Source organism: Halalkalicoccus sp. CG83, from assembly GCF_037081715.1.
In the GTDB taxonomy this organism is placed as follows: domain Archaea; phylum Halobacteriota; class Halobacteria; order Halobacteriales; family Halalkalicoccaceae; genus Halalkalicoccus; species Halalkalicoccus ordinarius.
In genome coordinates this window covers 225,566-334,790 of record NZ_JAZDDH010000001.1, presented here as the reverse complement: position 1 = coordinate 334,790, position 109,225 = coordinate 225,566, and the positions used below count along the sequence as shown (strand labels likewise).

Here is a 109,225-nt window from a genome sequence, read left to right as displayed (position 1 = left end):
TGATCGTCGGAGCCGGACTCGCGGTGTTCCAGCAGGTGACGGGGATCAACACGGTGATCTACTACGCTCCGACCATTCTCGAGTCGACCGGCTTCGGCGGCGTCGCCTCGATCCTCGCCACCGTGGGGATCGGCGTCATCAACGTCACCATGACCGTCGTCGCCGTACTGCTTCTCGATCGTATCGGTCGCAGACCCTTGCTGCTCGCCGGGCTCGGCGGAATGCTGGCGACGCTTCTCGTCCTCGGCGGGGCGTTCTACCTCCCGGGGCTCGGCGGCGTGCTCGGCTACGTCGCGACGGGCAGCCTGATGCTGTACGTCGCCTTCTTCGCGATCGGTCTCGGACCCGTCTTCTGGCTTCTCATCTCGGAGATCTACCCGCTGAACGTCCGTGGGACCGCCATGGGCGTCGCTACGGTCGTCAACTGGCTCGCGAACCTCGTCGTCGCCCAGCTGTTCCCCCAGCTGTTCGATACGATCGGACCGGCGTTGACGTTCTGGCTGTTCGCCGGGTTGACGGCGGGAGCGATCGTCTTCACGCACTACCTCGTCCCCGAGACGAAGGGACGCAGCCTCGAGGAGATAGAGGCCCACCTGCGCGAGACGGCGGTCGGCGACGAGTCGCTATCGATGGCGGAGCGAGCCCCCGACGCCGACGACTGAGACGGGATTCGAAGAAGCGATCACCCGAGCCGTCTCCCTTTCGATCGTTTCCGCTCTGCCTCGCGCTTCGCCTCCTCAATGAACTCCTCCTTGAACCCCTCGGTGAGGTGCGTCTCGGCCCACTCCTCAAGGACGTCGTTGTCGGTCAGCAGCATCCAGCACCCGATGATCAGAAAGGCGGTGACGATGCCGGGCGTACCCATCCAGAGCCCATCTCTAATAAATGTTGGTGAAAGAAGAAAAGACCCATGAGTATGTAAATTATTTGGGACTTTTCCAAAAGAAAGCCAAGTTACAAATGGCATACCGAAACTAAGCAAGACAGCTGGATAAAAGAGAAAACTTAGCAGTGGACCACCCCGAGCGAATATGAAGGCAAAGGAAAAGTATGCGAAACAAGCGACCCCAGCAATTGTAAGGGAACGCCGCCGCAACAAAGTCGCCTCGTAGGTCTCCGAAACAGCTAGCTCAACACCACCCATCAGAAAGTCGAGACTCGCGAAGTAGACGCCCGTGCAAACGATTACTCCGCCGATGACGGTAAGTGCGTGTTCGATCCGCGATTGATCCGCGAATCCGTGGAACGTCGGTGGAAGCGTCATTTCTCACGTCCTCTACGACGCTGCTTCGATCGCATCATCTAGTTGCTTAGTGATACTTTCGAGTAGATATAGAACTTCCTGCCGTTCTACGCCCGGTCCGGAGCGCGAGACCTGACGGTTCATTGCGTCGGCGCTGTTTCGTGCGGCGTTCAGCCGATTATCGATCGAGTGCGTGGGTCGGCGCCGATTCTCGAGGTCGTCAGAGATCGAGTCTAGGCGTCGACGTAGGGTTCGGGCCTGATTTCTCAGCCCGTTCCATTGATCGCTCCTGTTCAGTGAATCGAGTACCGTTTCGAGTGAACGAACGGTCAGAGTCGTTCTGTCGACGTAGTCTTGTTTTGCAAGGACACGGACGGTGGATCGGAATCGATCGGCGTTCATCTCGCCGTTGATCGTGACGACCACGTTGAACTCGCCAGCGATGGCTGGCGACAGCTCGACTTGTACCGGGATGGTTTCGTTTTCGTCGAGACCATCGACGACTGAGGGCGATACACTCGCCGAAATATCGCTCTCGACGTCGACGGTGATCGGATCGGGATGTGCAGGACCGATCACGGAGAGCACCAACTCAGTGCCGACGGTCGCACCCTTCGAAGCCTCGATATCGGCGTCTCCCTGGACGACTATCATCGGCGACATTGGGATAGCCGAGACGGCCGTCTCAAGTGCTTTCATGCGCTCTTCACGTTCTCGATACGCGACGTCAACGGCATCGATGGCGTTGACGAGCGTCGCCGACGAATCCTCCGCCTGTACGTACGCGAGGGTCGACCGGTCGAGTTCGATCCACCGTTGTTCGAGTTCAATGGTCGCTTTCCGATACCCGTTTCTCGCATCGTCGTTCGAACGGTCGATCGGTTGATCCAGGAGCGCGGCCATCGTATCGAACCGCCGGGATTCGAAACGATCCCGTTCGAACGTTCCATCGAGGCGTTCGATCGCGTTCATGATCGCGATCCGATCCTTCCGTTCGGCCGCCGTTCGCAGCGCGGCGAGTTCGTCGAGGATCATTGACTCACCTCCCGTGCGATAGAATCAAAGGCAGCGGGTTCGATGATGGCTTCATTGTGTTGTTTTGCGGTCCACGTGAGGAAGGCGATACCTACGAGAGAAATCGAGACAGTTAGCGCGAGAGAGATTTTTCCAAGTGCTGCTGCACCGATCTTGAGTTTTGTTGCGATTAACATCATAGTAGCTCCGACGGCGAGGCCAGCACCCGTCGCTCCGATACAGATTCCGATGGCAAAGAGGCCAAGGGCTGTAACTGCTGCCCAGAGACCAAGTAAACTAACGTAGTCTGCACCGCCTTCCGCTGCACGCATCCCACCGACGAACACCGCTTCCGATTGCCGGATCTCCTCACAGACCTGCTCGGAGCTCGTCCTCCGTTCCTCGTGCCATTCCCCGTCCAGTGAGCCGTCATCGATCCCGTCCGAAACCGCTCCCATCGCGTCCTCGACCGAGACGTTCACCCCCGGAATCCCGAGGTCGAGGGCGCCGATCGTCACCTGTGAATCGAACTGGAACGACCCGTAGAAGATCCGCTCGATCACCGCAGTGAACTCCTCGCGGATCCGTCCCAGTGCGTCGAGGACGTCCTCCGGGAGATGGTCAATTCCGGATTTGAGCGAGTCGGAGAGCACCGTCTCGCCGACTGATCCGATGTCCTCTCCGTGTGTCTCGATCATCTCCGAGACACGCCGCTCCATCCGAGCGAGCGCGCGGTCGAGCTCTCGACGCCGCGCGAGCGGGAGCAACGACCATCCCGTGATCGAATGGAGGGTTCGGCCGGCCATCGACGCGACGTTCGAGAGGATCGATGCGATCCGCCGCGCCGCCCACCCCATCGACCGGAGCGTTCGACCGAGGATCCGGCCCGCAGCTCTGGCCAGTCCGAGATCGACCGTCGCTCTCGTGATCCGGTGAGTGGGTTCGATCCCGCTTTCGGTCGCCGTCGCGGTGACCTCCTCCGCGAGCACCATCCGTTCCAGCGCCCGCTCGTACTGGGTTCTCGTTTCCGCGTCGGCACGATCGAAGCCGTCGTCGATCTGCTCGAGCAGTCGTTCGGCCCGTCGGTCGATCCGCGCCACGTCCGGGTCGGCGAGGATCCGTCCGGCGTCGGATCGGATCGACTCGATCAGCGTCGTCTTCCTCGCCACGAGTGGGTGCGTCCCCGTTCGATCGGCCCTCGCGTTCGCGAGCGTTCGTCCCTCGCCCTCCTCGAGTTCGTAGTGAACCAGCGTCCCGTCGATCGCGGTCTCGTCGAGATGAACGGCCTCGTCGGCGACGACGTACCGGTCGTACTCGACGCGCGTTCGCGTGCCACTGTAGCGACCCATGACCCGGAACCGATCGGCAGCGGTCCAGCCGCGGCCGTGGTAGTAACTTCGACCTATGCGCTGGCCGTCGACGTACGCGGTGTAGGTGTTCGCGGCGGCGTCGAGGACGACGCGGATCCAGTGCCACCGGCCGTCCTGCAGGTTCCCACGGTAGACGACGTCGCTGCCGCCGAACGTGTTCCGAAACCACATTCCACGTCCCGCGATGCCGTTCGTGAACGCACGAAACCCGCTCGACGCACTGTTCTGATCGTTGAACACGTAAGCGAGGTTCCGACCCGATCGATGTCGCCAGTGGAAGTCGATCGTCAGATCTCCCGCCGTTCGAGGGCGAAAGCCCACGTCGACGCCGCCACGGTCCTCGAGTTCGAGCGCGGAGCCGTTTCCGGTCCGCGAGGCACCCGGGGTTCGCCAGGCGTACCGGTTCGAGACGACCCGGCCGTCCGGTCGAGACTCGGCTTCGACGCCGGTCGGCTGCGTCGTGGACCACGACGCGACCTTGACCGTGGCCGTGCTCATCACGTCCCCGTCCTCCGTCTCCGAATCGTCGATCGGGTTGCCGTAGTCGTCGACCGGTTCGGAAGCGGCGACGAGGCTCGGGCCTCCGACCAGCAGACCGCCGGTGCCGAGCGCACCGCCGTACCGGAGGAATCTCCGCCTGTTCATCACGGACTCGACTGATCGATCCATGACCCGGGCTGTGCCCGTTCGAATATGTAAACGTTCGCGTACTTTCGCAGCGAGAGAACGGTTCGTTACGCGTTCTGAACCTGTCGAAGGATCTCCGGGGCGGACGCGATCGCCTCGTCGAGCTTCTCGGCGTTCGGGCCGCCGCCCTGTGCGAAGTCCGGCGGGCCGCCGCCGCCGCCGCCGACCTGCGCGGCGAGCCGACCGACGACCTCGCCCGCGTTGATCGGAACGCCCTCGGGGACGGCGACGACGAACTGCGCGCCGCCGTCGGCGCTCCCGAGCACCGCGACTTTCCCGTCCTCGACCAGCGCGTTTGCGGTCGCACGGAGCTCGCCGCTGTCGGCGTCGAGTCGCTGGATCACCGCCGTCGTGTCGCCGACGTCGACCTCCTCGCCGTCGCCCGCACGCAGCGCCGCGAGCTCCTCGGTGAGCTCCTCGATCTCCTTGCCGCGCGCCTTCCACTCCTCGAAGAACCGCTCGGCCGTCGCTGGCACCTCAGCGGGCGAGACGTCGAGCACCTCCGCGGCGTCGTAGAGGGCGTCCTCGGTCGCCTGTGTCGCCTCGATGGCCGCCTCGCCCGCCGCGAACGTGAGCCGCTCGACGCCGTCCTGGATGCGCTCGGTCGAGCGGACCTTGATCGCACCGACGTCGCCAGAACGCGAGACGTGGGTGCCGCCGCACGCCTGGACGTCCTCGGCGATGTGGATCAGCCGAATGCGCTCTCCCGGCGGAATCCCCCCCTGGTAGAGGTCGAAGCCGTGTTCGGCCTCGGCCTCGTTTCGGTGGGGCCATTCCTGGCTGACCGAGACGTTGTCGCGGACGAGCCGGTTGGCGATCCGTTCGATCTCCTTCACCTGCTCGCGGGAGATGCGCTCGTAGTGGCGCACGTCCAGCCGCGCGCTCTCGGTTCCCTTCTGGGCGCCGGCCTGGCGGATGTGCTCGCCGAGCACCTGGCGGGTCGCGTGGCCGACGATGTGGGTCGCGGTGTGGTGGACCATCAGACGACGACGGCGGTCGACGTCGATCTGACCGTTGACGAACGCCCCCTTATCGGGCGTCTTCTCGACCCGGTGGAGGACCACGCCATCGCGGTCCTGGACGTCGGTGACGCGGTAGGTGCCGTCCTCGGTCGAGAGCGTGCCGTGGTCGGCCGGCTGGCCGCCGCCCTCCGGGTAGAACATCGTCTGGTCGAGGACGACGTCGACGCCCTCCGCGCGCTCGATCACGTCGATGATCACCGCCTCGAACTGGGTGTTGTTCTGGTCCTCGTAGTAGAGCTTCTCCGTCTCGGGCAGGTCCGCGACGCGCTCGTCGGTCTCCTCGACGTCGCGCATCGCCTCGCCGGCGTCGTGGCGTTGGGCGACCAGCGAGTAGAAGTCGTCGGGTACCTCGACGCTCGCGCCGGCCTCGCTCGCGATCTCCTCGACCATGTCGGGCTGGATGCCGTGGGAGTCGTAGAGCTCGATCAGCTCCTCGGTCGGGATGGGCTCGTCACGCTCGGCGTACTCCTCGGCGAGCTGTTCGACCCGTCGGCCGCCACGTTCGAGCGTCTCGCGGTACTTCTCGACCTCGGTACGAACGATGTCGCGGACCGTATCGCGGTTCTCGTAGCCCAGCCGCTCGGCCTGCATGTCGACCAGCTCGTCGAGCGGCGCGTCCACGCCCACCGTATCGCAGAGGCGTTTCGTCCGCCGGAGCACCATCCGCGCGAGGTAGCCGGTGGCGACGTTCGAGGGGACGATCCCGTCGCCGAGCATGTAGGCCAGCGTCCGACAGTGATCCGCGATCGCGTAGATCACCTCCATCGGCTCCATCAGCGCCTCGAGCTCGTCGACCTCGCGTCCGACGCCCTCGGCGATCGCGCTTCGGGCCTGCTCCATGTCCTCGGCCTCGTCGATGTCCATGTGGCCCGCGAGCTTCGCGGCGTCGTGGAGCAGCTCCGCCTGTTCGGGCGTGTGCTCGATACCGGCGTTGTCCTTCAGGAACTCGATCATGTCGGGGTAGATCGCCTCGTAGACGGTGGGAGTGCCCTGGCTCACCCAGGCCCAGCGCTCGAGCCCGTAACCGGTGTCGACGATGTAGGTGTCCATCTTCGAGTAGCGGTTGCCGTCCTTCATCTCGTACTCGCCGTCTTCGTCCTGCTCCATCGACATGAAGACGAGCGTCGCGAGCTCCACCCCCCTGTAGATCACCTCGATGGCGGGTCCGGCGTTGCCGCCGCCGACCCACGGGTCCTCGATGTAGGTGACCTCCTCGGGATCCGCCCCCATCGAGACGAAGAACTCGTCGCAGTACTCGACGGTCTCGTCCTTCCAGTAGACCTCGCCGTGGTAGGCGTACTCGTCCTCGTCGACCTCCTCGCGCGTGTTGAACGCGTGGTGGGCCATCATCTCGAACGCCATCGTGTGGCGACCCGTCTTGCCGACGTTGTCGATGTCCTGCATCCGGATGCAGGGCTGGGAGATACAGAGCGGGTTGGCCGGTGGCGGGGTCTTCCCGCTGGTGACGAGCGGCTGGAAGTCGTAGATCGATGCCTGGGTGAGCAGGACGTCGTCGCGCCAGCGGTTGGCGGCGACGGGGTAGGGCTCGACGCGCTCGTGGTCGTTCTCCTCGAAGAAGGAGAGAAACGCCTCTCGCATCTCCTCTAGCGTGTACTCGTCCTCGAAGCCGGGGTTCTCGATGAACGAGTAGTCGACACACGGCGGCTCGCCACAGAGCTCCTGGTCGTCGTCGCGACTCCAGAAGTGTGCGCCACAGCTCGGACACTCGCGCCTGCTGAATCCGTTCTCCTCGAAATACTCGAGGCGGTACTCCTGCTCGAGTGCACTCATGGTAGCGTACCTCGCCATGCAGCCGGCAAAAGGGTTGCGCAACGGTCGTTTCGGTCTCGAAGAAAGAGCGGTGATCGGTGGCGTGACGCCGGCTCGTCGCGGATTAGGCCTCGAGCTCGCCGTAGTCGAAGTTCTCGCCGAGCTCCGAGAGCTCGTCGAGCGCGTCCTGCTCCTCTCGCATGTTCTGCTCGAGCAGGTCGGCGGCCTCGTCGTAGCCGGCCTGGTCGGCCAGCGGGGTGAGGTTGCCGTAGGCGGCGATCTCGTAGTGCTCGGACTTCTGTCCGGCGGCGATGTTGAACCGGTTGAGGGCCGCGTCGCTGGGGTCCTTGTTGACGAACTCCTCGTGGGCCTCGATCATCCCCTCGACGACCGGGTCCTCCGCGGCCTCGGGCTCCTGGCCGAGCTGCTCGAACACCTGCTCGAGGCGCTCGACGTGCTTCTGGGTCTCCTCGCGGTGCTCCGAGAAGCCCTGCTGAAGCTCCTCCTGGGTCGACGTGCTCTCGAGCTCCTCGAGTGCGTCGAGCAGTCGCTGCTCGGTGTAGTAGACGTGCTGTAGCCCCTCGACGAGTAGGTCTTCCGTGGAGTCAACGCTCATGATGCGTACGGAACGACCACCGTCATTTCAATAAGCGGCCGGCTTGCGGGAGAGGGGGCGGTGTAGCCACCTTTCGTGGGCCGGGCGGCCGATGCCCGGAGGGCGGAAGATCGCCCGGCGTAGCGACCACCGTTCCCGGCAGTTCACTCCTCGAGCGCGAGTGACGCCAGCAGCGCCTCGAGCTGGATCCGTTCGTTCGCGCCCTCGGTGATCCGGTAGTCGGCCTCGCCGACCCGGTCGAGGGTTCGCACGGCCTGGCGGTCGTCGAGACCGAGGTTCCACACCGAGCGGTGCAGCTGGTCGATGACGTCACCGCCCGAGAGCCCCTTGTTCGAGAGCAGGTCGTCGAGCGTCGCCCGTGCGCCGGTGAAGTCGCCCTCGATCGCGCTCGTGACCATCGCCTCGATCTCCTCGGGACGGGCGGTGCTCGTGATCGTATAGACCGCCTCCTCGTCGACGGTCTCGCCCATCACCGACGCCGCCTGGAGCGCGTTGACCGCTCGTCGCATGTCGCCGTCCGCGGCGTAGACGAGCGCGTCGATCCCCTCCTCGGTCGTCTCGATCCCCTCCGCGTCGGCGATCTCGCGGATCCGGGCGGCGATCGCCTCGTCGTCGATCCCCGAGAACCGGAAGACGGCACACCGCGACTGGATCGGATCGATGATCTTCGAGGAGTAGTTACACGAGAGGATGAAGCGCGTGTTGCTCGAGAACTGCTCCATCGTTCTCCGCAGGGCCGACTGGGCGTCCGACGTCAGCGAGTCGGCCTCGTCGAGGAAGATTATTCTGTACCCGTACCCGCCGAAGCTCGCGCGCGCGAACTCCTTGATTCGCCCCCGAACGACGTCGATCCCGCGGTCGTCGCTCGCGTTGAGTTCGAGGAAGTTCTCGCGCCAGTCCTCGCCGTAGACCTCGCGGGCGATCGCCACCGCACTCGTGGTCTTTCCTACCCCAGCCGGCCCGGAGAACAGGAGATTGGGTAGATCGTCGCGCTCGACGTAGCGCGCGAGCCGCGAGGTGATCTCCTCGTGGCCGACCACGTCGTCGAGCCGGTGGGGCCGGTACTTCTCGACCCAGATCTCGTCGCGACCGGGCGTCGGGGCGGGCGCGCCCTCGGTCTCGCTCATACCCGAGGTGGGCGCGCGCGCGCCATAAACTCCCCGAGACGGCGAGCCGTCCGAACGTCGGAGCGCAACGTCACCCTCGCGGCCGGCAGCTAAGCTATTTCCAGACGGCCGTCCATTCGATCGACATGAGACGCACGATCACGGCTCTGGCGACGCTGCTGGTGGTGACGAGCCTGTTCGCGGGGGTCGCCACGGCCCAGGAGACTCGCAGCGGCGATACGGTCGTGATCGAGGAGGGGGAGACCGTCGACGGCGATCTCACGGCGTTCGCGGGCACCGTCGTGGTCCAGGGCACCGTCGACGGCGACCTGGAGGCGTTCGGCGGCGACGTGTTGGTCGAGGGCGAGGTGACGGGCGACGTCGAGGCCTTCGCCGGCAACGTCCGGGTCACCGGCGACGTCGCGGGCGGCGTCGAGGCCGCAGCGGGCAACGTCGTCATCGCGGAAGGGGCGAGCGTCGGATCGCTCTCGGCTGCAGGCGGCAACGTTGCGGTCGAGGGGCGCGTCACGGGTGACGTCGACGCCGCCGCCGGAAGCGTCACCCTCGGTCCCGCCGCGGTCGTCGAGGGCGACCTCACCTACGGCGGCGAACTGAACCGCCATCCCGACTCGGAGGTCGGGGGCACCATCACCGAGGAGAGCCCCGGCGCGCCCACGCCGATCGGCGAGGTGCCGACGCCGCCCGCGTGGCTCGGTCAGCTCTACTGGAACGTGGTGAACCTCGTCCTCGGGGTGATCCTGCTCGCGGTCCTCCCCCGGTTCTCCGACGGCGTCGCCACCACGGCACGAACGGAGCCGGTCAAGAGCGCCGGGGTCGGTCTGCTCGCGCTCGTGGGGATCCCGATCGCGCTGGTCCTGGTCGCGATCACGGTCGTCGGCATCCCGCTCTCGATCGCGGGCGGGTTCGTCTTCGCGCTGTTGCTGTGGGTCGCGAGCGTCTACGGCCGGTTCGCGGTCGGGACGTGGCTGCTCTCGCTCGTGGACGCGGAGAACCGGTGGGCGGCGCTCGTCGTCGGCCTGCTCGCCGTCCTCGTCGTGGGGCTGGTCCCCTTCCTCGGCGGGCTCGTCGAACTGCTCGTGTTCCTTCTGGGCCTCGGCGCGCTCTCGCTCGCGCTCTACGGACGCTACGGCGACCGGCGTTCGCGTTCCTCCCGATCGAACGGGACGACCGCGACACGCTGAAACCGCTCGCGCGGGTAGTCGGAACATGGACGTCACCGTCGAGGTCGTCGGCGAGGAGAGCTACGACCTCAGCCTCGAGCAGCCGACCTACGCCGACCTCCTCGCGGCGCTCGACCTCAGCCCCCACGAGGTCAGCGTCATGGTCGAGGGCCGGCCCGTCCCCGAGGACCAGTCGGTCGAGACCGATCACGTACGGGTGTTGCGGTTGATCACGGGCGGTTGAGATGGGCGTCCGGAAGGCGGGCTCGAGAGAGTTCCTGGCGGTCGTTCGCGTCCTCGAGGGCGCGCTACTGGAGATCGATCCCGGAACCGTCCGCGAAGCCGTCGAGGCGGGCGACGTCCTCGTCTGCGTCGAGGACGACGCCGTCCGTGGCGCGCTCGTCCTCGACGGCGGGCGGATCGAGGCCGTCGCCGTCCGCCGAGTTCATCGGGAAAAGGGGATCGGCTCCGCGCTCGTCCGGGCGGCCGCCGACCGCGAGGGTGGCCTAACGGCGGAGTTCCGCCCGGAAGTGCGGGGGTTCTACGAGTCGCTCGGCTTCGACGTCGAGTGTGAAGGGCGCTGTCGGGGACGGCTCAGCGGACCTCGTTGACCAGTTCGCTCCCCGCCTCGAGCAGCGCCTCGACGCGACCCTCGCTCTCGGCCTCGGCGTAGACCCGCAGTTTGGGCTCCGTCCCGCTCGGGCGAACGAGCAGCCAGGAGCCGTCCTCGAGCAGGAGCTTGAACCCGTCGGCGGTGTTGACGTCCTCGATACGCTCGCCGGCGACGGACTCCGGGATCGCCTCCGAGAGCGCCTCCAGCGTGGGGGCCTTCTCCTCGTCGGGGCAGTCGACGCTCACCCGGCTCTGGTGGATCTCGCCGTGTTCCTCGAGCAGGCGGTCGACCCGCTCGTCCAGCGGCTCCGCGTCGTGGGCGGTCGCCGCGAGCAGCGCCGTGAGCACGCCGTCCTTCTCGGGGACGTGTCCCCTGATGCTGAAGCCGCCCGACTCCTCGCCGCCCATCAGCGCGTCCCGTTCGACCATCGATTCGGCGACCCACTTGAAGCCGACCGGCACCTCGAACGCCTCCTCGCCGTGGGCGGCGGCCACCCGATCGACGAGGAACGTCGTCGAGACGCTGCGGATCGCAGGCCCCGAGTCGGTCTCGAGCAGGTAGTCGTAGAGCGCCGCGAACAGCAGGTTCGCGTCGAGGAGGCCTCGTTCGGGCGTGACGACCGCGATCCGGTCGGCGTCGCCGTCGTTCGCGAACCCGATTCCGGCCTCGCCGTCCGTCACGCGCTCGATCAACTCTCCAAGGTTCTCCCGGGTGGGCTCCGGTGAGACGCCGCCGAAGGTGGGATCGTCCCCGCAGCGAAGCCGATCGACGGTCGCGCCGGCGCGCTCGAGCAGCGCGTCGGTGACGCCGCGGCCGCTGCCGTGGATCGCGTCGTAGGCGACCGGGAGCCCGTCGAGGTCGCCGTCGATGAGATCGAGAGCGTGCTCCGCGTGGGTGGTCTGAAAGTCGGCCTCGTGGACGGTCCCCCACTCGTCTTCGGGGAGGGGATCGGGCTCCGCGAGTCGGGCCTCGATGGCGTCGGTCACGGCGGGCGGTGCCGGCGCGCCGTCCTCGGGGATGAACTTCACGCCGTTGTACTCGGGTGGGTTGTGCGAGGCGGTGAGCATCAGCCCGCCCGCCAGGTCGCGGTCGACGATCTGCCAGGCGAGCAGCGGGGTGGGGCGATCGCGCTCGGGCATGTAGACGTCGCGGCCGTTCGCACAGAGCACGCGCGCGAGCTCCTCGGCGAACCCCGGCGAGGACTCGCGGGCGTCGTAGCAGACGCCGACGGCGCCCGGAACGCCCTCGTCGTCGAGATACGTCGCCACGGCCTGTCCGACCATGCGTACCCGCGGCGCGGTGAACGTATCGAGCGTCGCGCGCCAGCCGTCCGTTCCGAAGCTGATCGCCGTGTCCATACCCCCATCTCACCGCCGGAGGGGAAAAATCGGCGGGGTCGGACGGTGCGGTGTCGGTGTCGTTTTGCCGCTCGAACCCCGAACGATGACATGGATCAGCCACGCGTCGTCGCGGTCGCCGGCAGCCTCCGCGACGGGAGTTACACCCGGCTCGCACTCGAACACGCCCTCGACGCCGCACGCGAGGCGGGCGCCTCGACCGCACTGCTCGACCTGCGCGAGTACGACCTTCCGGTGTACGATCCGGACACGGAGAACCCGTCCGAGGCCGAGACCCTCATGCGGGAGATCCGCGAGGCCGACGCCGTCCTCCTGGGAACTCCCGTCTACCACGGTACCATCTCCTCGGCGCTGAAGAACGCGCTCGACTACTGCGGGTTCGACGAGTTCGAGGACACCACCACCGGCCTGCTCGCGGTCGCCGGCGGGGGCACCTTCGGCCCCACGCTCGAGCACCTCCGAGCGAGCGTTCGCGCCGTTCACGGCTGGACGCTCCCCCACCAGGTCGGGATCCGCAACGCCTCCGATCAGTTCGACGACGAGGGCGAGTTCCTCGACCCCGCACTCGAGGAACGCGTCCGGAAGCTCGGCCGCCAGGCCGTCGAGTACGCGTTCATCGAGCCCGAGCCGAGAACCGAGCACACGACGACGGCCTAATCGAGACCGACCAATGACTCCTTCTCCGTTCGCGAGAACTGCTTGATCGCGTACTCCCGGGCCATCGCCGCCGACCGGCTCTCGAAACGCTCGACGTGGACCAGCTCGACCGGCGTTCGTCCGCGGGTGTACTTCGCGCCCGCGCCGGCGTTGTGCTCCTCAAGCCGTCGCTCGGGATCGGTCGTGTAGCCGGTGTAGAGACTGCCGTCCGCACACTCCAGGACGTAGACGTAGTGGCTCATGAGAAAGGCTTCGCGTGGTGATTGGGTCGCGGTACGGATGGCCCCTGGGGGACTTACGCCTTTCGCGCACGGAGTCTCGACGCTTCCGCTATGCCCGCGTTCGCCGAACAGCTTGGACAGGCGAGGATCCGCCCGTTCTCGTCGGCGAACACGCGCTCGAATCGCTCCGAGACGTGCGCATCGCAGTGGTTACAGTGTGGCATCGCGTTCAACCGGCAGTGCCGCATGCCGGTAGTTAGCAGTACGGTGACGAGAACGTAAATACCCTTTCCGAAATCAGTCCATATTTGGCGATTACAACAAGACGTTTTGAGATATCGGAATCGTTACTGTCGTTTCTCGGCTATGAGTTCGGAGTCGGTGAACGGAACATCACGATTCCGGAACTCGGTCGACACGAGCGCCCGAGATGGCGCGGGCGATCAGGCCGGCCTGCGCCCCCGCGACGAAGCCCGCGTCGACGTTGACGACCGAGAGGACGGTACACGACTGGAGCAATCCGACGAGGGCGGCCTCGCCGTCGCCGCCGTGGCCGTAGCCGCTGGAGACGGGCAGGCCGATCACGGGGACGTCGACCAGGCCCGCGACGACCGTCGGCAGCGCCCCCTCGCGGCCCGCGGCGACGATCAGGACGTCCTGGTCGCGGAGCGTCGGTAGCTGGTCGACGATCCGGGTGAGGTTCGCCACGCCGACGTCCTCGATCCGCTCGACCGCCGCGCCGGTCTCGCTCGCGATCACCGCGGCCTCGCCCGCCGGCTCGGCGTCGGCGGTGCCGCCGGTGACGAGCCCGACCCGGGCGTCGAGGCTCGGCGCCTCGAACCCCTCGGCGTGGACGACCAGCACGCGCGATCGCTCGTGGTGAGCGAGGTCCGCGTCGGCGTCGACCGCCTCCCGGACGGCCGCCACGGCCGTCTCGTCGATCCGGGTGACGATCGCTCGGCCGGTCGTCCCGAGGGCGGCCTCCGCGAGCGCGGCGATCTCGGCCGGCGTCTTTCCGGGGGCGAAGATCGCCTCGGGAATGCCGCGTCTGTGCTCGCGCGCGGCGTCGAACCGACCGGCATCGGTGGTCACGTAGCCGGTGAGGCGCGCCTCGGCCTCCTCGACGGTTATATTCCCCTCCGAAACGTCTTCGAGAATCTCTCGAGGGCCCATATCGGCCCTCTGAGCCCCCAGCTACTCCTACTCATCGGCTTCAGAGCGCGCCGATTCACGAAAGCTTATAAAGACGGCTGGGCAACGCCAATCCGTATGGCAGACCTGATCGTCAAAGCCGCCGTGAAGGAAGCACTGTCCGAGCACAACGTCGCCTCCGACTTCTACGATGCACTCGACGACGAAGTCGAGGAGCTGCTCCAGGACGCAGCCCGCCGTGCAGAGGAGAACGATCGGAAGACGGTCCAGCCCCGCGACCTGTAAGGCTGCCCACCAGTTCTCGGTTTATCTTTCGTTCGACCAGCGCTAGCGCCGCGTCTCGACGCCGGTAGCGGTCCCGACCACCACCTCGTCGATCAACCCCACGAACAGCCCGTGTTCGACGACGCCCGGAATTGCCGAGAGATCGGCCGCCAGCCCGGCAGGGTCCTCGATCGACCCGAAGTCACAGTCGATCACGAGATTAGCGTTCTCGGTCACGACGGGGCCGTCCTTCCGTTCGGCCTCCCTGAGTTCCGGTTCGCCGCCGAGGTCTCGAAGCGCCGCCGAGACGGGTCGTCGGGCGTCCGGGAGCAGTTCGATCGGTACCGACCGGTCGAGGCGATCCGCCTCCTTCGAGGGGTCGACGACGATCACCAGCCGGTCGGCAGCGCTAGCGACGAGCTTCTCCCTCGCGTGGGCGGCGCCGCCGCCCTTGATACAGTCGAATCCCGCGACCTGGTCGGCCCCGTCGATCGCCAGGTCGACTCCCGAAACGTCGTCGAGCGTTCGGACGGGGACGTCGACCTCGCGGGCGAGATCACCCGACTGGTAGGACGTCGGGACGCCGACGACGTCGAGACCCGCGTCGACCGCCCGACCGAGCGCTCGAATCGCGTACGCCGTCGTAGAACCGGTACCGAGGCCGACGACGGTGCCGTCCTCGACCATCCCGGCGGCGTGTTCGCCGGCGCGTCGCTTCGCGTCGTCGTCACCGCCCGTCGATTTCATGAGCGGGCGGTCGACGCCTCGGGACAAAAGCGTTTCAGTCGTCCCGTCGGATTCGATCGTTCGGCTCACGGGCGTGCCGACTTCGGGATCGAAACCACCGGCTCGGGCGGATCGTCCTCGCCACGACCGCGGGCCGGACGTCGTCGTCGCCAGCGAGGGAAGGGACGAGAGGTCACGACGGGCCCGCGGCGGTTTCGGGACTGGAGTTACGGTTTGGTTTTTGAAGTTCGGGCGGCCATTTGGTATACCATCGCAAGCGAAAGGGAGGAAACCGATGCTGACCTGTTTCGACGTGCAATGGCACTCACCGAGATAGACCACCTGTCGGACGAGATGGCCGAGTGTACGGACAACTGCCTGGAGGCCGCACAGGCCTGCGAGTGGTGTGCGGACGCCTGTGCCGACGAGGGCGAGGGGATGGCCCGCTGTATCCGGCTCTGTCGGGACGTCGCGGACCTGACGACGCTCCACGCCCGGTTCATGGTCCGCCAGTCGGCGTTCCACGCGGAGCTCGCGGCGGTCTGTGCGGACGCCTGCGAGGAGTGTGCCGACGAGTGCGAGCAGCACGACCACGACCACTGTCAGCTCTGTGCGGAGGTCCTGCGCGAGTGTGCGGAGACCTGCCGCGAGATGGCGGCCTGAACCGACGAACGACCGCGCGGCGGATCCGAGAAACCGGTTTCACGCCCTGAGACGACCAATCCCGGCGCCGTATCGACGGCGCCGTCGAACGGCGATTCGTGTCGACTTAATTAGATAATAGTCATGGTGTTCTCGTTCCATCGTTCGATCAGTGAACACGACCGCCCAAGCGCCGGCCGTCGCCCTCGAGGAGGTCACGAAGACGTACACGCTCGGCGAGCCGATCGACGCGCTGGACGGGGTCTCGCTGTCGATTCCTCGGGGGTCGTACACCGCGATCATGGGTCCGAGCGGCTCGGGAAAGAGTACCCTGATGAACCTCGTCGGCTGTCTGGATCGGCCCACGGTCGGAACCGTCCGCGTCGACGGACGCGACGTCACCGACCTGAGCGACCGGAAGCGGACGGCGCTGCGGGGGCGATCGATCGGGTTCGTCTTCCAGACGTTCAACCTGATGCCGCGGCTGTCGGCGCTCGAGAACGTCGCGCTGCCGCTGGTCTTCCAGGGAGTCTCCCGCCGACGGCGCCACGATCGGGCTCGATCGCTTCTGGATCGCGTCGGCCTGGGCGACAGGGCCGATCACCGTCCCAGCCAGCTCTCGGGCGGCCAGCGCCAGCGCGTCGCCATCGCACGGGCGCTCGTGGTCGACCCGTCGATCGTACTGGCCGACGAGCCGACGGGTAACCTCGACACCGACACCGGTGCGCGTATCCTCGAACTGTTCGGCGAGCTCCACGAGGAGGGCCACACCGTCGTGATGGTGACCCACGAACGCGACGTCGCGGAGCACGCCGAGCGCATCGTCCACGTTCTCGACGGGACCGTCGAGGGAATCGAGGAGATCGAGTCACGCCGCCGCGTGATCGGGGAGGGACGGGCGTGAACGTCCGCCAGGCGTTCTCGATGAGCTGGCGGGCGATCCGGAGCAGCCCGCTTCGCTCCACGCTGACGACGCTGGGCGTGCTCATCGGCGTCGCCGCCGTCATCACCTTCGTGATCCTCGGTGCGAGCCTCCAGGCGGAGGTCCTCGGCGAGGTGAGCGGCGGCGAGGCCGAGCGGGTCTACGTCTGGAACGGCCAGGAGGAGGCAAACGGCGCGCCCGGATCTGGATCGCGACCCACCTTCACTCGACACGACGTCGAACAGCTCGAGGCGATCGAGGGCGTCGCCTCGGTGACGCCGTACAGTCCGATCCGCGTCAACAACGTCGAACACGCCGGCGACACCGTCGCCGGGAGCGACGCCGTCGCCACCGACGCCGACTACTTCACCGACGGCGCGATCGGGGAGGGCCGGGCGTTCGAGTCGGGCGAGAACGAGGTGGTGATGACCACGCGGGCGGCCGAGGAGTTCGAGGACGACGTGGAGGTCGGCGACACGGTGACGATCACCTTCGAGGACGGCTCCGAAGCCGAGGTGCGCGTGGTCGGGATCATCGAGGAGTCGACGAGCCGCGGCCCCTTCGAGGGGTTCGGCGAGAGCTCTCGGATCTACGTGCCCGCGGACCCGTTCTACCGAACGACGATCGAGAGCCCCGCCGCGGGGACCGAACAACGCGTCTACCCGTCGCTCGTCGTCACGGTGAACGACGCCGAGGCGGTCCCCGACGTCCGGAACGACGCCGAGGCGTATCTCGAGGGCGAGTCGGACGCCGCGACGCTACTCCCGAGCGACTTCGTCATCGAGGTCGAGACCAATCAGGATCTGCGCGACCGACTGAACTCGCTGCTGACGACGCTGACCGGCTTCGTCACGGGCGTCGCGCTCATCTCGTTGCTGGTCGGCTCGATCGGCATCGCGAACGTCATGCTCGTCAGCGTCACCGAGCGCACCCGCGAGATCGGGATCATGAAGACGGTCGGCGCGCAGAACCGCGACGTCCTCGGGCTGTTCCTGGTCGAGGCGATCACCCTGGGCGCCATCGGGGCGGTCATCGGCACCGGCGTCGGGTTCGGGGCGGGCTATCTCGCGACCTACCTGCTCGACCTGCCGTTCGTCGCCCCGCTCGAGTGGGCGGCGGTCGCCGTCGTCGTCGGGCTGGTCGTCGGTGCGCTTTCGGGGATCTATCCCGCATGGAACGCCGCCCGAACCGACCCGATCGAGGCGCTTCGCTACGAGTGAACGCGATCAGAACGAGGGCAGGACCTCCTCCTCGTAGAACTCGAAGAACGCTTCCTGGTCGGGGCCGACCTGGTGGACGTAGACGCGGTCGTAACCCGCGTCGACGGCCGTCTGGAGGTTCTCGATGTGCGTATCGGCGTCCTGGTCGGTGAGCAGCGAGCCCTCGCGAACGTCCTCCTCCTCGACCATCTCGACGGCCTGCTCGAAGTGTCGCGGCGTCGGCAGTACCTGATTGAGCTCGCCGGGCAGACCGGTCTGGGGCCAGTACTCGTGGGCAGTCGAGACGGCCTCGTCCTCGCTTCCCTCGCTGTCGACACAGGCGGTGAGCTGGGTGATCGCTGAGCCGTCACCGCCGGCGTCACGGTAGGCCTCGAGCAGCTCCTCGCGCGGACCGACGGACCAGAAGCCGTCGGCGTACTCGGCGGCGGCGTTCGCGGTCTGCGGACCGAACGCCGAGACCATCGCCGGCGGCGCCTCGTCGGGCCGGGTGAACAGACGGGCGTTCTCGACGGTGTAGTGTTTCCCGTGGTGGCTGGTCTGGCCGCCGTCCCAGAGCTTTCGCATCACCTCGATCGCCTCCTCGAGCATCTCGAGTCGGACCGAGTGTTCGGGCCAGCGTTCGCCGGTGACGTGTTCGTTGAGCTGCTCGCCGGTGCCGACGCCGAAGAGGAATTCCCGGTCGGGAAGCATCGAGGCGACCGTCGCGGTCGCCTGCGCGACGTTGACCGGGTGGATCCTGATGGTCGGGCAGGTGACGCCGACGCCGACGTCGACCTCCTCGGTCTCGCGGGCGATCGCACCGAGCACCGACCAGACGAACGGCGACTCGCCCTGCGTGCTGGTCCAGGGATGGAAGTGATCGGAGGCGGAGACGAAGTCGAAGCCGCTCTCCTCGGCGCGGACGGCGTAGTCGATCATGTCGTCCGGGCCGTGCTCCTCGCTCGAGACCGCGTAGCCGAGTTCGGGCATACCGGGTGCTCTCGGGCGGCGTGCATCAACGTTCGGCCGGCGATTGCCTACTCCAGGCGCTCGAGGACGGCCTCGTGGTCGTAGGCCAGCGAGAGCGAGCGCGAGCGTCCCCGACCCTCCATCTCGGCGTAGTCCGCCTCGATCACGCCGAGCTGATCGAGCTTGTTGACGATCTCCGAGTACCGGGTGTAGCCCAGCTCGGTCTCCTCGCGGAACGCCTCGTAGACCTCGCCCGCCTGCGAGCCGTCGTGCTCGGCGATGGTTCTGACGAGCGCCCGTTCGCTCTCGGCGAGCCCGCGGAGGCTCCGCGAGAGGTGGACGTACTTCGACTGCTCGTAGGCGTCCTCGACGTCCTCGCGTTCGACGGTACGGCTCGCGCGCATCTCGGCGTTCAGCCCCGCGCGCCTGAGGAGGTCGATCCCCACGCGGAGGTCGCCGCCGCTGTCGGCGGTGAGCTCCGCGACCCGGTCGAGCACCGGCGCCGAGAGCACGCCCTCGCGAAACCCCTTGCGGACCCGCTCGTCGAGGATGTCGACGATCTCGCCCGCGTCGTAGACGGGGAAGTAGACCTCCTCGGGGCGAAAGACGCTCTGGACGCGGGCATCGAGCTCCTCGATCGCGTCGAGCGAGAGATCGGAGGAGACGACGACCACGCCGGCGCGGACGCCGGGGTGGGCCTCGTGGGCGCGGATCAGCGAGTAGAGCGTGTCGCTCGCCTCGTTCTCGTAGAACAGGTAGTTGACGTCGTCGAGCGCGACCACGAGCACCTCGTCGGCCTCGACCAGCCGGTCGGCGACCTGCCCGAACAGCTTCTTGAACGAGACGCCGCTCGAGGGGGGCTCGTACTCGAAGATCCCCTCGAACAGCCGCGAGAACACCGCATAGCGCGTCGAGTCCACCTGGCAGTTGACGCGGACGGTCCGCACCCCCGACTGGGCGGAGAGCTCGCCGAAGAGCTTCTGGACCGCGGTGGTCTTGCCGGTCCCGGGCGGACCCTGAACGAGAGCGTTCAGCGGGCGCGAGCCCCGTACGGCGGGACGGAGCGCGTACTGCAGGCCCTGGAGCTGGCTCTCGCGGTGTTTGAACGTCTCCGGCAGGTAGTCGATCTCGAAGACGCGCTCGTCCCGGAAGACGGACTCGTCCCACGAGAGCATTCCCTCTTCAGGGTCCTCGGCCATCACTTTCACCACGCTGGCCGGCGGCTTAATCCTTCGGTCGGTCCCCCCGCCACGACGGCGGTGCGAGGCCGAGACGGAGCACGACGGCGACGTACGCCACGCCGACCATCAGCATGACCAGCAGCTCCCCGCGAAGCGTCGCGATCCCGAGGGATCGGGCGGCGAGCAGCGCGACGTAGGCGACGGCGACGACCGCCGCGAAGTGGGCGATCTCGTAGAGGGTGCCCTCGCGGTTCACGACTCGAACTTCTCCAGTAGGCGGGTGTAGATCTCGGCGTCGTCCTCGCCGGCGAGCTTCTCGACGATGAGCTCGGGCGTCGATCGTGCGAGGTGGTCCTTGACCGGCGAGCGGTTCACCACCAGTTCGCCGTCCTCGAGTCCGACGGCCTCGATCCCGTCGACCGCGAGCTCGGCGGCGGCGGCAGATCGGATCTCGCGAGCGAGGTGGGTGACGAACACCGCCGTGGCCTCGGTCTCCGAGAGCGCCTCGAGGATGCCAGCGATGATCTTCGCGCTCGCGCCGGGCTCGGTGATGCTCTCGAGTTCGTCGACCAGCACCAGCCGACCGGGGCCGCCCTCCGCCAGCGCCGCGAACTCCCGGACGGTACTCTCGAAGGCGCCGGCATCGAGGGTGCCCTGGCTCTTGGCGTGGTAGTGGATCTCCTCGAAGCGACGCAGCCGGGCGCGTTCGGCGGGTACCGGCAGTCCCATCTGCGCGAGGATCGCCACCGCACAGACCAGGTCCAGCGTCGAGGTCTTCCCTCCGCTGTTGACCCCCGAGAGCAGCGTCACGCCCGAGACCGCGTAGTCGACGGGCTCGACCGCCTCGATCGGCTCGGAGAGCAGCGGCGACCGCCCGCCCTCGATCGCGATTCCCCGGCCCTCGAACTCGGGCATCGTACAGTCGAACTCGCCGGCGAACCGCGAGATCGCGAGTTCGACGTCGCGTTCGAGCGCGGTCCGGACCAGCGTCTCCGCGCCCTCGCGGAGGTCTGCCAGTTCGGCCGCGAGCTCGCGTTTTCCTCGGGTGGCGCGTCGCTCCTTCGCGGCGACCAGCTCCTCACGGAGGCGAGTGACCACTCCTTCGTCGTGTTCGACCGGAAACGAGGGCTCCTCGGGAAAGGCACCGCGGGCGATCTCCGCCTCGCCCGAATCGAGCGAGAGCGCGTCGAGCAGATGCTCGCGGGCCGCCTCGACGGCCGCATCGTACTCGTCGGCGAGCTCCCGGGAGAGCAGCGAGTCGATGCCCGCGCCCCGCTCGGCCAGCGAGAGCAGGTCCGCACCCTCGATCGTGACGTCGCGCTCCTCGATCGCCGCACGCAGCCGGTCGTTCGCGACGCTCTCTGCGGTGTGGACGCTCGCGTCGAGGTCGTCCACTGCACGCGAGAGTCGATCGAGCTCCTCGTCACCGCGCACCTCGCCGTCGGCACCGAGCCGCGAGAGGGCGGCCTCGAGCGCGTCGAGATCGCAGGGCGGGTCCATCCCGGCAGCGCGGTGGACCTCGCCTGCCGCCCGGATCGACTCCCGGTTGGCGGCGAAAAAGGAGAGCGTGCGCTCGGGGACGACCGCCGCGGGGTTCGCGAGCGCGTCGGGCTCGACCCGGACGTCGCCCTCGATCTCGACGCCGACGAACGCCTCGTCGATCGCGATCACCGTCGAGTAGCCGCGCGCGAGCTCCGCGAGCCCGCGGGCGTCCTCACAGACCTCCACGGGCATCTCGGGGATCGCCTCGCGCGCCTCGGCGTAACGCTCGGCGTCGCTCGTTACCAGACACCGATCGCGTACACGGACCTCGCGGGGCGTCTCGAGGGGTGTGACCCCCGAGAGCGCCTCGCGGACCTCGAGGTCCGGTTCGCGCTCCATCGCCCGGATCGAGAACGCCCTGGCCTCCTCGATGCGCGATGCGGAGGCGCTCGGGTAGAACGTCTCGAGCCGTCGCTCGGCGTAGCTCGTCACCGCCCGCTCCTTCAACAGGTCGAGCAGCGTGCGGTGGATCTCGCGTGCGCGTTCGGTCTCGAGGACGCGGGCGTCATCGTCGTGTTCGCGTCGGATCGCGCCACGGGCGATCCGGGCGGCACGGCCCTCGCTGATCCCGGGGGCGGCCGCGAGAGCGGCAACGTCGCCCTCGCGGAGCGCCCGCTCGGCGTCGGGAAGCTCGGCGAGCGCGCTCGCCGTCTTCGCTCCGACGCCGGGAATCGACTCGAACTCCATCGAGTCATCCGTATCGCTGCCGGAGCCAAAAGCTTTCCCAGCGTCGCCTCACGCGTCGTCCTCGGACTACTGGAGGATGACGACCAGCGCGAACGCCAGGATGATCACGGCGATCACGCCGGCGGCGAGCGTCGACGTCGTGATCGCGGCCGCACCCAGGACGCCGGCGAGCACCGCGAGGACGCAGCCGATCAGCAGGCTCCAGCGACCGCTTCTCGAGCCCGAGCCGCGTGAACCGTATCCGGGATGCGGCCGCGGCGGTCCCGACGGGGGCCTTTGCTCGGTCTCGCGATCCGGCTCCTGCTTCGACGAACCATCGGTCATGGGATCCATGCGGCGTTCATCGGCGCCGTTCGGTACGTCGCCGTCGGCCTACCGTCCAGAGGGTACCCCGCCTTGTTAGTCGTTCGGACCGGCGTTGAAACGGGGTTCGGTCGGGAACGGCGACGACCGTCCGGCCGAACGATCACCACCGGGGTGGCGGTCCTCGGGGGCGAGGCTAACGGCTTGCGCGACGAGTGCGAAACCGGCGTCGGGGAGAGCGGGGCGAATCCGATCGACGTCCGCCGCACGGATTCCGTGGCACTCCCCTCGGCCCAGGTCGGACGCGAGCGTCGATGGGACGACGAACTCGACGCGTACCGGAGGGGCGGCCGATCCATGCGACGAAACACGCCTGCATCGGATTTTTCGTGCGTACCGTGCTACCGTCGAACATGAGTGACGAAGGGACCGGCGCGCTCGAGTACCACGAGCGAACGAGCCACACGCCCCGGAGCGTTCGACGGGCGTCGCCCGGGCTCGACTTCGAGAACAAGCCGCGGCCGTACGAGATCTACGAGTCGCTTCCGCAGGTCGGTCTGGACGAGGTCCGTGCGCCGCAGGTGCCGGCGCTGTCGGCGATCACGGCGTCGGGACCGGACGGCGACGGACGAAGCCCGACCCTCGAGACGCTCACGACGCTGTGTCACTACTCCGCGGGGATCACCAAGCGAATCCGACGAGGGAACCGAGAGACGGAGTTCCGGGCAGCCGCCGCGACGGGCGCGCTCTACCACGTCGACTGCTACCTCGTCGTCGGCCCCCTCGACGGGCTTCCCGCGGGCGTCTATCACTTCGATCCGCGGACCCGCTCGCTCGACGTCCTCCGCGAGGGCGACTACCGCGGCGTGCTGGCCGCGGCCAGCCGGTCGGAGGCGGTCGACCGCGCCCCCGTAACCGTGGTGACGACCTCGACGTGGTGGCGAAACGCCTGGAAATACCGGGAGAGAACGTTCCGCCACGCCTTCTGGGACTCCGGGACCGTACTCGCGAACCTGCTCTCGGTCGCCCATGCACACAACCTGCGCGCCGAAGCCGTCCTCGGATTCGCGGACGATCCCGTCGCGGAGCTGCTGGGCGTCGATCCCGAACGGGAGGCGCCGCTCGAGCTCGTACCGATCGGCGTCGGCGATTCGGCACCCGACGCCCTCGATCCGGAACCGATCGATCCCGAGACGCGTCCGCTCTCCGATCGCGAGGAGGAGTTCCCGTTGATCCACGAGGCGTGGCGCGCCGGCACGCTGCCCGACGGCGAGACGGCTCGCGAGTGGCGATCGACCGCCGCCGAGACGTCGCTCGACGGCCCGGAGACGAGCGCGGTCCCGAGGAGTTCCCCGGCCGGGCCCGAGGCGGAAGCACGGATCGCGCTCGATCCGGTCGATCACGAGACCCAGTCGAAACGGCCGCTCGGGGAGACGATCGAGCGACGCGGTTCCTGTCGGGAGTACGAGCGCGAGCCGATCTCCTTCCGGAAGTTCTCGACGGTGCTGGATCGGGCGATCCGCGGCGCGCCGATCGACGCCCGCGGCGGCGAGGAGCCGCTTTCGTTCGTCGAGCCGTACTCGATCGTCAACGGCGTCGAGGAGATCCCGGCCGGCGCCTACCGATATCGCCCCGATGAGGGTGAGCTAGAACGGCTGATGGCGGGAGAGTTCCGTGAGGAGGCGGGTCACCTCGCGCTCGATCAGCGCCTCGCTGCCGACGCGGCGGCCTGCGTCTACTTCCTGGCGGATCTCGATCGACTGGTCGACGCGCTCGGCGATCGGGGCTATCGGCTCGCGCAGTTCGAGGCCGCGATAACCGCCGGCCGGCTCTATCTGGCGACCTACGCCCACCGCGATCTCGGCGGGACGGGGCTGACGTTCTACGACGACCTCGTGACCGACTTCTTCTCGCCGCACGCGGGGGGCCGGGCGCCGATGTTCCTCTACACGCTCGGTCGGCCCGCCTAGTCGCCCAGCTCGTGATCGAACTCCTCGCTCGCGAGCTCCTCGAGGAGCTCCTTCACCTCCTCGGCGAGATCCTCGTCGACGTCGTCGATCGCCTCGACGCTGTGGGCGCCGCCGTGGGCGGTCTGGAGCGCCTTCAGGTTGAGGTCGCCCTCGGGATCGACGACGGGGACCTTCAGATCCGAGAAGTTCTCCGGCGGGAACCCCGACGCCGAGAGGACGAAGTGATCGTCGACCTCGCCCAGGTCGTCCGTCTCGAAGTCGTTCAGCTGGGGGTCGTCCCAGTCCTCCTCGATCGTACCCGAGTAGTCGGGCTCGTGCATCTCGTAGCCGGTCATACTCGAGCGAACGGGCTGACGACTCGAAAACGCCCGGCCGGAGGATGCAAGCGGGATCGGGACACGGCGGGGTCAACGCGCTTTTGTCCGCGGACGCCGAAGCGACGACCATGTCCGCAGAGGAGAAACTGGCCGCCGCACGGGCGGATCTGGCCGAGCGCGAGGGGGTGCTCGTCGCCTTCTCGGGCGGGGTGGACTCGAGCGTCGTCGCCGCGATCGCCCACGAGGCGCTCGGCGAGGACGCCGTCGCCTGTACGGCCAAGAGCGAGACGCTGCCCGAGGCGGAGCTCGCGGACGCCGCGCGGGTCGCCGAGGAGATCGGCATCCGCCACGAGATCGTCGAGTTCTCGGAGCTCAGTAGTCCGGATTTCGTCGAGAACGACGGCGACCGCTGCTATCACTGTCGGTCGATGCGACTCGGCGAGATGTTCGATCGGGCCCGTGAGCTCGAGATTCCGGTGGTCTGTGACGGCACGAACGCCGACGACCCCGGCGAGGGCCACCGACCGGGCTTGCAGGCGGTCGAGGAGCTCGACGCCAGCTCGCCGCTTCTGGAACACGGGATCACGAAGGCCGAGACCCGGGAGATCGCCGACACCTACGGACTGTCGGTCGCCGATAAGCCCTCGATGGCGTGTCTCTCCTCGCGGATCCCGACGGGGATCGAGGTGACCGAGGAGCGGCTCACGCGCGTCGAGAAGGCCGAAGCCCTCCTACGAGGGTGGGGGTTCTCGCAGTTCCGGGTGCGCGATCACGACGGGCTCGCGCGCATCGAGATCGCCCCCGAGGAGCTCGAGGAGGCGCTCGACATCGAGTTCGTCCGAGCGACGCGCGTCCACATGGAGGACCTGGGATTCGATCACGTCACCCTCGACCTCCACGGCTATCGAACCGGGAGCGTCAGCCCCGAGAACGAGGGCGAGGAGAAAGACGAGGGGAACGCGGGCGAATCGAGGGACGGGAGCGCCACGAGCACGGAGCTGCTGGACGCGAAGTATCCGACGGCGGAGTAGCCGATCGGCCGGTCAGTCGGTCGCGGGCCGGTCGTCGGGCGTCTCCTCGCGACGTTCCTCGATGACGTCGATCGGAACGCCGGTGACCTGCTCGTCGTTTCGCTCGCCGAAGCCGGCGCTGAGAATACGCGTCAGCGCCTCCTCGACGTTCTCGTCGGTCTCGACGATGTCCTCCTGTTCGACCTCGATGACGAACCCGCTGGTGATGTTCGGCGCGGTGGGCAGAAAGAGCAGCTTCCGGCCGTCGGGGGACTCGCGGCCGGTCTTGAACGCCGTCATTCGGATTCCGTCCCAGGTCTCGAGCTTCACCGGCGTCTGGAGCTCGTTCGTCCCGGTCAGGGCGGTCTCGATCGCCATCTTCGAGGCGTTGTACACCACGCGGAGGCCGGGGAGACGGTTCATCGCGTTGTCGATCCCCGCCTCGACGAGCGAGCCGATGGCGGTGCGCATCAGGTAGCCGACGGCGAACACCATGAGGACGAAGACGGCGAGGGTGATACCGACGCGGAGGGCGGGGTTGGCGATGGTCTCGGTCAGGGGAAGGTTCGCGATGAAACGAAAGAGCCAGTAGACGACCCAGATGGTGACGATGATCGGGACGAGAACGACGAGCCCGCTCGCCATGTCCCGCTTCCAGCTTGACATCGATCCGCCCTTACGCGGCCGTCCTAAAAGACCCTTTCATCGGCCTAGGACGGCTCGGAGCGCGAACAGGGCGTTCTTCCGGCTCTCCATCGCCCGCCGGGAGAAGTAGGCGAACCACCGCGATCCGTACGGAGCGTACTGCCAGACCTCGTACTCGCGAGCGAGCTCCTCCTGGGCGTCCTCGCGCACGCCCATCAGCATCTGGATCTCGAAGGAGGTACCGTACGCGTCGTGGAGCTCGCGCGCCCGGTCGATCATCACGGGATCGTGGCTGCCGACGGCGATCCCGCCGTCGTACTGTTCGAACATGTAGTCCAGAAGCTCGCCGTAGACCTCGTCCACCCGTTCCTTGCTCCGATAGGCGATCGTCGCCGGCTCGTCGTAGGCGCCCTTCACTAGCCTGACCTTCCCGGGGACGTCGGTGAGGCGTTCGACGTCGTCGCGGGTGCGTTTGAGGTTCGCCTGGAGACAGAGTCCCATTCCGCCGCCGCGCTCGGAGACGATTTCCTCGAAGGCGTCGAGCGTCGGGTCGGTCGTCGTGTGGTCCTCCATGTCGATCCAGACGAACTGGTCGTGCTCCTCGGCGCGGTCGACGATCGTCCGGAGGTTGTCCCGGAAGCGCGCCTCGCTCACGTCGAGACCGATCTGCGAGGGTTTGACCGAGACGCAGGCGTCGAGGTCCGTCCCCGCGAGGTCCTCGAGCAGCGTCGCGTACTCGCGGGCGTCCTCGTCGGCGGCGACGGGGTCGGTGTAGTGTTCGCCGAGCAGGTTGAGGATCACCTTGATCTCGCGGTCGTTACACCGTCGGACGTGATCGAGCGCCGCCGCGGCGCTCTCGCCTGCGACGAATCGCCGTGCGATCGGTGGAATCATACGCCTCCCTTCGGTCGGGCGACCTTAATAAGACGCGCTCGCAATGCGAAACCGTTGGGCATTAAGCGACCCGCACGCACGCACCGAGTATGAGCCCGCTCGAACTCCTCGTGCTCGCCATCTGGGTGATGCTGCCCGCCTACGTCCCGAACAACGCCGCCGTGGTCGCCGGCGGCGGCCGTCCCATCGACGGCGGCCGAACGATGGGCGACCGCCGGCTCCTCGGTGACGGCAAGACCTGGCGCGGCACGGTCGTGGGGACGCTCGCAGGCGCGGCGCTGGCCTACCTGCTCAACCTGCTCCAACCGACCGTCGTGAGCTTTCTGGGGATCGGCGTCCCGACGTTTCCGCTCGCGGCGATGATCGCGCTTCCCCTCGGCGCGATGCTCGGCGACATCGCCGCGTCGTTCATCAAACGGCGCACCGGTCGGAAACGCGGCGCCGCCTTTCCGGGGCTCGATCAGCTCGACTTCGCCGTGGTTGCGCTCGTGCTGACCGCCGTGGTCGCCCCCTCGTGGTTCCTCTCGGTCTTCACCGCCGGTCTCCTCGTCGTGATCCTCGTCGTGACGCCGATCTTCCACGTCGTCACGAACGTGCTCGCCTACCTGTTCGGGTTCAAACACGAGCCCTGGTAACGCACCTTTTTCCCACCTCGGGTGCGCGAAGCGCACCGTTCGGTACAAAAATCTGCACCAGTACTGGATGTCGAAGCATCCGGTTAGCAGCCAGAAATCTTCGATTTCCGGCGACAAAAAACCCGCTCGCTCGCTTCGCTCCCTCGCAAAATCTGCTTTCCTATGCGACGAGCCTGATCGGCTACCCTTGCGACTCGTTCCTTTCTTCTGTTGTGGTAAGACTCAGACGCAAAGTTCGGATTAGGCTGGTCTCGGAGCGCCTTTGCTGATACGATTGAACCTTCCAACGCCATAGACGCGCCGTGGCCATTGTGAGGTGGCGTGGGCAGCGTCCCCCACTAAACAGACAGGGCCGCGATGCCACTGCTGGGGTTCCGGTAGGTCGTACAAGGGCCATTTACCGATATCCTCGGTTGGCGAGCGGATAATCCGTCGGATTGGACCCGTGTCGGGGTCGTGGGGCTTTATGAGTTACTGCTTCCACCCCTGAGGCGAAATGACGTCGAGTTCTCCTCGTTCCGGCTCAGTCGGCCATGGGATATTGTCGAACCGGTAGATACAGCAAGCAAACCGCAGCAACCCGCCCCGTTCCTCACCAATGTCGTCTCGAACCTGCTCTCGCCAGGCTTCGAATCGTTCTTCACATCTAGAGACGTCCGCTCTGTGATCGATGAATCCGACCCCCGCCGTTCGACAGCGCCACACCACAAAACGGACATAGGTCCGGGGTGTTCCACTCTGGCGAATCGCGCGGGGGATGGTCCTCAGACATACCCGTTAATCCTCTAGGTAGGCGTAGAGGGTTTCTTTGCTGGTTCCACAGCTCGGACACTGGTCGGGAATCTGGTCGATATCACCCAATCCGCCACACTCGCTACACCGCCACAGGAGGTACCCTTCTCCGGGGTTCCGCTGGGTGCGTGCCTGAGAGATAACGTATCGACGTCACTGTGCGTGTCTACTTCGACCCCGACATCCGTGATCGCCTGGATTATACCACTCTCACGGCCGGCTTCGTCGTACAATCCCTGCCCGGATTCGAGGAGGCGATCAGATGGAACCGTCGGCTCTCGATCCATCACGGGACTACCCTTCACCCTCCGACTGATAGGGTTCACCAACGGCCTCACGTGGAAGGACATTGTGGAGTTCAGTCTCGATATCGCCAGCGGAGTCGAACGTCTCGCTGGTCATCTGTGTGATCAACTCACCGAGATGTGTCTCGCCATCAGCCAACAATATAGTGACCTCCGAGAGTTCATCCGCGGCGGCAGTGCGGTCAACGGGATAGTTGAGTTCGCCGAAAACTGATGCACAGTCGCTGAGCTTTACTTCGTCCGTCATATGAGAACATACCTCACGAGTAGTATTAATCGTGACTACTGTCCATCTGATACGTGCTGGGGAGCAAAGCGTCAACGACACAGCAGAGCAAGAAGGCATATAATCGGCGAGCGTATGCGTATCTATGGCACGGATTGATCACATCACCTTATACGCCGATGAAACAGGAACACTCGAACTCGTCTGTGAGCGGGCGGCATCAAAAGCTCCCGAACCCAGAGTCCGCTCGTTTGCCGGCAAGGACGAGTTTGGCCTCCTGGTTGATGGCCTCAACCCGAACGAGCAGGTAACACTGTTCTTCGAGACTGCTACAGAAACCGGACCAGCCTCTTCCGAATGATTCACTCCCTGTATCCCGTCACACACCGGAAGTGAACGGGACCATCTGGAATATCCACGTCATGCCCAGATAGAACGAGTGTATCGATTCCAGAAACGTCGATCGTCGGAAGCAGTCCTTCCGGCGCTTGATTGAGCGGTACACGGGAGGACAGTCCCTGTCTCGCCCAATCCGTTGATTCGTCTCGATTCCATCTTCAGCAACCGTTGCAGCAAGTGTCGTTTTGGCGCTCTCGCAGGCGGGACACCGGACGAACTCGTATGTCCCCCACTCGTTATCAACACCGACGGTGAACGAACCATCATAATTATGATAAGTGAACGTAGCCTGCATAGCCGATCCCGTTCATGGCCAAATCTGTGGCCCTTTCGACGATCGGTTTGCCGATACGATTCGATGTAAACGCTCGGTCAGTTCGTCACTTTACCGATTCGGCTGTCCCGACCTGAATGGTTCCCTGCAAAATACGCGCTCTCTATCCAGCACGGCTGCTGAAACTCATCACCGATTGAGGGTTTCCAACGAGACCGAATATCCGGAGACGGGAATACTGGTAACGACTAGTGTACCCGGCCGGAGTCGTTCTCCGTGAACACCTGCACGCAGTTCGAACTCACGTGTCCCTCGCCGTTCTGTTTGGATTTCTCGATGATTCGATAGTCCTTCAGCAGGGGACTGACTCCTCGCAGTACACCACGCCTTCGGGACCTTCAGAGATCTCCATCGTCGTTCGATCGCAGATCCGGAGGACGTGAGTTTAGTGGACGGACCGTGTACGCCGCTAGGAGTCCTCATGAACGGTGATCGGTTCGGCGGCTCGGTCGGCAGGGCGGGACGGAACGCCGGCCTCTGCTGGCTGGTCGTCGCGCTGCTCGTCGGGTTGACGATCCGACAGGGCGTCGCGGGGTCGTATCGCTGGTTCTCCCTTGCCGGTATCGCGATCGCGCTGATGGTCCTGCCGGCGGCCGCGCGGCGGGATCCGTACGCCATGCCGCCGTGGGAGCTGCTGATCCTGGTGGCGATACCGATCGTCGACGCGGCGATCCTGGGCGGGACCGTCGTCTCGCCGATCGCCGTCTACCTCGCCGTCGCGGCGGTCGCGCTGATCGTCGCCGTCGACGTCCACACCTTCACGTCCGTCCGGATGAACCGCCCCTTCACGATCGCGCTCGTCGTCATCGCGACGCTCGCGGTCGGCGCGACCTGGAACGTCGCCCAGTGGATTTCGGACGCGGCGCTCGGAACCGGCTATTTAGTGGGCGATCGAACCCAGGACGCCGCCAACCGGGCAATGATGATCGACTTCCTGTACGCGACGATCGCTGGATCGGTGGCGGGCGTGCTCTTCACCGGCTATCTCCGGCGTCGATCGTTCGCCCCGACCGCGAGCGCCCCCCATCCCCGCGAGGCGCCCGAGGAAGGAGAGGAGGAGCCGGATCCGACGCCATCGTTCGTTCGCGGTCGCTTCGACGTCTCCGAGGAACGTATCGGACGGTTCGTGTGGGCGATGCAGCTCGTTCTCGTCGGGCTCCTCGTCTACGGGATCGTCGTCCGCGACGTCACGACGATCACCAACGCCGCCATCGCGCTGGCCGTCACCTTCCTCCCCGCGTTGCTGGAACGCAACTATCGCCTTCCCATCGAGCCGGAGCTCGTCGCCTGGCTGACCACGGCGGCGTTCCTCCACACCCTCGGCTCGGCCGGACTCTACGACCTGCTCGGGCAGTGGGACACCCTCACCCACGCGCTGTCGGCGTCGCTCGTCGCGGCCACGGGCTACACGGTCGTGCGATCGATCGACCTCCACTCCGACGACGTCTACCTCCCCTCGAGGACGATGTCCGCGTTCATCCTGTTGTTCGTCCTGGCGGTCGGCGTCGTCTGGGAGCTCGTCGAGTTCGCCCTCGACCTCGCCGCCCAGCGGTTCGACTTCGACGCCGTCCTCGCCCAACACGGCGTGAACGACACCGTCGGCGACCTGCTGTTCAACCTCGCCGGCGCCGTCGTCGCCGCGACCCTGGGAGCGACCTACCTGACGGACGTCTCCCGCCGGCTCGTCGACCGGTTGGACGACCGACGCGGATGAGACGGCAGGCCCGTACGCCGGGAGAGGATCCAGCGGCGCCCTTCGACGCGAAACCGGCTTCGGAACGACCGCCCGTTCGCTGCCGAGACCCGCGTTCGTGGCCGTCGGAACGGACGGCCGACCGGTAACGGACGGTCCCCGACCCGAGTCGATCGCCTCGACGCCGAGCGCGGACCCGATCCGGCTCAGCCGAGCACCATCGCCCGCACGCTGCCGATGCCGAGCGCCTGCGAGCGCCAGCCGTCGCCGGCGTCGACGAACAGTCGGCCGTCCTCGGTCGCGAGGTAGAGCGCGTCGGCGACCGCGAGCGCCGCCGGCGTCGCGGGACGGTCGATCGGTCGCCACCCGTTCTCGCCCCCGTCTCCGTCGCCGCCGTTGGCGTCGTCGCCGCCCCCGAGAACGAACGGCCGATCGTCACCGATGGCACAGGCCCGATCGAGCGTCCCCGGCGACGAGCGCCGGTCGGCGGCGACGAGGTCGAACGCCCCTTCGAGTTCCACCATCCAGCCGTTGCCGAGCCGATAGAGGGCGTCGGACGTGGCCGCGAGCGGCACGCCCGGCGTGGAGACGTCGCTGACGTCCTCGAGACCGACGTGCTGCAGCGCCGTGCCGGCGCGGTAGACCCCCTCTGCGGTGGCGATCAGGTCGCCGTCGATCGCCCGGACCTCGCTCGTGGTGCCGAGGTCGGTCCAGCCGTCGTTCCCGTATCGGGCAACGCGGCTCTCCCCGCCGTCTGGTCCGGCCGCGATCGGGGCGTCGCTCCCCCCGATCGCGTGGGCGGGCCCGAACCCGGTTTCCTCCTCGCCGAGCAGGACGTCCTCGTCGGTCGCGACCGCGAGACGGCCGTCGACGACGGCGAGGTCACGCGCGACACAGCGGCGCTCGAGGCCGAACGTCCCGATCCGGTCGGCGGCGACCGCCACCCGGACGACGCCGGCCTCGGTCGCCAGATAGACCGCGGTGTCGCCGCCGCGCTCGCCGAAGACGCGCTTCTCCTCGATGGTGCTCATACCCGGGTCTCGCGGTCGACAGCCAAATGACTGTTCCGGAACCCCTATCCCCGCCGGCTTCCGAAGCGTATGCGATGGACGTGTTCGGATCGAGCGGGACACGGGGGGTCGCGAACGAGGAGATCACGCCGACGTTCGCGCTACAGGTCGCGGCCACCGCCGGGGCGGTCTGGGACGTCGACCGGGTCGCGATCGCCCGCGATACCCGTAACACCGGACCCATGCTCGAGCACGCCGCGACGAGCGGGCTCCAGAGCGTCGGAACCGACGTCGACCGGCTAGGGGTCCTCCCGACCCCCGGCGCGCAGGCGTACGCCCGCCGGGAATCGGTCCCGGTGGTGATGATCACCGCCTCGCACAACCCGCCCGAGTACAACGGCATCAAGCTCATCGGGCCGGACGGAATCGAGCTCTCGGTCTCCGAACTGGAGGCCGTCGAGGAGGCGTTCCTCGCCGACGGCGTCGAATCGACCTCCTGGGACGACGTCGGCCAGGAGCGCCGGATCGACGACGCCGCCGATCGCTACGTCGAGGGGGTGCTCGAGGCGGTCGATCGCGGGCGGATCGCCGACGCCGACCTGACCGTCGCGATCGATCCGGGCCACGGCGCGGCCGCGTCGACCAGTCCGGAGCTGTTCCGCCGACTGGGCTGTCGAGTCCTCACGATCAACGCCCAGCCCGACGGCCGGTTCCCGGGACGGAACCCCGAGCCCGTCGAGCGTAACCTCGGTGACCTGGGTCGGCTGGTCGCGACGAGCGACGCCGACGTGGGGATCGCCCACGACGGCGACGGCGACAGGGCGATCTTCTTCGCCGAGGACGGCAGCTACGTCGAGGGCGACGCGGCGCTCGCAGCGCTGGCGTCGGCGGAGCTCTCGGCGGGCGATACGACCGTCGCCGCGGTGAACGTCTCCCAGCGGCTGGTCGACGTCTGTAACGATACCGACGCGATCCTCGAACTCACGCCGATCGGTAGCACCTACATCACGAGCCGGATCCAGCAACTCCGGGCGGAGGGCGTCTCGGTACCGATCGCCGGCGAGGGCAACGGCGGGATCTACTTCCCGGAGTACAGCCTCGCGCGCGACGGCGCCTACATCGGGGCGCGCTTCCTCGAACTCGTCGCTGAACGGCCCGCGAGCGAGGTCATCGCGCCGTTCGGCGGCTATCACAACGTCCGCCGGAAGCTCACCTACGCCAGCGACGCCGAGCGGACGGCGATGCTCGAGGCCGTCGAGCGCGTCGCCGAGGAGTCGGAGGCGTCGCTGAACGCGACCGACGGCGTCCGCCTGAACTACGACGACGGCTGGGTGCTCGCCAGACCCAGCGGTACCGAACCGGTCGTCAGGATCTACGCCGAGTCCCGCGAGGAGCGCCGTGCCGAGGCGCTTGCCGACCGCCTCTATGACGCCGCGAACGAGGCCCACCGGTCGGCGTAGTCGGAACGAACGCGAACGCGTTCGGGGCCGAACGTATAACGGATCGCGGCGAAAGATCGGGTACATGAGCGAGGAGACGCTGTACGAGCGGCTGGGCGGAGAGGACTCGATCGAGGCCGTCGTCGAGCGCTTCTACGAACACGTGATGGCGGACGACCTGGTCAACGACTACTTCGAGGACGTCGACATGCAACGCCAGATCGCCCACCAGACCCAGTTCATCAGCGCCGTCACGGGCGGGCCGGTCGAATACACCGGCGAGGACATGCGGACGGCCCACGAGGGAATGGGCATCACCGAACCCGAGTTCTACGCGATCGCGGACCATCTCGACGCCGCTCTCGCGGAGTTCGACGTCCCCGAGGAGGACCGCGAGACGGTGCTCGAGGAGATCGCGAGCTACGAGGAGGCGATCGTCGGCGCGTAGCGATCGAGCGCCTCCCGTAGGCGGGCGCGTTCCTCGATCGCGGCCTCCCTGTCCGCGGCGACCGCGCCGTTTCGGAGGCGCCGTCGCTCGCGAGGATCGAGCCTGTCGCGGGCCTCGGCGGCGCGGCGGAGCCGTTCGTAGTCGGGATCGCGCGTCAGCGTCCGGACCTCTCGGAGGCGAGCGATCGTCTCCTCGGGCGCGAACCGGGCGATCACCCCGCGAAGCTCCCGGAGTCGGAACCGAAGCACGTCGGCGGGCGGCGGTGGCCACCCGATCAGAAACGGCGTCGCGTCGATCCGCTCGAGCGCCGTCCGCCGGGTCGCGACCGCCCGCTTGAGCGCGTCGGCGTCCTCGACGTAGTGATTCAGCTTCGAGCGCGAGTAGTCGGCGTACTCGAGCAGCCGCGGGATCGGCTCGGACCCGACCGCGGCGTTCGCGATGTAGCTCCGCAGGTCCGCCGGAACGTCGGGCGTCTCGACCAGCGGGTACCAGTCGGCCCGGTCGAGGAACGCGACGACCTCGCGGGCGCTCGCCCGCGAGCGGTAGTCAGCGAAGTCCGCCGCGACCGCGTCGTCGTAGCCGTCGATCGGAACCCGGAGGTCGTTTACGGGGGCGTCGAGATCCACCTCGGAGAGCGCGAGCAGGTGGTCGTACTCGGCGATCTCGTCGTCGAGCGCCTCGATCCGAGCTTCGGCCGCCCGCCGCGCCTCTCGCAGTCGCTCACGGGCGGCCCGCCGTTCGTCCAGCCGCTCGACGCTCTCCTCGACCGGCGCGAGGAGCTCGCGCGCCCGCTCGAAGTCGGCCTCGTTCAGCCGGCGCTTATCGAAGACGTCCTCGACCTCCTCGAACGTCGCCCGGTGGGGGAGGTCCTCGGGGAGACCGGAGACGAGGCCGTCGAGCCCGCCTCGGAACTCGACGAACCCCCCGAAGTCGCCCGTTCCCGTCGCCCGATCCTCGTAGCGCTCGAAGAGGTCGTGCAGGCGCTCGTGAGCGTTCGCGAGCTGCCGTAGCTTCGACTCGCCGAACTCCTCGACGGCCTCGAGGGCGCGTTCGTGCCCGGCGTGGGCGTCCGCGAGGTCCGATTCGGGCCCGGGTTCACTCATACACGTCGTCGGGATCGAACACCCGCTCGCCGACGTTCTCGCCGTCGAGGGTGCGGTAGAAACACGAACGGTGGCCGGTGTGACAGGCGCCGCCCTCCTGTTCGACGCGGTAGAGCACGGCGTCGGCGTCGCAGTCGACGCGGATCTCGCGGACGCGCTGAACGTGACCGCTGGTCGTGCCCTTCTCCCAGAGCTCGTCGCGGCTTCGCGAGTAGTAGTGCGCGCGCCCGCTCTCCCGGGTGGCCTCGATCGCCTCGCGGGTCGCGTAGGCGAACATCAACACCTCGTCGGTCTCCGCGTCCTGGGCGATCACGGCCACCAGCCCGTCGGAATCGAACTCCAGGTCGAGGACGTCCCCGTTCGCGTCGGCGCTCATGGGTGGGGCCAGCGTCCGATGGCGAATAGGTCTTCCGTGTCGGACGGGTGACTCATCGCGCGAACCGGGCGCGGTTGCGCCGGTAGAAGACGTAGACGCCGGCACCGACGCCGACGGCGGTCGCGACGAGGCGCGGGCCCGCGGCGACGAACGCCTCGCCGGCCCGCACCGATCCGTCGACGAGCCCCGCTACGTCCACGAGCGCGACGAACGCTGCAGCGACGAGCAGGGCGCTTCCCGCGACGGAAACGGCGTCGAGCACGACGCGGCCCGGCGTGGGATAGCCCGCGTCGTCGAACCCGTCGCCGAGCAGCACCCAGAACGAGGCGATGGTGACCGCGCCGACGGCGCTCGTGACCGCCGTTCCGTAGAGATCAGGCACGCCGAGCGCGGGAAGCAGACGACCCGCGACGACGCTCGCCAGCACGGCGCAGATCGCGACGACGGCGGCGAACCCGACGAGCCGACTGCGGCGGTTCATACCGGGAACGGTCGGCGCGACGGCGATAGCTCTTCGGATCGAGCGGCGTTCTGGACCGGTGCCGAAAACCATGAGCGCAGGGGGGTGCGCTATGGGTCGATCCCCGACACGGAGAGCAACACAGCGGGGGGCGCTGTATCATCGGTCGGGACGACCCACGAGATGGCATACCAGCGACGACCACAAGTAGCTACCCACCGGGACGTGTCGCACGGCGTGCGACATACATACGCGATCCGAGGTCATCGGAGCTCCTCGGCGGTGACGGCCCGCGCCGCCGATCGGTACTCCCGGTAGACCGCCCGGACGCGCTCGCGAAAGGACTCGTCACCGCCCTCGAAACAGGCGACGAACTGTCCGGCGTCGTCGTAGGCGCCGACGAAGGCGATGTCGTCGAACAACGAGAGACCGAACGAGAGGGAGTCGGGGTGGACGTACAGTTCCAGGGTGTCGGTCTCGATGACGGTCGCGAGCGCCTCCGGGTAGCCCGTCCGTGACGTCGAGAGCGCGTCCTCGTCGATGACCAGTTCGGCGTCGACCGCCGTCGAGATCAGCGCCTCGTGTGCGTCGTTGAACACGGGGCTGACCACCGGCGTGATCCCGCGGAACGTCGTGCTGTCGACCTCGGCGACGCGATCCGAGTATCGACGCAGCGGCGCGTGGGGGTCGTGTCGGGTCGCGGTCGTGATCGTGACGGTCTCCAGGTCGTCGGGAACGAGCGTCAGTCCGGCGTCCGCGAGCGCGTCGAGGAACCGACCGTACTCGTCGGTGAGGTGGGCGGTCGCGGCCAGATCGCGATAGCGGTGGAGGAGCAGCCGACCGCCGAACGAACAGCGATAGCCGTCGTCGGTGCGGACGACCCAGCCACGCTCGACGAACGCCCGGAGGTTGCGCTGGATCGACGACCGGGACATCGGGAGCGTCTCGGCGAGCGCCGTGGGCCGGGCCGGTTCCTCCTCGAGGGCCGACAGCAGACGGATCCGGTTCTCCGAGGAGGTGAGAAACCGGATCAGTTCGTCCGCCGAGGACATGTCGTTACAGGGATGAATCGTCCGTGATATATAAACACGTCGTCGTCGATTCAGACGAGTCCCACGGCTCCGAGCGCGGCGATCAGGAGGTCGCCGTAGGTCAGCCCGATCGCCAGTCCCACGAGGATCGGGACGAGAAACGGTATTCCGGGGGAGACCCACGCCCGGTCGCGGGTCGTGAGCAGTTCCAGACCCTCGCGAAGCCCCTCGGGGGTCGTGCCGTACGCCGATCCGACGTCCGTGAGAAAGGCGTCCGCGCCCCAGTCGTCGGAGGCCGAACGGAGGCCGCCCGATCCCGACGACGGCCGCTCGCGGTCGGTTCGCCCGGCGCCGTCGGATCGGAGTTCCGAGGCGGCTGGTGATTCGCCGCCCGTCGCGACCGCGCCGTCGCCCGCGGGCAGGGGCTCGGCGGGTAGCGAGTCGGGGCGACGATACCGGTCGGGGTCGCCCCGCAGTTCGGCGAGCGTCTCCCCCCGCCAACGGAGGTACATCCGAAGGGCATCGAGGTCGAGCCCCGATCGGACGAACCCCGATCGACCCTCGAGCAGCCGACCGTGGGTCCTCGGGAGTTCGTCCCAGGCGACGGGCCGGCCGACGGCCATCAGCGGCGTGAACCGGCCCGCGACGGCGTTGTGCAGCGCGAGCCAGAGGGGGTAGCACGCGCCGACGAGCACCGTGTTCGAGAGGATCGTCAGCGCGAACGCGCCAGTGGGCGTCGTTCGGAGGGGAACGGTTACGGCGCCCACGTCGTAGACCGGGAACGTCGGAAACAGTACGGCGAGGACGATCAGCGCCTTCGCGTCGGCACCGCCGAACGCGCCGAACCGCCAGAACAGGTAGGCGGCGGGCACGACCACCAGCAGGCTGATCGCCGTACCGACGGCGAACAACACGAGGTCGAGACCGCCAGCCGCGAGGGCGTTCGCCCCGTCCCACACCAGGAGAACGACCCCGAGTGCGGCGAGCGGCAGCCACGTTCGACCGGGAACCCGCCGGATCTCGACGTCGCGCCAGGCCGCCCAGGCGAGGACGGGAAGTGCGAGAAGCCGCAGGAGATCGGGAACGGAGGCGATCACACGCCCACGGGGACCGTACGAGGGTGAATGTCTTCCGGTGGTCTCGCGAGGGATGGCGAGGGTCGGGACTCGACGGACCGCTCAGGTAACGGATCGGGTAGCGTCCGCCTCCACGTCGACGCAGACGAGGGCGACGGATCGGAGCACTGGACTTCGCAGGTCCCGTTCGATGAGAATCACTGAGGGCCTCAGCGTACGCGCTCGTGAGGAACGGCACCGCTCGCGGAGGGCCGTATCGGTACGGTCGACGAACGTCTCCCCGGAGAAAGACCGCGAAGAGAAGTCGCGAAATGCGGCGTGGGGCCCGGGACGGGCCCGTCTCCGATCAGATGACGCGGTTCTGCAGGTAGTCGAGGTGCTTTGCGTTGTAGACGATCCTGACCTCGTCGGCGTCGGGCGAGCCGATGCAGGTGAGGCGGACGTTCTTCTCGTCGACCTCCTCGTCCGAGAGGATCTGCTGCATGTCCATCTCGATCTCGCCCTCGTAGAGGATCGCCGCGCAGTTCGCACACGCGCCGGCGCGGCACGAGAAGGGCCAGTCGTAGCCCTGGGCCTCGGCAGCCTCGAGGATGTACTCGCCCTCGTTGACGTCCAGCGAGCCGTAGTCCTCCTCGTCGAGGCCGGCGTCGGCGGCCTGGTCGAAGAGGTCGTCGTCGTCCATCTCCCAGCCCTGGTCGTCCAGCACTTCGTAGTTCAGGTATTCTACTGTTGGCATCACCCAATCGTTCGACCGCCTACCTGTTAGTAGTTGCTGTTTGTGAGGTCAGCGCCTAATCGTCCGTTTTAGAGGGTTTTCGGCCTCGAAGCGACTCTCTTCGGATCGGATCGCTCCGTAAATTTGGCCGGCCAAAAAGTAGAAAGATAGCTCCGCGTCAGCCGTTCACACGCCCCAGATCGCGGCGATGCCGAGCGTCGTGACGACCGCGAGCACCAGCTGGAGGGGTGCGCCGACGCGGAAGAAGTCGGTGAAGCGGTAGCCCCCGGGACCGTAGACCATCAGGTTGGTCTGGTAGCCGATCGGGCTGAGGATCGCCGTGCTCGCGGCGAAGGTGACCGCGAGGACGAACGCGAACGGGTCGGCGCCGATTCGGATCGCGGCGTCGACGCCCACGGGGATCATGAGCACGACGCTCGCGTTGTTGCTAATGACGTTCGTCAGCAGCGCGGTCAGCAGGTAGAACACGCCCAGCACGGCGATCGTCGGGAGCGTCGCAGAACTGGAGACGACTAGCGCGGCGATCCACTCGGCTCCGCCGGTGCGTTCGAGCGCGATCCCCAGCGGGATGACGCCAGCGAGCAGGAAGATCACGCTCCAGTCGATCCCCTCGTAGACCTCCGCGGGCTTCAGACAGCCGGTAAGGACCATCGCGACCACGCCGCCGAGCGCGGTGACGAGGATCGGCGCCACCTCGAGGGCGGCGAGCACGACCACGCCGAGGACGATCGCGAGCACCACCGGGATCTTCGAGCGGCGGTACTCCGGCCGGTCGACCTCGCCGGAGACGACGAACCCGCGGGCGGACTGCAGCCGGTCGAGACCGTCGCCGGCGGCCTGGACGAGCAGCGTATCGCCGCCGCGGAGTCGGACGTCCTCGAGACGACGTTCCACTGGTTCTCCGCTCCGCCGTAGCGCGAGGACGGTCGCGTCGTAGCTGTCGCGAAACGATCCCGGCGTCAACCCCTCGCCGATCGTCGAGGTCTCGGGCATCACCATCACCTCGACGAGCCGCTCGTCGGTGGCGCGCTCGAGATCGGCGTCGGTCACCGGGCCGGGCCGTAGCGAGAGCCCGCGGACGTCGAGCAGTTCGAGCAGCCGCCGGCGGGGCGTCCGGACGACGAGCACGTCGGCGGCACGGACCGTCTTGTTCGCGAGCGGCTCGCCGAACCACTCCCCGTCGCGGACGAGCTGGACGATCTCGACGTCGTCGAAACGGGGATCCGTCCGGACCTCCTCGACGGTGCGTCCGGTGAACGGCGACTCCGCCCCGACGGCAACCTCCGTCAGGAACGCCTCGGTCTCGTACTCCTCGGTCAAGGGCTCCTCGGGCCTCACCCGCTCGGGGATGAGCCAGGGACCGACGACGATGAGGTAGAGCCCACCGGTGACGAGGACGATCGCGCCGAGCGCGGTGAACTCGAACATCGAGAACGGCCGGCCGATCAGCCGCGCGGAGACGTCCGAGGCGAGGATGTTCGTCGAAGTGCCGATCAGCGTGAGCATCCCCCCGAACATCGAGGCGAACGAGACGGGAATCAACAGCCGGGACGGCGAGATTCGGGCGCTTCGCGCGAGATCGCTCGCGACGGGAATCATCACCGCGACCACCGGGGTGTTGTTGATGAACCCCGAGGCCAGCCCGCTGACGCCGACGATCGACGCCAACGACCGGCGCTCGCTCCCGCGAGAGACGCTGATGAGCGCCGAACTCAGGACCTGAACCGCTCCCGACCGGCGCACGCCCTCGCTGATGACGAACATCGCGAGCACCGTGATCGTCGCGGGGTTGGAGAAGCCCGAGATCCCCTCCTCGGGCGTGATGGTCGTCCAGGGTTCGAGCACGATCAGCGTCACCATCGCCACGAGGGCGGTGGCGTCGGCGGGAACCGGTTCGGTGACGAACAGGAGAAACGCCAGCAGAATGATCCCGAAGACGACGAGCATCTCCGTCGTGGGCGGCTGGCCGGCGACCTGCGGGAGGACGACCTTCATGACGACGTGCCGGCCGACGGCCTCGGACGATATGAACGTAGGGCTTACCGACGGCGGGCCGGCTCGGACGACCGCGATCGGCGACCGGTGACTTTAGGCGCCGCCCCGCCGAGCGGGCGGTATGGCTGGTTTCGACGCCTTCGAGGTGGTCCCGGCGGTCGACGTGCAGGACGGCGAGGTCGTCCAGCTGGTACAGGGAGAGCGCGGCACCGAGAAGCGCTACGGCGACCCCGCGGAAGCCGCGCGCCGGTGGGTCGGCGAGGGGGCTCGAACGCTTCACCTCGTGGATCTCGACGGCGCCTTCGAGGGCGAGCGCAGGAACGCCGCCGCGATCGAGGCGATCCTCGACGCGGTGGACGCCGAGGTACAGCTCGGCGGCGGGATCCGAAGCGCGAGCGAGGCGACCGACCTGCTGGAGCGCGGCGTCGACCGCGTGATCCTCGGGACGGCGGCGGTCGAAAACCCCGAGATCGTCGAGGAGATCGCCGAACGGTACCCGGAGGGCGTGGCGGTGAGCCTCGACGCGAAGGACGGCGAGGTGGTCGTCTCGGGCTGGACCGAGGGGACGGGACTGGATCCCGCCGAGGCCGCCGCGCGCTACGAGGAGTTGGGCGCGGGGACGATCCTCTTTACGAACGTCGACGTCGAGGGGAAGCTCGAGGGCGTCCGAACCGACCCCGTCCGCCGGATCGCCGACACGGTCTCGATTCCCGTGATCGCGAGCGGCGGCGTGGCGAGCGTCGAGGACGTCCGCGCGCTGAAGGAGGCAGGCGCGGCCGCCGTCGTCGTCGGCTCCGCGCTCTACGAGGGTCGCTTCACGCTCGAGGAGGCGGCCGCGGCGGTCGAGTAGGGAGCCGCGGAGCGCAATCGCCTTGTGGACGGCGCGAGAGCTACGGGTATGAGCGACCGGACGGCGGCCGTCACCCGCGAAACCGCCGAGACCGAGATCGAGTGCACGCTGGACATCGATGGCGACGGCGACTCCGTCGCGGAGACCGGCATCGGTTTCTTCGATCACATGCTCGAGGCGTTCGCCACCCACGGACTGTTCGACCTCACCGTCCGGTGTGACGGCGACCTGGAGATCGACGACCACCACACCGTCGAGGACGTCGCGATCACGCTGGGCGAGGCGTTCGACGAGGCGCTCGGCGGGAAGGCGGGGATCGTCCGCTACGCGGACCGACGGGTGCCGCTCGACGAGGCGGTGGCGAGCGTCGTCGTCGACGTCAGCGGACGGCCGCGCTTCTACTTCGACGGCGAGTTCTCGCAGGACGCGGTGGGCGAGGTCACGAGCGACATGGCGAGACACTTCGCGGAGTCGCTCGCGATGAACGCGGGGCTGACGCTCCATGCGGCGGTCGAGGGCGAGAACGCCCACCACGAGATCGAGGCGCTGTTCAAGTGTCTCGCCCGGGCGCTCGACGACGCGACGCGGATCGACGAGCGACGCGGCGGAACGCCGAGCACGAAGGGACGGCTGTGATGTTCGACGAGATCATGGAGAAGTTCGAGGGCTCGCCCAGCCAGCAGGCGGTGATCCGACTGCTGCTCGAGCGGGGGTTCTCGGTGAACGACGAGGGTCGGGTCGTCTCGGGGGGAATCGAGATCCCCAACACGGGGATCGCCCGCGAGATCGACGTCGACCGACGGGTGGTCGACTCGACGACGGACGCGATCCTCGCCGACGAGGAGCTCAGACGGATCTTCCAGAACATCTCGCAGATCCCCAGCCTGATGGACCTCGCGCCGGTGCTCGACCTCTCGACGCTCACGATCGCCGTCACCGACGCCGGCCAGGAGGGGATCGTTGCGGCCGTTACGGGCCTGCTCGCCGAGGAGGGAATCTCGATCCGCCAGACCGTCAGCGAGGACCCCGAGTTCACCGACGAGCCACGGCTCCACATCGTCACCGACGAGCCGATTCCGGGCGGCGTCCTCAACGCGCTCCGCGATCTGGAGTTCGTCCGGAAGCTCGAGCTCCAGTGATCAGGGCCAGAGCCCGCGAGCGTCGTGGGCGGCTCCGAGACGTTCGAGCGCCAGCACGTAGGCGGCGTCGCGCCACGCGAGGTCACGACGCTCGACGCGCTTTGCGACCGCGCTCCACGCACGGAGCATCTCGGACTCGAGCTCCTCGTTGACGCGGTCGAGCGTCCACGCCCGGCGGTTGATGTCCTGGAGCCACTCGAAGTAGCTCACCGTGACGCCGCCGGCGTTCGCGAGGATGTCGGGGATCACGGGAACCGCGCGTTCGCGTAGGATCGAATCGCCCGCGACGGTGATCGGACCGTTCGCCCCCTCGACGACGAGGCCGGCCTCGATCGCGTCTGCGTTCTCCGTCGTGATGACGTTGCCGACAGCCGCGGGGATCAGGACGTCGACGTCGAGTTCCAGCAGCTCGTCGTTTCCGATCACGTGATCGGCGACTCGCGTGACGGCTTCGGGCTCCTCCTCGTGGGTGGGGATCGACGCCGTATCCAGCCCGTCGGGGTCGTGGGCCGCACCGTTGACGTCGCTGACCGCGACGACCGACGCGCCCCACGAATCGAGCAATCGAGCGGCGTTGGCCCCGACGCTGCCGTAACCCTGAACGGCGACGGTCGCCTCCTCGATCGGCAGGTCGTAGTACGTACAGGCCTCGCGCGCCACGATCGCCACGCTTCGGCCAGGCGCCTCCTCGCGGCCGTAGCTCCCGCCGATCACGGGCGGCTTGCCCGTTACGACGCCGGGCGTGGTCTCGCCCTGGAGCACGCTGTAGGCGTCCATGAACCAGCCCATCGTTCGGGCGTCGGTCCCCATGTCGGGGGCCGGAATGTCGTGCATCGGGCCGACCGTGTCGCGAAGCTCCTGGGCGAACCGCCGGGTCAGGCGTTCGATCTCCCCGGAGCTCAGCTCCTTGGGATCGACCACGACGCCGCCCTTCGCACCGCCGAACGGCAGATCCATCACCGCGGTCTTCCACGTCATCCACATCGACAGGCCGATACACTCGTCCTCGGTGACACCGGGGTGATAGCGCATCCCGCCCTTGAACGGGCCGCGGACGCTGTCGTGTTGGGCGCGATAGCCCGTGAACACTTCGAGGGAGCCGTCGTCGCGTTCGACCGGGAGCGACACGCGCTGGACCCGCGCCGGGTGGTTCAACCGCTCGACGACCGCCGGATCGATCTCCAGGTGAGTCGCCGCCCGGTCGAGCTGGCGGCGCGCGGTCGCGAGCGCCGTCTCCGGTTCGTCGGCTCGCTCCTCGACAGTGGGGACGCTCACGGTCACTCGAGCGAGGTCGCGCGGTTGCGCAGCGGATCGTCACACCGGGGGCACGACCCCGGATGCGAGGTGTCGGTCACGCGGGCGCCACACGAGAGGCACTCGTAGATCGATTCGGCGTCGGGATCCGACGCGACGTCCCACGTCGGGTTCGGTGAGGTGTCGTTCGCCGTCATCGGCGCGCAATACTTGCCGGACGCCGAAGTGCATGAGGGTTCAATAGAGAAGTTAGTGGGGGACCCTCACGCTTCAATAGTGAAGTATCCGTCGAACAACGCTCCGAAGATCTTGTGCTGGACGGTCCGGTTGAGCTGGTAGAACGCGGAGGGGGAGACGTCGAGCGCGTCGGCGACCGCCTCGCCGGAGCAGGCACGGGGCGACTCGTAGAATCCGCTGTGGTACGCCAGCCGGACGGCCTCCAGCTGGCGGTCGGTGAGCCGATCGAGCAACGCCGACCGCGTGTGTCCGTCCGCCCGTTCGGATCGATCCCGTTCGCGCTGAGCAAGCAGCGTCGCGTCCGGATACCGCTCGGTGATCACGTCGTCGACGGTCCGGACGTCGGTGGGATTCGAGACGTCGACCGTGAGTCGTGCGCTCGCGCGGTCGGCGCTGGCACGGAGGGAACGGAGGGTCGCGCCACGATCGGCCAGCCGGGTCGCGACGAAGGGGGGAGCCAGACGGAGTCGAAGGACGCCGCCGTCGGCGCGTTCGACCAGCGCACGCGCCTCCTCGATCGCGACCGTCTCGCCGGCGGCCGCGAGGACCCGATCCAGCGGCACGCCCTCGACGGCGACGAAGGCGAGTACGCCGTCCTCGACGCGTCGAACGCCGCCGTCGAGGGCGACCTCGCAGTCGGCCGCGAGCGCGAGTGCGAGCAACGGACAGGGCTCGGATCGGGTCTCGTACTCGAGTTCGGTGACCGTCTCGTTCAGCAGGGCGTTTCGCTGTTTGACCGCGGTGAGCGCCGCCGCGATAGTGTCGGCGAGCTCGAGGAACACCGTCCGGGCCATCGCGTCGAAGGCGTTCGCCTGGTCGGCGTACACCGTCAGTACGCCGTAGGAGAACCCGTCGTGACGCAGCGGCACGCCCAGGATCGACTGGTAGCCGCGTTCGAGCGCTGCCGCCCGCCACGGCGCCTCACGGAAACCCTCCGCGACGTTCTCGACCGCCACGGGCTCCTCGTCGCGTATCGCGCGAACCGCGGGTTCGTCGTCCTCGAGGGAGACGGCGTCGAGGTACGTACGGCCCTCCCCGGCCCATTCTCTGGGAACGACGGCGCCGTCCTCGAACTCGCCGATCCACGCGAACCGGAACCGGTCGTCGGTCGTGAGTCGATCACAGACCGCTCGTTCGATCTCCTCGCGCGTCTCGGCGCCGACCAGCGCCCCGTCGATCTCCCGGATCACGTCGTTGATCCGGTTGAGACGCGAGAGCTCGCGGTTTCGCGCGCGCAGCTCGCGGTCGCGCTCGTGGAGGGCGGTCTCCCGTTCGACGCGGTCGAACGCCGCCTCCGTGGTCGCCGCGAGCAGGTCGGCCAGTTCCTCGGTGATCGCGTCGAACGCGCCGTCCGACTCGGCGAGCAACACGCCGTGGTCGCCCAGTGGAACTGCGAGCAGGGGGCCGTCCGAGACGACCCGTCCCTCGAGGAACGCACGGCCGACGGGGTGGTCGTCGCCGAGGCGAAGCGAGTCGGGCGCGCGGCCCTCGAGGAGGGCGTCGGTCGTCGCGGCCGGTTCGAGGGAGTTCTCCTCGTCGTCGAACAGATAGCAGCCGATTCCGGCGGCGTCGAGGACGTCGGTCGCGTCCGAGACGACGATCCCGGCGATCTCGCCGTACCCCTCCGCGTACAATAGTTCGCGCGCGGTGCCGTGCAGCGTCGAGAGCGCCCGCTCGCGCTGTTTGCGAGTGGTGACGTCGCGGCAGCTGTAGAGCGTCGTCCCGCCCTGGATCGAGACGCGCTTGACGTTGACCAGGAGGGAGTGTTCGCGGCCCGCCCGGTCGGCGGCCGTACACTCGACGTTGGTCAGCACGCCCCGCTCGCGGAGCTCCTCGGGATCGAACAGGTCGGCGCCGAGCAGCGCCTCGATGGTGCCCAGCTCGCGGATCTCCTCGACGGTGTAGCCGAAGATGAAGTGGACGTTGGGGCAGATATAGGTGAACCGCCCCTCGTCGTCGGTGACGAGTACCGTGTCGGTCATGTTGTTGAGCGTCACCCGGTGGAGCTCCTCCGAGCGCCTGAGCTCGTCGGCGAGTTCGGCGCGCTCGGTGACGTCGACGGCCGTCACCAGCAACGAGTCCGTATCGTCGACCGGTCGGACGGCCAGCTCGACCGTCGTCGGGGCGCGGCCGTCGCCGCAGTCGAGGGTCAGCGTCGAGGGCTCGCCGTCGGCGGCACGCTCGATCGCCTCGCGGAGCCGGTCGCGATCCGCCGACCCCCACCAGGGGCGCTCCCAGAGGGGTCCGTTGTCGGACTCGTCGGAAGCGAACGCACGGGCGGCGTCGTTGGCCCGCCTGATCCGGCCCGCCGGCGAGAGCAGCCACGTCGCCGACAGGGGATCCGAGAACAGCGCTTCGAACTGGTTAGCGCGCCGGTCTCGCTCCTCGCGGGTTCGTTCGGCCTCGATCGCCCGCGCGGTTCGCTCGCGGAGCTCGGCGGGTGTGGTCGATCCGGCGGGGAGGTAGTCGCTGACGCCCGCCCCGATCGCCTCGCTCGCGCCTTCCTCGTCGCCCCCTTCCGCGTAGAGGACGACCGGGAGCGTCGGGAAGTCCTCACGAAGGGCCCGGAGCAGGTCGAGACCGTCGCCCGCCGGAAGCGAGAGCCCGCTGATCACGCAGTCGGGCCGGCCGCTTCGAACCCGACCGAGCGCCTCCTGCGTCCCCGAGGCGACCGAGAGACGGGGGGTGTCGAACGCCTCGCGGACCGTCGCGAGCCACTCGTCGTCGCCGACCAGCAGGAGCCGCGGTGGACCGGTATCGGAGGACGTCATCGGCCTCCGTAGTCGTCGGGGCGTATAAACGCCGTCGGCGTCACCGACGGAGCGTCCAGCGAACGACCCTCACGGGTACCGGCGAGCGTCGCGTCACCCTCTCCGTGAGTCATCAGAACGCGTAGTGTTCTGATTGGCTCGAAGATCACGTATGCGATCTTCCAACGTTCCCGAGCAGGACTTCCGTGGCGCCCCGGCGGCCGTGAGCGCCGATGACGATCCCGTCGAAGTCGTTCTCGGCGGTGTGGGCGACGATCGCGCGGTCGGGTCGACCCTACTCGGTCGCGGTGTCGATCTCGACGCCGTGCTCGCCCGCGCGCTCGGTGGCCTCCTCGAACGGCCGCTCCGCGCGCTTCTCGAGGTTCGCGTATCAGTCGTCGAGGCGATCAGGAAAGCCGTCGCGCTCCTCGTAGTAGCCGAACGGATCGAGCACGAACGGGACGGTGATCTCGGCGTCGGCGAACGCGGTACAGGCGTACTCCAGCGCGGCGTCGGCGTGGGGCGAGCCATCGATCGGGACGAGAACGCATCGGGTCAAGGAGAGGGATGAACGCCGGCGGACGTACATCGACGTGGCGATCCGTGATCGGCGTCCCGAGGGCTCAGTCGTGGGGGTGGAACCGCCGGATCGCCTCGCGAACCGCGTCCTTCCGCCCGAGGAACGTGACGTGGTCGCCCCGTTCGAGGACGGTGTCGCCGTCGGGGACGTGCGAGCTCCCCTCGCGGCCGATCATCGCGACGATGCAGCCGTCGGGAATGGCGGATCCCACCTCGGCGATCGTTCGGCCGGCGAACTCGTCGGTCGTCACCTCGATCTCCTGAACGTCGTGTCCCTCGCCGAGCTGGTTCATCCAGGCGTCGAGCGCCGGCCGCTCGATTCGATTGTCCAGCGACCAGGCGGTCGCGAGCGAGGCCGAGACCACCTCGACGTCGAGCGTATCGAACGCGGCGACGTTCTCCGGCCGATTCACCCGCGCGAGCACCCGCTCGACGCCGAACTTCGATCGCGCGAGCTGGGCGATCAGCAGGTTGTCGTTGTCGTCTCCGGTCGCGGCCACGACGATCCTCGCGCGATCGATGCCGACCTCGCGGAGCAACGCAGACTCCGTGGCGTCGCCCTCGTAGGCTGTGTAGCCGGCGTCACGGACGCGCTCGACCGTCGACGGGTCGTCGTCGACGATCACCACGTTCTCGCCTCGATCAGTCAGTCGGTCGGCGAGCGCCTGGCCGACCCGTCCCCCGCCGGCGATGATCACCGTCATGGGTACCACGTCGAGGGCGTCCGCGATCTGTCTGGCGAATCCGGCCTGGAGCACCACCGTGACGAAGATGATGAGGAAGACCGTCCCCACGAGCGTCTCGGCGGCGGCGGCGTCGCCGACCGCCTCGAGCTGGATGGCGAACAGCGTCGCGACGCTCGCGGGGATGATGCCGCGCGGCCCGACCGCGCTCAGGAAGAGCCGCTCGCCCCGGGTGAACTGCTCGCCGCGAACCGAGAGGAAGACCAGCAGCGGCCGGACGATGAGCGTCACGAGCGCGACGACCGCGACGCCGCCGAGCCCGAGCGCGAGGATGGCGTCGAACTCGATGAGCGCAGCCAGCGCGATGAAGACGAACGAGAGGACGAACGTCGTGAGCGCCTCGGTGAACGCGGCGATCTCCTCGCGGTGGGGGAGGTCGGCGTTGCCGAGGAGGACGCCGGCGATGGCGACGGCGGCGATGCCGGCCTCGCCGGCGATCCCCTCGGCCCCGGCGAACGCGGAGAACACACCCGCGAGCACGATCACCCGAGTGAGTCGGGGCGCGTTGGTCGGCGAGAGGTCGAGGTGGCCCAGCGCGTACCAGATCACGCCCGCGACCCCCCCTCCGACGAGGACGCCGACGGCGATGCGCTGGAGGAAGGCGACGACGAGCGCCGGCCCGAACAGCGCCTCGACGACCAGCATCTCGAAGATCACCACCGCGAAGACGGCGGCGGTGACGTCGTTGATGATCCCCTCGGCCTCGAGGGCCGCCTCGACCTGGTCGCGGACGGTCACGACGTCGAGGATGGGGGTGATGACGGTCGGCCCCGTCGCGACCAGCAGCGCGCCGATCAGGAACGCGATCTCCCAGCTCGTCTCCAGGAAGAGGCGGACGGCCACGGCCGTCCCGACCAGCATGAACAGCGCGCCGACGGTGACGAGCCGGAGCGTCGCCCGAGGAGCCCGACGGAGCTTCGCGAGGTGCAGGTGAAAGGCACCATCGAAGAGGATGACGGCGACGCTGAACGCCACGACGGTGAACAGCCCATCACCGAACGTCTCGCGGGTGACGAGTCCGATCCCCTCGGGGCCGAGTACGATCCCCGCGACGATCAGGAACAGGACGCTCGGCACCCGATATCGGTCGGAGAGGACCTGCGCGACGACCCCGAGCAGGACGATGACCGCGGAGACCGTCAGGATGGCGTCGGACACGACCTCCGTAGGCGTGCGGGCTACATCAACCACCCGACGCCGCGGGTCGAACGGCGTCGAGCGGATCGACGCGGAATCGGCGTAACGAGCGAGCCATCACGGACGTGCCGCCGACCGACGGAGCCTTGCGGACGGCGACCCGATTTCCGGGGAATGACGGCCGAGGTCTACCGCACCGTCGCCGAACGGGCGAGCGCCGCCTTCGAGGTGCGAGGTTCCGAGTTCATCGGCCACGTCGCCCCCGCGGGAACGGTCGAGGACGCGGAGGCGTTCGTCGCCGAAGTCGAAGGGGAGTACGACGACGCCACGCACAACGTTCCCGCCTACCGGGTGCGCGCGGACCCGCTTCGCGAGTACACGAGCGACGACGGCGAGCCCTCGGGATCGGCCGGAAAACCCGCGCTGAACGTCCTCCAGGGCGAGGAGGTCGAGAACTGCGTCCTCGTGGTTACGCGCTACTACGGCGGGACGAACCTCGGATACGGGGGACTCGTCCGGGCGTACTCGCGGGCAGCGAGCGACGCGCTCGAGGCGGCGGGGATCCTCGAGGAGCGGCCCCACGTCCACCTGTCGGTCGCCGTCGAGTACGACGACTCGGGGACGGTCAGGGGAATCCTCGAGAGCGCAGGCTGTGAGTTCGACGCCGACTACGGCGAGAACGTGCGCTTCGAGGTCCGCGTTCCGAGCGAGGAGGCCGACGGGCTACGAGACCGGCTTCGCAGCGCCACGAGCGGACGGGCCGGAATCGAGTGAGACCGCAGTCTCCTACCCTCCCCGGGATCCGACGTCGGAAACGAGTGGACGGTGCATCCTCGAACCGAAACGCTATTCGACATGAGTTATCACGACCCGGATATGAAGACGGTGAACGCCGCCGACTACCACGACCTCGTTCGGGTCTCGGAGCCACGGATCTCGCCCGACGGCGAGCGCGTCGCGTTCGTGCGGACGGTGCCGAGGGACGACGAGCGCTACGAGGCGACGATCCACGCCGTGGCGCTGGGCGGGGAGGAGCCCCGCCGGATCACGCTCGCGGAGGGCGTCGACTCGGAGCCGTGCTGGAGTCCCTCGGGCGACCGCCTCGCGTTCGTCAGCACGCGCGGCGAGGACGACCGCCCGCAGCTCTGGGTGCTCCCGACCGACGGCGGCGAGGCCCGCCGGGTGACGAACGTCGCCGGCGGCGTGAGCGCGATCGGCTGGAGCCCCGACGGGGAGCGGATCGCGTTCGTCCAGTCGAGCACGCCAGCCGAGCGCGAGGAGGGACGCGATCTCGGGATCGATGACGCCGACTACGAGCGCGAGTCGCCGGATCCGCGGGTGATCGACCGGCTGATCTACCGGGCGGACGAACGATACTTCGACGGCGGGCACAGCCACGTCTACACCGTCGACCTCGCCGATGACGAGGTCACGCGTCACACCGACGGCGAGTACGACTACGTCTCGCCCGACTGGGGCGACGCCGACACGCTCTACTACGCCGCGAAGCGCACCGACGACCCCGACGACAACACGGTGTACGACCTCATCGCGGACGACCTCGCCGGCGGGGCGGAGACGATCACGCGGACGACGGCGTGGGAACCCGGGCTCGCGGCGACCGCCGGCCGGATCGCGTACCGCCGCAGACCGGAGGAGCGATCGACGCTTCGACAGGTCGAGATCGAGGTCTTCGACCGAGAGAGCGGCGAGACCACCTCGCTCACGGCGTCGCTGGACCGGACGGTCGAGGGTGTTCCGAAGTGGAGCCCCGACGGCGAACGCGTCTACTTCCCCGTGCCGGACGAGGGAAGCGTGACGCTCCGTCGAGTCGCGGCGGACGGGAGCGCAGGAAGTGAGGTCGTGATCGAGGACGGCCACGTCGACGGCTTCGATCCCGGCCGCGACGCCGTGGCGGTCACGAGAAGCGAGTGGGACCACCCCGGCGACGTGTTCGCCTCGACGCCCGCGGGTGGCGAGACCAACCGCCTGACCCGTGTGAACGCCGGCTACCTGGACGACCGGGCGGTTCCACAGCCCGAGGAGCTCCGGTTCGAGAGCGACGGGAAGGAGATCCAGGGGTGGGTGCTCACGCCGCCCGACCTCGATCCCGACGAGTCGTACCCGCTCGTCGTCGAGATCCACGGCGGACCCCACGCGATGTGGTCGACCGGGGGGACGACCTGGCACGAGTTCCAGACGCTCGCCGCACGGGGCTACGTCGTCTTCTGGTGCAACCCCAGAGGATCGACCGGCTACGGCGAGGAACACATGGCCGCGATCGAGCGCGACTGGGGTGACGTTACGATGCGCGACGTCCTCGCCGGCGCGGACCTCGTTCGGAACCGCGCGTACGTCGACGAGGCGAACCAGTTCGTCACCGGCGGCTCCTTCGGCGGCTACATGACCGGCTGGATCGTCGGCCACACCGACCGGTTCGAGGGAGCCGTCGCCCAGCGCGGCGTCTACGATCTCTCGAGCTTCTACGGCTCGACCGACGCGTTCAAGCTGATCGAGTGGGAGTTCGACGCCGTGCCCTGGGAGGAACCCGAACGCCTCCACGAGCGTTCGCCGACCGCCTACGCCGATCGGGTGACGACGCCGACGCTCGTCATGCACGCCGAGAACGATTACCGGGTGCCGATCGGCGGCGGGGAGGCGTTCTATCGGGCGCTGAAGAAGAACGGCGTCGAAACCCGGCTCGTCCGCTATCCGCGCGAGGGCCACGAGCTCTCCCGGTCGGGCGAGCCCGGACACGTCGTCGATCGGATCGAGCGGATCGCCCGCTGGTTCGACGGCTACTCAGACCACCACGACGTCCCGCGCGCGCTCGAGCGCGGCGACGGGGGGTTGTCCGTAGCCGACGAACGCAGGGAGGGAAACGAAACCGAACCTGGTGACGGGGACGGGCCGATCGATCGTTGAAGCAGCCGACAGAACCGCCAAGATTCGGACGGCCCTCGTCCAAACGTGAAACGCAACGTCGGCAGCCTCGATCGTCTCGGCCGTCTTCTCGTCTCGTTCGCGCTGCTCGTGTTCGGCTCCCGAAATCGGGAAAAGACGATCGGAACCCTGGCGTTCATCGGGGGAACCGACCTGCTCGCGACCGTCGTGATCCGGCGCTGTCCGCTGAACGCGCTGTTCGGCATCGACACCTGCGGCTGAGCCGATCCCCCTTGTGCGGGGGCATCGCGGTCTAGCGATCATCGCGGCCGAGCGATCGACCCCCTGTACTTACGTCATCGTACGCCGTCACCGCGGAGTGATATCATGGCACGGACCGATCGCTTTCTGACCGTCGACGGCGTCGAACTCCACTACACGGCCTGGGGCGATCCGGACGACCCGCCGATCGTCTGCGTCCACGGCCTCACGCGGGTCGGCCGGGACTTCGACGCGCTCGCGGTCGAACTCGAGGAGGAGTATTACGTCCTCTGCCCGGACATGCCCGGCCGCGGCTGGAGCGAATGGCCCGCGGATACCACCGCGTACACGAACGAGCGGATGGCGGAACTGCTCGTCGGGTTCTGTGACGAGCTCGGCTTCGAGGAGCTTCGCTGGATCGGCACGTCGATGGGGGGCGGCCTCGGGATAGCGCTGGCCGGCGGGGCGCTGGCCGATCGGATCACCCACCTCGTCGTCAACGACGTCAGCCCCGATCCCGCGAACGACGCGAAGGAGTCGGCGCTCGAACGGATCGGGGAATACGTCGGCGATCCGCCGGTCGTCGATACAGTCACCGAGCTGGAGGCGTACTACCGGGAGATCTACGGCGGGCGATTCAGCGCGATGACCGACGAGGAGTGGACGGCGTTCACCCTCCGGTCGGCGCGTCGAACGGACGACGGCGGCATTACCCGGGCGTACGACCCGCGCATCCTCGAGGGGCTCGAGGCGGGAGTCGATGACGATAACGATGACGGCCCGGACGGGTGGGAGATCTGGGAGGCGATCGACGCCGAACTCATGGTCGTCCACGGCGTGGACTCCGAGATCCTCCCGACGCCCGTCTACGAGGAGATGCTGGAGCGGCGACCCGATGCCGAAACCGTCGAGGTCGACTCCGGCCACGCACCGATGCTCAACACGGCCGACCAGATCGAACCCGTCCGGCAGTTCCTCGAGTAGGGGAGTCTTCGATCCAGCGGAACAGGGCGGGGCGGGACAGGACGGAGCGGTACGGGGGTTCTACCGCCCGACACGCTTCAGCGACGGCCGCGAACCCTGGGGGCCAATCGAGGGAGACGAACGGGGGTCCGGGGTGGGCTTCGTCTCCGCTTTGGGGCCGGATACCTCGGTCCCCTCGTGTGGTTTCGAGGTGAAAGGAAGGGGTTGGTCGACGACGACCTCCACCCCGTCGACGGCGGGCACGGGCTCGGCCTGCATCGTTCGCTGGGAGTCGCCCTTCCTGTCGTCGACCGAGATCGAGACGGTGCGTGCGAGGGCATCGTCGGCCGTATCGGTACGGAGGTCACACGGGGCAGTTCTCGTTCCCGATCCATCGGCGGACTCCCGATAGCCTCGTGCAGGCCGACCACTAGCTACGTCGTCCGGAACGCCCGGTCGCCGGCGTCGCCGAGTCCGGGAACGATGAAGCCGTTCTCGTCGAGGCGGTCGTCGACGCTCACCGTCAGCAGTTCGACCTCGGGGAACCGCTCCGCGACGCGCAGCAGGCCGTCCGGCGCGCTCACCGCCGAGAGGACGAACAGGTGTTCGGGCTCGGGGGCGTCCTCGAGCACCCGCTCGAGCACCGCACACATCGTGCTGCCGGTCGCGAGCATCGGGTCGGCGACGATCACGGTGTCCTGCTCGCGGATCTCGGGCAGCTTCACGTAGTCGATGGAGATGGGAAACTCGCCCTCGTCCATCCCGGCCTCCTCGTCGCGGCCAGCCGAGATGACGCCCTGTTTTGCCCTCGGAAACGCCTTCAGCAGCCCCTCGACGAACGGCGTCGCCGCCCGGAGCACGTTGATGATCACGACGTCGTCGAGACCCTTGACGCGCTCGCCCATCGTCGTCTCGAGGGGGGTCTGGATCTCGACGTACTCGGTCTCCATGCTGCCGTCGATGATCTCGTAGCCACAGATGCGCCCGAGCTTCACGAGCCCCTTCCGGAAGCCGACCTGTTCGGTTTCGACGTCGCGCAGCCGCGAGAGGGTGTCTCGCGCGAGCGCATGGGTGATGACCGACGCGGTGTCGCGGTCCTCGATGGTCATACGAGAGCGACGGCGGTCCGAGTGCCTTAATGTACCGATCCCCAAACGCCGAGCATGCGCGAGGTCGAGGTCTCACGGTTCCTCCGGGCAACGGTGCCCCGGATCGAGCGCGCGCTCTCGCCGGCGACGCTGGTCGAGTACGAGGGGAGCTTCACCCCACGCGAGGTGATCGAACTCGACGACGGGGTCCGGGTGATCGCCGGCGCGGGCGGACTCGAGATCGGGCTGTTCTTCGAGGAGCGCGAGGACGGCTATCGCTACGAACAGGAGGGTGGCGCCGGGCCGTTCGAGAAGATGGAGACGACGATCACCTACGCGCCCGAGAACGAGGGCGTCAGGGTGCGGATGCGCTCGACGGTGACGCTCGATCTCTTCCCCCGGCGGCTCACGGACCGCGTCGCCGCCTGGAAGCGCGAGGCCGAACTCGAACGCGCGCTCGACGCGCTAGAAGCGGAGCTGGGCTGAGGACCCCGGCCGTGTGCGGGTCACGCAGTCCCGTGAAAGGCTTTTGCCGTCGCGTGTGTATCGGTAACTATGAGCGTTCTCGATACGGTGAGGGGACTGTTCGACGGCCCCGAGACGGACGCGACCGCCGAATCGAAGGGCGCCTACTGGTGTGACGACTGCGGAGAGCGGATCCTCGACCTCGACGCCGAGGAGGAGCCGCCGGCCTGTCCGGCCTGTGGGGAGGAGATGCGCTTCGAACGGTCGCCCGACTCCGCGGGCTGTGCCTGCTAGGCCGGTTCGATCTCGGGGGAGTCGTCCCCGGCGTCCCGACGGATCAGTCGGAGGGTCTTTTCGCCGACGTGTGTAACGGGGACACATGCGGGGGTTCTTCCCGGGACGGTTCCAGCCGTTCCACCGCGGCCACCGCCAGTTCGTCGAGCGCATCGCGGCCGACGTCGACGAGGTCATCATCGGGGTCGGTAGCGCACAGGCGTCCCATACGGGTCGGAACCCGTTCACCGCGGGCGAGCGGGTGAGCATGATCCATCGGTCGCTCGAGAAGATCGACACGACGACGTACGTCATCCCGATCGAGGACCTCGATCGCTATGCGGTATGGCCCACCCACGTGCAGACGCTGTGTCCCAGCTTCGAGAGGGTCTACACGAACAATCCGCTGGTCGGACACGTCTGTCGGGAGGCCGGTCTGGACGTCCGCGGCGTCGAACTCCTCGAGCGGGATCGCTACCGCGGTACCGACGTCCGTCGCCGTATGGTCGACGGCGACCCGTGGCACGACCGCGTTCCCGACGCCACCGTGGAGCGCGTCAGGGAGATCGACGGCGTCGAGCGGCTTCGTCGCGTGGTCGAACACGACCGGCACGCGGTCGACGCCCCGTCCTGAGGGGCCTGCGGCGAGAGACACCGTGTTCGCATCGAGCACGGATCGACCCGACGGAACGCTCGGGATCGTCGTCGACTCGCGTTTCCTCAAGAAACGAGGCCTCGGCGTGCTTGGACTGACCAAAGGGAGCGAGGCGTACACGATCCCCAGCGCGTTCGCATACGGCGACGCGGCGGACCGGTGGGTCCTCCGGTTCATCATGACCGAGGACAGCAGGAAGCGGGCGTTCGTCTCCGAGACGGAGATCGCGAGCCTCACGGCGTACGAGTGGCGCAGGAAGAACAACTGGAGGAGCGTCGTCTCAGGGGACCGATCCAGCTGATTCCGGGCGAGGAATTGGCAGAGTCGGCCGCGTTGTTCTCCGACGTCGGCGAGGAGTCGGCGCTCGAGGTGTTCAACGATCCGATATCCGAGTACGAGACCGTCTGGTACGAGTTGGAGATCCCCGAGGCGACGGGTCGTGGTCGGTTCCCCGCTGTCAGGGAGCGGGCGATCGATCGGATCCGGTCGGCTGCGCGCCGATATCGGTACGATGTGCGACCGAGGCCTGGAGACCGGTCGAACCGTCCCGAACCAAGGCAAGACGATCGTTCGGCCGACCGCGCCGGTCAGACGGACTCGAACTCGACGGGATCGTCCTCGGCGCCGGGGAACGGCCCGGTGTCGCCGTCCGCCTCCTCGACGAGACAGCCGTCCAGCCGCTCGATGAGCGCCTCGTCGTCGAGCTCGCGACCGATGAAGACGAGCTCGATTCGCCGGTCGCCCCACTCGTCGTCCCACTCGAGGTCGGGTCGGTTCGACCGGTAGAGGTCGCGCTCGACCTCCGGGAGGGCGGCGATCCACCGGCCCGCGGGCTCGACCCGCGTGATCCGGCCCCCGTAGCTCATGCGGAGTTCCGCGTCGGGCCGGCCCGCGACCCAGAACCGCCCCTTCGCGCGGACGAGCGCCGCGGGGAGTGCCTCGAGGAGGGCGGCGAACCGCTCGGCGTCGAACGGCCGGCGTCGCCGGTAGACGAACGAGTCGATCCCGTACTCCTCGTTGGGATGTCGGTGATCGTGCCCGTCGTGGGTCCGGTTCGCCTCGTCCCCGTGGTCGGTCTCCTCGAGCGCGCGCTTCCACCCGGCCGACTCGCCCGCGCGCTCGGGGTCGAACCGGCCGGTGTCGAGGATCTCGGCGGGATCGAGCTCTCCGTAGCGCGTCCGAACGATCCGGGCGCTCGGCTGGAGCCCCCGGAGGGTCGCCTCCACCTCGTCGAGTTCGTCCTCGGGGAGGAGGTCGCACTTGTTGAGCACGAGTACGTCACAGCACTCGACCTGTTCGAGCAGCAGATCCGAGAGGGGACGCGTCTCCCCCTCGGCGGTCTCGGCGTACTCGGGCTCCCGTTCGCCCGCGAAACGCGCGCGGAAGTCGGCGGCGTCGACCACGGTCACGAGCGTGTCGACGGCGTAGACCGCGGCGGCCTTCGAGTCCGTGGTGAACAGCCGGGCGACGGGAGCAGGCTCGGAGATGCCCGAGGACTCGACGACGAGGTGGTCGAACTCCCGGGAGCGCGCGAGCCGCATCACCTCCGTCTCGAGGTCGTCCTGGAGCTCACAGCAGATACAGCCGTTCGAGAGCTCCGTGACGCCGCCGGCGAGGTCGCTCCCCTCGGCGATCAGCTCGGCGTCGACGTTGAGCTCACCCATGTCGTTGACGAGGACGGCGACTCGCCGGTCGGTGGTGGCGAGGAGGTGGTTCAGTAGCGTGGTCTTGCCGGCTCCTAACGCCCCCGAGAGGATCGTCACGGGGATGGCGTCGGTCATGCCGTGGGATGGGGCCGGCCCGGCCTTCAACGCACCGTCCCATGCTCCGCCGTGTCGCACCGATGGTGATCGGCGAGCGTCATCGAAGGGGTCGGACCGGAGTACGTCACTCGGTCGTCCGATCCGGCACCGAGAGCGGCGGCAACTGCGCCTCGATGGTCCCGCGGTCCTCCTCGAACCAGGGGGGCAGCTCGAGCGTCCGTCCGGCCTCCGGACCCGAGACGAGCCCGGAGGGCTCGGTCGCCAGCTCGAAGAGGATCCCGCCGGGTTCGCGGACGTAGAGCGACCGGTAGTAGTGGCGGTCCTTCACCCGCGAGACGTCGTAATCACGCTCCCGGAAGAGGTCGTGCCACTCGAACAGCTCCGCCTCGCTTCCGACCAGTAGCGCGACGTGGTGGATCGTTCCCGGTCCCTCGCGGCCGAACGGGCTCTCGACGTCGAGGAGATCCACGATCCCCGCATGGCCGCCCGGCGCACGATATCGAACCCGGTCGCCTTCCTGTGCGAGGAGGTCGAACCCGAGCGTCTCGAGGATAGCGGCGGTGGCGTAGGGATTCGCCGAGAGCAGCGTGGCGCCGTGGATCGCGCGGATCGCCGCCTCCTCCGGGACCGTCTCCGTCCACGGCGCTCCCGCCACGTCGCCGGCGATGAGTTCGATCGGCGTCCCGTCGGGATCACGAACGCCGACGACCCGCTCGTCGAAGCGCTCCGTCCGTTCGGCGCCGCGGGCCGCGAGACGGTCGAGCCAGTAATCCAGCGAGCCCTCGGGGACGACGAACGCCACCGCGCTCGGCTGGGGTTTACCGACGCGGCCGTCGTCGCCGGGGTAGGGGAAGAAGGTGACGAGGCTCCCCGTCGAGCCGGCGCCGTCGCCGTAGTAGAGGTGGTAGGCGAACCGGTCCTCGTGGTTGACCGTACGCTTCAGGAACCGGAGCCCGAGCACGCCGGCGTAGAAGTCGACGTTCTGCTGGGGGTCGCCCGCGATCGCGGTGACGTGGTGGACGCCGGGCGTGTCGCTCAGCATGCGCTCGTACCGTCCGAGTCGACCCGTAGGCACAGTTCGATCCCGTCCGGATCGGCGACCACCAGGCCGGCGTTCCCGGCGGCGACCTCGACGCCGCGTTCCTCCAGGCGCCCTCGCGTCGCCTCCAGCGCCTCTTCGGAGGAGACGAGCAGTTCGAAGCGCTCGAGGCCCCGTCCCTTCGCGGGGGTCGTCCGTCCGTTCCACGTGTTGAGCCCGACGTGGTGGTGGTAGTCGCCGGCGGCGACGAACAACGCCGCGTCGCTCCACTCCTGTCGAACGCCCAGTCCGAGCCCGTCGACGTAGAACGCGTGTGCCGCCGGCAGCGAGGAGACCTCGAGGTGAACGTGCCCGACCGTCGTTTGGTCCGGCACCGCTCTCCTCCCGCGTCCGAGATCGGCGATCGCGTCCGTGTCGAGCCGCCGGGTGTCCATCTCGACGCGACCGTCGCCCGTCGTCGGCCACTCCGATCGGGGTCGATCGCGGTAGATCTCGATCCCGTTTCCCTCCGGATCGGTGAGGTAGAGCGCCTCGCTCACGAGATGGTCGGAGGCGCCGTCGAAGTGCCAGCGCCCACGGATCCGCCCGAGCGCGTCGCCGAGCGCCTCGCGCGAGGGGACGCGAAACGCCGCGTGGAACAGTCCCGTCTCCTCGTGGCCCCGTTCGGGCGCGTCGGGGTCCGCGAGCAGTTCGAGCAGGGGGTCGTCGGCGCCGAGCGTCGCCCGATCGTCGTCGCGTTCGAGGACGGCGAGGCCGACGACGTCCCGGTAGAAGCCGACCAGCCGGTCGAGGTCGTTCACGCGGAGCGTCACCCGACCGACGCGCGTGGTCGGCGGTAACCGATCGTCCGTGTTCGCCATGCCGACCGTTGGTCGCCGGCATGGATAACCGTACGTTCCGCATCGGCGCCAACGACACCGTTTTACGCCCGCGCCCGACACCGCCTACCATGGACCTCGCGGAGCGGATCGAGCGCTACCGGGCCACGATCGAGAAGTGGCTCCGGGGGCTCTATCACGGGATGTTCACCCACCCCGCCTACGAGAAGATCGAGAAGGAGGCCGAGGACTTGGAGGACGCGTTCATGCTCGCCTGTTTTCCGGACGCCTTCGGCATCCCCTCGCCGGTGTCGTACTACACCGCGGAGCTGCTGCCCCACCTCACCGACGAGTACGAGGCCTGGCAGCGGCGCATGTGGGACCGCGAGTCGCTGATCGAGCGCAAGGGCCAACAGTATCACTTCTGAGTCGATGGCCGAGCACGTCTTCTTCGGAGGCAAGGGCGGCGTCGGCAAGACGACCGTCGCGAGCGCCTACGCGCTGAAGTGCGCGAACGCGGGTCTCGACACCCTGGTCGTCTCGACCGATCCCGCCCACAGCACGGGCGACGTCTTCGACCAGGAGTTCGGCGACGAGCCCCGATCGGTCGAGGGAATCGAGAACCTGCGGGCGATGGAGATCGACCCCGAACACGAGGTCCAGGAACACCTCCAGGAGACCAAGCGCGCGCTCGGCGAGCAGCTGAGTCCGGCGATGGCGAGCGGGATCGACCTCCAGATCGAGATGGCCCACCGGACGCCGGGCGCCTACGAGGCGGCGCTGCTGGATCGGTTCGTCGACGTGATGCGCGAGGCCGACTGCGACCGCGTCGTCTTCGACACCTCGCCGACGGGCGCGACCCTGCGACTGCTCGCGCTGCCGGAACTCCTGGGGAAGTGGATCGACCAGCTCGCACACAAGCGCGAGAAGAGCATCGAGTACTTCGAGATGGCCGCGATCGGCAACCAGGAGCCCCGGCGGATCCGCGAGGGCGACCCCATCCTCGCGCGCCTCCGGAAGCGAAAGGAGCGCTTCGAGTTCGCGGGCGACGCGCTGGACGAGGCGTCGTTCTACCTCGTCTGCAACCCCGACGAGCTCTCGGTGCGCGAGACCGAGCGCTCGATCGAGACCCACCGCGAGTACGGGCTGAGCGTCGACGGGATCGTGATCAACCGGCTCACCCCGGAGCCGGACGCCGACGAGCAGGGCCGCGGCGCACGCTTTCTCCGCGAGAAGGTCGAGACCGAGCGCGAACGCGTCGAGTACGTCGAGAACGAGTTCGAGCCGCCGGTCGTCGCCGCCATCGAGACGCGGGTCCGCGAGGTGAAGGGGTCGCTGCTCACGGAGGTCGCGGAGACGCTCTCGGTGGACCCGCTACGAACCGCGTGAACCCACCGGCGCAACGACGGCGCCGGCGGGTTCTACTCAGCGGCCGTTCGGGAGAACTCATACGCCAGGCTTATATTAATCCTGGACGATTCGAGTGGTAGAACTACGCATGGTAGGAGTGATCTGGATCGTGGCGCTCGTGTTGACGACGTTCACGGCCGCGTACATCGGCTACGGGCGATACCTCTCGCAGTTCGTCGGGCTCGACGACTCGCGGGAGACACCCGCACACAAGTACCAGGACGGCCAGGAGTACGTCCCGGCGACGAAACCAGTCCTGTTGGGACACCACTACTCCAGCATCGCGGGCGGGGCACCGATCGTCGGGCCGATCACTGCAACGTTGATCTGGGGATGGGTCCCCGCGGTGCTGTGGGTCGCGATCGGCAACCCGATCCTCGGGGCGGTCCACGACTTCACGTCGCTGTCGGCGAGCGTCCGACACGAGGGGAAGTCGATCGGCTACATCATCGGTCAGTACGTCGGCGAACGAGGTAAGGACATGCTGCTGTGGTTCGCGTTTCTCCTCATCATCCTCGTCGTCGCCGTCTTCTCGCTCGTCATCGGCGTCGTCTTCGATGCCTACCCCCAGGCCGCGACCGCGAGCATCCTCTACATCGCGCTGGCGTTCGTCTTCGGCGTCTGGCTCTACCAGCTCGGGCTCTCCTTCGCCGTCGGCACCGTCGTGTTCGTCGCCGGCGTGTTCGCCTCCGTCTGGGTCGGCATCCAGTACCCCTTCGCGCTCGTCCCCGGCGGCGACTACCCCGCCGGGACGTTCGTTCTGTTGAACTCGACGCCCGGGTTCGTTCCGCCGATCCTCGAGAGCGTCAACATCGGCGCCTGGGTGATCGTCATGCTCGTCTACGGCGGCGCGGCGAGCATCCTTCCCGTCTGGATGCTGCTCCAGCCGCGGGACTACCTCTCGTCGTTCCTGCTCTACACCGGCGTCGGCGGCTCGCTGCTCGCGGTGATCGTCGGCACCTTCATCACGACGACCAGCCGACCGCTCGAGATCAACATCCCCGCCTGGTACGGGTTCATGGGCAGCGACCTCGTTCCGTTCGCGATGCCGCTGTTCCCGCTGTTGTTCGTCACCATCGCCTGCGGGACGATCAGCGGCTTCCACTCGATCGTCTCGTCGGGGACGACCGCGAAACAGCTCAACAAGGAGACCGACGCCCGACTGATCGGCTACGGCGGCATGCTCGGCGAGGGGCTGCTCGCGGCCGTGTCGATCTGTACGGTGGTACTGATCGCCGCGACGCCCGCCGCGGGCGGCATCGGCCTCGCGTTGCCGAACTTCGCGGACGGCGGCGGCATCATCCTCACCGCCTTGGGCATCCCGCTGACGATCGGATCCGTCTTCATGGCGCTCGTGCTGGTGAGCTTCCTGCTGACGAGCATGGACACGGCCGTCAGACTGGGACGCTATCTGGCCGAGGAGCTCGTCGGCACCCCCGAGACGGCTGCTCAGAGCTACGGGGCGAACCGGTACGTCAACACGAGCGTGATCGTCGTCGTCTCGTTCTTCCTCGTCGCCAGCGGCCGGTGGGAGGACCTCTGGCCGCTGTTCGGCGGCGCGAACCAGCTGCTCGCGGCGCTCGCGCTCCTGACCGGGACGATCTGGCTCGCCAACTGGGACGAGTCGAAGCAGCTGATCAGCACCGGCGTCCCGATGGCGCTGATGGCGGTCATCACGATCGTGGCGCTGCTGTGGCTCGTCGGCTACCAGAACATCTGGCTCAACCTGCTGGATGCGAGTTGGCGCGCGGAGGCGACGGGACTCGAACTCGTCTCGGTGTTCGTCCAGAGCGCGATCGCGCTCGTGTTGGTCGGGCTCGCGGTCGCGCTGTTCCGGATCGGGTACGGCAATCTCCAGACGGCCCGCGGCAGGGGCGAGACCGTCGCGGCCGACGGCGGCGAGAGCGAGACCACCGACGACTGACGGCTAGAGCTGTAGCCGTCTCGCGATCAGGCCGAGCAGTCCCGGTTCCTCGCGTTCGATCGATTCCCACAGCGAGAACGCCCCCGCCACGTCCGCGTTCGCGCTGGCGATGCATTCCTCGTCGTCGGGGGAGACGACGACGAGATTGATCTCGTAGTGGCCGTTGTAGCCGAACTTCAACAGCGTACGATCCGAGAAGCCCGCGACGCGCTCGCGGATCGATTCGTCCAGGGCGTCGGCCACGAGCACGAACGTGAAGTCGGTGCTGTAGTGCTCCTCGTCGGCGACGATCCACTCCTCGGCGAGGTCGTGACCCAGCTCGACCAGCCGGTCGAGTTCCGCCGATCGGACGCGCTCGACCCGCCGGACGAACAGGTGTTCGTAGGAGTCGTGGTGGGCGAACGACAGCGCCGGATGGAAGAAGTGTTTCTGGCTGTGGAGCGTCATCTCGCCGTAGAGGTCGAAGCGCTCGCCCTGAACCGCGTAGTCCTTCTCGAGGTCGTAGTTGGGCGCGAGGCGATCCGCGGCCCGGTCGAGGAAGGCGTCCTCCCACTCCGGGATCACGTCCGTGTCGTTCGCGCCCTCGCTTCCGGCTCCGGATTCGGCGTCGGCGCTCATGGTTCCGGTTCGTAGGGGTGGACGTCGTCGATCGGCGGCGCGCCGATCGCGAGCACGCGAACCGGTCGGTCCGCGCTCTCGGCGTTGTACGCGCGGTGAGGACTGTCGGGTTCGACGACGAAGGCCTCGTTCGCGTCGACCGTATACTCGCCGTCGGGCGTCTCGACGCTCAGCGTCCCCGAGAGGACGTAGAACAGTTCCTCCTGGTCGTCATGGTAGTGGTACGCGAGCGGGAGCTGTTCGCCCGAGGCGGCGTCGTAGTGGTTGACGGCGACGGTCTCGAGACCGGCGGTCTCTCCGATCGGATGTCGGTCACAGGGCCGGTCGGGGGTCGCCTCGAGGTCGTCGACCGAGATCACGTGATAGCCCATGGTGGGGGAAGGCGGTCGACGGCCTAATACTTGTATCCGATCGGTAGCCGTCGGCGGCGCCGCGGCGTCCGACCACCGATCCCGACGCGTTCTCCGGATTCACCGCTCGTAGCGCCGGTGGCGCACGGCAACGTATAACGGTCTAGAGCGAGTAGCGTCGACCATGGGTGGAAAGAAGACCGAGGCCTGCGGTCGTTGCAGCATCACGACCGTGATCGACGCGACGGACGGCGATCGGGAGCTCCTCGGCGAGGACCGCATCGAGATCGAGGAGCGCGAGATGCGCCGCCTCTCGGCCCACCACGTCGCCGCGAGCCGGGCGAAGGAGTGGTTCAACTCCCTCGGCGAACGCCTGATCTACGGCCGATAGCGGACGCAGGGCCAACGGCTATATAGCGTCCGAGGCGGAGTAGTAACCCAAATGGAAGAGACCATCGCTGGGTTCAAACAGCGCGGTCGGTGGGCGGACGTCGTCGAACACGGCGAGCGTATCACCCGCGCGCTTCGGGAAGCCGGCGCCGGTGGCCCCGCCTTCAGCGAGTGGAACGAGTGGCGGCCGAAGTTCGGCGAGCGCATCGACGAGGACGTCAGCGAGAAGACCGCCGCCCAGGCAAGCGTGGGCGAGGGCGAGGGCGAACGAGCGGGCAAGGATCCCGACGACGACCTGCGTACTGCCGGCGAGCGTCTCACCGAGTCCTACGAGAGCCTCGAGAACGACGACACCGAGGACGCGCTCGACAAGTGGGGAGAGTCGGTCGGCTACGTCGCCCGCGCCGCGGATTCGGCGAGCCGGAAGGCGCTGCGGACGGTCGAGGACACCGTCTACCAGAAGGTGATGACGCAGCTCGCGCCGTACTACTTCGACAACGAACTCGTGAGCGCGAACCTCCAGCGAACGACCCGGGGGGAGGTACCCGAGTTCGTCTTCGAGGTCAACGTCAACGACGACGAGATCAAGGTGGAGGTCTCGAAGCGCCTCGCGGAGTACGAGGACTCGATCGACCGCTGGCACGTCGAGACCGAGAAGGACGTCGAGATCGCCGAGACCGTCGAGGGCGCGGAGCCGACGGAGGCCGAACTCGAGGCGACGACCGCCAACCCCGAGGAGCTGAACGGGAACGAGTCCGACGCCGCCGAGGGGATCAGAGAGCAGATCGAGGCGGCCGAGCTCGTCGAGGGGCTCGAGACCACCGAGACCGAACGCGAGACCGCGAGCGCCGTCGCCGAAGACGAAGACGAAGATCGAGATCAGTAGCGTCATGGAGACGAGGGCGAAAGCGAGACCGTAATGGTCGATATCGCGACGCTCGCGACGCTCGTCGTCGCCGCAGTCGCCAGTCTGTTCATGGCGTGGGCGATCGGCGCCGGATCGAGCGGCTCTACTCCCTTCGCCCCCGCGGTCGGAGCCAACGCCATCTCGGTGATGCGCGCGGGCTTTCTGGTCGGCCTGCTCGGCTTCGCCGGGGCCGTGCTCCAGGGGGCGAACGTCTCCGAGGCGGTCGGACGCGAGCTGATCGGCGGCGTCACGCTCTCGGCGGAGGCGGCGACCGTCGGACTGTTGACGGCGGCCGCGCTCGTCGCGGTCGGCGTGTTCCTGGGCTATCCGATAGCGACGGCGTTCACCGTGACGGGTGCGATCGTCGGCGTCGGCCTCGCGCTGGGGGGCGATCCGGCGTGGGCCAAGTATCGGGAGATCACGGCGCTGTGGGTGCTCACGCCCTTTGTCGGCGGCGGGATCGCCTATGTGACCGCCCGTCTGTTGCGCAGCGAGAGGGCCCCCGAGAGCTACACCGTCCCGCTGCTCGCGGGCATCGTCGGCGTCATGCTCGCAAACATCGAGTTCGCGCTGCTCGGCCCGCCTGACGTCAGCATGACCGTCAGCGCCGCCGCCGCGTCGGCCACGGACGCCCCTGCGATAGCCGGGATCGACGTCGTTCAGGCGGGCGTGACGCTCGTCTTCGCACTCCTCTGCGCGCTCGCCGTCGGCTACGACATGCGCCGCGACCAGGATCGCGCCCAGCGGCGTTTCCTGCTCGTGCTCGGCGGGCTGGTGGCGTTCTCGGCCGGCGGCAGTCAGGTCGGGCTCGCGATCGGACCGCTGCTCCCGCTGTTCGACCCGTTCGGCCTCCCGCTGACGGCGATCCTCGTCGGCGGCGGGATCGGGCTGCTCGCGGGCTCGTGGACCGGCGCACCGCGGATGATCAAGGCGATCGCCCAGGACTACTCCTCGCTGGGCCCCCGACGCTCGATCGCCGCGCTGATCCCCTCGTTCGCGATCGCCCAGGCCGCCGTGCTGTTCGGCATCCCCGTCTCGTTCAACGAGATCATCGTCAGCGCCGTCGTGGGAAGCGGCTACGCGGCCGGAGCCGGCGGGGTGAGCAAGGGGAAGATGCTCTATACGGTGCTCGCGTGGATCGGCTCGCTCGTGCTCTCGATCGTGCTGAGCTACGGCGTCTTCTCCGCCGTCCAGTGGGTGATCTGAGCTAACCGGTCGGCTCGTCGATCTCGGTCTCGGTCTCGGGCTCGACCTCGATGGCGTCGCGTTCGACGCGAGCGCGCATGATGCGGGTGTTCTCGACGTGTTCGACCGTGATCTCGACGCCGTCGTAGGCGATCGACTCGCCCTCCTCGACCAGCCGGCCCGCGCGGTTGAAGATGAAGCCCGCGATCGTCTCGAACTCCTCGCCCTCGGGGAGCTCGATCTCGAGGACCTCGTTCACCTCGTGGATGTTGACCTCGCCGCGCACCCGAACGGTGTTCTCGTCGAGGTGCTCGATCGGCTCCTCCTCGCCGCCCTCGAGGATCTCGCCGACGACCTCCTCGACGAGGTCCTCCATCGTCACCAGCCCCTCGGTGGTGCCGAACTCGTCGATGACGATCACCATGTTCAGCCGGTCCTCGCGCATCTCGGCGAGCAGTTCGTCGACGTTCTTCGACTCGGGGACGTGGAGCGTCGGCGTGGTGAGATCCGAAAGCGGGACCGTCCGCTCGCCGTACCGGGACTCGCGGATCAGGTCCTGGATGGTGATGATTCCGATGACGTTGTCGAGGTTGCCCTCGTACACCGGCAGGCGTTCGTGGCCGCTCTGGATCGAGGTCTCGATCGCCTCGTCGATGCTCGTCTCGGCGGAGACGGCCGTCATGTCGAGACGCGGCGTCATCACCTCCTTGGCGATGGTGTCGGTGAACCGGAAGATGCGCCGGAGCATGTCGTGTTCGTCCTCCTCGATGACCCCCTCGCGCTCGCCGGTCTCGATCAGGTCCTGGATCTCGTCGCGGGTGACGTAGGCGGTCTCGATCGCGCCGCCCGTGCTTCCGGTCAGACGGTTGATCTGGCGGGTGAGGTAGTCGAAGAGGACGATCAGCGGGTACATCGCGTACTCGGCGAGCTTCAGCGGACGGGCGATCCGCCGGGCCCACGAGTCGGCGTGTTCGACGGCGTAGGACTTGGGCGCGCTCTCGCCGAACAGCAACACCACCGCGGTGATGCCGAGCGTCGCGACCCCGACGGCGACGGCGCCGCTGACGTAGAGCCCGAGCAGTCCGGTCGCGATCGCGGACATCGCGATGTTGGCGATGTTGTTGCCGACGAGGATCGTCACCAGCAGTCGGTGAGGGTCCTTCTTCAGCGTCTTGACCATCTCGGCACCGGGGAGGCCCTCCTCGACCATCGTATCGACGCGGTGTTGGGCGAGCGAGAACATCGCGATCTCGGAGGAGGAGAAGAAGGCCGACAGCCCGATGAGCATGACGATGCCGGCGGCGCCGAGGGTGGTGATCAGCCCGAGAGAGAGTTCGATCCCGAAGACATCGACTAGGAGAGGAAGGTGCACCATTCAGTACACGTTCTTGAAAGCCGGCGGGATTAAACGTTTCCGACCGCTGGGAAAGCGTTTACGGCCGTCGACCGCGTAGTCGGATGTATGGCTGATCAACCGCCGATCACGTTCTACCGACTCCAGGGATGTCCGTACTGCGAGCGCGTCACCCGGAAGCTGGGAGAGTACGACCTCGAGTACCACTCCCGGTTCGTCGAGGCGATGCACTCGGAGCGAGACGCGGTCAAGCGCGTCAGCGGCGTCCGGACCGTGCCGGTGATCGTCGACGAGAACACGGGCGTGACGATGGCCGAGAGCGCGAACATCGCCGAGTACCTCGACCGAACCTACGGGGAGGAGGCGGGCGCCTGATGGTGGACTTCGAGGTCAGCGAACTGCCGCCGTCGGAGCACCCCGAGGAGGGCGAGACCGCCCCCGATTTCACCCGCCCGCTAGTCAACCGCGAGTTCTGGGAGGACGTCTCGCTCTCCGAGCTGACCGCCGAGGGTCCCGTCCTGCTCGTCTTCACGCCGATGGACGGCGACTTCCCCGCGACGTACGTCTGGAACGAGCTCCGCGACCGCGCGTGGGACGAGGGGCGCGACCTGCAGGTAGTGGGGCTCTCGATCTCGACGCCGTACGAGCACCGGGGGTTCATCCACGAGCGAGAGATGGAGTACGCGCTGTTCAGCGACCCCGCGAACGACGTCGGCCGGGAGTACGGCATCGATCACGAGCTCGACGGGATGACCGGCATCAGCGAGCCCCGTCCGGCCGTCTTCCTGCTCGACGCCGACCGGACCGTACGGTACGCGTGGGTCGCCGAGGAGTGGCCCGACTTCCCCGAGTACGACGAGATCGAAGACGCCATCGAGTCGCTGTAGTTTTCTCACAGCCGATACGAGACCTCACCTATGAACGCGAGCGACTCCGACGCCGAGCTCGAACGGGCGGCCGACGCGATCCGGGGCGGGGAGCTCGTCGTCTACCCCACGGAGACGGTCTACGGCCTCGGCGCGGACGCGCTTGATCCCGAGGCGATAGATCGGGTCTTCGAGGCGAAGGGACGGCCACGGTCGAACCCGCTGTCGATGGCGGTCCCCGACGTCGAGAGCGCGGTCCAGTATACCGATCTCACCGATAGAGAGCGGCGGTTCGTGCGCGAGTTCCTCCCCGGCCCGGTGACGGTGGTGGTTGAGGCCGGAGACCGAGTTCCCGAGGCGCTTACCGCCGGACGCGACCGGGTCGGCGTTCGGATCCCCGATCATCCGCTGGCGCTCTCGTTGCTCGAACGGGTCGCACCGGTCACGGCGACGAGCGCGAATCGAAGCGGCGAGCCCAGCGCCCGACGGGCCGACGAGCTCGATCCGGAGATCCGCGAGGCGGTCGAGTCCGTACTCGATGGCGGAGAGGTCGGAGGAACCGAGAGCACCGTCGTCGACGTCGAAAACGAGGAGATCCACCGCCGCGGCGCGCTCGCCGATCGGATCGAGGCGTGGCTAGAGGCCGAGCAGTGAGCGAAGCGATCGGGTTCTGACGCCGCAGCGGTCGCGGTACTCACAGCCGGCGCACTTCGCGTCGTCGGCGAGCCGCGGCGGCGGCCCGTCGATCGCCTCGACGGTTCGTATCGCCCGCCGGTAGAGCGCCTTCCGCCGCGTCGTGAGCTCGATCCGGCGGACGATTCCGTACGTGGGGTACTCGACGAAGGCGGTCTCGACCGGCGTCTCGCGCTCCCAGGCGAGCGCCTTCGCCGCCGCGACCGCCCGCACCGACTGGGGCGCCCAGACGCCGTTCTCGGGCGGCCTGCCGGCGGAGACGATCGACGGAACGGGCGGCCCCTCGAGCAGCTTGTGGACGACGCCGCGACACTCCCGACCCGTGAGGAGGACGTCGCGTTCGGGGGGATCGGCGAGCTCCTCGAAGCGGTCGAGACGGTCGAGAGTACGCGTCAGGTTCGTCCGAAACTCGTCGGGAGCGACGGCGATCGGCCGACGCCGGAGGAGGGAGTCGTCGGCGTCGAGAAGGGTTCGGTACTCGAAGGCGAGTGCACGGCGGGTCGTGACGGCGTCGGGCACCTCGCGAGCGTCCTCGCAACGATAGTAGAGCTTTCGCGGACAGTAGACGGCCAGCGCGAGGTCGCTGAAGGCGTGCACGCGCTCCTTGGGCGCGTCTTCACGTTTGAACCTACGACCGTACGTCGCGTCACATCTCGATGTCGTTCTCCATCCCCTCGGTGGCCTCCTTGAGGCCGTCCTCGCGGGCGTCGCGGGCCAGCCGGTTCGAGAGGTCGCCGTCGGCGACCAGCTCCTCGAACTCGTCACGGTAGCGGTCGTTCGCGGTACGGGCCTCCTCGCGGGCACGCTGGACGCGGCGGGCGCGACGCACCGTCGCCTCGTCGACGTCGTACGCCGCGGCGACCTCCTCGGGGCTCTCGTCCGCCTCGAGACGTTCGCGGAGCTCGCGAAGCTCGAAGGGGAACTCCTCGTCCGCCTCGCGGAGGAGGTGAAGGTCCATCCGGGCCCGGAAGAGCTCGTCCTCATCGGCGTCGAACTCCGCGGCGAGCTCGTCGTTCTCCTCGAAGAAGCCCCGGACGAGCCGGCGGTACTCCTCGGTCGACCAGTCGGTGTCGAACTCGTACGCCCCTTGCATCCGCTCGATGACGGCGGTGAGCCGTTCCTCGACGGATCGCTCGTCGGTCAGCGACCCGGGGGTCTCCTCCTGGCGCTCCGTGACGGTGTCCTCCTCCGTGACGTCCAGAAAGAGATCGCGTAGCTCCTCGGTCTTCTCGTCCAACTGCTCGGTGTTTTCGGTCATGCTGACCCCCGACTCAGCGGGCAGGGATATAAAGCCTGTTGCCTGTGTGCTCCTGCTCGTCAACCGAAGATTCAATGTGGTTGACGGCGACGGTCGGCGCATGGAGCCACGAAAATGAGCACCGAATCCGAATCCGTCGACCTCGTCGACGACGCGACCGTCACGAACGTCGCCCGTGCGGCGCTGTTCGCCGCGCTGACGGGGGCGTTCGCGTACGTCTCGTTTCCCTTCCCGCTCTCGCCCGCGCCGGTGACGCTGCAGGTGCTCGGCGTCTTCCTGGCGGGGATCCTGCTCGGCCCGATCTGGGGCGGGGCGGCGATGGCGCTGTATCTGGTCGCGGGCGCGCTCGGCGCGCCCGTTTTCGCGGGCGGATCGGCCGGTTTCGGCGCGCTCGTCGGCGAGTCGGCGGGCTACCTCTGGTCGTATCCGATCGCCGCGGCGCTCGTCGGGGCGATCGCCCACGGCGGACTCGCGGTGCGCGCCCCCGAACGGATCCACCCGGCGCGGATGGTGGGCGCGATGGCGGCCGGCACCGTCGTCATCTACGCGCTCGGCGTGCTCGGGCTGATGCTGGTGCTCGGGCTCTCGCCGACGAACGCCGTGATCGCGGGCGCGCTGGTCTTCCTCCCGGCCGAGGCGGTGAAGATGGCCGCCGCGGTCGGCGTCGTCCGCAGCGAACGGCTCACGGCGGCATGATCGAGACGCGGCGGCTCGTCCATCGCTACGGGGAGACGACGGCGCTCGACGACGTCTCGCTCTCGATCGCCGACGGCGAATTCCTCGTCCTCGCGGGCCCGAACGGCTCGGGGAAGAGCACGCTCGTTCGCCACTGGAACGGCCTGCTCGAGCCCGATGACGGCGACGTACGGGTGAACGGCCGCCCGGTTGGCGAGAACCTCGTCGCCGCCCGCAGCGCGATCGGAATGGTGTTCCAGGACCCCCGCGACGGCTTCGTCGCCGCGCGCGTCGGCGCGGACGTCGCGTTCGGCCCCGAGAACCTCGGACTCGCCCGCGAGGAGATCGACCGCCGGGTCGAGCGGGCGCTCGCGGCGGTGAACCTGGCCGGCCGAGACGAGGAGCGGATCGAGACGCTCTCGGGCGGCGAACGGGAGCGACTGGCGATCGCGGGCGCGCTCGCGATGGAGCCCGATCACCTGGTGCTCGACGAGCCGTTCACCGGCCTCGACGCCTTCGCTCGGGAGTCGGTGCTCGACCGGCTTGCGGCGCTCAGTCGTGGAGGGACCGGCGTCGTCGTCGTCACCCACGACCTTCGGGACGTCCTCTCGCTCGCCGATCGGCTGGTCGTCCTCTCGTCAGGGCGGGTGGTCCGCGACGGCCAGCCGCAGGATCTGGACGACGAACTCGAGGGACTCGGCGTGCGCCCGCCGTGTTGAGCTACGCACCCGGTAAGAGTCTCGCCCACCGGCTCGATCCGCGGTCGAAGCTCGCCGTCCAGATCGCGTTCGCGGCCGCCGCCTTCGCACACACGACGCTCGAGGGACTGGCGGTCCTGACGCTGCTCGCGCTCGGGACGCTGGCGGCCGCCGGTACGTCGCCGACCGAGGCGATCTACGCCTACCGGTTCGCGCTGCCGTTCCTGCTCGGTGGACCGCTGCTCGAGGGACTGACCTGGATCGGCTTCGATCCCGCAGCGGCCAGCGAGACCCTTCTTGCGAGCTACCGTGTCCTCCTCATCCTGTTGGTGTCGGCGGCGTACGTCCGCACGACCCCCGTCCGCGAGTCGCGAGCCGCGATCCAGCGGACCGTTCCCGGCCGACCGGGTCAGTTCCTCGGCATCGGGACGTCGTTCGTCTTCCGACTCCTGCCGCTCCTGATCGCGGACCTGAAGCGGGTACGCGGGGCGATGGCCGCCCGGCTGGCGAGCGAGCGGCCGGTCCACGAGCGGATGGCGCTGCTCGCGGTGACGGGCGTCGAGCGCGCGCTCTCCCGCGCGGATCGACTCTCGCTCGCGCTTCGCGCCCGGTGTTTCGCGTGGAATCCGACCCTGCCCCGCCTCTCGTTCGGACGGGCCGACGCGCCGGCGCTGGCGCTGGCGGCGCTGCTCGCGTTCGCGGCGCTCTACTAGGTGTTTCGGACGAGAACGATCGTCCCGTCGGTGACCTCGTCGACGTCGCCGACGTGACGCGTGCCGTCGGTCGGCAGTTCGCCCGCCTCCGTCCGCTCGACGATCGTCCGGGCCTCGATCGGCCCGCAGCCGACGTGATAGGCGCTCCGGCCGCCGCCGATGGCGATCACGGCCGACGAGAGCGCCCTGTTGCCGACCTCGACGACCGGCATCGACGACGACGCCGTGCGCGCCGCATCGAGGACGGGGCCGTGGCCGCCCCCGTCCCCGGTACGGACCCGGACGGCCGGCGATTCACCCACCGCTCCTCCCTCCGATACCATTGTCGACCGGCCGGACCCGAACGACAAAAGGGGGCCCACCTTGCAGGAGCGATCCGTTAGAACGGCAGCGCTATCCGCCGTTCGCGCCCGGCAGGACGGACGGCCGCCACGAGGATCGCGAGGGCGACCGATACCACGAGCACGGCGATGCGGATGGGGCGGGTCATGGCCGGCCGTTCGTCCTCCTGACCAATAGTCCCTGTCCCCTCACGCACCGGCACGTTCCGGTTCGCGTCCGGCGATCCCGTCGCCCGCTATCGACGGCGCGTTTCGGTCCGCGATCGGTTAACGATGTTTAGTTGATATCGCACGAGTACCTCGGGAGTTAATTTTCGACGAAAAGAGATCGTTTGGTGGTAAGATTTAAGCGCACGCTACGCCCGTGAACGATTATGCACGTCGTCGCACGGACCGGCGGGGAGATCACCCGCGAGACGTTCTGGCAGATCGGTCCGATCGGGAAGGGGATGTTCTACTTCCTCTCGATCGTCGCCGTCGTCGTCCTCGTTTACGGCGTCTACGGGCGGTTCGCCCGTTACACGGCGGGCGAGGCCGACCCCCGCGAGCGACTGGACGACCTCCCGGGTCGGATCCTTACGGCCGCGAGAATCGCCGGCTCGAACGAGAGCCAGTTCGACCGCGACCTCTACGGCGGACTGATGCACGCCTTCGTCATGTGGGGGTTTCTCGTCCTACTGATCGGGACGACTATCCTGTTCGTCGACCTCGACTTCTACAACGTCCTCACCGGCGAGTCGTTCTGGCAGGGCGACTTCTACCTGGCCTACCAGCTCGTGCTCGACGCGTTCGGGCTGCTGTTCGTCGTCGGCCTCGGAATGGCGATCTACAGGCGATACGTCGTCCGGAACGAGCGGCTGTTCGGCCCTCACACGGGCCTCGAGGACGACGCGTTCGTCTGGACGCTCTTTCTGCTGGGCGTCGGCGGCTTCCTCGTCCAGGGGGTCTCGATGGTCGGCCAGGAGGGTCGTGCCGCCGAGACCGTGAGCTTCGTCGGCGTCTTCGCCGCGGGGCTGCTCGAGGCCGGCGGGCTCACCCCCGAGGGTGCCGCCGCGATCTACCCCTGGATCTGGTGGCACCACTCGATTCTTGCTCTCCTGTTCGTTGCGTGGATTCCCTACGCCAAGCCGTTCCACATGCTCTCGTCGTTCGCGAACGTCGTGACGCGCGACGAGCAGTCGGGGCGCGTCCTCCCGGGGGTTCCCGCCGACCTCGACGCGACCAACGCCGAGTCGATCGACGACTTCACCTGGAAGGAACTGCTCGACCAGGACGCCTGTACGAAGTGCGGGCGATGCTCGTCGGTCTGTCCCGCGAAGGCCAGCGACAGGCCGCTCGATCCCCGCGACGTGATCCTCGACCTCAAGAGCTACCGCGAGGCTGTCGACGCCGGCGGCGAGGAGAAGGCGATCATCGCGGACGGCGGGGCCAGCGTGATCGACAGCGAGACCATGGAGTCCTGTATGGCGTGTATGGCCTGCATGGACGCCTGTCCCGTCGAGATCGAGCACCTCAACAGCTTCACGCGGATGAACCGCCAACTCACCGACCAGGGCGACGTCGACTCGAACGTCCAGGACGTCTTCCAGGACGTGATGCGCAAGGGCAACTCCTTCGGCGAGCCTCAGCGCAAGCGGGCGGACTGGGCCGACGAGCTCGACTTCGAGCTGACGGACGCCCGCGAGGAGGAGGTCGAGTATCTCTGGTACGTCGGCGACTACCCCAGCTTCGACGACCGAAATAAGAGAGTAGCCCGCTCGCTCGCGACGCTGTTCGAACACGCCGGCGTCTCCTTCGGCATCCTCTTCGATGACGAGAAAAGCGATGGAAACGACGTCCGCCGGGTGGGCGAGGAGTTCCTCTACCTCGAACTCGCGGGCCACCACGTCGAGAGCTTCGAGGAGTGTGCGTTCGAGCACATCGTCTGCACCGACCCCCACTCGTACAACACGATGAGAAACGAGTACCCCGAGGTCGAGTTCGAGGAGTTCGCGGACGACCCGATGATGCCGTTCGAGTACGACGAGCGGTGGAACGCGAACGGCGAGGTGGACGTGCTCCACTGGACGCAGGTCGTCGAGGGGCTCGTCCGAGAGGGCCGGCTCGGGCTCTCCGGAACCGAGCTCGACTACACCGTCACGTACCACGATCCCTGTCACCTCGGTCGGTACAACGACGAGTACGAGGCGCCCCGCGACCTGATCCGCGCGACCGGCTGCGAGCTGTACGAGATGCCGCGCAACCGCTCGAACTCCTTCTGCTGTGGTGGCGGCGGCGGCGGCGTCTGGATGGAGTTCGACGAGGACCCGAAGCCGAGCGAGGAGCGGCTTCGCGAGGCGCTGGAGGACACCGACGCCAACGGAGCGGTCGAGAAGTTCGTCGTCGCCTGCCCGATGTGCATGACGATGTACGAGGACGGCCGGAAGACCGGCGGGTTCGAGGACGCTATCGAGGTGGTCGACGTCGCCGAGTTGCTGATCGAGGCGATCGAGACCCGGACGGAACCGGACGCGGCGAACGAGAACGCCACGACGACGGACTGAGATTACCCGGCCCGCACCGATCGGAACGGATTCCACGAGACGGGTGCTCGGCGGGCATAGCCGCTCGGTTCACCGAGAGAGGAGGGCGAGGAGACGGTCACCGATTCGATGCAACTAAGAGCCGTTCTCCGCGGTTCTCGGACGGATCGCGTTCGCGTGCCGGATCGTCCGAGCGACGATCGCTCGGAGGAGCCATCGCCTCGAGCGTCTCGATGCCATCGTCCACGGTCCGGACGCGATCGCCGTCCGCGTGTGGGTAGACCGCCTCCAAACGATCGCCCTCGTAGACGGCGAGGGTGACCAGCGGAACGACCGTCACTTCCCGGGTCTCGTCGTCGATCATCGATCTAGACTCGCGGTAGGCGAACGCCGGTGCGAGCGTGTAGCCGTGGCTCTCCGCCCAGCGTTCGAAGTCGGAGACGGTCTCGGTCGACGCAGCGCACTCGTGGTCAGTCATGGAGTCGGCGACGGCGTGGCTCCCCCAGACGTCGACGTCGATCGTCGTTAGCGTACCGACGTCGGCGATTCGATGCAGCCGGGCGAGCGTTCGACGTTGCACGTCCGTGATACCGTGCCGGGGGAACGACCGCAGTTTGAGAGTTGCACGCAGCTGAGAGGTGGTCATGTGTTCTCGCAGCCCGTACGCTACAATCATTATTAATGATTTTGTTCCCGGCCGGACAGATCCGCCTACCGATCGGGCTGGCGGTCGGAGGATCGGAACGGCCACACGCTGGCCGGCTTACGAACCGGGGTGTCGACGGAAGGTCCCGTGTGCCGGCGAGGGTGTGGTCTCCGCTCACTGGGCGGCGGACTCGACGTGTTCGAGCGCCGCCTCGGGCGAGTCGACCGCCGCCATGCCCTCGACGTCGTGAGAGCCGATGCCGGCGACGGGCCGACCGAAGTCGAGCGCGTGTGCGATCTCCGAGAGGGTTCCGTAGGCGCCGTCGATCGCGATCGCCGCGTCGCCGTTGAGCACCACGAGCACGTTCCGGGCGTTACCCATGCTCGTGACGATCGGCACGTCGACGTGGGGGTTGGCGTCGGCCGCGCTGTCGCCCGGTAGGATGCCGATCGTCCGCCCGCCGGTCTCCTTCGCACCCCGACAGGCCGCCTCCATGACGCCGCCGCAGCCTCCGCAGACGAGCGTGTGGTCGTGCGCGCCCAGGAGCCGGCCGACCCGGTGGGCGAGGTCGGTGTCGTCCTCGCCGATCCGCCCGCCGCCGATCACGCTGATGCGCATGACGGGGGGTTCGCGCGCCGGGCCAAAACGTTCCCGACACGCATTTGGAGCCGACGCGCCCAGATCGACCATGGAGATCACGAAGCGCCCGCGCCGGCTTCGGTCGGACGGGGTTCGGCCGCTGGTCAGCGAGACCTCGCTCTCGCCCTCTGACCTGATCGCACCCGTCTTCGTCGACGCCACCGTGGAGGAACGCGTCCCCATCGAGTCGATGCCGGGCCACGAGCGCGTGCCCGTCGAGGGGATCGGCGAACGCGTCCGCGAGGTAACGGAGACCGGCGTCGAGGCGGTGATGCTGTTCGGGATCCCCGAGGAGAAGGACGAACGGGGTAGCCGGGCGTGGGCCGACGACGGCGTGGTCCAGCGCGCGCTCCGGCGGATCGACGAGGAGACCGACGCCTACGCCATCGCCGACCTCTGTTTCTGCGAGTACACCTCCCACGGCCACTGCGGGATCGTCGAGGAGGACGCGGCCGAGGACCCCCGTCAGACCGTGGACAACGACGCGACCCTCGAACTGATCGAGCGCACGGCGCTCTCGCAGGCCGAGGCGGGTGCGGACATGATCGCGCCCAGCGGCATGATGGACGGCATGGTCGGCGTGATTCGCGACGCGCTGGATCGCGCGGACTTCACGGAGGTGCCGATCATGAGCTACGCGGTGAAGTACGAGTCGGCGTTCTACGGCCCCTTCAGGGACGCTGCCGACGGCGCTCCCGCGTTCGGGGATCGGCGCCACTACCAGATGGACCCCGCCAACCGGCGGGAAGCCATCAGGGAGGCGAAACTCGACGTCGAACAGGGCGCCGACACCCTGATGGTCAAACCCGCACTTCCCTATCTGGACGTCGTGCGTGACGTCCGCGAACACACCGACCTTCCGGTCGCCGCGTACAACGTCAGCGGCGAGTACGCGATGCTGCACGCCGCGAGCGAGAAGGGATGGCTCGACCTCAAGGCGGTCGCCGGCGAGTCGCTGCTCTCGATCAAGCGCGCGGGCGCGGACCTGATCCTGACGTACTTCGCGGAAAGCGTCGCGAAGCGGCTTTCCGCGGGCCGTCAGATGTGATCTGACGACTTCACCGGAAGCGCCGTCATGGCGCTTCCGGTTGACCATCGGACCATGTCCGATGACTTCGCGGAACGCGTCGCGAACGAACTCTCGACGGGCCGCTGAGCGTAATTCGCGGCTTCGGGGACGTTCGCGCGGACTATCCTCCGGCGCGCTCGTGCGTCGTCGCGTTCGATCCGCCGTCGAGCGTCCGGTCGACGCTCGTACACCCAGCCGGCGATATTTCGTCCGATTTCCGGACGAAGAACGACCTTATATTGCTATTATCCCATTGAGTATCTGACGTTCGTCTACAGCACCCGTTGAAAATTTTGTATCATAAAGACAACAGCTATATACTTCCATTCCCATCCTTTCAATCGTGATTTGGAATACATCCATGCACGAAATCGTCCTGATGAACGACGAACGTCCATCTGAGGTGGAGGAATGCAGGTAGCGCCGCTTCAGGTAGATCCGACGGTGCTCGCGGAGGGCGTGAACATGATGTGGGTTCTCGTGGTGACGTTCCTGATCTTCTTCATGCACGCCGGCTTCGCGATGCTCGAGGCGGGGCAGGTGCGCTCGAAGAACGTGGCGAACCAGCTGACGAAGAACCTGCTGACGTGGGCGGTCGGCGTCGTGACGTTCTTCTTCGTCGGCGCGGCGCTGAGCACGGCCGTCGGCGCGGTCACCGGCGGCGGCTCCTACTCGCTCGCGGGAGCCTACGCCGGCACGATCGGCGGCGATTCCACGGCGTGGGTCGACTGGCTGTTCGGCGCCGTCTTCGCGATGACGGCGGCGACGATCGTCTCGGGCGCGGTAGCGGGCCGCGCGAAGCTGCGCGCGTACGTCACCTACACGATCGCGCTCGCGGCCGTGATCTACCCCGTCGTGACGGGCCTGACGTGGGCCGGCGGCTTCCTCGATACGCTCGGCTTCCACGACTTCGCGGGCGGCATGATCGTCCACGCCGTCGGCGGGATCGCCGGCCTCACCGCCGCCTGGATCCTGGGTCCGCGGATGGACCGCTACAACGCCGACGGCTCGATCAACGTCATCCCCGGTCACTCGATGACGTTCGCGGTGCTCGGAACCCTCGTGCTCGCGTTCGGCTGGTACGGCTTCAACGTCGGCACCGCCGCGACCGTCTTCGTCGCCGAGGGCGGCGAACTCGCACTGGGCGACTTCGCCTACGTCGGCCGGGTCGCGCTCGCGACCACCCTCGGAATGGCGCTCGGCGCGATCGGCGCAAGCGTCGTCTCGCTCGCGCTCACGCGGAAGGTCGACACGCTCTACGTCGCGAACGGCCTTCTGGCGGGACTGGTCGCCGTGACCGGCATCGCCGACGTCATCACGTGGTGGGGTGCGGTATTGGTCGCGTTCGTCGCCGGCGCACAGCTCCCGCTCGTGTTCCGGTTCGTCGAGCGCAACCTGAAGATCGACGACGTCTGTGCGGTGTTCCCCGTCCACGGGAGCGCGGGCGTCATCGGCGCGCTGGCGATCCCGTTCGTCGCCGTCCCCGGCGAGGGCCCGACGCTGTTCGCGCAGGTCGTGGGCGTCGTCGTGATCGCCGCCTGGACCATCGGTGCGACCGGCGCGGTCTGGGGCGCGTTCAGGGTGGTCGGCCAGGCCAGAGTCACTCCCGATCACGAGCGCGACGGCCTCGACGTCAGCGAGCACGGCGTCGACACCTACCCCGAGTTCGGCGGACCCGACGTCGCCACCGACGGCGGGATCGTCCGCACCGACGGCGGTGGCTCGAGTGAGATCAAGATGGTCACCGCGGTCATCCGGCCCGACCGCCTGGGCGCGGTCAAGCAGGCGCTCGCCGAAGTGGGCGCGCCCTCGCTGACGGTGACGAACGTCTCCGGCCGCGGCTCCCAGCCCGCGAAGAAGGGCCAGTGGCGCGGCGAGGAGTACACCGTCGACCTCCACCAGAAGGTGAAGGTCGAGTGTGTTATCGCCGACGTTCCCGCCGACGAGGTCGCGGACGCGATCCGCGAGGCCGCCAACACCGGCGAGCCGGGCGACGGGAAGGTCTTCATCATGCCCGTCGAGGACGCCCTGCAGGTCCGTACCGGCAAGCGCGGCGTCGAAGCCGTCTGAGTCGGAGAACCGTTCTCGATTTCCAGACGACGAGATGGCCCTGTTGAAACCCCTCAATCGGTGATGAGTTTCGGCAGCCGTGCTGAATAGAGAACGAACGTCGGTCACTGGCGGTTGTTCCCTCCACCTTGATCGGATTTAAATAGAGTCTCCTACCGTACCAGGGGGAAACGGACGTCCTGATGGCGTCCCTGCGGTAAATTCGGCCGTGGTATTCGGATCGCTGACGATGGTTTCGTGGGGAATCTGGATCGTCGTGGGGAACGCTGCCTCGAAATCCATCGACTCGAGGACGGCTGTCGCGATATATGCCACAGGACTCCACGTCTGGCTGTACATCTCGAATCCAGCCGGACTATTCCACGTCGGTCATCCCATCATGGAACAGCTAGTCAATCAGTGAACCAGGTTTATGACAGGAGTTGTATTTGTTTCGGTTGGTGTGTTATCTCGTTCCTCTGTACCACCGATTCGATCCGTCCTGATGGAGAAGCAACAGTGCTGACTATGCGCCCTCCGTTCGGCACGAGGGCTGAAACCCATCACCGTGTGAGGGTTCAATACGGCTTGAATTTTCCACCACGATCGTTCCCGTTCTTTCGTCACCAAGCCGCTTCAGGTCCGGACACGATCTCCTTCCAGTGGTACCGTGAGATCCCCGGGTGTGAGCAGTGTCGCTTCGGACCGGCAGGTTTCGAACGCGTCCATCACCCAGTCGACCACCGTTTCGTCGTCGGTTTCTATCATCCCGATCGAGACGTTTTCCTCATCCCGTACGATGAGACAGACCTCTCCGTCGTGGAACATCACAGGATACGAGATATCACCGTCGTAGACGTAGATGTTCGTGCGATCGGCCGCGACGATGGCCTCGAACTTGCTGGCGGAGTCCGACGCCACGGCGGCCTCGATAACGGTTGGTGCAAACACCGCCTCAAACGTCTGCGTGCCGTTCACGATCGCTTCGTACCGTCCGTCGATGCACGGTTCGGGAAAGAAGTCAGTAAGACTCCGTGCTTCCGTGGAGTCGAGTTCGAGTTCCCTGATACGAGAGACCATGGCGAACGAGTTGGCGGGTGTCGCCCGAGTGACGAGCGCGTCGGTCAGTTGGTCGACGTCGATACCGATCTCCTCGATCGGCACGTGCGGAAGGAGTTCGTCTAACTTACGCGCAAGTCTCATATCGTGACGGTGCTTCGCGAACGACCCGGCGACGAACGTCCCCAGTGCCGTCAGCGAGTAGTGAGTGCCGTCCCGTACGAGCCAACCACGTTCCTCGAACGCCTGCACGATTCGACCGATGGTGGCCGAGGAGGCGCCGGTCACGTCCTGGAGCTCCGCTCTAGAGCGTGGCTCGGCGGCGAGCGAACTCATCGTCACTGCCCGGTGCTGTGAGTCCGCGAGGAACCGGATGTCGTCGAGTGACCCTGTCATGATACGTGTTAGCACCCGATTAGCATATCTGTTCGTGTTCCGCATGGAAGGACCGAGGTCATCCATGGCCCCCTGTCCACGACAGCGGACACACACGGCGGCTTGCAGGCGTCAGAGAGACGTGCTCACTAGGTGAAATTCCCGCAACCGTTGTGGTATTTACGTCAAGAATCATCATATGGACACGCATCGATCTAATAGAGTGGGTATGGGGCACAGAAACCATCTGCACGTCTGCCAGCACTGTGGCATCGTCCACGCGACCTCGTCCTCGACGGGTCCGAAGAAGTGTGCCGTCTGCGACGCGTTCACGTTCAGCGAGTACGAACCGAACGAGCTCCTCCATGAGAGGAGTGACCTCGAACGCCGATCGAGCGGTGGGGACAATGGGCGGGTGAAGCAAGTCTCGTCGCCCGTCATTCGGCCATGACGGCTACATCTGTCAAGGAGAACGAGCGTATCGCCACCGACTGGTTCGATCAGGTATGGAACAACGGTGAGTTCGACTCTGACGCACTCGCCGATGACTATCACGTCATCACCAACATGGGCTCACACGACGAACTCACCGCCAGGGAGTATCAGGAAACGGTTGCACATTTTCACGATGCGTTTCCCGACCTCCACAAGGAGATAAACGAAGCCATCGCCACGGACGACGAGGTCGTGATCCAGTATACGCTTACTGGCACACACGAGGGTGATCTGATGGAAATACCGCCAACGGGGATCGCTGTGGAAATAGAAGCCGTGGACATCGTCGATGTTGAGGACGACGGGATCGCGAGAGAGTTGTTCGTCGCGGATTTCCTCCGACTGATGCGCCAACTCGAGGTCGTTGAGTAGTTCGTCCGTGTAGCTTGGGTGAGGGAGTTCCCCTTTTCGATCGTTCGATCCGTCGTTTGGTGCCGATTCGATGGTGCCAGCTGGACGAACGGACGGGATCTGACCGAGATGGCCCAGTCCGAACGGGCTGGTTCGAGTACAGTCGGTTCCTCGGCCAGAACACCACCGCTACCCAGTCGCTGTCGAGACGATGAGGAGTTCGCACGAACGTGGATTCCCCTCGGTCAATGAATACCGCCTCTCTATCCAGCACGCCGTTCATATCAATCGTTGTGGGTTTCGACGGAGCCACCGAAATCGACGACGTATCGGTCGTTCGTTAACCGTTCTCGGTTCTTCAGGATGAGCAACCGTTAAGTCCTCGCGGAGTTCCATTGTTCCCATGACGATACAACGGCGCGAGCTCCTGGCGATGATGGGAGGAGGAGCGGCCGCCGGGCTGGCGGGCTGTACGGGACTGCTCTCGAGCGTCGGGGGGAACGGGGACGGGAGCGATAACGGGTCGGGCGGCAGCATCGCCGGCGAGGAGCTGGTGCTGACGACGACGACGAGCACCTACGATACCGGCCTGCTCGACGAGGTCAACGCCGCCTTCGAGGAGCGTTTCGGCACGCCCGTGCAGGCGATATCGCAGGGGACGGGCGAGGCGCTCGAGACCGCACGCAACGGCGACTCGGACGTCGTGATGGTCCACGCGCGCAGCCAGGAGGACGAGTTCATGCAGGAGGGGTACGGGATCAACCGGCGGGACCTGATGTTCAACGACTTCGTGATCGTCGGGCCGGAGGAGGATCCAGCAGGCATTGAGGACAGCGCCGACGCGCTCGCGGCGTTTCGGGCGATCGCCGAGCGCGAGTCGCTGTTCGTCTCGCGAGGCGATAACTCGGGGACGCACACCGCGGAGCGACGGATCTGGGAGGCCGCCGGCGTCGAACCCGGCGGCGAGTGGTACCTCGAGACCGGCCAGGGGATGGGCGATACGCTCAACCAGGCGAGCCAGCAGGGCGCCTACACCCTCGCGGACCGCGGGACGTTCATCTCCCAGCGCGAGGAGATCGAGCTCGTGATCCTCGTCCAGGGGCCGGTCGAGGGCGGCCCCAAGATCCTCGCGAACCCCTACGGGGTACTCGCGGTCAACCCCGCGGTCCACGAGAACGTCAACTACCAGCTCGCGATGTCCTACATCGGCTTCCTGACGAGCCCGGACGGCCAGCAGGTGATCGAGAACTACGAGCTCGACGGCGAACAGCTGTTCTTTCCCCAGGCGCTCTCGAAGGACCCGAACTTCGGGCAGTACGTCCCCGAGGGGTGGCAGTCCGACGACGGACAGGCGAACGGGACGAACGGAGCGTGATGGGTCTCGAGGCGGTACCCGTCGTCGAATTGCCCTTCGAGAGCAACTACATCACCAGCATCGTCCGCGTCTCGCTGTACGTGAGCCTCACTGCCGTCGCGCTCTCGACGCTGTTCAGCCTCCCCGTTGCGATGTTCGTCGGATTCAAACGGTTCCCGGGAAAGGAGCTGGTGACGGCGGTCATCAACACCGGGATGGGCTTTCCGAGCGTCGTCGTCGGGCTCGTGGTGCTCTTTGCGGTGTCGAACCAGGGACCGCTCGGCTCTCTCGACCTCGTGTTCACGCCGAAGGCGATGATCATGTCACAGTTCGTTCTCGCGACGCCGGTGATCACGGGGGTGAGCATCGCGGCGGTCACGGGCGTCGAGGAGAACGTCCGCGACGCCGCCTACGCGATGGGCGGCACCCGGCTGGACGTCGCGCTCGTGGTGATCAAGGAGGCGAAGTTCGGGATCGCCACCGCCGTGCTCGCGGGCTTCGGCCGGGCGATCAGCGAGGTGGGGTCGGTCCTGATCGTCGGGGGGAACATCGCCTACGCCGACGGCACCGCCTATACCCGGAACCTCACGACGGCGATCCAGCTCGAGGCCCGCCAGGGGCGCTTCGAGACCGCGATGTTTCTGGGGGCGATCCTCGTCGCGATCGTCCTCGCGGTCAACTGGCTGGTCGGCCGACTCGGCGGAGGTGGACGGCGATGACGCCGATCCTCGCCGCCGAGGGGATCGGTCATGACTACGACGAACGAGTGTTCGAGGGGACGTCGCTCTCCGTCGAGCGCGGCGAGGTCGTCGGAATCATCGGCCCCTCGGGGGTGGGGAAGTCCACCCTGCTTCGCCTGCTCGCGCTGTTCGAACGACCCGACGACGGGACGGTCCGCTACCAGGGAACCGACGTCTGGGCGGCCCCCGAGAGCCGACGGCTCGCGATGCGCCGGAACGTCGGCATGGTGTTCCAGGAGGCGAGCCTGTTCGACGCCTCGGCCCGACGAAACGCCGAGTACGGACTTCGAGTCCGCCAGTCGTGGTCCGATCGGCTCAGACGAAGCGCCGCCGCGCTCGTCGGCCGTGAGAACGGAACGGCGGAGGCGGCCATGGAGGCGTTGGGGGTGGTCGGTCTCGAGGAGGAGGCCGAGCGGAACGCCCGCTCGCTCTCGGGGGGCGAGGCCCAGCGGGTCGCCTTCGCCCGGGCGCTGGCGTACGATCCCGACGTGCTGTTGCTCGACGAGCCCACGTCGGATCTCGACCCCCGAAACACCGCCGTCCTCGAGAAGGCGATCGGCGAGGCCCGCGACCGTGGGATCGGCGTCGCGCTCGCCACCCACGACATGCACCAGGCGAGGCGGATCGCCGATCGGGTGGCGGTGTTGCTCGGAGACGGGATCATCGAGGTCGGCCCGACCGAACGGGTGTTCGGGCACCCGCGCGACGAGCGCGCGCGGAAGTTCGTCGAGGGCGAGTTGATCTACTGACCGAGAGCCGCCGAGGCGTCGCTCCGGCCACGGGGAGGATCGGTATTATATGCCATCGTAGATAACGGGGGTGGCGTGATCCGTTCGCAATGACCGACACACGCCGTTCGCGCGAGGAGAGACGGAGAGGAGAGGAGAGGACGAACGAGACCTCACGGCGGGCGTTTCTCGCGGCCGGGGCGGCGTCGGCGGCGGGGCTGGGCCTCGGGCCGGGACCGATCGGCGCCGCGGGTGTCGAGACGGACGAGGACGTCGAGGCGCTGCTCGAGGAGATGACGCTCGAGGAGAAGGTGAGTCGGACGCACGGCGCCGAGAACGCCCCGGAGGGGATCGCCGGCTATCTCCGGGGAGTCGAGCGACTCGACGTTCCGGGGATGGGGATGGCCGACGGACCACCTGGCGCGTCGCTCGGCGAGCCGACGACCGACTTCCCCCATCCCGTCGCATCGGCCGCGACGTTCGACCCCGATCTGATCTCGGAGCAGGGGGCGGCGATCGCTCGCGAGGCCAAGGACGGGGGAGTCTCGGTTCATCTCGCGCCGTCGATGGACATGTTCCGAGTCCCGCTTCACAGCCGCGCCGGCGAGTCCTACGGCGAGGACCCTCACCTGGCGGCAGCGATGGCCGCTGCCTATACCGGCGCCGTCCAGTCGGAGGGGGTGATCGCGACGCTGAAACACTTCGTCGCGTACAACCAGACGCGGGGAACCGGCGATGTCAAGGACTACTTCTCGATCTCGGAACACGACGTCCGCGTCGGCGAGCGGGCGCTGCGGGAGATCTACTACCCGCCGTTCAGGGCCGCAGTCACACAGGGGGATGCCGGCGCGGTCATGCCCGCCTACAACCGCCTCAACGGGACGTTCTGCAGCGAGAACCGCGAGCTGCTGCGGGACGTCCTGAAGGGCGAGTGGGGCTTCGACGGGTTCGTCGTCTCCGACTGGGGCGGGACTCACAGCACCGTCGACGCCGCGGAGAACGGGCTGGACGTCGAGATGCCCTCCGCGGAGTTCTTCGGCGACGCTCTGCGGGAGGCGGTCGAGGACGGCGAGGTCGACGAATCGATCGTCGACGAGATGGTACGTCGCGGGCTTCGCTCCCAGGAGGAGATCGGCGCGCTCTCGGGCGAGCGAACGGGACGCGACCCGGTACGAGGGACGGACGAGCACTTCGAGCTCGCACGGACGATCGCGGAGGAGGGAACGGTCCTCCTGAGGAACGACGGAACGCTCCCGCTCGACGACCGGCTCGACGAGGTCGCGCTGATCGGCCGGGAGCCCGAGACGTTCGAGAACAGCGTCGGCGGGAGCGACGACGTGACCGCCATCAGGGACGTCGGCCCCGTCGAGGGGATCGAGAACGTCGCCGACGTCACGGTCACGACCGCCTCACCGGACGAGTCGGTGCCGCTGGCGGCCGACGAGGGCTTCACCTACGAGCACTACGAGAGCGGGGACCGATCCGGATCGCCGATCGGGACCGGCGAAGTCGCCGAGATCGCGTTCGACGGCGAGGCCGGCTCGGCGGAGTGGGAGGGGACGGTCACGCCCGAGGAGACGGGATCGTTCGAGTTCGTTCTGACGAGCCAGGGAGAGAGCACGCTGTTCGTCGACGGCGAGGCGGTCGTGGACAACCTGGGCGGCGGGTTCGCCGGGCCCAACACCGAGCGGGTCGCGACGGAACTGGAGGCGGGTCGGGAGTACACGATCCGCGTCGAGGCCGACGGCGGCGCGCCCGTCTCCGTCGAGTGGACCCGCCCGAGCGCGATCGAGGCCGTCGCCGAGGTCGCCGCGGAGGCCGACGTTGCCGTCGTCCTCGCGAAGACCGACACGACCTACGGCGACGATCGTAAGCAGTTCGATCTCTCGGGCAACCAGAACGCCGTGATCGACGCCGTCACGGAAGCCACCGACGACGTCGTCGTCCTTCTGAACACGGAGTCGCCGGTCGCGATGCCGTGGGCCGAGTCGGTATCGGCGATCATGCAGCTCTGGTTCCCCGGCCAGGAGGGCGGACGCGCGGTCGCGGACCTCCTCTTCGGTCACGCGAATCCCTCGGGGCGGACTCCGGTGACGTTCGCCGAGTCCCTCGAGGACTACCTCCCGGGCGGGGTCGCGACGCTGCCCGAGGAGGCGGAGGCCTATCCGGGGGTCGACGGCGCGGTCCACTACGACGAGGGCGTGTTCGTCGGCTATCGAGGCTTCGACGCGCGCGACGTCGAGCCGCTGTTCCCCTTCGGGCACGGTGAGTCCTACACCGACTTCGAGTACTCGAACCTGCGGGTCAACCCCGATCGCGTCCCGCGAAACGGGCAGGTCAACGCCGTAGTCCACGTCGAGAACACCGGAGATCGGGCCGGCAAGGAGGTCGTTCAGGTCTACGTCCGCGACCGTGAGGCACGCGTCGAGCGTCCGCCTAAGGAGCTCAAGGCGTTCGAGAAGGTGTCCCTCGAGCCCGACGAGCGGTGTGCCGTCGCGTTCCACATCGACGTCGACGATCTGGGATTCTACGACGAGGAAGCCGACGACTGGGCGACGGAGTCGGGCACGTTCGAGCTACTGGTCGGGCACTCCTCGCGCGACGTGCGGACCTCGAAGCGCTTCGAGGTCCGCTGAGGCGACGACGTCACCCCATCGCTGGATTGATCCCGGCAGCCGTGGTCGAAGACGTATCGAAGCATGGACGAGGAAGGGGACGTTCGCGGGGCGGTCGAGACGCGGTTGGCCGTCGGCGACGTCGCCGTCGACGCTCGCGACGTCGAACTGCTGCGCACGATCGACGAACACGGCTCGATCCACGCCGCGGCGGAGGCGCTCGAGCGGTCGTACGCCCACGCCCAGCGCCGCGTCGTCGAACTGGAGGAGGCGACCAGCCCGCTGGTCGAACGCCGACGCGGCGGCTCGGGCGGCGGCGGCAGCACGCTCACGGACGACGCGCGCGAGCTTATCGCCCGGTTCGAGCGCCTCGAGACGGCGGCCGACGGGCTGACCGCCACCGAGGAGACGGTCCTGTCGGGGCGGGTCATCGAGCGCGACGGCGAACTCGGAACGGTGGAGTGCGGACCGGGACGGGTGCGCGCGCTCGTTCCCCCCGCCGGGGATGCAGTCGAGGTGGCGATCCGGTCGGACGCGATCACGCTCACCGCGCCGGAGGACGCGCCGTCCGCTGAGGAGACGAGCGCGCGAAACCGCTTTTCGGGCACGGTCGAGGAGGTCGACGCGGGCGAAGCGGTCGCCCGCGTCGGGGTCGACGTCGGCGCGGAGACGCCGGTCGTGGCGCTGGTCACGCTCGCGAGCGTCCGGAGCCTCGGACTCGAACCCGGCCGCGAGGTGGTCGCGTCGTTCAAGGCGACGGCGACGCGGGCGACGCCGCGGGACCTCGACACTCATTAATCCGGAACCCGAAGCGCCAGCATGAACGACGAGAACTCGCGCGAGCTGTACGACCGGGCGCTCTCGGTGCTGCCGGGCGGGGTCAACTCCTCGGTGCGGGCGATCCGTCCCTACCCCTTCTTCATCGAGCGCGGCGACGGCGCGCACGTGATCGACGCCGACGGCAACCGACTGATCGACTACGTGATGGGCTACGGGCCGCTGTTATACGGTCACGACCTGCCCGAGCTCGTCCGGGCGACGATCCAGTCGCACGCCAGCGACGGCCCGATGTACGGCGCGCCCACGGAGGTCGAGGTCGAGCTCGCGGAGTTCGTCTGCCGGCACGTTCCCAGCGTCGAGATGATCCGCTTCGTCAACAGCGGGACCGAGGCGACCGTTTCGGCCGTTCGTCTCGCGCGCGGCCACACGGGCCGGGAGAAGATCGTGGTCATGCAGGGGGGATATCACGGCGCCCAGGAGTCGACGCTCGTCGAGGGCGGGCCCGGAGGCGCCCATCCCAGCAGCCCCGGCATCCCCGAGAGCTTCGCGGAACACACCATCCCCGTCCCGTTCAACGACGAGGAGACGATCGAGCGCGTCTTCGAGGAGCGCGGCGAGGAGATCGCCGCCGTCCTGACCGAGCCGATGCTCGGCAACACCGGGATCGTCCACCCCGTCGACGACTACCTGGAGCGGCTCCGCGAACTGACGGACGAACACGGCGCGCTACTGGTGTTCGACGAGGTGATCACCGGCTTTCGCGTCGGCGGCCTCCAGTGTGCCCAGGGGAAGTTCGGCGTCACGCCCGACGTGACGACGTTCGGCAAGATCGTCGGTGGCGGGTTCCCGGTCGGCGCGATCGGCGGCCGGACGGAGGTGATCGAGGAGTTCACTCCCTCGGGAGACGTCTTCCAGTCGGGGACGTTCTCGGGTCACCCGGTGACGATGGCCGCCGGCCTCGAGAGCCTGCGCTACGCCGCCGAGAACGACGTCTACGAACACGTCAACGAACTCGGCGAGCGTCTCCGATCGGGCCTCCGGGAGATCTGCGAGGAGCGCGCGCCGAGCTACACCGTCGCCGGTACCGACAGCACGTTCAAGGTGATCTTCACCCGCGACGGCCCTACCCAGAGCGCCTCGTGCGGATCGGGCTGTCGGCAGGACCCCGACTGCGCCCGGTTCGAGCATTGCCCGAAGACCGGCGCGGACGTCGCCCGCGCCGAGACCGATCGCTGGGAGCGGCTGTTCTGGCCGGCGATGCGCGAGGAGGGCGTCTTCCTCACCGCGAACCAGTTCGAGTCCCAGTTCGTGAGCTACGCCCACACCGAGGAGGACATAGAGGAGACGCTCGCCGCCTACGAGGCCACGCTGTAGCGTGTACCGGCGGACGCCGTGGCTCAGGACGCTCGAGGGGCTGCTGTTTCTGGTGCCGCTCGTCCTCGGGGTCGGGATCGCGGGCGTCCTCCAGCGTCATCCGGACCCCCGGGTAGGCCGGACGATGGTGCTGTTGGCGAGCGCGGGCGGGCTGCTCGTCCGCGTCGGCGTTCCGATCTGTCTGTTCCTCGATGCGGGGACGATCCGGGGAGGGGACGGCGGGTGGCGACCCGATCGTACGCCGTACGTGCTCGTGGGGCTCGCGTTCTCGGCGCAGATCGCCGGGGTGGTCTACCTCTACCGGCGTCACCGCCGCGTCCCCGTCGAGGAATCCGAGGGGCGGTGGTGGCTCGTCGTCACCGCCTCGTTCGCGGGGATGCTCGTCGGTATCCCGATCGCACTGGTGAGCCTCTCGTTCGCCCTGCCCGCGCCGGTGGCCGCCCTGCCGGCGCTGGTCGGGGTGGTCGCGATCGGGCTGTTGCCGCCCGCGATCTACCGGGACGCCGTCCACGTTCGTAGCCACCGGCCGGGCGGTCGCTGGCGGCCGAACCCCGGGCTGTACCTGGGGCTGGCCCTGGCGGGAGTCACACTCCCGATTCTATCGCCGTTCGTGGCCGGTTACTACCTCTATCGCCGGCAACTGCGCCCGTCTCGGTCGCGGTTTCGTCGGGTTACTGATAAAAGGGTTGCAGGGGCAGGCGCGGCCGCGAAGACGATTCCCGGTGTATTCGGGGGCGCAATGGCTCAATTCAGTGACGACGACGAAGGCAAGACCGTAGTCAACGCGGACGGCGAGGAGGTCGGCATCATCGCCGCCGTCGAGCACGGAACCGCACACGTGGATCCCGACCCGGGCGTCACGGACAAGATCATGTCCACGCTCGGCTGGAGCGACCGCGACGAGGACACCTACCCGCTCCAGGAGGAGTCGGTCGAGGCGATCACCGACGACGAGGTCCGCCTCGCGTCGACGGCCGGCACCGGCACGGATACCGGCACCACCGGCGCCGGTGGTGCCGGAAGCGGCGCCGGATCGGCCAACGTCGGTGACGATTCGGGCCTCACGGACGACGACGACGGCATCATCGGTGACGACAACGACGATACCATCGGAAGCAACGATGACTCCACGATCGGGAGCGACGACGACACCATCGGCAGCGATGACGACGGTATCATCGGTGACGACGACGATTCGACCATCGGCAGCGACGACGATGACGGCATCATCGGTGATGACGACGACACCATCGGCAGCGACAACGACGACGATCTGATCGGCGACGACGACGACACCATCGGTGACGACGACTCGGTCATCGGCGATGACGATACGGTCGGCGACGACGAGCCGGTCATCGGCGATGACGACGAGGACGACCGAAACACCGGTCTGTAGGCCGGCGCCGCTTCCAGCCTTCGTTGTTTTTTTGGAGACGCCGCGACCAGCGTCGGCGCCGTGGTCCCCTCGAGGAGTTCCCGGAGGACCGCCGCCGTCGGTTCGTGACCGGCAGTATATGTGTCTCGGGGGCCGAGTGCCGATCATGTCCACGCGATCGGCGCCGATCCGCCTCGCGACGCGCGGCTCGGCGCTCGCGCTCGTCCAGGCGCGGTCGGTACAGCGGTCCCTGAGGGGACGTCGTCACGACGTCGAGCTCGTCGAGGTCGAGACGACCGGCGACCAGGTGCGCGACGAGCTCATCCATCGCCTCGGGAAGACCGGGGCGTTCGTCCGGAGCCTCGACGAACGGGTACTCGACGGCAGGGTCGAGGGTGCGGTCCACTCGATGAAGGACATGCCCACCGAGACCCCCGACGAACTGATCGTCGCCGCGGTCCCCCAGCGCGCACGCGCCGGCGACCTGCTGGTCACGCCCGACGGCGCGGAGCTCGACGAGCTGCCGGCGGGTGCGATCGTCGGCACCGGCAGTCTGCGCCGCCAGGCCCAGCTGCTCGCGAAACGCCCCGATCTCGAGGTCGAGCCGCTCCGGGGCAACGTCGACACCCGCGTCGAGAAGCTGCTCGCAGGCGGTCTCCAGGCCGAACACGAGAAACGGGTGGCCGCCGAGGAGGAACGAAGGGGGAACGCCGACGACCCCGACTTCGAACCCGAGTACGAGCGGCGACCGGAGGAATGGATCGAGGAGCTCTCGGAGCTCGAACGAAGGGCGCTTGAGCGCGACGTCGAGACGAACTACGACGCGATCGTGCTCGCTGCGGCGGGCCTCGAGCGCTCGAACCTGCTCGAGGCGGTCCCGACGCAGCCGCTCCCGATCGGCGAGTTCGTCCCCGCGGCGGGCCAGGGCGCCATCGCGGTGACGATGCTCGACAGCGATCTCGCGGAGTCGGTCCACGACGCCGTCGACCACCCGCGGACGCGCGTCGAGACGACCGTCGAGCGGACGATCCTCGCGACGCTCGGCGGCGGCTGCGTCGCGCCGATCGGCATCCACGCGCTGATCCAGGGCGAGCACGTCCGCACGCGCGTGCAGGTGCTCTCGCGCGACGGCGAGCACACCATCTCGGTGAACCGCGACCTCCCCGTCGAGCGCCACGCGGAGGCCGCCCGCGAGCTCGCGGCGGAGCTCGCCGACCGGGGCGCAGACGAGCTGATCGAGGAGGCCAAACGCGAGGCCGACGAGGAGGAGACGGCCGCCGATCGGAGCGACGAGGCCGAGGGCGAGGACGAAGGATGACCGCCAGGGTCCACCTCGTCGGCAGCGGCCCCGGCGATCCCGAGCTGTTGACCGTGAAGGCCCGCCGGCTGATCGACGAGGCCGACGTCGTGCTCCACGACAAGCTGCCCGGCCCGGAGATCATCGAGTCGATCCCCGAGCGAAAACGCGAGGACGTCGGCAAGCGCGCCGGCGGCGAGCGAACCAGCCAGGAGGAGATCAACGACCGGCTGGTCGAACTCGCCCGCGAGGGGAAACGAGTGGTCCGGCTGAAGGGCGGCGATCCCTTCGTCTTCGGGCGCGGCGGCGAGGAGCTGGAGCACCTCCGCGGTCGGGGTATCGACGTCGAGGTCGTCCCCGGCGTGACGTCGGCGCTCGCCGCCCCCGCGGTCTTCGGGATTCCGGCGACCCACCGCGATCACGCCTCGAGCGTCTCGCTGGTGACGGGCCACGAGGACCCCACGAAGGAGGAGTCGGCGGTCGACTGGGAGGCGCTCGCGGCCACGGGGGGAACGATCGTCGTGCTGATGGGCGTCGGCAAGCTGCCCGAGTACACGACGGCGCTTCGGGAGGCCGGCATGGACCCCGAAACGCCCGTCGCGCTGATCGAGAAGGGAACCTGGCCGGAGGGGCGCGCCGTCAGAGGAACGCTGGAGACGATCGTCTCGGTCCGCGACGAGGCCGGGATCGAGCCGCCCGCCGTGACGGTGATCGGCGGAGTCGCCGGACTGGGAGGGCGATCGTGAGCCGAGAGGTCCGCGTCGCGGTGTTCCGTCCCGGCGACGAACGGATCGATGAGGCGATCGAGCTACTGGATTCGCTCGGCGCGACGCCGGTCCCGGACCCGATGCTCGCGATCGAACCCACCGGCACGGCTCCGCGGATCGACGCCGACTTCACCCTCTTGACGAGCAAGACGGGGGTGGAGCTCGCCGACCGAGCGGGCTGGGAGCCCGGCGACTCGACGGTATGTGCCATCGGCGAGCGGACGGCGCGGGCGCTCCGGGAGGCGGGCTACGCGGTCGACCTCGTCCCCGAGGAGTTCTCCTCGAGGGGGCTGGTCTCGGCGCTGAGAGGCGAGATCGACGGGAGGCGCGTCGAGGTCGCGCGATCGGACCACGGCAGCCGGGTGCTCACCGACGGGCTGAACGCCGCCGGTGCGTACGTCCACGAGACGGTGCTCTACGAACTCGTGAGACCGCCGGGGTCGGGCGAGTCCGCCGAGCGGGCCGCGGCCGGCGAGCTCGAAGGGGCGCTGTTCACCTCGTCACTGACGGTCGAGCACTTCCTCGACGCCGCCGCCGAGCGCGGTGTGCGCGAGGAGGCGATCGCCGGGCTCGCCGACGCGGTGGTGGGCGCGATCGGCGAGCCGACCCGCGAGACCGCCGAACGCGAGGGGATCGAGGTCGATCTCGTACCGGAAACGGCGAGCTTCGAGGAGCTGGCCTGTGCGGTCGTCGAGAGCGCGGCACCGAGCTACCGCGACTGACCCTCGGCGGTGAAGCGGATCGTCCGCGCGCCCGGATCGATCGTCATCGGCGCGCCCATCGGAAGGGGAAGGACCGGCGCGGCGTGCCCGAAGTCGAGGTCGAAGACGACGGGGAGGTCGGCGTACTCATCGACCGTGGCCGCGATGGTTCGTTGCTGGCGGCGACGGTAGGCGGTGCGATCCTCCATCGAGTCGCCGGGCGTCTCCGGCTTGCCGACGACGAGTCCGCGGAGCGCCTCGAGGATGCCCCGCTCGCCGAGCGCCCGGACGAACCGTTCGACCATCGCCGCCTGGGGCGTCTCGCCGGAGGTCTCGATCGCGAGGACGCAGCCCTCACAGGCCGCACGTGAGAAGTAGGTAGCGTCGAGCAGCAGCTGGGTCTCGAGCATGGCGAGACAGCCGCCGATCACGGGCGCGGTGAACGGCTCGCGGCCGGCGGCGGCGTGCCAGCGCCAGCCTTCGCTCTCGAACCAGGCTCGGGAGAGGTCGCTCTCGAGGTCGTAGTACTCGTCGGTCCACTCGTCGGCGGGCTCGACCGGACCGAACGGCGCCTCGCGGAACGCCCGCGTGACGTGCTCGCGGGTGTAGTCATGCATCGTCGGGTCCGCGACGAGGTCGGGGAACAGCTGTGCGCCGTAGAACGAGACCAGCCCCGCGTCGTTGAGGTAGAGGTGGAGGTGGGTGTTGTCGCTCGCGCCGTAGAACCGCGTGGGATTCGCGGCGAGCACCTCGCCGTCGAGATGCGGGAGCACCTGTAGCTCGCCGTTGCCGCCCATCGCGGCGATCACGCCGTCGATATCGGGGTCCTCGAACGCCCGCTGGACGTCCTCGGCGCGCGCCTCGGGGTTCGCGCGCAGCCACTCGGTGGTGCGGGTCGCGGTGTCGCATACCTCCACGGAGAGATCGAACGAGCGAAGCCGCTCGATCCCTCGCGAGAGCGCGCCTCGCGGGGGAGCGTGCGAGGGCGCGACGACCGCGACCGTGTCGCCGCGTTCGACCGGGGGTGGATAGATGGCGTCCATAGAGGAGACGAACGGCGGGTCTCGCTTTTCGGTTTCGTTACCGCTCGACGAGTTCCGGATCGGAGTCGGTAAACGGACCGATCCGACGAAACGGCACCGAAGGAACCGATCGCGAGGGTCGCCGACCTCGCGACCCGAAGGTGGTGTGGAGCCGACCAACAGCTTCGCGAGGATCGTAGCTATCGGACCCGGGCGCATCCGTGCTGAAGGAACGGGCAGACCGGTCCGCTAGTTTAAATCCGACGCCGACCCAAACGACGGTGAATGGATCCCCCGGTACCGGAGCTCGCGGATCGTGCAGCCGCGTGCGCCGATCGGCTGCGCACCGCTGATGAAGTGTTGGTGGCCTCCCACATCGACGCTGACGGACTGACGAGCGCCGGAATCGCCGCGACGGCCCTCGAGCGTGCCGGGATTCCCTACGAGGCGACGTTCGCGAAACAGCTCGACGGCGAGGAGCTCGAACGGATCGCCGCCGCTTCGCCGGACGTCGTCCTCTTCACGGACTTCGGCAGCGGCCAGCTCGACGCGATCGCCGAATACGAGGAGAAGGGTGCGTTCACGCCCGTGATCTGCGATCACCACCAGCCCGCGGAGGCCGAGACGGCGTTCCACTGCAACCCCTTGCTCGAGGGACTGAACGGCGCCTCGGAGCTCTCCGGCGCGGGGACGAGCTACCTCCTCGCACGGGCGTTGGAGGGAGACGGAACGGACAACCGCGATCTGGCGGCGCTCGCGGTCGTCGGCGCGGTCGGCGACATGCAGGCGAGCGACGGCGAACTGGCGGGGGCGAACGCCGCGATCGTCGAGGAAGGCGTCGCCAGGGGCGTGCTCGATACCAGTCCGGATCTGACGCTGTACGGCACCCAGACCCGGCCGCTTCCCAAACTGCTGGAGTACGCGAGCGACGTCGCAATCCCGGGCATCTCGAACGACGCGAACGGCGCGGTCCGCTTTCTCGACGGACTCGACCTCGACCCCCGAAACGGTGGCGAGTGGCGGTGTTGGGCAGAGCTCGCCGACGAGGAGAAGCGGACCGTCGCGAGCGCGCTCGTCCAGCGGGCGGTCTCGCGGGGCGTCCCCGCGGACCGAATCGACGCGTTGATCGGGACGACCTACACGCTGTGTCGCGAGGAGCCCGGAACGGAGCTCCGGGACGCGAGCGAGTTCTCCACGCTACTCAACGCGACCGCTCGCTACGACCGGGCCGACGTCGGGTTGGCGATCTGCTTGGGCGATCGCAGCGACGCGCTCGAGGAGGCGCGGCGCCTGCTTCGGAGCCACCGGCACAACCTCTCGGAGGGGCTCCGGTGGGTGAAGGAGACCGGCGTCGAAAGCGAGGCGAACGTCCAGTGGTTCGACGCGGGCGATCGCATTCCCGAGACGATCGTCGGCATCGTCGCGGGTATGGCGGCCGGCTCCGACGGGATCGACCGCGGGAAACCGATCGTCGCCTTCGCCGAGAAGAACGCGGACGACGCGAAGGTCTCCGCGCGCGGTACTCACGCGCTCGTTCGCCGGGGACTAAACCTCTCGGTGGTGATGGGGACGGCCGCCAGCGCGGTCGGCGGCGAGGGCGGCGGTCACGACGTCGCCGCGGGTGCGACGGTCCCCAAGGCCGCTCGTGAGGAGTTCATCGATCAGGTCGATCGGATCGTCGGCGACCAGCTGGGATAGCTCCTCGAGGGCGAGACTGATGTCATCACGGGAACGATCGATACCATGACACGGTTCGAGACGACGTCGTTGACGGCGGTACACTGGGTCGCGATCGGACTCGCCGCGCTGAGCGGGCTGATCCACCTGCTGTTGGCCGTCATCGTTTCCGCGACGATGCTACGGGTAAGCTTCCTCCTCGCCGGCATCGGATTTCTCGGTGCGACGTTCCTCGTTCTGGTGAACTACCGCCGTCGCCTGCTCTATCTCGTCGGAATCCCGTTCGTGGGCGTCCAGATCGTCCTCTGGTATCTCGTCGTCGAGCCGACGATCGCCACCCTGCATGCGCTCGACGCCGTAGACAAGCTCGCACAGACGCTCCTGATCGTTCTCCTGCCCTACCTCTATCTGACGGATCGCTGATTCCATGCGAAAGCAGGCGGACGTCTACGCGAGATCCGACCATGGGTTCGATCGTGTAGCAGACCGAGTTCATCGAGACGATACGCGAGCGTGCGGATCTCGACTCGAGCGAGGAGGCAGAGACCGTCACGATCGCGACCCTCCACGCGCTCGGCATCCGGGTCTCGAAGGGACGGTTCGAAGACGTCGCGGAGCAGCTCCCCGACGAGTACGACCGGCCGTTCTGATCGCGGGGGTCATCGCCCAGGCCTCCGAACGCCTCGGCTGCGGGATGCCGAAGAAGGGGTTTCTGCGACCATCAGCTCTCAAGGGAGCCGGACTCTCAGCGGTTGCCTCGAAAACCGATAGACGTCGGGTTCGTCGAGGCGACCTTCTCGACCTAGGTAATCCTCAGTCTGGTGAGATCGACATCGAATCGTCCTACGTCCGTCGACGAGCATCGACGAGCCGATCTCCCTGCGGATACGGTCAGTAGTTCCGAAAGTCAGGATCTGTGCAGAAGATAAATACACAATTCAATCATACGATACTATGAGCGAACAATATCCAGTTGGCGGACGGCGGATACGGCAGATCGAAAAAGGCGAACAGTACATCCCTCGGGAACACAGTGAAATAGTGGTGGGATATATCGACCTCAATATCACAACGCTAACTGAAAATGCAGGATTCAACGGAACGCCGACTGTCCAGTGGAGAGCAGTGTCTGCTGATGGGGGTAGCGATGTCGTTAGCGGAGAAACACCGTATCACGAATTTTTTGAGGCGGTCAGAGCGGGGCGAATAGTTAAAACATATCATAACCCGCTGGTTGCATATATTGTTCTAAGTTGGGCCGAGCCTGCCAGTAATTCTTGTGGATGGCATCTGCTACCTTCTTGAAAAACATTCCAAGGCTGTCTTTTCCCGTTTCTAAGAAATCTATATAACTACTGCCACCCACCTTTTTGTTTATCATTACGTATTCACCTAGAACACAGACTACATCTGCATACATCTCCTTATCATCTTGATCACTATAATAATCGCGGAAATTCTGCTTGAACGTTTCTTTGCTCGGTCCTTCGTACGCAAACACGCACGAGAATATACTGTCAGGAACTTCTCCGGCCGAGAATAAAGGATAAATATCGCGCTCAAGCTGCTTAATGGAGTCAACCTTCGACAGTGAGTCCTCTAATTGAGACGAGAGATCCGTTTTTACCTCTATGTGCGCCATAACGCCTGCACTGAGGAAGTGTTTTGATAAGCCATATTCTAAAACGGGTAGTTGTTCGTCGTAGATCACCACGTCCGCCTGTTTGCTGATTCCTCCTGCTGAATCAATAATCTCACCATCACCAAAAACGAAATTCTCAGGATATACATTTTCCAAAAAGTTTGCCATAAAGTGTTCTCTGGCCCTTCCTGCTGTAGTATTATGATCGAAACCCGATGTCCGTTCGTATTCGCTCTGAAGTATGTTCGAGGTGTTGCGGAAATACTCGTCAAATTTCGACATGGTACGGCATGGTGTAGTGGTAGCAAAAACCCTGTGAAAGGGAAACACATCAACGTCGAAGTTAATCTGCCTTCAAGAGGAGTATGTTGATTATCTATTCAGTATCGGCATCGTGCGTCTCTTCAGGCGCATGTTGTTCGATATATATTTCAAGGAGATCGCATCCGCATTGACATCCCAAATCAGGATGATCCCGTCACTGAGATTGGTTAATCCGATTGGATACCGTATACTTCCAAACCGGTTATCACTTTGTCGATGTCATCTTCTGTTAGGTTAAATTGATCCAAATGTTGATTTAAATCACTACGTACTACGTCCCTTAATTTCATCGCTAGAGTTCCTAGTCCTATTAAAGCATTACCGTCGATATTTACCCTGAGAGAATGTAATTTATCTAACCTTTTTGCTGCTGATAAATGTTGATTGCTTGAATTGAATTTACAAGTTATTAATTCCATCTCGTCTGCCTGTCCTAATAGATCAATTCCAGCATCGTTTATCTTCTCAGATCCTTCATAGAGGAATGCTTCAAAATAATGATCCTCATACTCTTCATAGTTTGCTACTTCTAAGAGAGTAAGAACTTCCCAGGCTGCTGGACATTCTATGACATCTGCGTAGTTCTCATAAAGATCATGCACTACTTCAGCAAAATCATCCTCACTCAAATATGCTGGCCCATAATGAGCTAATGCATTCAGTTCAGTGTGGATTCTCATTCGTTCCATGTCATCATCTAGATCAATAGGGTAAGGCAGTTGCCCGTTACAACACCGAAACGAAATAACTGCGATCTTTTGATCGTCCGTTAAATCATCCAATATTGAACGCAACCGTGCCCCTTTTTGGTGCTTGTCCTCTGAGAGTTTTGACCTAATCTCTAGTCTCATTGATATTAGAAGTTTGCTCAAGAGTCATTCCGAACTCTTCCATAAGCACCCCTTGTATAGGGGGGAGATTCATCTGATCTAGATATGTTGAAATAGCGTGATCCGCATAAGTTCGCAGGTACCCTTTTGCAAATTCCTCAATTGCAGTATCTTCTTCGTCAGACTCCTCTTCAAGATCCAAGGCCCATTTCATATCTATATTAAATAAATCCGTTCTCTTAGCGATTCGGAAAAAATAGATCTTGTTTCCGTTAGAGGTTTCCTTGATATTGGTTCGCTCAAATTCATCCATTCCTCCCTCTATGGTCACTACTTCACTGTCAGAATCTATTCGTTCCATTTCAGCAGATTTTAACCAAGTTTGCATTTATGTGTTTTATCCGTATTTGATTTCTTGCTGATTATTTCTATCTGATTCGCGGAACACCCTCATATCTCGTGTTCTATGGGTACCCATTCTTATACGCTCATGATTCTCATTGCTAATATAATGTATTGGTTGTATGATATCTTCAAAGACAGGGTCTAAAAGATCTCCTATATCTCGTGTGTTGTTTATGTCACTAAGCTTTGATAAATATTCTCGGTAATTGTTTTCGACAATGGACCGAAATTCTGATTCTACTTCATCTGATTCTTTTGGCATCGTAACCTGAAGCTGTCTTTTAAATTGATTGAGGAGACTAATGGTAGATAAGTACCAGACATACATCTCATCTCCTTGTAGATGATACTGTTCAGTCTTATGATGTTCACGTAGGAAAAATCGTTTTAGCCGCTTATAGACTTCTTCCGTATCAGAGTTGTTGAGTCTAGTATCCTGCGTCAAGATGTCATATGTTATATTGATTATCCGGTGTACTTCTCGGTCAGGGTCGAGCCTCCCTTCTCTTTTAATCGAATCTAATAATGATTCCTCTGAGGACCCAAACAAATCCTCAGAAAACCCAGAGAGGGATTCTCGGCTCATAGTTGGTGGATAGGGTTCCACCACCAAATGTCTTTAGTGTTTATACATCTTTCGGCTCAGTGATAGAATACTAGAATTAGAGAGGACAATCTTACCGGATTCTATATTAAATCCATAGTATAAGAAGGAAACAAAATAGACGTGTATTTCAATCAGTCCGAATCCAAATAGCCCGCTTAGGTTCTGGTTTCTTCTTCCTGATCCGTCCCTCGTCGGCTAACTTCTCAAGATAATTGTAAACAGTCCGTCGTGGAGCCCCAAGCATATTTGCAAGTTCGCCTGTCGTGTATGGTTCTAAGGGCTCCATTACATTGAAAACATCCTCTACGGTGATCCCATGCTCTGACTCGAACCGTCCCTGCTCATTTCGATTCGCATTGGGCATCTATTCTAACTACAGTCTGTAGGTACATAGTAGATGACTTAGCGCTTCCCCTAGTAGACTGCAAACCTTGCAACCTTGCCGTACAAGGAACCGGTATCTTTACACTCCTCGCTCTACAAAACACGGTAGGGAGAGGCCCAACTGATCGACATTCTGCAGTAGAATGTCCGGGTGCTGAGACACCCGAACTGGGCTTCCTCTCGGAAGAACGGAGCTGATTTCCCATGTCCAATAGGAGTTACAGCTCCAACAGAAAGTTGGAGATAAGTGCGGTTAAACGTAGCGCTAGCTCAACATTCCATCGATTCACTGCTGTTAGGGGGATGTATCGTCGTGAGTGACCGCCCTGCGCAACGCTCACGGCTAGAGAAACAGGCTGCTAAGACCATTGAAGCGGACACAGAAGCAGTCGAACTCGTTAGTCAACTTGACTTTGGCTACCTTAAGAACAACGACCGATACGCAAACTGGCACGCCTCAACGCCACTGGTGCCAATGGTACGTGCGCAATTCCTGAGAAAGTTGGAAGACTATAGCATAAGCGACCTTCAGCGCCACCTCGAACACCATTCAGATGATGCTGAAGCCCTCGGTTTCGATAACGTGCCTGCGCGGACGACGTTTGGACGTACATGGCGCGAACGCTTTGATGACAACCTGAAGCACACCATCGAATTCAACGCCAAGCGCATCCGTGAACTGGCCCATGAACGTGGTAGCTCGATCGGACTACAGGCAATAGAGCCCGAGGATAAACGTGGCGTCTCTAATCGAACTGAAGATCGCTTTATCGCCGATAAATCGAAGGATGTAACTGAGGAAATGCAGCGGTTGGTATTTCCGGCATTCAAATTCGATCGCGCTGACAACGCGAAATACGAGACCGATGCGTTCTGTGAATTGCAGAGTCATATGGGCCTGTCGGGATCAGCAGCAGAGTCAGGTACCGACCTCTTTGCTGACGACACGCCCCGCGAGACGAGTGCGCCCGATGGAGATACACATCTCTATAACATCAAACGGCTCGGTCCTGACGCAATTCAGAACATGATAGACGAAGGTATCAGTCGGATGGTTCACAAAGCGAAACATCACTTCGAATTCAGCCGCCCAGCAGAGGTAGCGATCGATATGACCTATATCGCCTACTACGGCGACAGAGACGAGTTAGAGATGGTTATGGGCGCACCCAGTACGAAGTCGTACGACTGGTGCTACAAGTTCGCTACACTGACGGTAGTTGGCGAGAACGTGAAGTTCACGCTCGCCATGCGCCCAGTCAAGAAGGGCGATACAATCGGCGAGATTGTACGGGATTTGTTCTGGCAAGCGCGCGAGCACGTCAGTATCAGTATGGTCTATGCTGATAGGGAGTTCTGTGCTACTGACGCGATTCGCGCCTTCGAAGAAGCCGGTGTAAACTACGTTATCCCCTCGCCGAAAAACACGCGCGTCAAACGAGAGATCGACCGAATGCAACAGGACATCGAAGTGAAGCAAGGGTACGCCATTCGTGGTGCCGTACTTGGCGGTGCGACGAATGAGCGGGTCGAGACGAACCTTGTACTCTTGCCGTCCTCTAAGGACGAATCGAAGACTGTCGCGTTCATCACGAACAAGGACGTGAACGACGAGATCAGGTCGGATCGACGCGAGACAAAGGGGTTGATCGGTCGCTACAGTCGTCGGTGGGGTATCGAGAACAGCTACAAGACGATCAAGGACTTTCTCGCCTGGACCACCTCAAAGGACTTCAGCGTTCGAGTGTTCTACTTCGGCTTTGCCGTACTGCTCTACAATATGTGGCTGCTCGTTGACCTGCTGGTGCAGGTGAGTCTCGACATAGAGCACCGCTATAAGCCGCGTGTGACGGCCAAGCGGTTCTTGAATCTAGTACGGAAGCAACTCGCCGGTATCGGATAGGACCACGTAGAAGCGGTGTTCGCCCCTTCAGTAGTGCTAACTATAGCCCGATTTCTCGTTAGCCACGTTATTGCATATCAGGTAGCATCGTGTAATGAATCACATGCAATTCTCCGGTTTTTCGTAGCCTGAGACGCCGATATAGCTCACAAAATTCAGACAGCTACGTGCTCCAAGAAGCCATATTCGGAACTACTGTACGGTCGTTTCGTATCGTCGTCTCTGGTTTATCAGGGTGGATACGAGCGAGTTCGGGTCGAGAGGGATCGGTACCTGAATCACGGCGGTACGGGGGGAGGCAGGTTCGAGGACGGGAAATCGATCGAAAGCGGACATCCGGAGGCGCGCTGCACCCGAAGCGTTCCCGGGAGGTCGTAGGGGTCGAATCGAGACGGGAGTCGTTGGGAGTGTCGACCAGCGGTCGTACGCGTCGTCAGATGTCGATTCGGAGGAAGCGTCGAAAGAGGAGAATCCTCGTTCCTGGATCCGAACGGGACCGCTACCGTGGCTGGATGAATCGTATGCTGAGATATCGAATCGGAGGTGACGATCGGATCAACCCGCTTTTTACTCGCGCCGGACGATGGCTCGTATGGCCGAGTTCGACCCCGAGAAGTTCGAGGACAAGTACGCGAACTACTTCAACGAGCTCCAGCGGGCGTACAAGAACGCCTTCGAGCACATGAACGAGCGCTACGACTCGGAACTGATCCACGCGATTGACCAACAGGTGCTCAACGAGAGCGAGCCCCAGTACGAGAACGGGGCGTTCTCCGTCGATCTCCCCGAGAACCCGTACGATCGCCTCCAGGGCGTGATCGTCGAGGAGGACCGGTTCGAGGAGATACTCGGCGTCTACGTCGAACGGATCGAGTCGGAGCTTCACCGGGTGTTCGACGTCGACCGGTAGCGGATCAGGGGTAACCAAAGGTCTATGAGCGCCGACACCCTATCCCGGTTCATGAGCACTGACACCGAATCCGAGACCCAGGACGGGGACGACCTCGAGGAGCGAATCAGCAACTTCCTGCGGCGCAACTTCCCGCAGATCCAGATGCACGGCGGCAGCGCCGCCATCCAGAACATCGACCGCGAGACCGGCGAGGTCTCGATCCAGCTCGGCGGGGCCTGCAGCGGCTGTGGCATCTCGCCGATGACGATCCAGGCGATCAAGAGCCGGATGGTCAAGGAGATCCCCGAGATCAACCAGGTCCACGCCGAGACCGGGATGGACGGCATGGGCGGCGGAAGCGGCGGCATGAGTCCGTCGTTCCCCGGCGAATCCAGCGATGATGACGGCGGCAGCAGCGACGAAGGCCCGCAGGCACCGTTCTAGTCCGGTTCACACACGTTTTTTAGCGGCAATGACGAACGAGTAGTTACGACACCCATCACCGGAAATATCGCGACTACGGCAACGGTAGCAGCCGATGGACGCCACGAAGGCCGTCTCCGGTTCCGGCGACTGATGCCGATCAACGGCCGTTGTGATCGCCGTATCCACCGTCTCGACCACTACGGCCGCGCTCCCAGGCCCGAATCAACCGGCGGAGGTGGCGGTTCGTCGGCGCGTCGATCCCGCGCTCCGTCGCGTGTCGAACGACCGCGCCGTTGATCGCGCCGACCTCGGTCCGCCTCCCTGCCTCGACGTCCTGAAGCATCGACGACCGGTTTTCCCCGGTAGCGTCTATCACCGACTCCAGCGCCGCGAGCGCTTCGCGATCCGTCAGCCGAACACCTTCGGCGCGGGCGACGCGGGCGGTCTCGCGCGTCGCTCCGCAGGCGGTCTCCCGGGCGGGTCCATCGGCAAGCGCGCCGTTTCGCACCCGTGCGAGCGCCGTCACGGGGTTGATCCCGGCGTTGATCGCGAGCTTCTCCCAGAGCCGGCGGGGGGCGTCCTCGACCGCGGTCGCGTTCACGTCCGCGGCCCGAAACGCCGCGGCGAGACGCTCGGCCAAGGGCGATTCGCCGCCATCGGACGGTCCGATCGTGATCTCGCCCTGGCCGGTGCACGCCACGTGGCCGGGCGGACGCAGTCGAGCGCCGTAGGTCACGGTGCCCGCGAGCACGCGATCGAGTCGCTCGGCGAGGACTCGTTCGTTACCGAGGCCGTTCTGGAGCGAGAGGACGGCGTCGAACGAACCGGTCGCGAGCGTCCGTGCCGCCTCCGGCGTATCGAAGCTCTTGACGGTCACGACCGCGAGATCGCCGGCGAGACCGACCCCATCGGTCGTCGCCCTCGGGTGGACACGAAACTCGTACTCCCCCGACACCCTCAGGCCCTCCTCGTGAACCGCGCTCACGTGCGGATCACGACCGACGAGGATGACGTCGTGTTCGCGCGCGAGCAGCCCGCCGATCAGGCTTCCCAGACTACCCGCGCCGAAGACGACGATCTCCATTCAGTCCTCGGTCCAGTACATCAGCGCCTCCTTGGATTCCCCGCAGTTGGGGCACTCCTCGGGCAGACCGTCCTCAATGCGGCCCATCTCGCCACACTCCATGCAGCGCCACATCAGATGGGCCTCGCCGAACTCCGCACCCGAGCGGGCGTGCTCGACGCTCATCGCCTCGTAGCCATCGCGCATCGTCACGTAGAAGCCCGCGTTGTCGAACCCACGGATCTTTCCCAGTCGGTTGCCGTCCGAATCGAAGACCGGCTCTCCCATGTCGAGACGTTCGATCTCGTCGTCGCTCACGTTGTCCGGCGTTTCCCCGCTATCTCCAACCATGGTGAGGGTTCGGCGTCCACCCACAAAACGCTACGGTGGTACCGAATCGGGACGGTCATCCGTACTCCGTGGTTCGGTCAGTCCTCGGTCCAGTACATCAGCGCCTCGCGCGACTCGCTGCAGTTCGGACATCTCTCGGGCAGACCGTCCTCGATGCGGCCCATCTCCCCGCATTCCATGCAACGCCACATGAGTTCGGCCTCGCCGAACTCGCCGTTCGAGCGGGCGTGCTCGACGCTCATCGCCTCGTAGCCATCGCGCATCGTCACGTAGAACCCGCCGGGGTCGAACCCGCGGACCTTTCCTAAACGGGTGCCGTCCGAATCGAAGACCGGCTTCCCGAACCCGATCCGGGTGATCTCCTCGTCAGTGACCTCGCTCGCCATCCCGTCAGTGTTCACTGCCATACGTACGTATTGACCGTCTGAGAGCTTAACCAGCGCGTCGATCGGAGAAACGCCGGGCTCCGTTGACGCCGCACAGGGGTCTCGGTCCGGATGCAACGTTTAATAACGACCCCTCGAATTCTGCGTTGAATGGCGGCACTCGACGCCCGGCGACGGCTCCGACCGACCGACCCCGAAACGGCGGTGTTCGTCTCGGGCGTCGCCAGCATGGGACTCGAGATCCTGGCGGGTCGCATCGTCGCCCCCCAGTTCGGAAGCAGCATCTACACCTGGGGGACGATCATCGGCGTCTTCCTCGCGGCGCTGAGCCTCGGGTACCACCGCGGAGGGAAACGCGCGGCCTCGCGCGCCTCGAACCGACGGATGGTCCGGCTCCTGCTCGGGACGGCGGCGTACGTGGCGGTGCTGATCTTCGCGCGCGACCTGCTGTTGCAGCTGACGGTCGCGATCCCGCTGCCGAGCCGGTTCGCGTCGCTGCCGGCGGTGGTGCTGCTGTTCGGGCCGCCGACGTACCTGCTCGGGTTCATCAGTCCCTACGCGGCCGAGCTCTCGGAGAAGGAGGGGCTCGGCCGGGCGTCGGGCCACGTCTACGCGCTCGGCACGATCGGGAGCATCATCGGCGCCTTCGCGACGACCTACTTCCTCATCCCCTGGCTGAGCGTCGAGCTGATCGGGCTGGTGTTCGGTCTCCTGCTGGTGGGCACCTCGCTCGCGATCGAACTCCCCTCGATCTCGCGGGACTCTGCGCTCGCCATCGGCGGCGTCGCGCTGTTGCTCGTCGCGGCCGTCGCCAGCGGATCGGCAGGGGTCGCCGCCGAGGGCCGGATCGTCTACGAGACCCAGACGCCGTATCAGGAGCTACGGGTCGTCGACCTCGGCGACACGCGAACGCTCTACCTCGACGGTCAGCGCCACAGCGCGATGGACCTCGACGACCCGGATCGTCACGTCTTCGACTACACGCGCTACTTCCACCTGCCGTATCTCATGGCCGACGATCCCGACGAGATCGACCGCGTGCTGTTCGTCGGCGGCGGCGGGTTCACCGGGCCGAAACAGTTCGAGCGGGAGTACGACGCGACCGTCGACGTCGTCGAGATCGACCCCGAGGTGATCGACGTCGGCGAGGAGTACTTCGGGGTCGAGGAGTCCGACCAGCTGAACGTCTACAACGCCGACGGCCGGGAGTTCCTCCGGGAGACCGACCGCACGTACGACCTGATCGTCCTCGACGCCTACAAGAAGGACAAGGTGCCGTTCCAGCTGACGACGGTGGAGTTCATGCAGCTCGCGAACGACCGGCTCTCCGAGGACGGCATCCTGCTTGCGAACCTCATCTCCGCGCCGAGCGGCCCCGCCTCGGAGTTCTACCGCGCGGAGTACAAGACGATGAACCAGGTCTTCCCGCAGGTCTACAGCTTCCCCACCTCGGGAACGGGGGCGATCCAGAACATCGAGGTGGTCGCGACCAAGGACGACGACCGCCTCACGCGGGCGGAGCTACGCGAGCGAAACGAGCGACGCGACGTCGGAATCGACCTGAACGAGGAAGTCGGGACCTACCGGGCGCCGCCGGAGACCGACGACGTCCCGGTACTCCGGGACGACCGCGCGCCCGTCGACAGCCTCCTCGATCCGATGGTCGGCCAGCGGTACGTCATCGAGGAGTCCGAGAGGGAGGCGAACGGGAACGAGACGACCCGGGCGACCCGTCCGGAGACGGCGTACGCGGAGCCACGTCTCGCCGCCGGTTGATCGGATCGGTGACCGATTCGCCGCGTCCGATTCCTCGTTCCGCGACGTCGCGTCCGTCACCGTCCGATCGCACCCGTGAGTGTCCCGACGGCGGTCACGGCGGTGGAGATCGAACCGGCGTTTCACCACCGCTACGAGTGGGCGTACCGGTACCGGGAGACTCGTGATCGATCCCGCTAAAGCCGCCGTGGAGGGGCGATACGTCCGTCTCGAATCACGAAAGGGTCGAAGGGGCTGGAGTCGACTACTCGTCGTTTTCGTTTTCGTCGTCGTCGCCGCCACCGCCGGTGACGAGCGTCTGCTCGATCAGGTAGTGGACGCCGCGGCGGATCCGTTCGGACATCGCCTGGTGCGAGACGCCCTCCGCCTCGGCGAGTTCCGCCAGCGTCACCCCCTTCGGAACCTCGAAGTATCCCGCCTCGAAGGCGGCCATCAGTGCCTTCTGCTGTGGTCTCGTCATCTCCGGCTTCGCTCCGCGATACTCGTCGGTCCGGTGGATCCCGCGGACGTCGAGCGAGAACTCGTTGCGCCGAGCGAGCTCCTTCAGCTCCTGGGCCTGTTCGAGCGCGTCGCCCTCCGGAAACGAGACGCGGAGCGCCCACGCGCCGCCGCGGTTCGCCGCGTGGATGACCGTCCCCTGCTGTTCCGTCATGACGTGGACGAGGAGGTCGATCGGTTCGTTCCAGGTCATGCGGTAGGAGCGCTCGTCGGCCGACTCCGTCAGGACGGTGAGCGATCTGACCGTCGGATCGGCCTCGAGGGCGGCCTCGAGCGCGTCGAAGTCCGGCGCGCGTGCCCACAGGTAGGCCGTGATGCTGTCGGGCGCGTCGGCGACGACTCGACCGACCTCGAGCGTCGCGTCCGGGACCGACCTGAGCGTCTCGGAGAGGGCGAACTTCTCCCTCGGGACCTCGAACTCGACGATCAGCGCCATACACGTACGGAGACGGTAGGGGTAAAGACCCTGACGAAGCGTCGAC

117 protein-coding genes and 2 pseudogenes (1 of these 119 only partly in view) are annotated in these 109,225 nt (G+C 66.7%); 61 read left to right on the top strand and 58 right to left on the bottom strand.

Annotation, left to right across the window (positions count from 1 at the left end; translation table 11 throughout):
- A protein-coding gene (locus V0Z78_RS01640; protein WP_336342876.1) for a sugar porter family MFS transporter crosses the window boundary here: on the top strand, positions 1-662 show its 3' end. Its footprint begins 769 nt before the window's first position; 662 of the gene's 1,431 nt are visible here — the last part of the coding sequence; the start codon falls outside the window, past its left edge; its stop codon occupies positions 660-662.
- Positions 663-682: 20 nt separating this feature from the next.
- Here the strand turns inward: V0Z78_RS01640 and V0Z78_RS01635 are convergent, their stop codons facing one another.
- From V0Z78_RS01635 to V0Z78_RS01610, 6 genes are all read right to left on the bottom strand, one after another.
- A complete protein-coding gene (locus V0Z78_RS01635) occupies positions 683-865 on the bottom strand; it encodes a hypothetical protein (protein ID WP_336342875.1) in 183 nt (60 codons plus the stop codon).
- A 411-nt stretch (positions 866-1,276) separates the two neighbouring features.
- Positions 1,277-2,278, bottom strand: a complete 1,002-nt coding sequence (locus V0Z78_RS01630) for a hypothetical protein (protein WP_336342874.1) — start codon at positions 2,276-2,278, stop codon at positions 1,277-1,279.
- Positions 2,275-4,296, bottom strand: a complete 2,022-nt coding sequence (locus V0Z78_RS01625; protein WP_336342873.1) for a hypothetical protein — start codon at positions 4,294-4,296, stop codon at positions 2,275-2,277. The genes V0Z78_RS01630 and V0Z78_RS01625 overlap by 4 nt, the downstream gene beginning before the upstream one ends.
- Before the next feature lie 65 nt (positions 4,297-4,361).
- Positions 4,362-7,127: an alanine--tRNA ligase gene (gene alaS / locus V0Z78_RS01620; RefSeq protein WP_336342872.1), complete on the bottom strand. Its 2,766-nt coding sequence runs from the start codon at positions 7,125-7,127 to the stop codon at positions 4,362-4,364.
- Between the two features lie 103 nt (positions 7,128-7,230).
- Positions 7,231-7,722, bottom strand: a complete 492-nt coding sequence (locus tag V0Z78_RS01615; protein ID WP_336342871.1) for a YciE/YciF ferroxidase family protein — start codon at positions 7,720-7,722, stop codon at positions 7,231-7,233.
- Between the two features lie 143 nt (positions 7,723-7,865).
- Positions 7,866-8,849: a replication factor C small subunit gene (locus V0Z78_RS01610; protein WP_336342870.1), complete on the bottom strand. Its 984-nt coding sequence runs from the start codon at positions 8,847-8,849 to the stop codon at positions 7,866-7,868.
- A 125-nt stretch (positions 8,850-8,974) separates the two neighbouring features.
- Here V0Z78_RS01610 and V0Z78_RS01605 point away from each other — a divergent pair, with 125 nt between their 5' ends.
- Genes V0Z78_RS01605 through V0Z78_RS01595 form a run of 3 tightly spaced genes read left to right on the top strand, consistent with a single transcriptional unit; the run spans position 8,975 to position 10,620 of the window.
- Positions 8,975-10,030: a bactofilin family protein gene (locus tag V0Z78_RS01605; RefSeq protein WP_336342869.1), complete on the top strand. Its 1,056-nt coding sequence runs from the start codon at positions 8,975-8,977 to the stop codon at positions 10,028-10,030.
- A 25-nt stretch (positions 10,031-10,055) separates the two neighbouring features.
- Entirely contained in the window at positions 10,056-10,253 is a 198-nt protein-coding gene (gene samp2, locus V0Z78_RS01600; protein ID WP_336342868.1) for a ubiquitin-like small modifier protein SAMP2, read from the top strand.
- A gap of 1 nt (position 10,254) precedes the next feature.
- A complete protein-coding gene (locus V0Z78_RS01595) occupies positions 10,255-10,620 on the top strand; it encodes a GNAT family N-acetyltransferase (RefSeq protein WP_336342867.1) in 366 nt (121 codons plus the stop codon).
- Here V0Z78_RS01595 and V0Z78_RS01590 read toward each other — a convergent pair.
- Positions 10,604-11,980 carry a phosphoglucomutase/phosphomannomutase family protein gene (locus V0Z78_RS01590; RefSeq protein ID WP_336342866.1) on the bottom strand — a complete coding sequence of 459 codons (1,377 nt, stop codon included), beginning with the start codon at positions 11,978-11,980 and terminating at the stop codon, positions 10,604-10,606. The two genes, V0Z78_RS01595 and V0Z78_RS01590, sit on opposite strands and share 17 nt — an antisense overlap.
- A gap of 90 nt (positions 11,981-12,070) precedes the next feature.
- On the opposite strand from V0Z78_RS01590, the gene V0Z78_RS01585 reads away from it, so the two are divergent.
- Entirely contained in the window at positions 12,071-12,637 is a 567-nt protein-coding gene (locus V0Z78_RS01585; protein WP_336342865.1) for an NADPH-dependent FMN reductase, read from the top strand.
- On the opposite strand, the gene V0Z78_RS01580 is transcribed toward V0Z78_RS01585, so the two are convergent.
- From V0Z78_RS01580 to larB, 3 genes are all read right to left on the bottom strand, one after another.
- Positions 12,634-12,879, bottom strand: a complete 246-nt coding sequence (locus tag V0Z78_RS01580) for a GIY-YIG nuclease family protein (protein WP_336342864.1) — start codon at positions 12,877-12,879, stop codon at positions 12,634-12,636. The two genes, V0Z78_RS01585 and V0Z78_RS01580, sit on opposite strands and share 4 nt — an antisense overlap.
- Positions 12,880-12,932: 53 nt before the next feature.
- Positions 12,933-13,082, bottom strand: coding sequence for a DUF7563 family protein (locus V0Z78_RS19200; protein ID WP_457852006.1), 150 nt, complete (start codon positions 13,080-13,082; stop codon positions 12,933-12,935).
- A 169-nt stretch (positions 13,083-13,251) separates the two neighbouring features.
- Positions 13,252-14,031 (bottom strand): nickel pincer cofactor biosynthesis protein LarB, encoded by a 780-nt coding sequence (gene larB, locus V0Z78_RS01575; RefSeq protein ID WP_336342863.1) that lies wholly within the window; start codon positions 14,029-14,031, stop codon positions 13,252-13,254.
- Between the two features lie 96 nt (positions 14,032-14,127).
- Between larB and V0Z78_RS01570 the strand changes: the two genes are divergently transcribed.
- Complete coding sequence (locus V0Z78_RS01570; RefSeq protein WP_332098471.1) at positions 14,128-14,295, top strand: DUF1931 domain-containing protein; 168 nt, start codon at positions 14,128-14,130, stop codon at positions 14,293-14,295.
- 42 nt (positions 14,296-14,337) lie between these two features.
- Here V0Z78_RS01570 and rpiA read toward each other — a convergent pair whose 3' ends face one another.
- The gene (gene rpiA / locus V0Z78_RS01565) at positions 14,338-15,021 is read right to left on the bottom strand and encodes a ribose-5-phosphate isomerase RpiA (RefSeq protein WP_336342862.1); all 684 of its coding nucleotides are present in this window, start codon (positions 15,019-15,021) and stop codon (positions 14,338-14,340) included.
- A gap of 297 nt (positions 15,022-15,318) precedes the next feature.
- On the opposite strand from rpiA, the gene V0Z78_RS01560 reads away from it, so the two are divergent.
- The 3 genes from V0Z78_RS01560 (at position 15,319) to V0Z78_RS01550 (ending at position 17,784) form a co-directional block, all read left to right on the top strand.
- Positions 15,319-15,663 carry a four-helix bundle copper-binding protein gene (locus V0Z78_RS01560; protein WP_336342861.1) on the top strand — a complete coding sequence of 115 codons (345 nt, stop codon included), beginning with the start codon at positions 15,319-15,321 and terminating at the stop codon, positions 15,661-15,663.
- A 151-nt stretch (positions 15,664-15,814) separates the two neighbouring features.
- A complete protein-coding gene (locus V0Z78_RS01555) occupies positions 15,815-16,546 on the top strand; it encodes an ABC transporter ATP-binding protein (RefSeq protein ID WP_336342860.1) in 732 nt (243 codons plus the stop codon).
- Entirely contained in the window at positions 16,543-17,784 is a 1,242-nt protein-coding gene (locus V0Z78_RS01550; protein ID WP_336342859.1) for an ABC transporter permease, read from the top strand. The genes V0Z78_RS01555 and V0Z78_RS01550 overlap by 4 nt, the downstream gene beginning before the upstream one ends.
- Before the next feature lie 6 nt (positions 17,785-17,790).
- On the opposite strand, the gene V0Z78_RS01545 is transcribed toward V0Z78_RS01550, so the two are convergent.
- The 5 genes from V0Z78_RS01545 to V0Z78_RS01525 form a co-directional block, all read right to left on the bottom strand.
- Complete coding sequence (locus tag V0Z78_RS01545) at positions 17,791-18,753, bottom strand: TIGR03557 family F420-dependent LLM class oxidoreductase (protein ID WP_336342858.1); 963 nt, start codon at positions 18,751-18,753, stop codon at positions 17,791-17,793.
- Positions 18,754-18,800: 47 nt separating this feature from the next.
- Positions 18,801-19,931, bottom strand: coding sequence for an ORC1-type DNA replication protein (locus tag V0Z78_RS01540; RefSeq protein ID WP_336342857.1), 1,131 nt, complete (start codon positions 19,929-19,931; stop codon positions 18,801-18,803).
- Between the two features lie 25 nt (positions 19,932-19,956).
- Positions 19,957-20,169: a hypothetical protein gene (locus V0Z78_RS01535; RefSeq protein WP_336342856.1), complete on the bottom strand. Its 213-nt coding sequence runs from the start codon at positions 20,167-20,169 to the stop codon at positions 19,957-19,959.
- Entirely contained in the window at positions 20,166-22,142 is a 1,977-nt protein-coding gene (locus V0Z78_RS01530; RefSeq protein ID WP_336342855.1) for a MutS-related protein, read from the bottom strand. Before V0Z78_RS01530 ends, V0Z78_RS01535 begins: the two co-directional genes overlap by 4 nt.
- Before the next feature lie 66 nt (positions 22,143-22,208).
- Positions 22,209-22,475 (bottom strand): hypothetical protein, encoded by a 267-nt coding sequence (locus V0Z78_RS01525; RefSeq protein WP_336342854.1) that lies wholly within the window; start codon positions 22,473-22,475, stop codon positions 22,209-22,211.
- Positions 22,476-22,858: 383 nt separating this feature from the next.
- On the opposite strand from V0Z78_RS01525, the gene V0Z78_RS01520 reads away from it, so the two are divergent.
- A complete protein-coding gene (locus V0Z78_RS01520; RefSeq protein WP_336342853.1) occupies positions 22,859-24,415 on the top strand; it encodes a SagB/ThcOx family dehydrogenase in 1,557 nt (518 codons plus the stop codon).
- Here the strand turns inward: V0Z78_RS01520 and V0Z78_RS01515 are convergent.
- Positions 24,412-24,750, bottom strand: coding sequence for a hypothetical protein (locus V0Z78_RS01515; RefSeq protein WP_336342852.1), 339 nt, complete (start codon positions 24,748-24,750; stop codon positions 24,412-24,414). The two genes, V0Z78_RS01520 and V0Z78_RS01515, sit on opposite strands and share 4 nt — an antisense overlap.
- A gap of 110 nt (positions 24,751-24,860) precedes the next feature.
- Between V0Z78_RS01515 and larE the strand changes: the two genes are divergently transcribed.
- Positions 24,861-25,763: an ATP-dependent sacrificial sulfur transferase LarE gene (gene larE, locus V0Z78_RS01510; protein ID WP_336342851.1), complete on the top strand. Its 903-nt coding sequence runs from the start codon at positions 24,861-24,863 to the stop codon at positions 25,761-25,763.
- Between the two features lie 12 nt (positions 25,764-25,775).
- Here larE and V0Z78_RS01505 read toward each other — a convergent pair whose 3' ends face one another.
- Together V0Z78_RS01505 and V0Z78_RS01500 are read right to left on the bottom strand one after the other, a co-directional pair.
- A complete protein-coding gene (locus tag V0Z78_RS01505) occupies positions 25,776-26,408 on the bottom strand; it encodes a DUF502 domain-containing protein (RefSeq protein WP_336342850.1) in 633 nt (210 codons plus the stop codon).
- A 36-nt stretch (positions 26,409-26,444) separates the two neighbouring features.
- On the bottom strand, positions 26,445-27,281 hold the full coding sequence (locus V0Z78_RS01500; protein WP_336342849.1) for a proline dehydrogenase family protein: 837 nt from the start codon (positions 27,279-27,281) through the stop codon (positions 26,445-26,447).
- Between the two features lie 89 nt (positions 27,282-27,370).
- Here V0Z78_RS01500 and V0Z78_RS01495 point away from each other — a divergent pair, with 89 nt between their 5' ends.
- A complete protein-coding gene (locus V0Z78_RS01495; protein ID WP_336342848.1) occupies positions 27,371-27,916 on the top strand; it encodes a CDP-2,3-bis-(O-geranylgeranyl)-sn-glycerol synthase in 546 nt (181 codons plus the stop codon).
- 471 nt (positions 27,917-28,387) lie between these two features.
- On the opposite strand, the gene V0Z78_RS19195 is transcribed toward V0Z78_RS01495, so the two are convergent.
- The 3 genes from V0Z78_RS19195 to V0Z78_RS01490 form a co-directional block, all read right to left on the bottom strand.
- Positions 28,388-28,621 (bottom strand): DUF7501 family protein, encoded by a 234-nt coding sequence (locus V0Z78_RS19195; RefSeq protein WP_457852005.1) that lies wholly within the window; start codon positions 28,619-28,621, stop codon positions 28,388-28,390.
- A gap of 72 nt (positions 28,622-28,693) precedes the next feature.
- Positions 28,694-28,804: a DUF7130 family rubredoxin-like protein gene (locus V0Z78_RS18950; RefSeq protein WP_457852004.1), complete on the bottom strand. Its 111-nt coding sequence runs from the start codon at positions 28,802-28,804 to the stop codon at positions 28,694-28,696.
- A 198-nt stretch (positions 28,805-29,002) separates the two neighbouring features.
- Positions 29,003-29,260, bottom strand: a complete 258-nt coding sequence (locus tag V0Z78_RS01490) for a DUF5789 family protein (protein WP_336342847.1) — start codon at positions 29,258-29,260, stop codon at positions 29,003-29,005.
- A 124-nt stretch (positions 29,261-29,384) separates the two neighbouring features.
- On the opposite strand from V0Z78_RS01490, the gene V0Z78_RS01485 reads away from it, so the two are divergent.
- Both V0Z78_RS01485 and V0Z78_RS01480 read left to right on the top strand, forming a co-directional pair.
- A complete protein-coding gene (locus V0Z78_RS01485; RefSeq protein WP_336342846.1) occupies positions 29,385-29,600 on the top strand; it encodes a hypothetical protein in 216 nt (71 codons plus the stop codon).
- 793 nt (positions 29,601-30,393) lie between these two features.
- Positions 30,394-31,686 (top strand): hypothetical protein, encoded by a 1,293-nt coding sequence (locus tag V0Z78_RS01480; protein ID WP_336342845.1) that lies wholly within the window; start codon positions 30,394-30,396, stop codon positions 31,684-31,686.
- A 185-nt stretch (positions 31,687-31,871) separates the two neighbouring features.
- Here V0Z78_RS01480 and V0Z78_RS01475 read toward each other — a convergent pair whose 3' ends face one another.
- Complete coding sequence (locus tag V0Z78_RS01475) at positions 31,872-32,696, bottom strand: HVO_0234 family beta-propeller protein (protein WP_336342844.1); 825 nt, start codon at positions 32,694-32,696, stop codon at positions 31,872-31,874.
- Positions 32,697-32,770: 74 nt separating this feature from the next.
- Here V0Z78_RS01475 and glmM point away from each other — a divergent pair, with 74 nt between their 5' ends.
- Positions 32,771-34,135, top strand: a complete 1,365-nt coding sequence (gene glmM, locus V0Z78_RS01470) for a phosphoglucosamine mutase (protein ID WP_336342843.1) — start codon at positions 32,771-32,773, stop codon at positions 34,133-34,135.
- 64 nt (positions 34,136-34,199) lie between these two features.
- Positions 34,200-34,562 carry a group I truncated hemoglobin gene (locus V0Z78_RS01465; RefSeq protein WP_336342842.1) on the top strand — a complete coding sequence of 121 codons (363 nt, stop codon included), beginning with the start codon at positions 34,200-34,202 and terminating at the stop codon, positions 34,560-34,562.
- Here V0Z78_RS01465 and V0Z78_RS01460 read toward each other — a convergent pair.
- The 7 genes from V0Z78_RS01460 to V0Z78_RS01430 form a co-directional block, all read right to left on the bottom strand.
- Entirely contained in the window at positions 34,535-35,665 is a 1,131-nt protein-coding gene (locus V0Z78_RS01460) for a DUF7118 family protein (RefSeq protein ID WP_336342841.1), read from the bottom strand. The two genes, V0Z78_RS01465 and V0Z78_RS01460, sit on opposite strands and share 28 nt — an antisense overlap.
- Entirely contained in the window at positions 35,658-36,041 is a 384-nt protein-coding gene (hisI, locus tag V0Z78_RS01455) for a phosphoribosyl-AMP cyclohydrolase (RefSeq protein WP_336342840.1), read from the bottom strand. Before hisI ends, V0Z78_RS01460 begins: the two co-directional genes overlap by 8 nt.
- Before the next feature lie 52 nt (positions 36,042-36,093).
- Positions 36,094-36,522: a hypothetical protein gene (locus V0Z78_RS01450; RefSeq protein ID WP_336342839.1), complete on the bottom strand. Its 429-nt coding sequence runs from the start codon at positions 36,520-36,522 to the stop codon at positions 36,094-36,096.
- A gap of 242 nt (positions 36,523-36,764) precedes the next feature.
- Positions 36,765-37,553: a helix-turn-helix transcriptional regulator gene (locus V0Z78_RS01445; RefSeq protein ID WP_336342838.1), complete on the bottom strand. Its 789-nt coding sequence runs from the start codon at positions 37,551-37,553 to the stop codon at positions 36,765-36,767.
- 50 nt (positions 37,554-37,603) lie between these two features.
- Complete coding sequence (locus V0Z78_RS01440; RefSeq protein WP_336342837.1) at positions 37,604-38,629, bottom strand: A24 family peptidase; 1,026 nt, start codon at positions 38,627-38,629, stop codon at positions 37,604-37,606.
- A 325-nt stretch (positions 38,630-38,954) separates the two neighbouring features.
- Complete coding sequence (gene fer, locus V0Z78_RS01435; RefSeq protein ID WP_336342836.1) at positions 38,955-39,344, bottom strand: ferredoxin Fer; 390 nt, start codon at positions 39,342-39,344, stop codon at positions 38,955-38,957.
- Between the two features lie 165 nt (positions 39,345-39,509).
- On the bottom strand, positions 39,510-41,339 hold the full coding sequence (locus V0Z78_RS01430; RefSeq protein WP_336342835.1) for an SLC13 family permease: 1,830 nt from the start codon (positions 41,337-41,339) through the stop codon (positions 39,510-39,512).
- Positions 41,340-41,460: 121 nt separating this feature from the next.
- Between V0Z78_RS01430 and hisA the strand changes: the two genes are divergently transcribed.
- From hisA to V0Z78_RS01415, 3 genes are read left to right on the top strand one after another with little or no spacing between them, the layout of a single operon-like run.
- Positions 41,461-42,189, top strand: a complete 729-nt coding sequence (gene hisA / locus V0Z78_RS01425) for a 1-(5-phosphoribosyl)-5-[(5-phosphoribosylamino)methylideneamino]imidazole-4-carboxamide isomerase (RefSeq protein WP_336342834.1) — start codon at positions 41,461-41,463, stop codon at positions 42,187-42,189.
- A 48-nt stretch (positions 42,190-42,237) separates the two neighbouring features.
- Positions 42,238-42,825, top strand: coding sequence for an imidazoleglycerol-phosphate dehydratase HisB (hisB, locus tag V0Z78_RS01420; RefSeq protein ID WP_336342833.1), 588 nt, complete (start codon positions 42,238-42,240; stop codon positions 42,823-42,825).
- Positions 42,825-43,328, top strand: coding sequence for an amino acid-binding protein (locus tag V0Z78_RS01415; RefSeq protein WP_336342832.1), 504 nt, complete (start codon positions 42,825-42,827; stop codon positions 43,326-43,328). The genes hisB and V0Z78_RS01415 overlap by 1 nt, the downstream gene beginning before the upstream one ends.
- Here the strand turns inward: V0Z78_RS01415 and gdhB are convergent, their stop codons facing one another.
- The 5 genes from gdhB to V0Z78_RS01390 form a co-directional block, all read right to left on the bottom strand.
- Positions 43,329-44,603 carry a glutamate dehydrogenase GdhB gene (gene gdhB, locus V0Z78_RS01410; protein WP_336342831.1) on the bottom strand — a complete coding sequence of 425 codons (1,275 nt, stop codon included), beginning with the start codon at positions 44,601-44,603 and terminating at the stop codon, positions 43,329-43,331.
- 2 nt (positions 44,604-44,605) lie between these two features.
- A complete protein-coding gene (locus tag V0Z78_RS01405; protein WP_336342830.1) occupies positions 44,606-44,779 on the bottom strand; it encodes a rubrerythrin-like domain-containing protein in 174 nt (57 codons plus the stop codon).
- Positions 44,780-44,845: 66 nt separating this feature from the next.
- Positions 44,846-47,590 (bottom strand): bacterio-opsin activator domain-containing protein, encoded by a 2,745-nt coding sequence (locus tag V0Z78_RS01400; protein ID WP_336342829.1) that lies wholly within the window; start codon positions 47,588-47,590, stop codon positions 44,846-44,848.
- 145 nt (positions 47,591-47,735) lie between these two features.
- Positions 47,736-47,810: a hypothetical protein gene (locus tag V0Z78_RS18945; RefSeq protein WP_409338715.1), complete on the bottom strand. Its 75-nt coding sequence runs from the start codon at positions 47,808-47,810 to the stop codon at positions 47,736-47,738.
- Between the two features lie 382 nt (positions 47,811-48,192).
- Positions 48,193-50,049, bottom strand: a complete 1,857-nt coding sequence (locus tag V0Z78_RS01390) for a cation:proton antiporter domain-containing protein (RefSeq protein WP_336342827.1) — start codon at positions 50,047-50,049, stop codon at positions 48,193-48,195.
- Positions 50,050-50,202: 153 nt separating this feature from the next.
- Between V0Z78_RS01390 and V0Z78_RS01385 the strand changes: the two genes are divergently transcribed.
- The 4 genes from V0Z78_RS01385 to V0Z78_RS01370 all read left to right on the top strand — a co-directional run bounded on the left by V0Z78_RS01385 (position 50,203) and on the right by V0Z78_RS01370 (position 54,156).
- Entirely contained in the window at positions 50,203-50,802 is a 600-nt protein-coding gene (locus V0Z78_RS01385; protein ID WP_336342826.1) for an IMPACT family protein, read from the top strand.
- Positions 50,803-50,904: 102 nt separating this feature from the next.
- The gene (locus V0Z78_RS01380; RefSeq protein WP_336342825.1) at positions 50,905-52,953 is read left to right on the top strand and encodes a S9 family peptidase; all 2,049 of its coding nucleotides are present in this window, start codon (positions 50,905-50,907) and stop codon (positions 52,951-52,953) included.
- 45 nt (positions 52,954-52,998) lie between these two features.
- The gene (locus V0Z78_RS01375; RefSeq protein ID WP_336342824.1) at positions 52,999-53,193 is read left to right on the top strand and encodes a YgaP family membrane protein; all 195 of its coding nucleotides are present in this window, start codon (positions 52,999-53,001) and stop codon (positions 53,191-53,193) included.
- A gap of 105 nt (positions 53,194-53,298) precedes the next feature.
- Positions 53,299-54,156 (top strand): alpha/beta fold hydrolase, encoded by an 858-nt coding sequence (locus tag V0Z78_RS01370; RefSeq protein WP_336342823.1) that lies wholly within the window; start codon positions 53,299-53,301, stop codon positions 54,154-54,156.
- Between the two features lie 413 nt (positions 54,157-54,569).
- Here the strand turns inward: V0Z78_RS01370 and upp are convergent, their stop codons facing one another.
- Positions 54,570-55,244, bottom strand: a complete 675-nt coding sequence (upp, locus tag V0Z78_RS01365; RefSeq protein ID WP_336342822.1) for a uracil phosphoribosyltransferase — start codon at positions 55,242-55,244, stop codon at positions 54,570-54,572.
- 54 nt (positions 55,245-55,298) lie between these two features.
- Between upp and V0Z78_RS01360 the strand changes: the two genes are divergently transcribed.
- From V0Z78_RS01360 to V0Z78_RS01345, 4 genes are all read left to right on the top strand, one after another.
- Positions 55,299-55,709 carry an SRPBCC family protein gene (locus tag V0Z78_RS01360; protein ID WP_336342821.1) on the top strand — a complete coding sequence of 137 codons (411 nt, stop codon included), beginning with the start codon at positions 55,299-55,301 and terminating at the stop codon, positions 55,707-55,709.
- Between the two features lie 69 nt (positions 55,710-55,778).
- Positions 55,779-55,982 (top strand): hypothetical protein, encoded by a 204-nt coding sequence (locus V0Z78_RS01355; RefSeq protein ID WP_336342820.1) that lies wholly within the window; start codon positions 55,779-55,781, stop codon positions 55,980-55,982.
- Between the two features lie 85 nt (positions 55,983-56,067).
- Positions 56,068-56,595: a nicotinamide-nucleotide adenylyltransferase gene (locus tag V0Z78_RS01350; RefSeq protein WP_336342819.1), complete on the top strand. Its 528-nt coding sequence runs from the start codon at positions 56,068-56,070 to the stop codon at positions 56,593-56,595.
- A gap of 22 nt (positions 56,596-56,617) precedes the next feature.
- A complete protein-coding gene (locus V0Z78_RS01345; protein WP_336342818.1) occupies positions 56,618-56,917 on the top strand; it encodes a hypothetical protein in 300 nt (99 codons plus the stop codon).
- Positions 56,918-57,203: 286 nt separating this feature from the next.
- Here the strand turns inward: V0Z78_RS01345 and V0Z78_RS01340 are convergent, their stop codons facing one another.
- From V0Z78_RS01340 to V0Z78_RS01330, 3 genes are all read right to left on the bottom strand, one after another.
- Positions 57,204-58,397, bottom strand: coding sequence for a GTP-binding protein (locus V0Z78_RS01340; RefSeq protein WP_336342817.1), 1,194 nt, complete (start codon positions 58,395-58,397; stop codon positions 57,204-57,206).
- A gap of 106 nt (positions 58,398-58,503) precedes the next feature.
- Positions 58,504-59,421, bottom strand: coding sequence for a VOC family protein (locus tag V0Z78_RS01335; protein WP_336342816.1), 918 nt, complete (start codon positions 59,419-59,421; stop codon positions 58,504-58,506).
- Positions 59,415-60,278, bottom strand: a complete 864-nt coding sequence (locus V0Z78_RS01330; RefSeq protein WP_336342815.1) for a VOC family protein — start codon at positions 60,276-60,278, stop codon at positions 59,415-59,417. Before V0Z78_RS01330 ends, V0Z78_RS01335 begins: the two co-directional genes overlap by 7 nt.
- An 89-nt stretch (positions 60,279-60,367) precedes the next feature.
- Between V0Z78_RS01330 and V0Z78_RS01325 the strand changes: the two genes are divergently transcribed.
- From V0Z78_RS01325 to V0Z78_RS01315, 3 genes are all read left to right on the top strand, one after another.
- Positions 60,368-60,664, top strand: a complete 297-nt coding sequence (locus V0Z78_RS01325) for a hypothetical protein (protein ID WP_336342814.1) — start codon at positions 60,368-60,370, stop codon at positions 60,662-60,664.
- 4 nt (positions 60,665-60,668) lie between these two features.
- The gene (locus tag V0Z78_RS01320; protein ID WP_336342813.1) at positions 60,669-61,625 is read left to right on the top strand and encodes an ArsA family ATPase; all 957 of its coding nucleotides are present in this window, start codon (positions 60,669-60,671) and stop codon (positions 61,623-61,625) included.
- 109 nt (positions 61,626-61,734) lie between these two features.
- Positions 61,735-63,570 (top strand): carbon starvation CstA family protein, encoded by a 1,836-nt coding sequence (locus tag V0Z78_RS01315; protein WP_336342812.1) that lies wholly within the window; start codon positions 61,735-61,737, stop codon positions 63,568-63,570.
- Positions 63,571-63,573: 3 nt separating this feature from the next.
- Here the strand turns inward: V0Z78_RS01315 and V0Z78_RS01310 are convergent, their stop codons facing one another.
- Entirely contained in the window at positions 63,574-64,188 is a 615-nt protein-coding gene (locus tag V0Z78_RS01310; RefSeq protein ID WP_336342811.1) for a hypothetical protein, read from the bottom strand.
- Positions 64,185-64,559 (bottom strand): cupin domain-containing protein, encoded by a 375-nt coding sequence (locus tag V0Z78_RS01305; protein WP_336342810.1) that lies wholly within the window; start codon positions 64,557-64,559, stop codon positions 64,185-64,187. The genes V0Z78_RS01310 and V0Z78_RS01305 overlap by 4 nt, the downstream gene beginning before the upstream one ends.
- 163 nt (positions 64,560-64,722) lie before the next feature.
- Between V0Z78_RS01305 and V0Z78_RS01300 the strand changes: the two genes are divergently transcribed.
- From V0Z78_RS01300 to V0Z78_RS01290, 3 genes and pseudogenes are all read left to right on the top strand, one after another.
- Positions 64,723-64,929, top strand: coding sequence for a hypothetical protein (locus tag V0Z78_RS01300; protein WP_336342809.1), 207 nt, complete (start codon positions 64,723-64,725; stop codon positions 64,927-64,929).
- Positions 64,930-64,980: 51 nt separating this feature from the next.
- A pseudogene (locus V0Z78_RS01295) lies at positions 64,981-65,637 on the top strand (DUF5828 family protein); the annotation flags it as partial.
- A gap of 210 nt (positions 65,638-65,847) precedes the next feature.
- Positions 65,848-67,041 (top strand): inorganic phosphate transporter, encoded by a 1,194-nt coding sequence (locus tag V0Z78_RS01290; protein ID WP_336342808.1) that lies wholly within the window; start codon positions 65,848-65,850, stop codon positions 67,039-67,041.
- Position 67,042: 1 nt separating this feature from the next.
- Here the strand turns inward: V0Z78_RS01290 and V0Z78_RS01285 are convergent, their stop codons facing one another.
- Positions 67,043-68,395 carry a hemolysin family protein gene (locus V0Z78_RS01285; protein ID WP_409338660.1) on the bottom strand — a complete coding sequence of 451 codons (1,353 nt, stop codon included), beginning with the start codon at positions 68,393-68,395 and terminating at the stop codon, positions 67,043-67,045.
- A gap of 87 nt (positions 68,396-68,482) precedes the next feature.
- On the opposite strand from V0Z78_RS01285, the gene V0Z78_RS01280 reads away from it, so the two are divergent.
- Genes V0Z78_RS01280 through V0Z78_RS01270 form a run of 3 tightly spaced genes read left to right on the top strand, consistent with a single transcriptional unit; the run spans position 68,483 to position 69,894 of the window.
- Entirely contained in the window at positions 68,483-68,749 is a 267-nt protein-coding gene (locus V0Z78_RS01280) for a glutaredoxin family protein (RefSeq protein WP_336342807.1), read from the top strand.
- Positions 68,749-69,261, top strand: coding sequence for a redoxin domain-containing protein (locus tag V0Z78_RS01275; protein ID WP_336342806.1), 513 nt, complete (start codon positions 68,749-68,751; stop codon positions 69,259-69,261). The genes V0Z78_RS01280 and V0Z78_RS01275 overlap by 1 nt, the downstream gene beginning before the upstream one ends.
- 30 nt (positions 69,262-69,291) lie before the next feature.
- Positions 69,292-69,894, top strand: coding sequence for an L-threonylcarbamoyladenylate synthase (locus V0Z78_RS01270; protein WP_336342805.1), 603 nt, complete (start codon positions 69,292-69,294; stop codon positions 69,892-69,894).
- Here the strand turns inward: V0Z78_RS01270 and V0Z78_RS01265 are convergent.
- Positions 69,877-70,530, bottom strand: coding sequence for a CRISPR-associated protein Cas4 (locus V0Z78_RS01265; RefSeq protein WP_336342804.1), 654 nt, complete (start codon positions 70,528-70,530; stop codon positions 69,877-69,879). The genes V0Z78_RS01270 and V0Z78_RS01265 overlap by 18 nt on opposite strands.
- Before the next feature lie 49 nt (positions 70,531-70,579).
- Positions 70,580-71,170, bottom strand: a complete 591-nt coding sequence (locus V0Z78_RS01260) for a hypothetical protein (protein ID WP_409338714.1) — start codon at positions 71,168-71,170, stop codon at positions 70,580-70,582.
- A gap of 135 nt (positions 71,171-71,305) precedes the next feature.
- On the opposite strand from V0Z78_RS01260, the gene V0Z78_RS01255 reads away from it, so the two are divergent.
- The 3 genes from V0Z78_RS01255 to V0Z78_RS01245 are packed head-to-tail and all read left to right on the top strand — an operon-like array spanning position 71,306 to position 73,277.
- The gene (locus V0Z78_RS01255) at positions 71,306-71,887 is read left to right on the top strand and encodes a biotin transporter BioY (protein WP_336342802.1); all 582 of its coding nucleotides are present in this window, start codon (positions 71,306-71,308) and stop codon (positions 71,885-71,887) included.
- Positions 71,884-72,585 (top strand): energy-coupling factor ABC transporter ATP-binding protein, encoded by a 702-nt coding sequence (locus V0Z78_RS01250; RefSeq protein ID WP_336342801.1) that lies wholly within the window; start codon positions 71,884-71,886, stop codon positions 72,583-72,585. The genes V0Z78_RS01255 and V0Z78_RS01250 overlap by 4 nt, the downstream gene beginning before the upstream one ends.
- The gene (locus V0Z78_RS01245; protein WP_336342800.1) at positions 72,579-73,277 is read left to right on the top strand and encodes an energy-coupling factor transporter transmembrane component T family protein; all 699 of its coding nucleotides are present in this window, start codon (positions 72,579-72,581) and stop codon (positions 73,275-73,277) included. The genes V0Z78_RS01250 and V0Z78_RS01245 overlap by 7 nt, the downstream gene beginning before the upstream one ends.
- Here the strand turns inward: V0Z78_RS01245 and V0Z78_RS01240 are convergent.
- The gene (locus V0Z78_RS01240; protein ID WP_336342799.1) at positions 73,274-73,600 is read right to left on the bottom strand and encodes a hypothetical protein; all 327 of its coding nucleotides are present in this window, start codon (positions 73,598-73,600) and stop codon (positions 73,274-73,276) included. The genes V0Z78_RS01245 and V0Z78_RS01240 overlap by 4 nt on opposite strands.
- 392 nt (positions 73,601-73,992) lie before the next feature.
- On the opposite strand from V0Z78_RS01240, the gene V0Z78_RS01235 reads away from it, so the two are divergent.
- Entirely contained in the window at positions 73,993-76,161 is a 2,169-nt protein-coding gene (locus V0Z78_RS01235) for a heterodisulfide reductase-related iron-sulfur binding cluster (protein ID WP_336342798.1), read from the top strand.
- Positions 76,162-76,258: 97 nt separating this feature from the next.
- On the opposite strand, the gene V0Z78_RS01230 is transcribed toward V0Z78_RS01235, so the two are convergent.
- Positions 76,259-76,786, bottom strand: a complete 528-nt coding sequence (locus V0Z78_RS01230) for an HTH domain-containing protein (RefSeq protein ID WP_336342797.1) — start codon at positions 76,784-76,786, stop codon at positions 76,259-76,261.
- 174 nt (positions 76,787-76,960) lie between these two features.
- A complete protein-coding gene (locus V0Z78_RS01225) occupies positions 76,961-77,404 on the bottom strand; it encodes a TIGR00725 family protein (RefSeq protein ID WP_336342796.1) in 444 nt (147 codons plus the stop codon).
- Between the two features lie 70 nt (positions 77,405-77,474).
- Here V0Z78_RS01225 and hemB point away from each other — a divergent pair, with 70 nt between their 5' ends.
- The 3 genes and pseudogenes from hemB to V0Z78_RS18940 form a co-directional block, all read left to right on the top strand.
- Entirely contained in the window at positions 77,475-78,473 is a 999-nt protein-coding gene (hemB, locus tag V0Z78_RS01220) for a porphobilinogen synthase (protein ID WP_336342795.1), read from the top strand.
- A 432-nt stretch (positions 78,474-78,905) separates the two neighbouring features.
- On the top strand, positions 78,906-80,564 hold the full coding sequence (locus tag V0Z78_RS01215; protein WP_336342794.1) for an ammonium transporter: 1,659 nt from the start codon (positions 78,906-78,908) through the stop codon (positions 80,562-80,564).
- A gap of 229 nt (positions 80,565-80,793) precedes the next feature.
- Positions 80,794-80,871 (top strand): annotated as a pseudogene (locus V0Z78_RS18940) (EamA family transporter); the annotation flags it as partial.
- Between the two features lie 308 nt (positions 80,872-81,179).
- Here V0Z78_RS18940 and V0Z78_RS01210 read toward each other — a convergent pair.
- The gene (locus tag V0Z78_RS01210; RefSeq protein WP_336342793.1) at positions 81,180-82,064 is read right to left on the bottom strand and encodes a helix-turn-helix transcriptional regulator; all 885 of its coding nucleotides are present in this window, start codon (positions 82,062-82,064) and stop codon (positions 81,180-81,182) included.
- A gap of 360 nt (positions 82,065-82,424) precedes the next feature.
- Here V0Z78_RS01210 and V0Z78_RS01205 point away from each other — a divergent pair, with 360 nt between their 5' ends.
- The 11 genes from V0Z78_RS01205 (at position 82,425) to V0Z78_RS01155 (ending at position 94,578) form a co-directional block, all read left to right on the top strand.
- A complete protein-coding gene (locus V0Z78_RS01205; protein ID WP_336342792.1) occupies positions 82,425-82,844 on the top strand; it encodes an ester cyclase in 420 nt (139 codons plus the stop codon).
- A 382-nt stretch (positions 82,845-83,226) separates the two neighbouring features.
- Positions 83,227-84,198 carry a substrate-binding domain-containing protein gene (locus tag V0Z78_RS01200; RefSeq protein ID WP_336342791.1) on the top strand — a complete coding sequence of 324 codons (972 nt, stop codon included), beginning with the start codon at positions 83,227-83,229 and terminating at the stop codon, positions 84,196-84,198.
- Positions 84,198-84,896, top strand: coding sequence for an ABC transporter permease (locus tag V0Z78_RS01195; protein WP_336342790.1), 699 nt, complete (start codon positions 84,198-84,200; stop codon positions 84,894-84,896). The genes V0Z78_RS01200 and V0Z78_RS01195 overlap by 1 nt, the downstream gene beginning before the upstream one ends.
- Positions 84,893-85,666 (top strand): amino acid ABC transporter ATP-binding protein, encoded by a 774-nt coding sequence (locus tag V0Z78_RS01190; protein ID WP_336342789.1) that lies wholly within the window; start codon positions 84,893-84,895, stop codon positions 85,664-85,666. Before V0Z78_RS01195 ends, V0Z78_RS01190 begins: the two co-directional genes overlap by 4 nt.
- A gap of 89 nt (positions 85,667-85,755) precedes the next feature.
- On the top strand, positions 85,756-88,281 hold the full coding sequence (locus tag V0Z78_RS01185; RefSeq protein ID WP_336342788.1) for a glycoside hydrolase family 3 C-terminal domain-containing protein: 2,526 nt from the start codon (positions 85,756-85,758) through the stop codon (positions 88,279-88,281).
- Positions 88,282-88,344: 63 nt separating this feature from the next.
- Complete coding sequence (locus tag V0Z78_RS01180; RefSeq protein WP_336342787.1) at positions 88,345-89,058, top strand: TOBE domain-containing protein; 714 nt, start codon at positions 88,345-88,347, stop codon at positions 89,056-89,058.
- A gap of 21 nt (positions 89,059-89,079) precedes the next feature.
- On the top strand, positions 89,080-90,414 hold the full coding sequence (gene hemL, locus V0Z78_RS01175; protein WP_336342786.1) for a glutamate-1-semialdehyde 2,1-aminomutase: 1,335 nt from the start codon (positions 89,080-89,082) through the stop codon (positions 90,412-90,414).
- Position 90,415: 1 nt separating this feature from the next.
- Positions 90,416-91,813, top strand: coding sequence for a hypothetical protein (locus V0Z78_RS01170; protein ID WP_336342785.1), 1,398 nt, complete (start codon positions 90,416-90,418; stop codon positions 91,811-91,813).
- 145 nt (positions 91,814-91,958) lie between these two features.
- On the top strand, positions 91,959-93,110 hold the full coding sequence (gene hemC / locus V0Z78_RS01165) for a hydroxymethylbilane synthase (protein WP_336342784.1): 1,152 nt from the start codon (positions 91,959-91,961) through the stop codon (positions 93,108-93,110).
- Entirely contained in the window at positions 93,107-93,835 is a 729-nt protein-coding gene (gene cobA / locus V0Z78_RS01160; RefSeq protein WP_336342783.1) for a uroporphyrinogen-III C-methyltransferase, read from the top strand. Before hemC ends, cobA begins: the two co-directional genes overlap by 4 nt.
- Positions 93,832-94,578 carry a uroporphyrinogen-III synthase gene (locus V0Z78_RS01155; RefSeq protein WP_336342782.1) on the top strand — a complete coding sequence of 249 codons (747 nt, stop codon included), beginning with the start codon at positions 93,832-93,834 and terminating at the stop codon, positions 94,576-94,578. Before cobA ends, V0Z78_RS01155 begins: the two co-directional genes overlap by 4 nt.
- Here V0Z78_RS01155 and V0Z78_RS01150 read toward each other — a convergent pair.
- On the bottom strand, positions 94,566-95,600 hold the full coding sequence (locus V0Z78_RS01150; RefSeq protein WP_336342781.1) for a S66 peptidase family protein: 1,035 nt from the start codon (positions 95,598-95,600) through the stop codon (positions 94,566-94,568). The genes V0Z78_RS01155 and V0Z78_RS01150 overlap by 13 nt on opposite strands.
- A 264-nt stretch (positions 95,601-95,864) precedes the next feature.
- On the opposite strand from V0Z78_RS01150, the gene V0Z78_RS01145 reads away from it, so the two are divergent.
- The 3 genes from V0Z78_RS01145 to V0Z78_RS18935 all read left to right on the top strand — a co-directional run bounded on the left by V0Z78_RS01145 (position 95,865) and on the right by V0Z78_RS18935 (position 97,906).
- Positions 95,865-97,277, top strand: a complete 1,413-nt coding sequence (locus V0Z78_RS01145; RefSeq protein WP_336342780.1) for a DHH family phosphoesterase — start codon at positions 95,865-95,867, stop codon at positions 97,275-97,277.
- A gap of 45 nt (positions 97,278-97,322) precedes the next feature.
- Positions 97,323-97,679, top strand: a complete 357-nt coding sequence (locus tag V0Z78_RS01140) for a DUF7475 family protein (RefSeq protein WP_336342779.1) — start codon at positions 97,323-97,325, stop codon at positions 97,677-97,679.
- Positions 97,680-97,750: 71 nt separating this feature from the next.
- Entirely contained in the window at positions 97,751-97,906 is a 156-nt protein-coding gene (locus V0Z78_RS18935) for a DUF2267 domain-containing protein (RefSeq protein ID WP_409338713.1), read from the top strand.
- 560 nt (positions 97,907-98,466) lie between these two features.
- On the opposite strand, the gene V0Z78_RS01135 is transcribed toward V0Z78_RS18935, so the two are convergent.
- From V0Z78_RS01135 to V0Z78_RS01115, 5 genes are all read right to left on the bottom strand, one after another.
- A complete protein-coding gene (locus tag V0Z78_RS01135; protein WP_336342778.1) occupies positions 98,467-99,180 on the bottom strand; it encodes a DUF6602 domain-containing protein in 714 nt (237 codons plus the stop codon).
- 209 nt (positions 99,181-99,389) lie between these two features.
- Positions 99,390-99,902, bottom strand: coding sequence for a hypothetical protein (locus tag V0Z78_RS01130; RefSeq protein WP_336342777.1), 513 nt, complete (start codon positions 99,900-99,902; stop codon positions 99,390-99,392).
- Positions 99,903-100,056: 154 nt separating this feature from the next.
- Positions 100,057-100,413: a hypothetical protein gene (locus V0Z78_RS01125; protein ID WP_336342776.1), complete on the bottom strand. Its 357-nt coding sequence runs from the start codon at positions 100,411-100,413 to the stop codon at positions 100,057-100,059.
- Positions 100,414-100,449: 36 nt separating this feature from the next.
- Positions 100,450-101,043: a hypothetical protein gene (locus V0Z78_RS01120; RefSeq protein ID WP_336342775.1), complete on the bottom strand. Its 594-nt coding sequence runs from the start codon at positions 101,041-101,043 to the stop codon at positions 100,450-100,452.
- A 148-nt stretch (positions 101,044-101,191) separates the two neighbouring features.
- A complete protein-coding gene (locus tag V0Z78_RS01115; protein ID WP_409338712.1) occupies positions 101,192-101,308 on the bottom strand; it encodes a hypothetical protein in 117 nt (38 codons plus the stop codon).
- Between the two features lie 453 nt (positions 101,309-101,761).
- Between V0Z78_RS01115 and V0Z78_RS01110 the strand changes: the two genes are divergently transcribed.
- The 3 genes from V0Z78_RS01110 to V0Z78_RS01100 all read left to right on the top strand — a co-directional run bounded on the left by V0Z78_RS01110 (position 101,762) and on the right by V0Z78_RS01100 (position 104,687).
- Complete coding sequence (locus V0Z78_RS01110; RefSeq protein WP_336342774.1) at positions 101,762-103,351, top strand: transposase; 1,590 nt, start codon at positions 101,762-101,764, stop codon at positions 103,349-103,351.
- 592 nt (positions 103,352-103,943) lie between these two features.
- Positions 103,944-104,261 carry a DUF5783 family protein gene (locus tag V0Z78_RS01105; protein ID WP_336342773.1) on the top strand — a complete coding sequence of 106 codons (318 nt, stop codon included), beginning with the start codon at positions 103,944-103,946 and terminating at the stop codon, positions 104,259-104,261.
- 51 nt (positions 104,262-104,312) lie between these two features.
- On the top strand, positions 104,313-104,687 hold the full coding sequence (locus tag V0Z78_RS01100) for a NifU family protein (RefSeq protein WP_336342772.1): 375 nt from the start codon (positions 104,313-104,315) through the stop codon (positions 104,685-104,687).
- Between the two features lie 139 nt (positions 104,688-104,826).
- Here the strand turns inward: V0Z78_RS01100 and V0Z78_RS01095 are convergent, their stop codons facing one another.
- The 3 genes from V0Z78_RS01095 to V0Z78_RS01085 all read right to left on the bottom strand — a co-directional run bounded on the left by V0Z78_RS01095 (position 104,827) and on the right by V0Z78_RS01085 (position 106,469).
- Positions 104,827-105,753, bottom strand: a complete 927-nt coding sequence (locus V0Z78_RS01095) for a ketopantoate reductase family protein (RefSeq protein WP_336342771.1) — start codon at positions 105,751-105,753, stop codon at positions 104,827-104,829.
- On the bottom strand, positions 105,754-106,083 hold the full coding sequence (locus V0Z78_RS01090; protein ID WP_409338659.1) for a DUF7130 family rubredoxin-like protein: 330 nt from the start codon (positions 106,081-106,083) through the stop codon (positions 105,754-105,756).
- 77 nt (positions 106,084-106,160) lie between these two features.
- Entirely contained in the window at positions 106,161-106,469 is a 309-nt protein-coding gene (locus tag V0Z78_RS01085) for a DUF7130 family rubredoxin-like protein (protein WP_336345152.1), read from the bottom strand.
- A 150-nt stretch (positions 106,470-106,619) separates the two neighbouring features.
- Here V0Z78_RS01085 and V0Z78_RS01080 point away from each other — a divergent pair, with 150 nt between their 5' ends.
- Entirely contained in the window at positions 106,620-108,245 is a 1,626-nt protein-coding gene (locus tag V0Z78_RS01080; RefSeq protein WP_336342770.1) for a spermidine synthase, read from the top strand.
- Positions 108,246-108,489: 244 nt separating this feature from the next.
- Here V0Z78_RS01080 and V0Z78_RS01075 read toward each other — a convergent pair whose 3' ends face one another.
- Positions 108,490-109,179, bottom strand: coding sequence for a helix-turn-helix domain-containing protein (locus V0Z78_RS01075; RefSeq protein ID WP_336342769.1), 690 nt, complete (start codon positions 109,177-109,179; stop codon positions 108,490-108,492).
- Positions 109,180-109,225 lie beyond the last annotated feature (46 nt).

Coding starts and splice junctions, on each gene's coding strand:
- V0Z78_RS01570 (WP_332098471.1), top strand. CDS start 14,128: ATGGCAGACCTGATCGTCAAAGCCGCCGTGAAGGAAGCACTGTCCGAG.
- V0Z78_RS01605 (WP_336342869.1), top strand. CDS start 8,975: ATGAGACGCACGATCACGGCTCTGGCGACGCTGCTGGTGGTGACGAGC.
- V0Z78_RS01370 (WP_336342823.1), top strand. CDS start 53,299: ATGGCACGGACCGATCGCTTTCTGACCGTCGACGGCGTCGAACTCCAC.
- V0Z78_RS01240 (WP_336342799.1), bottom strand. CDS start 73,600: ATGGTATCGGAGGGAGGAGCGGTGGGTGAATCGCCGGCCGTCCGGGTC.
- V0Z78_RS01360 (WP_336342821.1), top strand. CDS start 55,299: ATGCGCGAGGTCGAGGTCTCACGGTTCCTCCGGGCAACGGTGCCCCGG.
- V0Z78_RS01330 (WP_336342815.1), bottom strand. CDS start 60,278: ATGGCGAACACGGACGATCGGTTACCGCCGACCACGCGCGTCGGTCGG.
- V0Z78_RS01125 (WP_336342776.1), bottom strand. CDS start 100,413: ATGGAACGAATAGATTCTGACAGTGAAGTAGTGACCATAGAGGGAGGA.
- V0Z78_RS01520 (WP_336342853.1), top strand. CDS start 22,859: ATGAGTGACGAAGGGACCGGCGCGCTCGAGTACCACGAGCGAACGAGC.
- V0Z78_RS01340 (WP_336342817.1), bottom strand. CDS start 58,397: ATGACCGACGCCATCCCCGTGACGATCCTCTCGGGGGCGTTAGGAGCC.
- V0Z78_RS01230 (WP_336342797.1), bottom strand. CDS start 76,786: ATGACCACCTCTCAGCTGCGTGCAACTCTCAAACTGCGGTCGTTCCCC.
- V0Z78_RS01085 (WP_336345152.1), bottom strand. CDS start 106,469: ATGGCGAGCGAGGTCACTGACGAGGAGATCACCCGGATCGGGTTCGGG.
- V0Z78_RS01285 (WP_409338660.1), bottom strand. CDS start 68,395: ATGGTGCACCTTCCTCTCCTAGTCGATGTCTTCGGGATCGAACTCTCT.
- V0Z78_RS01250 (WP_336342801.1), top strand. CDS start 71,884: ATGATCGAGACGCGGCGGCTCGTCCATCGCTACGGGGAGACGACGGCG.
- V0Z78_RS01190 (WP_336342789.1), top strand. CDS start 84,893: ATGACGCCGATCCTCGCCGCCGAGGGGATCGGTCATGACTACGACGAA.
- hemC (WP_336342784.1), top strand. CDS start 91,959: ATGTCCACGCGATCGGCGCCGATCCGCCTCGCGACGCGCGGCTCGGCG.
- rpiA (WP_336342862.1), bottom strand. CDS start 15,021: ATGAAATCGACGGGCGGTGACGACGACGCGAAGCGACGCGCCGGCGAA.
- V0Z78_RS01515 (WP_336342852.1), bottom strand. CDS start 24,750: ATGACCGGCTACGAGATGCACGAGCCCGACTACTCGGGTACGATCGAG.
- V0Z78_RS01460 (WP_336342841.1), bottom strand. CDS start 35,665: ATGAGTGAACCCGGGCCCGAATCGGACCTCGCGGACGCCCACGCCGGG.
- V0Z78_RS01100 (WP_336342772.1), top strand. CDS start 104,313: ATGAGCACTGACACCGAATCCGAGACCCAGGACGGGGACGACCTCGAG.
- V0Z78_RS01405 (WP_336342830.1), bottom strand. CDS start 44,779: ATGACGGCGAACGACACCTCACCGAACCCGACGTGGGACGTCGCGTCG.
- V0Z78_RS01305 (WP_336342810.1), bottom strand. CDS start 64,559: ATGGGCTATCACGTGATCTCGGTCGACGACCTCGAGGCGACCCCCGAC.
- V0Z78_RS01215 (WP_336342794.1), top strand. CDS start 78,906: ATGCAGGTAGCGCCGCTTCAGGTAGATCCGACGGTGCTCGCGGAGGGC.
- samp2 (WP_336342868.1), top strand. CDS start 10,056: ATGGACGTCACCGTCGAGGTCGTCGGCGAGGAGAGCTACGACCTCAGC.
- V0Z78_RS01465 (WP_336342842.1), top strand. CDS start 34,200: ATGAGCGAGGAGACGCTGTACGAGCGGCTGGGCGGAGAGGACTCGATC.
- V0Z78_RS01595 (WP_336342867.1), top strand. CDS start 10,255: ATGGGCGTCCGGAAGGCGGGCTCGAGAGAGTTCCTGGCGGTCGTTCGC.
- V0Z78_RS01205 (WP_336342792.1), top strand. CDS start 82,425: ATGACGGCTACATCTGTCAAGGAGAACGAGCGTATCGCCACCGACTGG.
- V0Z78_RS01585 (WP_336342865.1), top strand. CDS start 12,071: ATGGATCAGCCACGCGTCGTCGCGGTCGCCGGCAGCCTCCGCGACGGG.
- V0Z78_RS01270 (WP_336342805.1), top strand. CDS start 69,292: ATGAACGCGAGCGACTCCGACGCCGAGCTCGAACGGGCGGCCGACGCG.
- V0Z78_RS01135 (WP_336342778.1), bottom strand. CDS start 99,180: ATGTCGAAATTTGACGAGTATTTCCGCAACACCTCGAACATACTTCAG.
- V0Z78_RS01530 (WP_336342855.1), bottom strand. CDS start 22,142: ATGGAGTTCGAGTCGATTCCCGGCGTCGGAGCGAAGACGGCGAGCGCG.
- V0Z78_RS01150 (WP_336342781.1), bottom strand. CDS start 95,600: ATGGACGCCATCTATCCACCCCCGGTCGAACGCGGCGACACGGTCGCG.
- V0Z78_RS01540 (WP_336342857.1), bottom strand. CDS start 19,931: ATGGCCGAGGACCCTGAAGAGGGAATGCTCTCGTGGGACGAGTCCGTC.
- V0Z78_RS01105 (WP_336342773.1), top strand. CDS start 103,944: ATGGCCGAGTTCGACCCCGAGAAGTTCGAGGACAAGTACGCGAACTAC.
- larB (WP_336342863.1), bottom strand. CDS start 14,031: ATGGGCCCTCGAGAGATTCTCGAAGACGTTTCGGAGGGGAATATAACC.
- V0Z78_RS01580 (WP_336342864.1), bottom strand. CDS start 12,879: ATGAGCCACTACGTCTACGTCCTGGAGTGTGCGGACGGCAGTCTCTAC.
- V0Z78_RS01095 (WP_336342771.1), bottom strand. CDS start 105,753: ATGGAGATCGTCGTCTTCGGCGCGGGTAGTCTGGGAAGCCTGATCGGC.
- V0Z78_RS01335 (WP_336342816.1), bottom strand. CDS start 59,421: ATGCTGAGCGACACGCCCGGCGTCCACCACGTCACCGCGATCGCGGGC.
- hemL (WP_336342786.1), top strand. CDS start 89,080: ATGAACGACGAGAACTCGCGCGAGCTGTACGACCGGGCGCTCTCGGTG.
- V0Z78_RS01310 (WP_336342811.1), bottom strand. CDS start 64,188: ATGAGCGCCGACGCCGAATCCGGAGCCGGAAGCGAGGGCGCGAACGAC.
- V0Z78_RS01610 (WP_336342870.1), bottom strand. CDS start 8,849: ATGAGCGAGACCGAGGGCGCGCCCGCCCCGACGCCCGGTCGCGACGAG.
- V0Z78_RS01385 (WP_336342826.1), top strand. CDS start 50,203: ATGACGGCCGAGGTCTACCGCACCGTCGCCGAACGGGCGAGCGCCGCC.
- V0Z78_RS01325 (WP_336342814.1), top strand. CDS start 60,368: ATGGACCTCGCGGAGCGGATCGAGCGCTACCGGGCCACGATCGAGAAG.
- V0Z78_RS01080 (WP_336342770.1), top strand. CDS start 106,620: ATGGCGGCACTCGACGCCCGGCGACGGCTCCGACCGACCGACCCCGAA.
- V0Z78_RS01115 (WP_409338712.1), bottom strand. CDS start 101,308: ATGCTTGGGGCTCCACGACGGACTGTTTACAATTATCTTGAGAAGTTA.
- V0Z78_RS01140 (WP_336342779.1), top strand. CDS start 97,323: ATGACACGGTTCGAGACGACGTCGTTGACGGCGGTACACTGGGTCGCG.
- V0Z78_RS01200 (WP_336342791.1), top strand. CDS start 83,227: ATGACGATACAACGGCGCGAGCTCCTGGCGATGATGGGAGGAGGAGCG.
- V0Z78_RS01275 (WP_336342806.1), top strand. CDS start 68,749: ATGGTGGACTTCGAGGTCAGCGAACTGCCGCCGTCGGAGCACCCCGAG.
- V0Z78_RS01445 (WP_336342838.1), bottom strand. CDS start 37,553: ATGTCCTCGGCGGACGAACTGATCCGGTTTCTCACCTCCTCGGAGAAC.
- V0Z78_RS01630 (WP_336342874.1), bottom strand. CDS start 2,278: ATGATCCTCGACGAACTCGCCGCGCTGCGAACGGCGGCCGAACGGAAG.
- cobA (WP_336342783.1), top strand. CDS start 93,107: ATGACCGCCAGGGTCCACCTCGTCGGCAGCGGCCCCGGCGATCCCGAG.
- V0Z78_RS01615 (WP_336342871.1), bottom strand. CDS start 7,722: ATGAGCGTTGACTCCACGGAAGACCTACTCGTCGAGGGGCTACAGCAC.
- V0Z78_RS19200 (WP_457852006.1), bottom strand. CDS start 13,082: ATGCCACACTGTAACCACTGCGATGCGCACGTCTCGGAGCGATTCGAG.
- larE (WP_336342851.1), top strand. CDS start 24,861: ATGTCCGCAGAGGAGAAACTGGCCGCCGCACGGGCGGATCTGGCCGAG.
- V0Z78_RS01280 (WP_336342807.1), top strand. CDS start 68,483: ATGGCTGATCAACCGCCGATCACGTTCTACCGACTCCAGGGATGTCCG.
- V0Z78_RS01290 (WP_336342808.1), top strand. CDS start 65,848: ATGGTCGATATCGCGACGCTCGCGACGCTCGTCGTCGCCGCAGTCGCC.
- fer (WP_336342836.1), bottom strand. CDS start 39,344: ATGCCAACAGTAGAATACCTGAACTACGAAGTGCTGGACGACCAGGGC.
- V0Z78_RS01350 (WP_336342819.1), top strand. CDS start 56,068: ATGCGGGGGTTCTTCCCGGGACGGTTCCAGCCGTTCCACCGCGGCCAC.
- V0Z78_RS01490 (WP_336342847.1), bottom strand. CDS start 29,260: ATGACGGACGAAGTAAAGCTCAGCGACTGTGCATCAGTTTTCGGCGAA.
- V0Z78_RS01430 (WP_336342835.1), bottom strand. CDS start 41,339: ATGAAGGTCGTCCTCCCGCAGGTCGCCGGCCAGCCGCCCACGACGGAG.
- V0Z78_RS01235 (WP_336342798.1), top strand. CDS start 73,993: ATGCACGTCGTCGCACGGACCGGCGGGGAGATCACCCGCGAGACGTTC.
- V0Z78_RS01180 (WP_336342787.1), top strand. CDS start 88,345: ATGGACGAGGAAGGGGACGTTCGCGGGGCGGTCGAGACGCGGTTGGCC.
- V0Z78_RS01480 (WP_336342845.1), top strand. CDS start 30,394: ATGAACGGTGATCGGTTCGGCGGCTCGGTCGGCAGGGCGGGACGGAAC.
- V0Z78_RS01495 (WP_336342848.1), top strand. CDS start 27,371: ATGAGCCCGCTCGAACTCCTCGTGCTCGCCATCTGGGTGATGCTGCCC.
- V0Z78_RS01090 (WP_409338659.1), bottom strand. CDS start 106,083: ATGGTTGGAGATAGCGGGGAAACGCCGGACAACGTGAGCGACGACGAG.
- V0Z78_RS01185 (WP_336342788.1), top strand. CDS start 85,756: ATGACCGACACACGCCGTTCGCGCGAGGAGAGACGGAGAGGAGAGGAG.
- V0Z78_RS01120 (WP_336342775.1), bottom strand. CDS start 101,043: ATGAGCCGAGAATCCCTCTCTGGGTTTTCTGAGGATTTGTTTGGGTCC.
- upp (WP_336342822.1), bottom strand. CDS start 55,244: ATGACCATCGAGGACCGCGACACCGCGTCGGTCATCACCCATGCGCTC.
- V0Z78_RS01450 (WP_336342839.1), bottom strand. CDS start 36,522: ATGAACCGCCGCAGTCGGCTCGTCGGGTTCGCCGCCGTCGTCGCGATC.
- hisI (WP_336342840.1), bottom strand. CDS start 36,041: ATGAGCGCCGACGCGAACGGGGACGTCCTCGACCTGGAGTTCGATTCC.
- V0Z78_RS01505 (WP_336342850.1), bottom strand. CDS start 26,408: ATGTCAAGCTGGAAGCGGGACATGGCGAGCGGGCTCGTCGTTCTCGTC.
- V0Z78_RS01195 (WP_336342790.1), top strand. CDS start 84,198: ATGGGTCTCGAGGCGGTACCCGTCGTCGAATTGCCCTTCGAGAGCAAC.
- V0Z78_RS01485 (WP_336342846.1), top strand. CDS start 29,385: ATGGCACGGATTGATCACATCACCTTATACGCCGATGAAACAGGAACA.
- hisA (WP_336342834.1), top strand. CDS start 41,461: ATGGCTGGTTTCGACGCCTTCGAGGTGGTCCCGGCGGTCGACGTGCAG.
- hisB (WP_336342833.1), top strand. CDS start 42,238: ATGAGCGACCGGACGGCGGCCGTCACCCGCGAAACCGCCGAGACCGAG.
- hemB (WP_336342795.1), top strand. CDS start 77,475: ATGGAGATCACGAAGCGCCCGCGCCGGCTTCGGTCGGACGGGGTTCGG.
- V0Z78_RS01320 (WP_336342813.1), top strand. CDS start 60,669: ATGGCCGAGCACGTCTTCTTCGGAGGCAAGGGCGGCGTCGGCAAGACG.
- V0Z78_RS01400 (WP_336342829.1), bottom strand. CDS start 47,590: ATGACGTCCTCCGATACCGGTCCACCGCGGCTCCTGCTGGTCGGCGAC.
- V0Z78_RS01300 (WP_336342809.1), top strand. CDS start 64,723: ATGGGTGGAAAGAAGACCGAGGCCTGCGGTCGTTGCAGCATCACGACC.
- V0Z78_RS01145 (WP_336342780.1), top strand. CDS start 95,865: ATGGATCCCCCGGTACCGGAGCTCGCGGATCGTGCAGCCGCGTGCGCC.
- V0Z78_RS01625 (WP_336342873.1), bottom strand. CDS start 4,296: ATGGATCGATCAGTCGAGTCCGTGATGAACAGGCGGAGATTCCTCCGG.
- V0Z78_RS01560 (WP_336342861.1), top strand. CDS start 15,319: ATGGCACTCACCGAGATAGACCACCTGTCGGACGAGATGGCCGAGTGT.
- V0Z78_RS01355 (WP_336342820.1), top strand. CDS start 55,779: ATGAGCGTTCTCGATACGGTGAGGGGACTGTTCGACGGCCCCGAGACG.
- V0Z78_RS01380 (WP_336342825.1), top strand. CDS start 50,905: ATGAAGACGGTGAACGCCGCCGACTACCACGACCTCGTTCGGGTCTCG.
- alaS (WP_336342872.1), bottom strand. CDS start 7,127: ATGAGTGCACTCGAGCAGGAGTACCGCCTCGAGTATTTCGAGGAGAAC.
- V0Z78_RS01525 (WP_336342854.1), bottom strand. CDS start 22,475: ATGGATCCCATGACCGATGGTTCGTCGAAGCAGGAGCCGGATCGCGAG.
- V0Z78_RS01315 (WP_336342812.1), top strand. CDS start 61,735: ATGGTAGGAGTGATCTGGATCGTGGCGCTCGTGTTGACGACGTTCACG.
- V0Z78_RS01545 (WP_336342858.1), bottom strand. CDS start 18,753: ATGCCCGAACTCGGCTACGCGGTCTCGAGCGAGGAGCACGGCCCGGAC.
- V0Z78_RS01415 (WP_336342832.1), top strand. CDS start 42,825: ATGTTCGACGAGATCATGGAGAAGTTCGAGGGCTCGCCCAGCCAGCAG.
- V0Z78_RS01130 (WP_336342777.1), bottom strand. CDS start 99,902: ATGAGAATCCACACTGAACTGAATGCATTAGCTCATTATGGGCCAGCA.
- V0Z78_RS01500 (WP_336342849.1), bottom strand. CDS start 27,281: ATGATTCCACCGATCGCACGGCGATTCGTCGCAGGCGAGAGCGCCGCG.
- V0Z78_RS01590 (WP_336342866.1), bottom strand. CDS start 11,980: ATGGACACGGCGATCAGCTTCGGAACGGACGGCTGGCGCGCGACGCTC.
- V0Z78_RS01210 (WP_336342793.1), bottom strand. CDS start 82,064: ATGGATGACCTCGGTCCTTCCATGCGGAACACGAACAGATATGCTAAT.
- V0Z78_RS01075 (WP_336342769.1), bottom strand. CDS start 109,179: ATGGCGCTGATCGTCGAGTTCGAGGTCCCGAGGGAGAAGTTCGCCCTC.
- V0Z78_RS01475 (WP_336342844.1), bottom strand. CDS start 32,696: ATGAGCACCATCGAGGAGAAGCGCGTCTTCGGCGAGCGCGGCGGCGAC.
- glmM (WP_336342843.1), top strand. CDS start 32,771: ATGGACGTGTTCGGATCGAGCGGGACACGGGGGGTCGCGAACGAGGAG.
- V0Z78_RS01255 (WP_336342802.1), top strand. CDS start 71,306: ATGAGCACCGAATCCGAATCCGTCGACCTCGTCGACGACGCGACCGTC.
- V0Z78_RS01635 (WP_336342875.1), bottom strand. CDS start 865: ATGGGTACGCCCGGCATCGTCACCGCCTTTCTGATCATCGGGTGCTGG.
- V0Z78_RS01225 (WP_336342796.1), bottom strand. CDS start 77,404: ATGCGCATCAGCGTGATCGGCGGCGGGCGGATCGGCGAGGACGACACC.